The 100,804-nt window shown below is 73.2% G+C and carries 69 protein-coding genes, 1 tRNA gene, 1 rRNA gene, 1 other RNA gene, 10 pseudogenes, 1 riboswitch and 1 other annotated feature (1 of these 84 cut by a window edge); of the genes and pseudogenes, 25 read left to right on the forward strand and 57 right to left on the reverse strand.

All coding sequences use genetic code 11. The features are described 5' to 3' along the window. Positions 1 to 797 carry the beginning of a DEAD/DEAH box helicase gene (locus MCM47_RS18775; RefSeq protein ID WP_238863027.1) on the reverse strand. 1,036 nt of this gene lie to the left of the window's left edge, so the window shows 797 of its 1,833 coding nt (coding positions 1–797); the start codon lies at positions 795 to 797; the stop codon falls past the left edge of the window. Between the two features lie 323 nt (positions 798 to 1,120). On the opposite strand from MCM47_RS18775, the gene MCM47_RS18780 reads away from it, so the two are divergent. Continuing rightward, positions 1,121 to 1,621: an SsgA family sporulation/cell division regulator gene (locus tag MCM47_RS18780; RefSeq protein ID WP_238862806.1), complete on the forward strand. Its 501-nt coding sequence runs from the start codon at positions 1,121 to 1,123 to the stop codon at positions 1,619 to 1,621. Positions 1,622 to 1,652: 31 nt separating this feature from the next. On the opposite strand, the gene MCM47_RS43305 is transcribed toward MCM47_RS18780, so the two are convergent. The 3 genes from MCM47_RS43305 to MCM47_RS18795 are packed head-to-tail and all read right to left on the reverse strand — an operon-like array spanning position 1,653 to position 6,201. Continuing rightward, positions 1,653 to 4,247 carry a bifunctional lysylphosphatidylglycerol flippase/synthetase MprF gene (locus MCM47_RS43305; RefSeq protein ID WP_238862807.1) on the reverse strand — a complete coding sequence of 865 codons (2,595 nt, stop codon included), beginning with the start codon at positions 4,245 to 4,247 and terminating at the stop codon, positions 1,653 to 1,655. After that, positions 4,244 to 5,560 carry an alpha/beta hydrolase family protein gene (locus tag MCM47_RS18790; RefSeq protein WP_238862808.1) on the reverse strand — a complete coding sequence of 439 codons (1,317 nt, stop codon included), beginning with the start codon at positions 5,558 to 5,560 and terminating at the stop codon, positions 4,244 to 4,246. Before MCM47_RS18790 ends, MCM47_RS43305 begins: the two co-directional genes overlap by 4 nt. After that, positions 5,557 to 6,201: a class F sortase gene (locus MCM47_RS18795; protein ID WP_238862809.1), complete on the reverse strand. Its 645-nt coding sequence runs from the start codon at positions 6,199 to 6,201 to the stop codon at positions 5,557 to 5,559. The genes MCM47_RS18790 and MCM47_RS18795 overlap by 4 nt, the downstream gene beginning before the upstream one ends. A 392-nt stretch (positions 6,202 to 6,593) precedes the next feature. Between MCM47_RS18795 and MCM47_RS18800 the strand changes: the two genes are divergently transcribed. Then, complete coding sequence (locus MCM47_RS18800) at positions 6,594 to 7,904, forward strand: hypothetical protein (protein ID WP_238862810.1); 1,311 nt, start codon at positions 6,594 to 6,596, stop codon at positions 7,902 to 7,904. 2 nt (positions 7,905 to 7,906) lie between these two features. Here MCM47_RS18800 and MCM47_RS18805 read toward each other — a convergent pair whose 3' ends face one another. Together MCM47_RS18805 and MCM47_RS18810 are read right to left on the reverse strand one after the other, a co-directional pair. Continuing rightward, positions 7,907 to 9,343, reverse strand: coding sequence for an MFS transporter (locus tag MCM47_RS18805; RefSeq protein WP_238862811.1), 1,437 nt, complete (start codon positions 9,341 to 9,343; stop codon positions 7,907 to 7,909). 115 nt (positions 9,344 to 9,458) lie between these two features. After that, positions 9,459 to 9,773 carry a multidrug efflux SMR transporter gene (locus MCM47_RS18810; protein WP_238862812.1) on the reverse strand — a complete coding sequence of 105 codons (315 nt, stop codon included), beginning with the start codon at positions 9,771 to 9,773 and terminating at the stop codon, positions 9,459 to 9,461. A 44-nt stretch (positions 9,774 to 9,817) separates the two neighbouring features. Further along, positions 9,818 to 9,883, reverse strand: a riboswitch (guanidine-III (ykkC-III) riboswitch). Between the two features lie 284 nt (positions 9,884 to 10,167). On the opposite strand from MCM47_RS18810, the gene MCM47_RS18815 reads away from it, so the two are divergent. Further along, positions 10,168 to 10,242, forward strand: a tRNA-Cys gene (locus MCM47_RS18815). Between the two features lie 180 nt (positions 10,243 to 10,422). Here the strand turns inward: MCM47_RS18815 and MCM47_RS18820 are convergent. From MCM47_RS18820 to MCM47_RS18850, 6 genes are all read right to left on the reverse strand, one after another. After that, a complete protein-coding gene (locus tag MCM47_RS18820) occupies positions 10,423 to 12,750 on the reverse strand; it encodes a xanthine dehydrogenase family protein molybdopterin-binding subunit (protein ID WP_238862813.1) in 2,328 nt (775 codons plus the stop codon). After that, positions 12,747 to 14,204 (reverse strand): 2Fe-2S iron-sulfur cluster-binding protein, encoded by a 1,458-nt coding sequence (locus MCM47_RS44035; protein WP_374209163.1) that lies wholly within the window; start codon positions 14,202 to 14,204, stop codon positions 12,747 to 12,749. Before MCM47_RS44035 ends, MCM47_RS18820 begins: the two co-directional genes overlap by 4 nt. After that, on the reverse strand, positions 14,201 to 15,067 hold the full coding sequence (locus MCM47_RS18835; protein WP_238863028.1) for a xanthine dehydrogenase family protein subunit M: 867 nt from the start codon (positions 15,065 to 15,067) through the stop codon (positions 14,201 to 14,203). Before MCM47_RS18835 ends, MCM47_RS44035 begins: the two co-directional genes overlap by 4 nt. Before the next feature lie 319 nt (positions 15,068 to 15,386). Then, positions 15,387 to 17,063, reverse strand: coding sequence for a beta-N-acetylhexosaminidase (locus MCM47_RS18840; protein WP_238862814.1), 1,677 nt, complete (start codon positions 17,061 to 17,063; stop codon positions 15,387 to 15,389). A gap of 87 nt (positions 17,064 to 17,150) precedes the next feature. After that, the gene (locus MCM47_RS18845) at positions 17,151 to 17,426 is read right to left on the reverse strand and encodes a DUF3039 domain-containing protein (RefSeq protein WP_238862815.1); all 276 of its coding nucleotides are present in this window, start codon (positions 17,424 to 17,426) and stop codon (positions 17,151 to 17,153) included. Between the two features lie 110 nt (positions 17,427 to 17,536). Further along, positions 17,537 to 18,121, reverse strand: coding sequence for a YqgE/AlgH family protein (locus MCM47_RS18850; protein ID WP_238862816.1), 585 nt, complete (start codon positions 18,119 to 18,121; stop codon positions 17,537 to 17,539). A 314-nt stretch (positions 18,122 to 18,435) separates the two neighbouring features. Between MCM47_RS18850 and murA the strand changes: the two genes are divergently transcribed. Further along, a complete protein-coding gene (murA, locus tag MCM47_RS18855; protein ID WP_238862817.1) occupies positions 18,436 to 19,776 on the forward strand; it encodes a UDP-N-acetylglucosamine 1-carboxyvinyltransferase in 1,341 nt (446 codons plus the stop codon). A 73-nt stretch (positions 19,777 to 19,849) separates the two neighbouring features. Here murA and MCM47_RS18860 read toward each other — a convergent pair whose 3' ends face one another. The 8 genes from MCM47_RS18860 to ftsE form a co-directional block, all read right to left on the reverse strand. Next, positions 19,850 to 20,131 carry an HU family DNA-binding protein gene (locus MCM47_RS18860; RefSeq protein ID WP_030059737.1) on the reverse strand — a complete coding sequence of 94 codons (282 nt, stop codon included), beginning with the start codon at positions 20,129 to 20,131 and terminating at the stop codon, positions 19,850 to 19,852. Positions 20,132 to 20,641: 510 nt separating this feature from the next. Continuing rightward, positions 20,642 to 22,114, reverse strand: coding sequence for an NAD-dependent malic enzyme (locus MCM47_RS18865; protein ID WP_238862818.1), 1,473 nt, complete (start codon positions 22,112 to 22,114; stop codon positions 20,642 to 20,644). Between the two features lie 323 nt (positions 22,115 to 22,437). After that, complete coding sequence (locus MCM47_RS18870; protein ID WP_238862819.1) at positions 22,438 to 24,741, reverse strand: UvrD-helicase domain-containing protein; 2,304 nt, start codon at positions 24,739 to 24,741, stop codon at positions 22,438 to 22,440. Between the two features lie 153 nt (positions 24,742 to 24,894). Continuing rightward, positions 24,895 to 25,276: a transfer-messenger RNA gene (gene ssrA, locus MCM47_RS18875) on the reverse strand. A gap of 108 nt (positions 25,277 to 25,384) precedes the next feature. Then, the gene (gene smpB, locus MCM47_RS18880) at positions 25,385 to 25,861 is read right to left on the reverse strand and encodes an SsrA-binding protein SmpB (protein WP_238862820.1); all 477 of its coding nucleotides are present in this window, start codon (positions 25,859 to 25,861) and stop codon (positions 25,385 to 25,387) included. A 44-nt stretch (positions 25,862 to 25,905) separates the two neighbouring features. After that, positions 25,906 to 27,051 (reverse strand): S41 family peptidase, encoded by a 1,146-nt coding sequence (locus MCM47_RS18885; RefSeq protein ID WP_238862821.1) that lies wholly within the window; start codon positions 27,049 to 27,051, stop codon positions 25,906 to 25,908. Positions 27,052 to 27,163: 112 nt separating this feature from the next. Further along, on the reverse strand, positions 27,164 to 28,075 hold the full coding sequence (gene ftsX, locus MCM47_RS18890; RefSeq protein ID WP_238862822.1) for a permease-like cell division protein FtsX: 912 nt from the start codon (positions 28,073 to 28,075) through the stop codon (positions 27,164 to 27,166). A 61-nt stretch (positions 28,076 to 28,136) separates the two neighbouring features. Then, positions 28,137 to 28,826, reverse strand: coding sequence for a cell division ATP-binding protein FtsE (gene ftsE / locus MCM47_RS18895; protein ID WP_148644607.1), 690 nt, complete (start codon positions 28,824 to 28,826; stop codon positions 28,137 to 28,139). A 349-nt stretch (positions 28,827 to 29,175) separates the two neighbouring features. Here ftsE and MCM47_RS18900 point away from each other — a divergent pair, with 349 nt between their 5' ends. Beyond that, the gene (locus MCM47_RS18900; RefSeq protein ID WP_238862823.1) at positions 29,176 to 29,370 is read left to right on the forward strand and encodes a hypothetical protein; all 195 of its coding nucleotides are present in this window, start codon (positions 29,176 to 29,178) and stop codon (positions 29,368 to 29,370) included. Between the two features lie 60 nt (positions 29,371 to 29,430). Here the strand turns inward: MCM47_RS18900 and prfB are convergent, their stop codons facing one another. The 3 genes from prfB to MCM47_RS18915 form a co-directional block, all read right to left on the reverse strand. Continuing rightward, positions 29,431 to 30,540: a peptide chain release factor 2 gene (gene prfB, locus MCM47_RS18905; RefSeq protein ID WP_238862824.1), complete on the reverse strand. Its 1,110-nt coding sequence runs from the start codon at positions 30,538 to 30,540 to the stop codon at positions 29,431 to 29,433. 58 nt (positions 30,541 to 30,598) lie between these two features. Next, a complete protein-coding gene (locus MCM47_RS18910; RefSeq protein WP_238862825.1) occupies positions 30,599 to 31,858 on the reverse strand; it encodes a serine/threonine-protein kinase in 1,260 nt (419 codons plus the stop codon). Between the two features lie 223 nt (positions 31,859 to 32,081). Continuing rightward, complete coding sequence (locus MCM47_RS18915) at positions 32,082 to 33,971, reverse strand: serine/threonine-protein kinase (RefSeq protein WP_238862826.1); 1,890 nt, start codon at positions 33,969 to 33,971, stop codon at positions 32,082 to 32,084. A 411-nt stretch (positions 33,972 to 34,382) separates the two neighbouring features. Between MCM47_RS18915 and MCM47_RS18920 the strand changes: the two genes are divergently transcribed. Then, positions 34,383 to 37,232 carry an FtsK/SpoIIIE domain-containing protein gene (locus MCM47_RS18920; RefSeq protein ID WP_238862827.1) on the forward strand — a complete coding sequence of 950 codons (2,850 nt, stop codon included), beginning with the start codon at positions 34,383 to 34,385 and terminating at the stop codon, positions 37,230 to 37,232. 333 nt (positions 37,233 to 37,565) lie between these two features. Here the strand turns inward: MCM47_RS18920 and MCM47_RS18925 are convergent, their stop codons facing one another. The 5 genes from MCM47_RS18925 to MCM47_RS18945 all read right to left on the reverse strand — a co-directional run bounded on the left by MCM47_RS18925 (position 37,566) and on the right by MCM47_RS18945 (position 47,265). Then, positions 37,566 to 42,515, reverse strand: a complete 4,950-nt coding sequence (locus tag MCM47_RS18925) for an NAD-glutamate dehydrogenase (protein WP_238862828.1) — start codon at positions 42,513 to 42,515, stop codon at positions 37,566 to 37,568. 330 nt (positions 42,516 to 42,845) lie between these two features. Then, positions 42,846 to 44,471, reverse strand: coding sequence for an L-glutamate gamma-semialdehyde dehydrogenase (pruA, locus tag MCM47_RS18930; RefSeq protein ID WP_238863029.1), 1,626 nt, complete (start codon positions 44,469 to 44,471; stop codon positions 42,846 to 42,848). 238 nt (positions 44,472 to 44,709) lie between these two features. Further along, the gene (locus MCM47_RS18935) at positions 44,710 to 45,366 is read right to left on the reverse strand and encodes an HAD family hydrolase (RefSeq protein WP_374209164.1); all 657 of its coding nucleotides are present in this window, start codon (positions 45,364 to 45,366) and stop codon (positions 44,710 to 44,712) included. 74 nt (positions 45,367 to 45,440) lie between these two features. Beyond that, the gene (locus tag MCM47_RS18940; protein WP_238862829.1) at positions 45,441 to 45,950 is read right to left on the reverse strand and encodes a hypothetical protein; all 510 of its coding nucleotides are present in this window, start codon (positions 45,948 to 45,950) and stop codon (positions 45,441 to 45,443) included. Positions 45,951 to 46,137: 187 nt separating this feature from the next. Beyond that, on the reverse strand, positions 46,138 to 47,265 hold the full coding sequence (locus tag MCM47_RS18945; protein ID WP_238862830.1) for a patatin-like phospholipase family protein: 1,128 nt from the start codon (positions 47,263 to 47,265) through the stop codon (positions 46,138 to 46,140). A 364-nt stretch (positions 47,266 to 47,629) separates the two neighbouring features. On the opposite strand from MCM47_RS18945, the gene MCM47_RS43310 reads away from it, so the two are divergent. Then, complete coding sequence (locus MCM47_RS43310; RefSeq protein WP_238862831.1) at positions 47,630 to 48,142, forward strand: Rv3235 family protein; 513 nt, start codon at positions 47,630 to 47,632, stop codon at positions 48,140 to 48,142. 185 nt (positions 48,143 to 48,327) lie between these two features. Here MCM47_RS43310 and secA read toward each other — a convergent pair whose 3' ends face one another. Continuing rightward, positions 48,328 to 51,090: a preprotein translocase subunit SecA gene (secA, locus tag MCM47_RS18955; RefSeq protein ID WP_238862832.1), complete on the reverse strand. Its 2,763-nt coding sequence runs from the start codon at positions 51,088 to 51,090 to the stop codon at positions 48,328 to 48,330. A gap of 251 nt (positions 51,091 to 51,341) precedes the next feature. Here secA and MCM47_RS18960 point away from each other — a divergent pair, with 251 nt between their 5' ends. Both MCM47_RS18960 and MCM47_RS18965 read left to right on the forward strand, forming a co-directional pair. After that, positions 51,342 to 51,980, forward strand: a complete 639-nt coding sequence (locus tag MCM47_RS18960; RefSeq protein ID WP_238862833.1) for a GNAT family N-acetyltransferase — start codon at positions 51,342 to 51,344, stop codon at positions 51,978 to 51,980. 116 nt (positions 51,981 to 52,096) lie between these two features. Next, positions 52,097 to 53,296: a winged helix-turn-helix domain-containing protein gene (locus tag MCM47_RS18965; RefSeq protein ID WP_238862834.1), complete on the forward strand. Its 1,200-nt coding sequence runs from the start codon at positions 52,097 to 52,099 to the stop codon at positions 53,294 to 53,296. An 83-nt stretch (positions 53,297 to 53,379) separates the two neighbouring features. On the opposite strand, the gene MCM47_RS18970 is transcribed toward MCM47_RS18965, so the two are convergent. Beyond that, on the reverse strand, positions 53,380 to 54,138 hold the full coding sequence (locus MCM47_RS18970; protein ID WP_238862835.1) for a response regulator transcription factor: 759 nt from the start codon (positions 54,136 to 54,138) through the stop codon (positions 53,380 to 53,382). 175 nt (positions 54,139 to 54,313) lie between these two features. Then, on the reverse strand, positions 54,314 to 55,006 hold the full coding sequence (hpf, locus tag MCM47_RS18975) for a ribosome hibernation-promoting factor, HPF/YfiA family (RefSeq protein ID WP_238862836.1): 693 nt from the start codon (positions 55,004 to 55,006) through the stop codon (positions 54,314 to 54,316). A 369-nt stretch (positions 55,007 to 55,375) separates the two neighbouring features. Here hpf and MCM47_RS18980 point away from each other — a divergent pair, with 369 nt between their 5' ends. After that, positions 55,376 to 56,107 (forward strand): ComF family protein, encoded by a 732-nt coding sequence (locus tag MCM47_RS18980; protein WP_238862837.1) that lies wholly within the window; start codon positions 55,376 to 55,378, stop codon positions 56,105 to 56,107. Between the two features lie 35 nt (positions 56,108 to 56,142). On the opposite strand, the gene MCM47_RS43315 is transcribed toward MCM47_RS18980, so the two are convergent. The 3 genes from MCM47_RS43315 to mtrA are packed head-to-tail and all read right to left on the reverse strand — an operon-like array spanning position 56,143 to position 60,809. Continuing rightward, the gene (locus MCM47_RS43315; RefSeq protein ID WP_238862838.1) at positions 56,143 to 57,999 is read right to left on the reverse strand and encodes an LpqB family beta-propeller domain-containing protein; all 1,857 of its coding nucleotides are present in this window, start codon (positions 57,997 to 57,999) and stop codon (positions 56,143 to 56,145) included. Further along, positions 57,977 to 60,127, reverse strand: coding sequence for an MtrAB system histidine kinase MtrB (mtrB, locus tag MCM47_RS18990; RefSeq protein WP_238862839.1), 2,151 nt, complete (start codon positions 60,125 to 60,127; stop codon positions 57,977 to 57,979). The genes MCM47_RS43315 and mtrB overlap by 23 nt, the downstream gene beginning before the upstream one ends. Before the next feature lie 4 nt (positions 60,128 to 60,131). Continuing rightward, complete coding sequence (gene mtrA, locus MCM47_RS18995) at positions 60,132 to 60,809, reverse strand: MtrAB system response regulator MtrA (protein WP_030061806.1); 678 nt, start codon at positions 60,807 to 60,809, stop codon at positions 60,132 to 60,134. Between the two features lie 287 nt (positions 60,810 to 61,096). On the opposite strand from mtrA, the gene MCM47_RS19000 reads away from it, so the two are divergent. From MCM47_RS19000 to MCM47_RS19020, 5 genes are all read left to right on the forward strand, one after another. Then, positions 61,097 to 62,284 (forward strand): hypothetical protein, encoded by a 1,188-nt coding sequence (locus MCM47_RS19000; protein WP_238862840.1) that lies wholly within the window; start codon positions 61,097 to 61,099, stop codon positions 62,282 to 62,284. Between the two features lie 5 nt (positions 62,285 to 62,289). Beyond that, positions 62,290 to 62,961 (forward strand): DUF4129 domain-containing protein, encoded by a 672-nt coding sequence (locus tag MCM47_RS19005; protein ID WP_238862841.1) that lies wholly within the window; start codon positions 62,290 to 62,292, stop codon positions 62,959 to 62,961. Then, complete coding sequence (locus tag MCM47_RS19010) at positions 62,958 to 64,241, forward strand: DUF4350 domain-containing protein (RefSeq protein WP_238862842.1); 1,284 nt, start codon at positions 62,958 to 62,960, stop codon at positions 64,239 to 64,241. The genes MCM47_RS19005 and MCM47_RS19010 overlap by 4 nt, the downstream gene beginning before the upstream one ends. 26 nt (positions 64,242 to 64,267) lie before the next feature. After that, positions 64,268 to 65,254: an AAA family ATPase gene (locus MCM47_RS19015; RefSeq protein ID WP_374209174.1), complete on the forward strand. Its 987-nt coding sequence runs from the start codon at positions 64,268 to 64,270 to the stop codon at positions 65,252 to 65,254. Positions 65,255 to 65,349: 95 nt separating this feature from the next. Then, entirely contained in the window at positions 65,350 to 66,660 is a 1,311-nt protein-coding gene (locus MCM47_RS19020; RefSeq protein WP_238862843.1) for a DUF58 domain-containing protein, read from the forward strand. Positions 66,661 to 67,109: 449 nt separating this feature from the next. Here MCM47_RS19020 and rrf read toward each other — a convergent pair. Next, a 5S ribosomal RNA gene (rrf, locus tag MCM47_RS19025) occupies positions 67,110 to 67,226 on the reverse strand. Positions 67,227 to 67,306: 80 nt separating this feature from the next. After that, positions 67,307 to 69,939 (reverse strand) — a sequence feature (most likely nonfunctional fraction of RNA operon). 795 nt (positions 69,940 to 70,734) lie between these two features. Next, a pseudogene (locus MCM47_RS19030) lies at positions 70,735 to 71,734 on the reverse strand (stage II sporulation protein M). 322 nt (positions 71,735 to 72,056) lie between these two features. Between MCM47_RS19030 and MCM47_RS19035 the strand changes: the two are divergent. Next, the gene (locus tag MCM47_RS19035) at positions 72,057 to 73,094 is read left to right on the forward strand and encodes an RDD family protein (protein WP_238862844.1); all 1,038 of its coding nucleotides are present in this window, start codon (positions 72,057 to 72,059) and stop codon (positions 73,092 to 73,094) included. Positions 73,095 to 73,102: 8 nt separating this feature from the next. Here the strand turns inward: MCM47_RS19035 and MCM47_RS19040 are convergent, their stop codons facing one another. The 9 genes and pseudogenes from MCM47_RS19040 to MCM47_RS19075 form a co-directional block, all read right to left on the reverse strand. Beyond that, positions 73,103 to 73,738 carry a hypothetical protein gene (locus MCM47_RS19040; protein WP_238862845.1) on the reverse strand — a complete coding sequence of 212 codons (636 nt, stop codon included), beginning with the start codon at positions 73,736 to 73,738 and terminating at the stop codon, positions 73,103 to 73,105. A gap of 180 nt (positions 73,739 to 73,918) precedes the next feature. After that, entirely contained in the window at positions 73,919 to 75,421 is a 1,503-nt protein-coding gene (gene ahcY, locus MCM47_RS19045; protein WP_238862846.1) for an adenosylhomocysteinase, read from the reverse strand. Further along, positions 75,418 to 75,876 carry an SIS domain-containing protein gene (locus MCM47_RS43320; RefSeq protein WP_374209175.1) on the reverse strand — a complete coding sequence of 153 codons (459 nt, stop codon included), beginning with the start codon at positions 75,874 to 75,876 and terminating at the stop codon, positions 75,418 to 75,420. The genes ahcY and MCM47_RS43320 overlap by 4 nt, the downstream gene beginning before the upstream one ends. A 165-nt stretch (positions 75,877 to 76,041) precedes the next feature. Next, positions 76,042 to 76,224: a Trm112 family protein gene (locus MCM47_RS44040; RefSeq protein WP_374209176.1), complete on the reverse strand. Its 183-nt coding sequence runs from the start codon at positions 76,222 to 76,224 to the stop codon at positions 76,042 to 76,044. A gap of 26 nt (positions 76,225 to 76,250) precedes the next feature. Further along, positions 76,251 to 76,599, reverse strand: a pseudogene (gene manB, locus MCM47_RS19055) (phosphomannomutase/phosphoglucomutase); the annotation flags it as partial. A gap of 149 nt (positions 76,600 to 76,748) precedes the next feature. Continuing rightward, positions 76,749 to 76,880 (reverse strand): annotated as a pseudogene (locus MCM47_RS19060) (DUF3499 family protein); the annotation flags it as partial. A gap of 164 nt (positions 76,881 to 77,044) precedes the next feature. Continuing rightward, the gene (locus MCM47_RS19065) at positions 77,045 to 77,839 is read right to left on the reverse strand and encodes a DUF5719 family protein (protein WP_238862847.1); all 795 of its coding nucleotides are present in this window, start codon (positions 77,837 to 77,839) and stop codon (positions 77,045 to 77,047) included. Positions 77,840 to 77,845: 6 nt separating this feature from the next. Continuing rightward, positions 77,846 to 80,602, reverse strand: coding sequence for a glycosyltransferase family 2 protein (locus tag MCM47_RS19070; protein ID WP_238862848.1), 2,757 nt, complete (start codon positions 80,600 to 80,602; stop codon positions 77,846 to 77,848). A 339-nt stretch (positions 80,603 to 80,941) separates the two neighbouring features. After that, positions 80,942 to 81,214 (reverse strand): WhiB family transcriptional regulator, encoded by a 273-nt coding sequence (locus MCM47_RS19075; protein ID WP_238862849.1) that lies wholly within the window; start codon positions 81,212 to 81,214, stop codon positions 80,942 to 80,944. Positions 81,215 to 81,640: 426 nt separating this feature from the next. On the opposite strand from MCM47_RS19075, the gene MCM47_RS19080 reads away from it, so the two are divergent. The 3 genes and pseudogenes from MCM47_RS19080 to MCM47_RS19090 form a co-directional block, all read left to right on the forward strand. Continuing rightward, on the forward strand, positions 81,641 to 81,847 hold the full coding sequence (locus tag MCM47_RS19080; RefSeq protein WP_374209165.1) for a hypothetical protein: 207 nt from the start codon (positions 81,641 to 81,643) through the stop codon (positions 81,845 to 81,847). Positions 81,848 to 81,915: 68 nt separating this feature from the next. Next, a pseudogene (gene cofD, locus MCM47_RS19085) lies at positions 81,916 to 82,863 on the forward strand (2-phospho-L-lactate transferase); the annotation flags it as partial. After that, a pseudogene (locus MCM47_RS19090) lies at positions 82,863 to 83,087 on the forward strand (nitroreductase family protein); the annotation flags it as partial. The pseudogenes cofD and MCM47_RS19090, both read left to right, overlap by 1 nt. Here the strand turns inward: MCM47_RS19090 and MCM47_RS44045 are convergent. Beyond that, a complete protein-coding gene (locus MCM47_RS44045) occupies positions 82,999 to 84,339 on the reverse strand; it encodes an N-acetylmuramoyl-L-alanine amidase (protein WP_374209166.1) in 1,341 nt (446 codons plus the stop codon). The pseudogene MCM47_RS19090 and the gene MCM47_RS44045 overlap by 89 nt on opposite strands. Between MCM47_RS44045 and MCM47_RS19105 the strand changes: the two are divergent. Both MCM47_RS19105 and MCM47_RS43325 read left to right on the forward strand, forming a co-directional pair. Beyond that, positions 84,318 to 84,449 (forward strand): annotated as a pseudogene (locus tag MCM47_RS19105) (TIGR03089 family protein); the annotation flags it as partial. The gene MCM47_RS44045 and the pseudogene MCM47_RS19105 sit on opposite strands and share 22 nt — an antisense overlap. A 36-nt stretch (positions 84,450 to 84,485) precedes the next feature. Beyond that, positions 84,486 to 87,881 carry an LCP family protein gene (locus MCM47_RS43325; protein ID WP_308222364.1) on the forward strand — a complete coding sequence of 1,132 codons (3,396 nt, stop codon included), beginning with the start codon at positions 84,486 to 84,488 and terminating at the stop codon, positions 87,879 to 87,881. Positions 87,882 to 87,931: 50 nt separating this feature from the next. Here MCM47_RS43325 and MCM47_RS19120 read toward each other — a convergent pair whose 3' ends face one another. Then, positions 87,932 to 88,549: an acyltransferase gene (locus MCM47_RS19120; protein WP_238862851.1), complete on the reverse strand. Its 618-nt coding sequence runs from the start codon at positions 88,547 to 88,549 to the stop codon at positions 87,932 to 87,934. A gap of 65 nt (positions 88,550 to 88,614) precedes the next feature. Continuing rightward, the gene (locus MCM47_RS19125) at positions 88,615 to 89,655 is read right to left on the reverse strand and encodes a glycosyltransferase family 2 protein (RefSeq protein WP_238862852.1); all 1,041 of its coding nucleotides are present in this window, start codon (positions 89,653 to 89,655) and stop codon (positions 88,615 to 88,617) included. 461 nt (positions 89,656 to 90,116) lie between these two features. Between MCM47_RS19125 and MCM47_RS44050 the strand changes: the two are divergent. Then, positions 90,117 to 90,509 (forward strand): annotated as a pseudogene (locus MCM47_RS44050) (LCP family protein); the annotation flags it as partial. 234 nt (positions 90,510 to 90,743) lie between these two features. Here MCM47_RS44050 and MCM47_RS19130 read toward each other — a convergent pair. The 4 genes and pseudogenes from MCM47_RS19130 to MCM47_RS44055 all read right to left on the reverse strand — a co-directional run. After that, positions 90,744 to 92,834, reverse strand: a pseudogene (locus MCM47_RS19130) (ABC transporter permease); the annotation flags it as partial. A gap of 18 nt (positions 92,835 to 92,852) precedes the next feature. Then, positions 92,853 to 93,641, reverse strand: a complete 789-nt coding sequence (locus MCM47_RS19135; RefSeq protein WP_374209167.1) for an ABC transporter ATP-binding protein — start codon at positions 93,639 to 93,641, stop codon at positions 92,853 to 92,855. Between the two features lie 320 nt (positions 93,642 to 93,961). Beyond that, complete coding sequence (gene ssuE, locus MCM47_RS19140; protein WP_238862854.1) at positions 93,962 to 94,516, reverse strand: NADPH-dependent FMN reductase; 555 nt, start codon at positions 94,514 to 94,516, stop codon at positions 93,962 to 93,964. 210 nt (positions 94,517 to 94,726) lie between these two features. Next, complete coding sequence (locus MCM47_RS44055; protein WP_352297720.1) at positions 94,727 to 94,813, reverse strand: putative leader peptide; 87 nt, start codon at positions 94,811 to 94,813, stop codon at positions 94,727 to 94,729. Between the two features lie 580 nt (positions 94,814 to 95,393). Between MCM47_RS44055 and MCM47_RS43330 the strand changes: the two genes are divergently transcribed. Beyond that, positions 95,394 to 96,488 (forward strand): LCP family protein, encoded by a 1,095-nt coding sequence (locus MCM47_RS43330; protein WP_238862855.1) that lies wholly within the window; start codon positions 95,394 to 95,396, stop codon positions 96,486 to 96,488. An 82-nt stretch (positions 96,489 to 96,570) separates the two neighbouring features. On the opposite strand, the gene MCM47_RS19150 is transcribed toward MCM47_RS43330, so the two are convergent. Further along, complete coding sequence (locus MCM47_RS19150; protein ID WP_238862856.1) at positions 96,571 to 97,380, reverse strand: arylamine N-acetyltransferase; 810 nt, start codon at positions 97,378 to 97,380, stop codon at positions 96,571 to 96,573. 238 nt (positions 97,381 to 97,618) lie between these two features. Between MCM47_RS19150 and MCM47_RS19155 the strand changes: the two genes are divergently transcribed. After that, on the forward strand, positions 97,619 to 98,143 hold the full coding sequence (locus MCM47_RS19155) for a peptidylprolyl isomerase (protein WP_238862857.1): 525 nt from the start codon (positions 97,619 to 97,621) through the stop codon (positions 98,141 to 98,143). An 80-nt stretch (positions 98,144 to 98,223) separates the two neighbouring features. On the opposite strand, the gene MCM47_RS19160 is transcribed toward MCM47_RS19155, so the two are convergent. Then, entirely contained in the window at positions 98,224 to 98,829 is a 606-nt protein-coding gene (locus tag MCM47_RS19160; protein ID WP_374209168.1) for a TetR/AcrR family transcriptional regulator, read from the reverse strand. A 56-nt stretch (positions 98,830 to 98,885) separates the two neighbouring features. On the opposite strand from MCM47_RS19160, the gene MCM47_RS19165 reads away from it, so the two are divergent. Beyond that, on the forward strand, positions 98,886 to 99,326 hold the full coding sequence (locus MCM47_RS19165) for a hypothetical protein (RefSeq protein ID WP_238862858.1): 441 nt from the start codon (positions 98,886 to 98,888) through the stop codon (positions 99,324 to 99,326). A gap of 158 nt (positions 99,327 to 99,484) precedes the next feature. Here MCM47_RS19165 and MCM47_RS19170 read toward each other — a convergent pair. The 3 genes and pseudogenes from MCM47_RS19170 to MCM47_RS19180 all read right to left on the reverse strand — a co-directional run. After that, positions 99,485 to 99,984: pseudogene (locus MCM47_RS19170) on the reverse strand (peptidylprolyl isomerase). Between the two features lie 125 nt (positions 99,985 to 100,109). Then, a pseudogene (locus tag MCM47_RS19175) lies at positions 100,110 to 100,340 on the reverse strand (GNAT family N-acetyltransferase); the annotation flags it as partial. A gap of 182 nt (positions 100,341 to 100,522) precedes the next feature. Next, positions 100,523 to 100,804 (reverse strand): acyl-CoA dehydrogenase family protein (locus tag MCM47_RS19180; RefSeq protein ID WP_255752498.1); only part of this gene is annotated, 282 nt, incomplete at its 5' end.

Genomic DNA, 100,804 nt, shown 5'->3' on the forward strand with positions numbered 1-100,804 from the left:
TCCTTGGTCATCGGCTCGCCGAGCCGCGCCTCCAGCTCGTCGCCGGACTTGGTCCGCCAGCGCATGTTCCCGCTGTAGGAGAGGAAGATCACCGGGCGGACGACGTGGTCGGCCAGCGCGTGCCCGTAGCCGTAGGTGTAGTCGGCCACCGACTTGCGGATGCCGTCGCTGCCCGCCTCGTACTGGACGAACGGGATCGGGTTGGTGTCCGAACGGAACGGCGTACCCGTCAGCGCCAGCCGCCGGGCGGCCGGCTCGAAGGCCTCGAAGCAGGCCTCGCCCCAGGACTTGGAGTCACCGGCGTGGTGGATCTCGTCCATGATGACCAGCGTCTTGCGCGCCTCGGTCCGGTTGCGGTGCAGCATCGGGTTCACGCCGACGCCCGCGTAGGTGACCACGATGCCGTGGTACTCCCGGGAGAGCGGCCCGGAGGAGTAGGCCGGGTCCAGCTTGATGCCTATCCGGGCGGCGGCCTCGGCCCACTGCTTCTTCAGGTGCTCCGTCGGCGCGACCACGGTGACCTGCTGCACCAGGTGGTTGTGCAGCAGGTACGAGGCCAGCGTCAGCGCGAAGGTGGTCTTACCGGCGCCCGGGGTCGCGACGGCGAGGAAGTCGCGCGGCTGGTTCTCGATGTACTTGTCCAGCGCCCCCTGCTGCCAGGCCCGGAGCTTGCCGGCGGTGCCCCAGGGGGCGCGGCCGGGGAAGGCCGGCGAGAGGTGGTGCGAGGAGGCCGGCGCGGCCGGGGCCCCGGCCCGGACGGGCGCGTGCGGCTCCGGCACGTCGGAGAAGAGCGGCATCGAGGAGGCGGCGGCAGTACTCACGGTCTCCGAGGGGGATCGTCGCAGGTCAGAGGCGGAATTGCGGCCCCGGACCGCGGTCGGGCGGCAATCGGGCAACCCGCCCAGCGTACCGGCCCGACGCCGATCGGGCGGCCAGGCTCGGCCCGCGCGGGCCCGGCCGCCGCGCATACGGCGGCCGGAAACCGATGTGACGTGGATCACGTCGATCGGCCCGGGAAACCGGGGTAAGAGCGTGCTCTCGCACGACTCTCACCAGGGTGAGGCCGCCCCACCCGCCACAGCCGTCGCCGAGGCCTCGCCGCACCGAGAAGGGAACCGCCGTGCACACCCCCACCGTCGACGAGACCGTCCAGGCCCGCCTGATCCTCTCCACCCACCGCTCCGCCCGGCTGCGGGTCACGCTGTCCTACCGCCCGGACGACCCGCTCGCCGTCCGGATGGCGTTTCCGGCCGAGTTCTCGCTGGACGAGCCGGGCCACGAGCCGGGCCACGGGGCCGGCGACGGGCGGGGCGAAGCGCTCTGCGACGGTCCCGGCGACGGGCCGGACCCGGACGGCGGCCGGGACATCGTCTGGGTCTTCGCCCGCCACCTCCTGGCGGCCGGCCTGGAGCTGCCCGCCGGCCTCGGCGACGTCCACATCCGGCCCGCGACCGGCCGGCGCACCATGGTCGAGCTGCGGGCGCCCGAGGGCACCGCGCTGATCCAGTTCGACAGCACGGACCTGCGGCGCTTCCTCTGGCGCAGCCGGGTGGTCGTCCCCGACGGCGAGGAGCACCTGTTCCTGGATCCCGACCGGGCGCTGGCCGAGCTGCTCGGCTGAGCGGCACCGGGGCCCGCGGCCGGGACGGGGCTCAGGACGAGAGCCGGCGCATCAGCCGGACCCCCTGCGCCGCCGTCAGGTGCGGCAGGTACGCCTTGCCGATCGCCCGGGTGATGCTGGGCAGCGCGGCGGGGTCCGGGTACGCCATGTACAGCGGCCGGTACTCCGGCTGGAACTTCGCCTTGAACGCCAGCAGCGAGCGGAACCCGTACACCGGCTCCAGCACCCGACCCATCCAGTCGAGCATCCGCTGGAGCCCGGTGGGCGCGGTGTCCTGCGCGGAGCGGGCCAGCGGCGCACCGGAGAGGGAGAGGAAGCGCGCGCCCTCCTCCTTGAATCCCAGGGCGGCCGAGGCGATCAGGAACTCCGTCACCCCGCGGAAGCCGTCCGAGCGCCGGCGCATGAAGTCCAGCGTCCAGCCGACCGGCGCACCGTTCTCGTAGACCGGCATCCAGCTGGTCAGCCCGTGCACGGTGCCCTCGGCGTCGACCGCGACCAGCAGCCGGACGTCCGGGTCGTCCAGCTCCTCCAGCCCGCCGAGGGTGAAGCCCATCTCGGGCAGGCCCTTCTCGGAGACCCACTCCTCGGAGATGGAGCGGATCTGGTCCCGCAGCGCGAGCGGCGCGTCGCGGTAGGCCCACCACTCGGCGGTGATGCCCTGCTTGCCGGCCTTGTTGAGCGCGGTGCGGATGTCCTGCCACTTGCGGCCGGTGAAGGCCAGCTGCGGCAGGGCGACCACGGTGTCCTCGGCGACCTGCAGCGAACGCCAGCCGAGCGCCCCGGCGGCGGCCCGGGTCTCCGGGGTGACGCTGTAGAAGCACGGCGTCCAGCCGCGGGCGTCGCAGTACCGGGCGAAGCCGGCCACGGCGCGGCGGCGGGCCTCCGGCTCGCCGAACGGGTCGCCGGTGGTCAGCGCCACGGTGGAGAGCACCCGGTAGGCGACGGCGGCCCGGCCCTCCTCGTCGAACCAGTAGTGGTTCCCGTCCCAGGTGGAGATGAACGAGAGGGTGCCGCCGCCGTGCGCGGTGAGCAGCGCCCGGGCCCGGGCGGCGTCCGCGGCGTCGGTGTGCACCACCGGGCGGCGGAAGGCCACCAGGAGCGCGGCCAGCGCCACCGCCCAGAAGGCGAGCCCGCAGTTGGCCTCCAACAGCCGGGCGAACGGGCCGACGGCGATCGGGTAGTCGGGCAGCAGGTCGTTGTAGGCGGGTGGCAGGAACTGTGCGGGCAGGCCGGCGACCAGCCCGCGGAGGGACGCGGACGGCTCGAACTGTCCGGCCGCGGCCGCGCCGAGGCCAGCGTACGCGGCGGAGGCGATCAGCAGCGACCCGCCGAGCACCGCGCCGAGCCGGGCCAGTACGACGCCGGGCAGTCGCAGGCCGAACCGTTGCCGGGTGGCCAGCAGCAGGGTGGTGGTGAGCAGCGGCAGCAGCAGCGCCTCGACGAAGTACTGCAGCACGCCCCCGCCGGTGGTGCCGGTCTCGGTGAACAGCCAGACCAGCAGCGCGATCCAGAGCAGCTCGGTGGCGACGGTGATCCGCCAGGCCAGCCGCAGCCCGCGGCGCAGGCCCTCGGCGAGGACGAGCAGCAGCGCCGGGAAGAGCGCGGCCATCAGCCGGCCCGGGCTGTCGAAGATCCGCTCGACCGCGTGCGCGCGGGCGCAGTCGTGCGCGGAGAGCGCGCAGAACTCGGCGATCTCGTCCGGGGTGAGCCGGTGCGAGAAGTACAGCTCGGAGAAGGTGTTGAACGGCCCGCTGGCGTTGTCGTAGAGCGAGGCGATCAGCGGCCCGAGGGCGGCCGCCACCAGGCAGAGCGCGACCAGCACCCGGGTTTCGGTGTGCGAGGAGCGCAGCGGGCTGCGCTGGCCCCGCCCTCGGGCGAGCAGGGCGCCGGCGCCGAGGCCGAGCAGCACGCCGGCGAACCGCTGGACGCTCTGCAGGTGGCCGACGTAGAGGGTCGTCACCAGCGGCACCAGCACCACCAGCAGGTGCAGCCGGCGCCGCCAGAGCACGGTGAGCCGGAAGCCGAGCACCCCGGCCAGTGCGAACAGGCCGGTGACCGGGCCGCACCCGGTCTGGTCGGCGACGGCGGCGGTCCACTGCTCGCCGGCCCGCGCGCCGACCCCGACCAGCCCGGTGCCGAGCAGGGTGCCGAGCAGCTGCCCGCCGACCAGCACGGCGAGCGTGCGGGCCCGGCCGAGCCGGCTCTCGGCGACCGGGCCGACCAGGAGCAGCAGCAGGCTGGTGAAGACGTAGGAGCCGGCGCCGGAGCACCAGATCAGCGAGGTGAACGGCGTCCACCAGCGGCCCTCGGCGAGGGTGGGCAGGCCGACGCCGATCCGGGCCAGCAGCTCCCCGGAGGGGCCGTGGGCGAGGGCGCCGGTGGCTCCGCCGACGGTCCACAGGACGCCGAGCAGGGTGAGGGTGAGCGGCGCCGCGCGCAGCCGGCCGGCGACCCGGCCCGCCAGCCGGGCGGCGTGGCTCCTCCCGGGCCGCGGGGTGGGCTGCGGGGTGGGCTGCGGGGAGGGCTGCGGGGAGGGTGGCGGGGCGGACCGCGGGCCGGGCTGCGCCGGGACGGAGGGCGTGCGCCGCTGCGCGGAGGCCAGCGGCGCCGTGCCGAGCTGGATCACCGGACCAGCCCCATCCGCTTGGCCAGCCAGGGCAGGTTCTGCTCGAAGGCCCCCCGGAAGACCGACCAGCTGTGCCCGCCGGGCAGGGTCTGGTAGTCGACCGCCATCCCGGCCTGCTTGGCGGCGTCGAAGGCCTTCTCCTGCTGGGGGCGGAAGTCCGGGTCGTTGGCGCCGACGACGAAGACACCGGCGGTGTCCGGGAACGACCGGGCGGCCATCAGGTGCAGCGGGTCGACGGCCGCGAAGGCCGCCTCGTCGCCGCCGAAGGCCTTGGCGACCGTCTCGGAGTGGCTGCCGAGCGTGGGCTCGGACTGGCCGGAGATGTCCAGGAAGGTGCCGTACACCTGGGGCGCGTTGACGGCCAGCTGGAGCGAGCAGGTGCCGCCGAGGGAGAGCCCGCCGACGGCCGTCGAGGTGCGGCCGGTGGCGGTCTGGAGGCGGCTGTGGATCCAGTCCGGGACGTCCTCGGCGAGGTAGGTGTGGGCCTTGGCGATCCGGGAGTCCAGGCAGAGCGTGTTGGTCCAGGAGTCCCCGGTCGGGTCGGCGACCACCACGATCGGGGCCAGGCCGTGGTGCTCGGCGGCGAAGGCGTCCAGGGTGTCCTGGATGGCGCCGGAGGTGATCCAGTCGGACGGGGCTCCGGGCTGGCCTGGCAGCAGGACCAGGACGGGCAGCAGCGGCCGGGGGCTCGCCTGGTAGGCCGGCGGGAGGTAGACGTAGGCGTCGCGGGTCTGGAAGCCGGACTTGGTGCCGGGTATTCGGGTGCTGGAGACGGTGCCCTTGGCGGGGAGGCCGGGCGGGGCCTGCCAGACGTCGGCCAGCGCCCGGTCGGGCGGCGTGGTGACGGTGTCGGAGGCGTGGCCGGAGGTCAGCGCCTGGGTCTTCGGCGCGAGCATCGTCCGGGCGGTCGGGTACTGGTCGAAGCCGCGGTTGACCTGGGAGGCCGCCGCCAGCACCACCAGGGCGGCGCCGCCGGCGGCGTAGAGCCGGTGACGGCGGGAGAGCAGCGGCGCGCGGAAGAGCGCCAGGGAGATCCCGAACAGGGCGAGCGCGATCCACCCGATGACGTAGTCGGGCAGGCCCTCGGGGAACGGGTGCCACCAGCCGTCGACGACGGCCTCGACCAGGCCGGTGAGTGCGCCGCCGAGCAGCACCGCCCCGACCGGGCGCAGGCTCAGCCAGCGCCGGTCGCGGGAGAGGGCGAGCGCGGCGACCGAGATCCAGCCGGCCGCGAGGACGGCGTACGGGATCGGGCCGTGGGTGAGCGGCCAGTCGATCGGGTTCCAGTGGAGGGCGAGCTCGGTGGTGGTCATACGTTCTTCCCCGGCCGGGTGGTGTCGGCCAGGAAGCCGTAGGCCACCACGTTCCCCTGGTAGCCGTGTTCCTCGCTGTACCCGCCGCCGCAGGTGATCACCCGGAGCTGGGCGTCGGCGGCCTGGCGGTACACCCGGTCGTCCGGGAAGTCCTTTCGGTCGTGCACTTCGATGGCGTAGAGCTGGTAGACGGCGGTGGCACCGTCCTCGCGGACGATCTCGATCCGGTCGCCGCGGTGCAGCGCCCCAAGATGGTAGAAGACGGCGGGACCGCTGCGGTTGTCCACGTGGCCCGCGATGATCGCGGTGCCGCGCTGGCCGGGGGCGGCGCCCCCGCGGTACCAGCCGGCCAGGTTGCGGTCGTCCTCCGGCGGCGCCTGCAGCCGGCCCTCCCCGTCCAGCCCGAGGGCGGTGACGGGGGCGTCGAGCCGGACGGACGGGATCCGGATCCGGGTCGGCGCCGAGGGCCCGAGCGGGGGGACGACGGAGACCGGGGCGAAGCCCGAGAGCGCCTGCCCCGCTGCCGGGGCCGGCGGCAGGGCGAGCCGGCCGCCGTCGTGCAGCAGCCAGGCGCCGAGCACGAACGCGGCGCCGACCGCCAGGGTGCCCGGCCAGGGGCTCCTGCTCTGTTGGGCGCCCACCCGGCGCTCCCCTCTGCCGACGTCTTGACCGTTCCTGGGAGTTTCCTGGGAACAATTCAACCGGACCGGACTTTATGACACATCCATACGATGGTCGTACCGGCACCCGCCGATCGGCAGGGTCGCGGATCCCGGGCCTGCTCCGACCAGGACGGCGATCACCCGGAGGGAGCAGTGACCGCCGCGGGCACGCCCCGCACGTCCATCGACAACATCGGACGGCGATCCGGTTGCATCAATCGGGCGATCGATTCCGATCGTCCGTGGTGAACCGACGACTGATCGCGCCCACATGCCATGCTGACCCCGCTCAAAGGTCTATCACCGCACTTGTCTGACCGGGCAGTTGTCCGAACGGGCCCGGGCGACGGTACCCCACGAACGGAGTGACCATGGACGCTCTCTCCCGTCGGACCCTGCTGGCCGCCGGTGCCGCGACCGCAGCCACCCTCGCGGCCGGCTGCGCCGGGAACGGCGGGGGCACCGGCGGGAAGGCGGCACCGGTCCCGACCGACCCGGCGGCGGACCGGGCCGGAGCGGGCGACACCCCGAAGCCCCCGGCCACCCTGATCGGCGACGGCTCCACCTCGGACACCGGCCCGCAGCCCCGCCAGCCCACCGCCGAGCCGCTGAAGCCCGGCGAGCCCCCGCCGCAGTTCGTGGTCTTCTCCTGGGACGGCGCCGGCGAGCTGGACAACCGCCTGTTCGGCCGGTTCCGCCGGCTCGCCCGGGAGCACAACGCGTCGATGACCTTCTTCCTGAGCGGTCTCTACCTGCTGCCGGAGTCCAAGAAGGACCTCTACCGGCCGCCGCAGCACAAGGTCGGCGCCTCCGACATCGGGTACCTCAGCGACCAGCACATCCGCGACACGCTGGAGAACCTGCACGCGGCCTGGCTGGAGGGGCACGAGATCGGCACCCACTTCAACGGGCACTTCTGCGGTGCCACCGGCGTCGGCAGGTGGTCACCGGAGGAGTGGGACAGCGAGATCCAGCAGGCGATGGACTTCGTCATGAACTGGCGGACCAACACCGGCTTCACCGACCTGCCGGCGCTGCCCTTCGACTACCGCCGGGAGCTGATCGGCAGCCGCACCCCCTGTCTGGAGGGCCAGCGCAACCTGCTGCCGACCGCGGCCAAGCGCGGCTGGCGCTACGACAGCAGCGGCAACGGCACCCAGGTCTGGCCGCAGAAGATCCAGGGCGGGGCGCTGTGGGACCTCCCGTTGCAGTCCATCCCCTTCCCCGGGCACACCTTCCAGGTGCTGTCGATGGACTACAACATCATGTTCAACCAGTCCGGCAGCAACACCAAGGCGGACCCGGCGCTCCACCCGGCGTACCAGGCGCAGGCCCGGGACGCCTACCTGATGGGCTTCGAACGGGCGTACACCACCAACCGGGCGCCGTACATCATCGGCAACCACTTCGAGCAGTGGAACGGCGGCATCTACATGAACGCCGTCGAGGACGCGCTCAAGGCGATCGCCGGCCGGCCCGAGGTCCGGCTGGTCTCCTTCCGCCAGCTGGTGGACTGGCTGGACGCCCAGGACCCGGCGGTGCTGCGCAAGCTGCAGGGCCTCGCGCAGGGCCAGGCCCCGGCCGGCGGATGGGAGGCGTTCCTCGGCTCCCCCGGTCCGGCCGCCACCGGCGCCCCCTCGACCGCACCGGCGAGCGCCGACGTCCCCGCCGGCGGGAAGTGACGTCAGGCCTTCCGCACCCGGCCGGACACCAGGGCGCCCAGCAGCGCCACCCCGGTCATGGTCAGGAAGATCACCGCGAACGCGCCGGACGAGCCGGCGCCCCCGGCCCCCTCCTGGGCGGCGGCCACGGAGCCGCCGCCCAGCGCCGCGAAGAGCACCCCGGCGAGGCCGACCAGCAGCACGTTGCCGAGCGCGTCGCTCATCTGCAGCGAGGCGGAGTTGGCCCCGGCGTCCTCCGGCGCGGAGAGCCGCATCATCAGCACGCTGATGCTCGCCACCGCCAGGCCCATCCCGATCCCGCCGACGCCCCAGGCCGCCGCCGCCACCCAGGCCGGCACCGCCGGGACCAGCACCAGCGCCGCCCCCGCGATCGCCACCGCGGTCAGCACGAACCCGCCGCGGATCATCGCCTCCCGGTACCGCTCCGCACCCGGCCGCCCCTGCAGCATCGAGCCCAGCGCCCAGGAGAGCCCGCCGCTGGTCAGCGTCAGCCCGGCGAGCGTCGGCGACAGGTCGCGCTGGGTGACCATCATCAGCGGGATGAAGGCCTCCGCCGCGAAGAACGCGCCCGCCGCCACGCCGCGCAGCAGGATCACCGTCGGCAGGCCGCGCCCGGCCCGCAGCGTCCCGGCGGGCAGCAGCCCCAGCACCGCGGGCGCCAGCAGTGCCGCCCCGGCGGCGGCCGGGAGCAGGCCCAGCAGGTCCAGCCGCTGGCCGGCGTACTGCAGCAGGCCCGCACCGACCGCGGCCATCGCGGCCAGCAGGGTGCGCCGGCGGTCGAAGTCCGCGCCCGCCGCCACCGGCTGCGCCCGCTCCGAACGCCGTAGAGCCGGGCCCATCACCGCGAGCGGCAGCAGGATCAGCACCGGGACGGCGAGGAAGACCCAGCGCCAGCCGAGGTGCTGGGTGACGGCACCGGAGACCACCGGGCCGACGATCGAGGGCAGCACCCAGGCCGCCGAGAAGGCCGCGAACACCGCCGGACGCAGCCGCTCCGGGTAGGCCCGGCCGACCACCACGTACAGCGCCACGATGACCAGCCCGCCGCCCAGGCCCTGGACGGCACGCCCGGCGACGAAGACCCACATCCCGGGCGCCGCCCCGGCCACCACCAGCCCGGCGCCGAACACCGCGATGCCCGTGAACAGCGGCTGCAGCGGCCCGCGCCGGTCGCACCACTGGCCGGAGACGACCAGGGCGAACAGCGTGGTGGTGAAGTAGCCGGAGAACGCGAAGGCGTAGAGGCCCAGGCCGTCCAGCTGGCGGGCGGCGACCGGCATCGCGGTGTTGACCGCCGTCGCCTCGAAGGCCAGCAGCAGGACCACGGAGACGATGCCCAGGGTCAGCGCCCGGTAGGGGCCGCTGAGCACTCCGCCCGAGTCGGTCTCTTCGCTGGGTGCCGGAACGGAGTCGACCGAGGTGGGGGAGGCTGTGGTCATACGTAACATCGTAAGACCCGTCCGCTCGCATGACCCCTGACTGTCGGGCTTGATCGACTCCCCGCCCGGGCCGGGGCACGGCGTTCGCCCGCGCGGGCCGGGGCCGGCCGCCGGGTCAGTGCAGCGCCTTGAGGCCCACCACGCCGGAGACGATCAGCAGCAGGCAGCCGATCCGCGCCACGGTGGCGGCGTCGCCCAGCACCGCCATCCCGTACAGCGCCGTGCCGACCGCGCCGATGCCGACCCAGACCGCATAGCCGGTGCCGATCGGGATCGAGCGCATCGCGTACGCCAGGCCGCCCATGCTCAGGGCCAGCGCGACGCCGAAGACGAGGGTGGGGACGAGCCGGGAGAAGCCCTTGGAGGACTCCAGGGCCACCGCCCAGACGGTCTCCAGGACACCCGAGACGATCAGAACGAGCCACGCCATGGCGATCGGACCTCCGCAGTCAGCAGCGGCCGGGTTGCCGCTGTACTGCGCCGTCTTGTCGTCACCGGGTACGACGCGCTCGTCCGGGGCGGCCGGATCGGGGCCACCTGTCTTCGACCGTAGCACAGCCCGCCATGCAGAATTTACAAAGGGATATTGACGGTCCGCCGCGGCGTCCGCGAAGATGAATTCACCAACACGGCGGACGACGACAGGAGTCGGAAATGGACAGGAAGACGGTGGCCCCCGCTGCGCCCCGCACCTGTGCCGCGGCTCCCCGCTGTTGTCGCACCTGTCGCTGCTGCCGCTGCGCCTGAACGCGCCCGCAGTCCAGCTCCTCGGGCCGCTTCCGGCCCGGCTCCACACACCCAGCTCTACCCCAGCTCTACCCCACGGCCGTGTGCCCGAGTGGTTCAGGGGACCGCCTGCAAAGCGGTTTACACGGGTTCGAATCCCGTCATGGCCTCCACGAAAGCGAATTGCCGGTCGGCGCGAAATGCGCCGACCGGCAATTCGTCGTGCAATCGACCAGGAATTCCCGCACCGGCCGTCCGAAAGCGGGCCGGGCGCGGTTACGGGCCGCCGGAAGCGGTTGCGGGCCGCCGGGAGCGGTTGCGGGCCGGGCGCGGTTGCACCCGGCCCGGCACGCTCAGGCCGTGACGGCGTCCTCGGGCCGGATCGGCAGGCGGCCGACGGGCAGCCCGGTGGCCGCGCGGACCGCCGCCGCCACCGCCGCCGGGGCGACCACGGCCGGAACCGCGCTGACCGCCTTGGCGCCGAAGGTGGCCACCACGTCCCGCTCCTCCAGCAGGGCCGCGATCCGCACCTCCGGCGTGTCCAGCGAGGTCGGCATCCGGTAGCCGGTCAGCGAGGGGTTGACCAGCAGGCCGCCCTCGGTGCGCAGCTCCTCCAGCAGGGCCAGGCCGACGCCCTGGGCGACACCCGCCTCGATGCGGTCCTCGATCTGACGCGGGTTGAGCGCCCGGCCGACGTCCTGGGCGACCGTCACGTCCACCACCCGCACCGCACCGAGCTCGATGTCCACGTCCACCACCGCCCGCATCGCGCAGAAGGCGATGGAGACGAAGGCGTCGCCCTGGCCGGCCTCGTCCAGCGGCTCGGTCGGGTGCGGCCGGCACTGGGCGGTCGCCCAGAGCTCCTTGCCCTCCAGCGCCTCGGCGACCGGCATGCCGAGCACCCCGTCGTAGGACGTGATCTTGCCGTCGGCGATCTGCAGCAGCTCGGCCGACATCCCGAAGTTGGCGGCGATCGGCTGCAGCAGCTGGTGGCGGACCATCAACGCGGCCCGCTCCACCGCACCGCCGGAGACCCAGGTGTGCCGGCCGCGCGCGGAGGGGCCGGCGATCGACTGGTCGCTGTCGGCCGGAGCGATGTAGACCTCGCTGACGCCCAGCACCGACTGCACGATCTGCCGGGCCAGCGTGGCGAAGCCCTGGCCGGAGTCGACGGCGGCGCAGATCACCGTGGCGTGGTCGCCGCTGACCCGGACCGTCGCGGTCGAGACCTCGTCCTCGCCCTCGGCCCCCAGCATGTGCACCATGCCCACCGCGTAGCCGATGCCGCGCCGGACCGCCGCCGGGTCGCCGGCGCCGCCCGGACCGCCCGGCAGCAGCCACTCGGCGTCCGGGTCGTCCACCGGGAGCGCGGGCAGCGGCTCGGAGGAGACCGCGTCCAGCAGTGCGGCCACCGGCGCGGGGCAGGTGACGGCCTGTCCGGTGGGCATCGGGTCGCCGGTGGCCATCGCGTTGCGGCGGCGGATCTCCACCGGGTCCACACCGACCCGGGCGGCCAGCTGGTCGAGCTGCGACTCGTAGGCGAAGCACGCCTGCAGGGCGCCCTCGCCGCGCATCCGGCCGGCCGGCGGGTTGTTGGTGCGCACCGCCCAGGCGTCCACGAAGACGTTCGGGCAGACGTAGGGGCCGACCGAGAACGCGGTGGCGGCGGCCAGCGCCTCGGCCGAGACGTCCGCGTACGCGCCGCCGTCCAGCAGGATCTGCGCCTCGACCTTGACCAGCTTGCCCTCGGCGTCGGCGTGGTGGCGGTAGCGCAGCAGGGCGGGGTGGCGCGAGGTGTGGGTGTGGAAGGACTCCTCGCGGGTGAGGGTCATCTTCACCGGCCGCCCGGTGCGCAGCGCCAGCAGCGCCAGGGTGACCTGGAAGGAGAGGTCCTCGCGGTCGGAGGTGGCCCCGGGCACGCCGGTGACCACCAGCCGGACCCGGTCCGGCTCCAGACCGAGGCAACCGGCGGTGCGGTCGCGGTCGCCGTGCGGGTCGGTGGAGGACAGGTGCAGTTCCACGCCGCCGTCCGGGCGCGGCACGGCGAGGCCGGCCTCGGCACCGAGCGGCGCCGGGTCCTGCCGGCCGACCTGGTAGAGGCCCTCGACCACGATCTCGCCGACCGCCTCGGGGTCCCCGGTGCGCAGCGGCAGATGCCGGAACAGGTTGCCGTCCGGATGCAGCGGCGCGGCGGTGAAGGCCTGCTCGGGGTCGGTGACGGCCTCCAGCGGCTCGTAGTCGACGGCGATCAGACCGACGGCGAGGCGGGCGGTGTCCGGGTGGTCGGCGGCGACCGCCGCGACCGGCTCGCCGTGGTGGCGGACCACCCCGGCGGCCAGGATCGGCCGGTCGGCGACGACCGGTCCGGCCGGGGCACCGTCGTGGCTGCCGTCCGGGCCTTCCGGCAGGTCGGCGGCGGTCACCACGGCGTGCACGCCGGGCAGGGCGAGCGCGGCGGAGGTGTCGATGCCCCTGATCCGGGCGTGCGGGTGCGGCGAGCGCAGCACCGCACCCCAGAGCAGGCCCTCGGCCCAGAGGTCGGCGGCGTACGGGTAGATGCCGAGCGCCTTGGGCAGCGCGTCGCTGCGCAGCGGGGAGCTGCCGAGCCCGAACGGCTCCGGTGCGCCGCCCTCGCCGCCGTCCTGCTGGGGTGCTGCGCCGATGTCGGTAGGCGACGTCATGATGCGTGGTCGTCCTCGGGGAGCCGGATGCCGTGAGCGGGGGTGGCGCCGTACGGGATGCCGGCGGGGGCGGTGCCCTCGGCCGGGGCGCCGGACGGGGGCGCAGTGACGTACGGCGTGCCGTGCGCGGGCGTGACGTCGTACCCGGTGCCGTCGTACCCGGTGCCGTCGAACGCGGCGCCGGTGAAGGCGGAGCCGTCGAAGGCCGCGCCCTCGGGGCCCGGGGCCGGGGTGCCGTGGGCCGGGGTGCCGTGGGCCGGGGTGCCGTGGGCCGGGGTGCCGTGGGCCGGGGTGCCGTGGGCCGGGGTGCCGTGGGCCGGGGTCGGCTCGTACACCGGGCCGTCGTAGGGCGAGGCGTCGTAGCCGGGCTGCTGCGGGTAGCCCTGGTCCGGGTAGCCGCCCTCCGGCCCGCCGCCGGGCAGGTAGGTGCCGTGGGCCGGGGTGCCGCCGGGCCCGGCCGGCGCGTAGCCGGCCTGCTCCGGGTAGCCGGCCTGCTCGGGGTAGCCCTGCTGGTCGGGGTAGCCTGCCTGCTCGGCGTAGCCCTGCTGGTCGGGGAAGCCGGCCTGCTCCGGGAAGCCGGGCTGCGGGTAGTAGCCGGAGGGGTCGCCGCCCTGGGCCGGGATGCCGTGCACCTGCGGCAGCACCCCGGTGTCGTAGACGCCGGTGTCGTACCCGCCGAGGCCGTCGGGGGTGCCGTACTGCATGCCGACGCCGACGCCGGTGCCCGCGGTGGTCGGGGTCTCCTCGGCCGGCGGCTGCGGGACGTGCTCGATCCAGGCGTCCTCGTCGGTGTACACCGGCGGGTCGGCCGGCTGCTCCGGCTCCTCCGGTGCGGCAGCGGCGGCAGCGGGGTCGGCGCCCTCGGCGGCCGCCTCCGCGGCGAGCGCCGCCTCGGCCTCCTCGGCCTCGACCGCGCGGGCGTCGGCGACGTTCTGCACCGCGGCCAGCACCCCCCGGTAGCCGGTGCAGCGGCAGAGGTTGCCGCAGAGCGCCTGCCGGGCCTCCACCTCGGTGGGCCGGTGGTTGCGCTGCAGCAGGTCGTGCACGGCCATCGCCATGCCGGGAGCGCAGTAGCCGCACTGCACCGCGCCGGACTCGGCCAGCGCCTGCTGGACGTCGCTGGCGCCGCCGCCGGCCGACAGACCCTCGACGGTGTTGATCTCGCTGTCCGCCGCCAGCGCGGCCGGGACGAGGCAGCCGGCCACCAGCTGGCCGTCCACCTGCACCGAGCAGGCGCCGCACTCGCCCTGCTCGCAGCCGTCCTTGGCGCCGGCCAGGCCGAGCCGCTCGCGCAGCACGTAGAGCAGGCTCTCGCCGATCCAGGCGTCGGTGACGGGCCGCTCGAAACCGTTGACCCGCAGGGTGTACGAGGCGCAGGGGCGCAGCTCGCGGCTGACCTGCGGCGCGTGGTCGAACGCGCCCGCGTCGAGGGTCTCGATGGGGTCAGTGGTCACTTCAGCGCCCTTCCCAGTGCCCGGCGGGCCAGCACCGATACGGTACGCCGCAGCCGGACGGCGGCCGCGCTCGGCCCCTCGGTCGCGGCCTCCCAGGAACCCTCGGCGCCGTAGGCGTCCGGGACGCAGGCGGCGGCCACGTACTCGCCGAAGGCGGCCGTCGCGGCGGGGTCGATCTCCCGGCTGCCGTCCCAGTCGATGCAGCCGGCCACCCAGGCCTCGGCCTCCAGCGGGCGCAGCGGCACCGGGGCGACGGCGCCGACGGCGCAGCGCACGGCGCGCCGGGCGGGGTCGAGGACGAGGGCGACCGAGGCGGTGGCGCGGGCCGGGCCGCTGCGGCCGGTGGCCTTGAGGAAGACCTGCGGGGCGTGCAGCAGCGGGACGCGCACCCAGGTGAGCAGCTCGCCCGGGCGCAGCGGGTCGAGGCCGGTGAGCAGGTGGCTGACCGGGACCTCGCGGCTGGCGCCGGCCCGGGCGAGGGTGACGGTGGCCTCCAGGGCGGCGAGCACCGGGAGGGTGTCGCCGGCCGGGGCGGCGGTGGCGATGTTGCCGCCGAGGGTGCCGACGTTGCGCACCTGCGGGGGGCCGGCGGTGCGGGCGGCGTCGGCGAGGGCGGGGATGAGGGCGGCGAAGTCCGGGCGGTCCATCCTGGCGTGGGTGAGCCCGGCGCCGAGCACGGCGGTGCCGCCGTCCTCGTAGCGCCAGCCGCGCAGTTCGGTGATCCGGCCGAGGCCGATCAGGGCGGCGGGGCGGAGGCGTCCGGCGTTGACGGCCTCCATCAGGTCGGTGGCGCCGGCCACCGGCACCGCGGCCGGGTGAGCGGCCAGCGCGTCGACGGCCTCGTCGAGGGAGGCCGGCAGCATGATCGTCCGGTTCACCTGGGTCCCACCGTGCTCCACTTGCTCATCGATCGCCTGCCGCCCGCGGCCCTCGGCCGGGTGTCCGCGTCGGCAGCCCGGCCTGGCCCGTAGGGTACGGGCGATCGGGCCGGGTTGGGCAACTCTGGCACACAATGCTCGATGATCACTTCGGGGCCGGCGAACGGGACTGCCCGATTGGGACGGATACCGGGCGGTATCTGCTCCGATCCGGACCGGACCGGAGCAGATGTTCATCTGTTCTTGACGTCCGACGGCCGCTCAGAAGTTCCCCCGGCCCCTCGCCGCCACGATCGGGCCGGGGTCAGACCGCCGGCGGCGGCCCGTCGATCGGCCGGCCGGCCACGCCGGGCCACCTCTGCCAGGGGTGCGGTCCACCGGCCGGGCGGTACTCCACCCCGAGCGCGTCCAGCACCTCCAGGTGGGAGACCATCCGGCGCTCGAAGCCGGCGAAGTCCCGCGCGGCCGGGTCGGCGGGCAGGGCGGACCAGGCGACCTCGGCGAAGGCGGCGAGCCGGGGGAAGGCCCGGTAGTCGATGTCCCGGGCACTGTCCGTGAACTCGCTCCACAGGTTGGCCTGGGTGCCGATCACCCGCCGGGCCGCGGCCGCGTCCAGCTCGGCCGGCACCGGCTCGAAGCGGTAGACGTCCTCCAGGGTCCGTACGAAGCCGACCGGGATCGGCTCGTCCGGGCCGTCGGCCTGCCGGTGGTCGAGGTAGACGTGCTGCTCCGGGCACATCACCACGTCGTGCCCGGCCCGCGCGGCCGCGATCCCGCCGCCGAAGCCCCGCCAGGACGAGACCGCCGCGCGCGAGCGCCACCCCGCCCCGGGGCGCTCGGCGGCCGGCACCGCCGCGCCGCCCGCCGGCGGGGCCGCGACGGCCGGCCAGCCCTCCAGGATCTCGTCCCAGCCGATCAGCCGGCGGCCGCGGTCGGCCAGCCAGCGGTCGAAGTGCCGGATCAGGTGGCTCTGGAGCTCGTCCTCGTTGGCCAGGCCCAGCTCCCGGATCCGCGCCTGCGCGGCCGGGCTCTCCTTCCACTGCTCCTTCGGGCACTCGTCGCCGCCGAGGTGGATGAACTCGGACGGGAAGACCTCCAGGACCTCCTCCAGCACGCCCTCGAAGAAGCGCAGGGTGGCCTCGGAGGGGTTGAGCACGTGGTGGCTGACGCCCCAGTCGGTCCAGACGCCCAGCGCCGCGGTGTCCACCACGTCGGTGTTCCCCAGCTCCGGGTAGGCGGCGACGGCCGCCTGGGTGTGGCCCGGCAGGTCGATCTCCGGGACGACGGTGACCGCCCGCTCGGCGGCGTACGCGACGATCTCGCGCAGGTCGTCCTGGGTGTAGAAGCCGCCGTGCGGCCGGTCGTCGCGACGCTGCCCGGCCCGGTAGCCGACCATCGAGCGCTCGCGCCACGAGGCCCGCTCGGTGAGCCGCGGGTAGCGCTTGATCTCCACCCGCCAGCCCTGGTCGTCGGTCAGGTGCAGGTGCAGCACGTTGAGCTTGTGGGCGGAGAGCTGGTCGACGAAGCGCAGCACGTCGGCCTTGGGCAGGAAGTGCCGGGCCACGTCCAGCAGCGCGCCGCGCCAGCCGAAGCGCGGGGCGTCCTCGATGTCGGCGCCGGGGAGCACCCAGCCGCCGTCGCGCAGCGGCGCCCGCCGGTAGGCGTCCGGGCCGAGCAGCCGGCGCAGCGTCTGGGCACCCCAGAGCGCGCCGGCCGGGCCGCCGGCGGTGATCACGGCACGGCCCGGGCGCACCGAGAGCCGGTACGCCTCGCCGGCCAGGGCCTCGTCGTGGACCAGCTCGATGCCCTCCCCGGGCCGCCCGGGGTTGAGCGGCAGGCCGGTCGCGGCGGTCAGCACGGACCGCAGCCACCGCTCCGCCCCGGCCAGGGCGGGCGGGGCGGTGAGGGTGGTGGCGCGGTCGAGCGGGAAGTCCCGGTCGGGGAGGCGGACGGAGCCCAGGGGGGCGGGGATGAGGTCCATGCCGTCATCCTGCCCCCGCACCGTCAATTGGCATAGACCAATTCGCGAACGTGTCGCGATGCGGAACGGTCCGGGCCGGCCGGTCCGCTACTTGTCGCCGTCGCCGCCCTGCGGCTTGCCGATGCCGTCGTAGATCTCCTTGCACATCGGGCAGACCGGGTACTTCTTCGGGTCGCGCCCGGGGACCCACACCTTGCCGCAGAGCGCCACCACCGGAGACCCGGAGAGCGCGCTCTCCATGATCTTGTCCTTCTGGACGTAGTGCGCGAAGCGCTCGTGGTCGCCGTCCCCGTGGGACACCTGCGGGACGGGCTCGACCAGGGTGCCGGTGCCGAGGCCGCGCTCGGGCTCAAGAGTGCTCATGAGTGCCAAGTCTATGGGCGCTCCGGGAAACCGGGCCAGTGTCGGCCCCGGCGGCCGGTCGCCGCGGCCCCGGGCCGGCGGGGGCGACGGCCCGCCGGCGACGTCCGGGGTCAGTTCAGCGTGGGGTCGTCCGGGTACGTCGCCAGGAGCGCCAGCGGGCCGCGCTGACGGCGGAGCACCGAGCGCCAGAGCCGCTCCGGCTCCGGGCTGGAGATGTCGCCCGGCTCGCAGTCGACCAGGTACCAGGCGCCGGAGGAGATCTCCGCCTCCAGCTGCCCCGGCGACCAGCCCGCGTACCCGGCGAAGATCCGCAACCCGCCCAGCTCGCCGGCCAGCACCTCGGGCGGCGCCTCCAGGTCGACCAGGCCGATCGCGCCGTGCACCCGCCGCCAGCCGAGCGGCTCGACGGTCCCCGGCTCACCCGGCGCCACCGCCAGGCCCAGCGCCGAGTCCAGCGCCACCGGGCCGCCCTGGAACACCACGGCCGGCTGGCCGACCAGCCCGCCCCAGCCGTCCAGCACGCTGCCCACCTCGACCGGGGTCGGTCTGTTCAGGACGACACCGAGCGCCCCCTCGGCGTCGTGGTCGAGGAGGAGCACCACCGCCCGGGCGAAGTTCGGGTCGGTGAGCACGGGGGTCGCGACGAGCAAACGGCCGGTGTGGGACCGGTCTCCGTGCGAATGGGCCGCCGTCATGCCTCACATGATCCCGCAGAACGGCCGGGGGCGGACACCGCAACACGAAGGCCGTCCGGACCGCCGCCGCCACGCCGCGCGAACACCCGTACGGACGCACCGGCGGGCGCGACACCACCCGGCGGGAGCACCATCACGGGAGAGGCTCACGGGAACCACCTGGACGCCCACTACCATCTACTGGTGGTGGACGCCCTTATACGGTGCCGACTCGGTCACGCCGGGGGCCCGAACGCGCCCGTACGACCGGTCCACCGCCCGGCTCCCGTTCCGGAGCCCCACCCACTCCTCTGGCACCCCGGATTGCGAGAACGATGACCGACGACGTCCTGCTGGTCCACGGCGGAAACCCGCTCGAAGGCGAAATCCGCGTCCGTGGTGCGAAGAACCTGGTCCCCAAGGCCATGGTCGCCGCCCTCCTCGGGCAGGGCCCCAGCAGACTGCGCAACGTCCCGGACATCCGCGACGTCAAGGTGGTCCGCGGACTGCTCCAGCTGCACGGCGTGACCGTGCGCACCGGTGACGAGGACGGCGAGCTGATCCTCGACCCGTCCCACGTGGAGAGCGCCAACGTCGCGGACATCGACGCGCACGCCGGCTCCTCGCGCATCCCGATCCTGTTCTGCGGCCCGCTGCTGCACCGCCTCGGCCACGCCTTCATCCCCGGCCTGGGCGGCTGCGACATCGGCGGCCGCCCGGTCGACTTCCACTTCGAGGTGCTCCGCCAGTTCGGCGCCACCATCGAGAAGCACCCGCAGGGCACCTACCTGGTCGCCACGCAGCGGCTGCGCGGCACCCGGATCGAGCTTCCGTACCCGTCGGTCGGGGCCACCGAGCAGGTGCTGCTCACCGCCGTCCTCGCCGAGGGCGTCACCGAGCTGCGCAACGCGGCCATCGAGCCGGAGATCGTCGACCTGATCTGCGTCCTGCAGAAGATGGGCGCGATCATCTCCATGGGCACCGACCGGACCATCCTGATCACCGGCGTCGACGAGCTGGGCGGCTACACCCACCGCGCGCTGCCGGACCGCCTGGAATCCGCCTCCTGGGCCTGCGCGGCCCTGGCCACCAAGGGCGACATCTACGTCCGCGGCGCCCGCCAGCTGGAGATGATGACCTTCCTCAACACCTTCCGGAAGGTCGGCGGCGCCTTCGAGGTGGACGACGAGGGCATCCGGTTCTGGCACCCGGGCGGCGAGCTCAAGGCGATCGCGCTGGAGACCGACGTCCACCCCGGCTTCCAGACCGACTGGCAGCAGCCGCTGGTGGTCGCGCTGACCCAGGCGACCGGCCTGTCCATCGTGCACGAGACGGTGTACGAGTCGCGGCTCGGCTTCACCGGCGCGCTGAACCAGATGGGTGCGCACATCCAGCTCTACCGCGAGTGCCTCGGCGCCACCCCGTGCCGCTTCGGCGCCCGCAACTTCCTGCACTCCGCCGTCGTCTCCGGCCCGTCCAAGCTGATCGGCTCCGAGCTGGTCATCCCGGACCTGCGCGGCGGCTTCTCGTACCTGATCGCGGCGCTGGCGGCCGAGGGCACCTCGACCGTGCACGGCATCGACCTGATCAACCGCGGCTACGAGAACTTCATGGAGAAGCTGCGGGACCTCGGCGCCCACGTCGAGCTGCCCACCGAGCAGCTGGTCGACGCCTGACCGGCACCCGGTCCACGGCGAGAGGCCGGGCCCCCGGAAGGGGAGCCCGGCCTCTCGGCGTTCAAGGGGTTGCTCAGGCGCCCTTGGCGGCTTCCTTGAGCTTGGAGCCCGCGCTCACCTTGGCGCTGTAGCCGGCGGCGATCTGGATCGGCTCGCCGGTCTGCGGGTTGCGGGCGGTGCGGGCAGCGCGGTGGGTGCGCTCGAAGGTCAGGAAACCGGGGATGGTGACCTTCTCGTCGCCCTTGGCGACGACCTCGCCGACGATCTCGGCGAAGGCGGCCAGAACGGCGTCGGCGTCCTTGCGGGTCACCTCGGCGCGCTCGGACAGCGCGGCCACCAGCTCACTGCGGTTCATGTGTACTCCTGTGGTCTGTTCGCTTGCGGTGTGCGGGGGCCCATCGGTGCTCCCACCGGGGGGCACCCGGATGGGCCGCAGGTCCGCACACTGTGCTCATGCAAGGCAATGCGTGGTCGCAGGCCGGGTCCGTACCCGATGCCGCGCGCCGGAGCCTTCGAAGGCCCGCCCGCCCGCCTGGATACGAATCCTGCCCCGACCGGCCCCGAGAAAGCCAATCGGGCCCCGACCGAGCCACCCGAACATCGCCCGCCCGTTGGAGGTGTGACGCTCCGTCGGCTCCGGCGGACCGGGCGCGGACGGCGGTCGGGACGACTCGCCGGAAGACCAGGGGGACGTTCCGTACTTGTCGGACACGCCTGCCCCGTGCAGGGCTACCGTACGCCCTAGGACTGACAAGCCCAAACACGCCCCTCGCCCTTGTGTCGCAAGGGTTCGGGGCGGGCCTGGGTGGGTATGCGCGCTATTCGGACATTTGGTCGATCCGCGACACGGGCCGCGGGGCCCCCGTCAGAGCTTGACGGCGGGGAAGGAGGCGGTGTCGAGCGTGCCGACGATGCCCGGGGTCGGACGGGCCGCCGCGGGGGCCTCCTGAGCACCCGCCAGCGCGGCCTCGCGGACGGCGGAGGCCACCGTCTTGGCGACGTCCTTGTGGAAGACGCTGGGGATGATGTAGTTCGCGTTCAGCTCGTCGTCGGCGACGGTGGTGGCCAGCGCCCGGGCGGCGGCGATCATCATCTCGGTGTTGACCGTCCGGCTCTGGGCATCCAGCAGGCCGCGGAAGACGCCCGGGAAGACCAGCACGTTGTTGATCTGGTTCGGGAAGTCGCTGCGGCCGGTGGCGACCACCGCGGCGGTCTGCCGGGCCACCGCCGGGTCGACCTCCGGGTCCGGGTTGGCCAGCGCGAAGACGATCGCACCCTCCGCCATGGTGGCGATGTCGTCGCCGTCCAGCACGTTCGGGGCCGAGACGCCGATGAAGACGTCGGCGCCCGCCACGGCTTCCTTGAGGCTGCCGGTGCGGCCCGAGCGGTTGGTGTGGTCGGCGATCCAGCGCAGGTTCTCGTTGAGGTCGTCGCGGCCCTGGTGGACCACGCCGCGCACGTCCGCGACGGTGGCGTGCTCGACGCCGGCCGCCAGCAGCAGCTTGAGGATCGCGGTACCGGCGGCGCCCGCACCCGACATGACGACCCGGATGTCGCCGATCCGCTTGCCGACCACCTTGAGCGCGTTGGTGAGCGCCGCCAGCACCACGATCGCGGTGCCGTGCTGGTCGTCGTGGAAGACCGGGATGTCCAGCGCCTCGCGCAGCCGCGCCTCGATCTCGAAGCAGCGCGGCGCGGAGATGTCCTCCAGGTTGATGCCGGCGAAGCCCGGGGCGATCGCCTTGACGATGGCCACGATCTCGTCGGTGTCCTGGGTGTCCAGGCAGATCGGCCAGGCGTCGATGCCCGCGAAGCGCTTGAACAGGGCCGCCTTGCCCTCCATCACCGGCAGCGCGGCGGCCGGGCCGATGTTCCCCAGGCCGAGCACCGCGGAGCCGTCGGTGACCACGGCGACGCTGTTGCGCTTGATGGTGAGGCGGCGGGCGTCCTCGGGGTTCTCGGCGATCGCCATGCAGACCCGGGCGACACCCGGGGTGTAGATCATGCTGAGGTCGTCACGGTTGCGGATCGGCAGCTTCGAGGACATCTCGATCTTGCCGCCGAGGTGCATCAGGAAGGTGCGGTCGGAGACCTTGCCGATCGCCACGCCGTCGATGGTGCGGAGCTTCTCGACGATCTCCTCGCCGTGGGCGACGGACGAGGCCGCGACCGTCACGTCGATCCGCAGCGCCTCCAGGCCGGAGGCGGTGACGTCGAGGCCGGTGACCGAACCGCCCGAGGACTCGACCGCCGTGGTGATCGCACTGACGGCGTTGCCCCGGGCCGGGACCTCGAGCCGCACCGTGATCGAGTTGGAGACACTGGGCACCGTCGCCATCGACGCTTCCTTCTTCCGTCCATCGGCAGGCTCAACATTTTGTTGAAGGCATCGCCTGCGCATGCTAGACCTCGATCGTCGCACCTTCCAAGCGATAGCCAGAAATAACGTTCATTGAGTGTGCGGATCCGACAACTTCTTGCCTCTCCGGGCCGATGCGTTACATTGGACGGGACACCGGCTCGATCCAAGCCCCCGGGCCCAACCTTCGTCCCTTCGAGGGACCACTTGCCGCGAGGCGAGCATGGCGGGTCGGTGTCATCAAACGTCTGAAGGCCCCTCACCGGCGGTGAGGGGCCTTCGCCGTCCCGGCGGACCGACCGTCAGCCGTGCAGCAGCGCGGGCACCCCGGCCGCGTCCGGCAGGTCGTCGGGGCCGGACAGCACGGTCAGCCGCTGCGTCGCCCGGGTCAGCGCCACGTACAGCACCCGCAGGCCGGCCTCCGACTCACCGGCGATCCCGGTCGGGTCGGCCACCACGGTCGCGTCGTACTCCAGGCCCTTGGCCTCCAGGCTGCCCAGTGCCACCGCGCGCTCGCCCAGGCCCTCGATCCAGCCGGCCGCCTCGGCCCGGCGGTCCATCGGCACGACGATCGCCACGGTGCCGTCCACCTCCGCCAGCAGCCGCTCCAGCTCGGCCCGGGCCGCCGCGCCGAAGGCCTCCGGCGACGGGTCGGTGACGGCGGCGAACCGCGGCTCCACGCCGACGTGGCGCACCGCGCTCGGCGACGGCGTGCCCGGCGCGGCCAGCGCCAGCACCTTCGCCGCCACCTCGGCGATCTCGGCCGGGTTCCGGTAGTTCACGGTCAGCGTGTAGCGGCGGCGGGGCTTGCCGGACAGCACCTCGTCCAGCGCGGCCTGCGCCTCCTGGGGGAACGGCCAGGAGGACTGCGCCGGGTCGCCGACGATGGTCCAGGTGGCCATCCGGGCCCGGCGGCCGATCATCCGCCACTGCATCGGCGTGAGGTCCTGCGCCTCGTCGACGATCACGTGGGCGTACTCGGTGCGCTCCACCGGCACGCGCTCACGCTGTCTGGAGCTGCGATCGGCGAAGGTGGTGACCTCCTCCAGGCCGCTCAGCAGGTCCACCGCGTCCACCTCGCGGACCTTCGGCCGGGCCGCCTCGCCGAGCAGCACCTGGAGCTCGTCCACCAGCGCCACGTCGTGCGCCGAGAGCGCGCCCTCGCCGCGGCCGTCCAGCTGCCGCCAGGACGCGGCCAGCACCTTCGCCTCCTCCGGTGTGACGGCGCGGCGGGCGATCCGGTTGACGTGGCGGCTCTGCTTCAGCGTGGCGAGCACCCCGCGCGGGGTCAGGGCGGGCCACCAGGCGTCCAGGAAGTCCAGGAACGACGCCTCGTCCGAGACGTACTCGTCGAACGCCTCCTTCTCCTCCTGGCGCTGCTCGCGGGCGTAGTGGTCGGCGGGCTTGGGCAGGTGGCGGGTGGCCTCCTGCCAGAGCGCGTCCAGCAGGAGCCGGCGGGCCCGCGGGCGCAGCAGGTTCAGCGGGGTGCCGCCGGAGCCGATCACGTGGCCGCGCACGGCCTTCAGCCGGCCCGCGTCCAGCCGCAGCACCTCGCCGCGGGCGACCACCTTGAGCTCCTGCGGGGCGCGCAGCTCCAGCGCGCCCCGGGCGGCCCGGCGGAGCAGCTGCACCATCCGGGCCGAACCCTTGATCCGGGCCGCCTCCGGGGTGTCGTAGGTGCCCGCCTCGATGCCGTCCACCAGCGAGCCGACCGCGCGGATGGCGACCTGGCCCTCCTCGCCGAGCGCGGGCAGCACACCCTCGGTGTAGGAGACCAGCAGCGGGGTCGGGGAGACCACCAGGATGCCCCCGGCGTAGCGGCGCCGGTCCTGGTAGAGCAGGAAGGCGGCGCGGTGCAGGGCGACGGCGGTCTTGCCGGTGCCGGGGCCGCCGGTGACCAGGGTGGCGCCGGCGGCGGCGGCGCGGATCACCTCGTCCTGCTCCCGCTGGATGGACGAGACGATGTCGCGCATCGAGTGGCTGCGGGCCCGGCCGAGCGAGGCCATCAGCGCGCCGTCGCCGACCACCGCCAGCTCGCGGCCGTCGAGGGTGGGGGTGAGGTCGGGACGGAGCAGGTCGTCCTCCACGCCGATCACCTTGCGCCCCTTGGAGCGGATCACCCGGCGGCGGATGACCCGGCCCGGCTCCACCGGGGTGGAGCGGTAGAACGGCGCCGCCGCGGGCGCCCGCCAGTCGATCACCAGCGGGCCGTACTCCGCGTCCAGCACCCCGAGCCGGCCGATGTGCAGGGTCTCGGCGACGGCCGGGTCGGCCGGGTCGAGCGGGGTGTTGGAGGGGATCCCGTGCTCCTCCGGGGCGTCGGCCTGCTGGAGGTCGATCCGGCCGAACAGGAAGTCCTCGAACTCGTTGTTGAGCCGCTGGAGGTGCGCCCCGGCCCGGTAGACCTGGGCGTCGCGTTCGGCGAGCGCGCCGGGAGTGCCGACGTGCACGCGCTTGGCGGCGTCCTCCAGGATGTACTCGGCCTCGGCGAGCTTCTCCTCCAGGCGGCGGTACACCGTGTCGAGGTGGCGCTGCTCGCCGGCGATCTCGCGCTCGCGGACGGTCTCGGAATCGGTGGCGGCGGTGGTGTCCGTGTTGCTCTGCATGGCCTCGGTGGTTGAAGCGGGAGTCCGGCTCTGGGAAACGAGCGGACGGAAGATCCTACGCCGCCACCCCCGCGGCGCGCCGCACCGGGAGCCGGGAAACGCGAAGGCCGCCCCCCGCGGTGCGGTGGACGGCCTTCACTGTGAAACATGGGGTGGTGGAGATGCCGGGAATCGAACCCGGGTCCAGTGGAGTGGATTCAGGACTTCTCCGAGCGCAGTCCGCTGTGAGTTTCTCGGCCCTGGCGGTCACGCGGACAAGCCGCCAACAGGCCCAGCTGCTGTTTGATTTCCCATCCACCCCCGCAGCCCGGGCGGACGGTTGAGTTCCCTAGATTATGCCAGGGTCCGGGTCGGGAACTCCCCGGTCTGACACCCAAGCGCTATCGGTGCTTATTAGGCAGCGAGAGCGAACTGCTGGGAATCGCTCTTAGAGTTGGCGATTATTTGTTTGCGACAGATGGTTAACGAGATCATTGCCGCGTTCCTCGGCTCGCTTCTCCTGTTTCGACGTCCCCTGTCGAAACCGATCATCCCCATGTTTTGTTGAGAAACAGCTCGGACGGTGGCCGTCCGTGTTGCTGGCGCCATAGTACGCGAGGCGGCCAGCGGGGGTCCAGCGGATTAACTCCGCGCCGCGCGGGTGTCAGCGCTGGCGCCGCCGGGCCGCCGCGACGGCCCGCGCCGTCTCGCGGGTGTCCTGCTTCTCGCGCAGCGTCTGGCGCTTGTCGTACAGCTTCTTGCCGACGGCGAGCGCGAGTTCGAGCTTCACGCGGCCGTCCTTGAAGTACAGCGAGAGCGGGATCAGCGTGTGGCCGGCGTCCCGGACCTTGGTCTCGATCTTGCGGATCTCCAGCTTGTGCAGCAGCAGCTTGCGCTTGCGCCGCGCCGCGTGGTTGGTCCACGTCCCCTGGGTGTACTCGGGGATGAAGACGTTGTCGATCCACGCCTCGTGGTTCTGGATGTAGGCGTAGCCGTCGACCAGGTTGGCCCGCCCCTCCCGCAGCGACTTGACCTCGGTGCCGGTGAGCACGAGACCGCACTCGTAGGTGTCGAGGATGGTGTACTCGTGCCGCGCCTTCTTGTTCTGCGCGATCAGCTTGTGTCCGGTTTCCTTTGCCATAACACGGGCATTCTCGCACCTCCGCCGGGGTCGGGGCAGCCCCTTTAGGTGCGCGTCCCCAGCCCGGCGAGCACCCGCAGCGCGAGCGCCCCGGCGTCCTCGGTGCCGGCCGCGGGCACGTCCGGGGTCAGGCCGCCGCCCTCCGGGGACCGGCCGGACGGCGTGAAGTAGCGGCCGACGGTCAGCTCCAGCACCGCACCGTCGGCGAGCCGGCTGGGCTGCTGGACGGTGCCCTTGCCGAAGGTCCGGGCGCCCACCACGACGGCCCGGCTGCGGTCCTGGAGGGCGCCGGTGAGCAGTTCGGCCGCGCTCATGGTGCCGCCGTCCACCAGCACCACCAGCGGGGTCCGCTGGTCGCCGCCGGGCGGGGCGGTCAGCTCCCGGGTCCCGCCGCGTTCCTGGTAGGAGCCGATCGGACCGCCGTCCAGGAAGGCCGCGGCGGTGCCGGCGGCCTCCTCGACCAGCCCGCCGGAGTTCCCGCGCAGGTCGAGCACCACGCCGGAGTGCGGGCCGCGCAGGGCGGCGCGCACCTGTTCGGCCACGCCGCTGGTGAAGGCCCGCACCGCGATCCGGACGACGCCGCGGTCCAGCCGCTCGACCGCGACCTGCTGGCTGTCCAGCAGCGCCCGGCGCAGCCGGACCTCGCGGACCTCCCCCTCGTCGCGCCGGACGGCCAGCACGACCTCCGAACCGACCTGGCGCTCGCCCTCGCGCCCGCGCAGCCGGGCCACCACCTCGGTGACCGGCAGGCGGTCGGCCTCGTCCGGCCCGATCCGCAGCAACCGGTCGCCCGCCGCGATCCCGGCCTCGGCCGCCGGGCCGCCCGGCTGCACCTGCGAGACGGCGGTCACGCCGTCCTGGCCGCGGCCGACCGAGAGCCCCACGCCCAGGTAGCGGCCGTCCAGGCCCTGGCTGAACTCGGCGTACTCCTGGGCGCTGTAGTAGGCCCCCCAGCGGTCGCCGTTGGCGCCGATCAGGTGCTCGGCCTGCTGCTCGGAGAGTGCGGCGCCGGCCGGGTCCTGGCCCGCCGCGAGGGTGGCGACGGCCGCCGGAGCGGCGTCGGCGGACACCCGCCGCCCGGGCGTGCCCGGGTCACCCCAGGCGCCGGCCGCGGCGCCGGCCAGCAGCACGGCGCCGAACACCAGGCTGAGGGTGGCCGCCTGACGTGCCCTGCGCGGAGTTTCTGGCATGGCATCGGAGTGTAGGCGCAGCGCGCGGCACGGCGGGCCGGAACGGGTGACGGCGGAACGCCGACGGCCCCGTACGGCGCAGTGCCGTACGGGGCCGTCGGGAGCCGGGGGGTCAGACCTTGAGGTACTTGCGGAGGGTGAAGAAGGCCGCGATGCCGGCCATTCCCATACCGACCACCACCAGCAGCGGTATCACCGCCAGCACCGAACCGAGCCCGATGAAGTGGATGAACTGCACCCGGTCGGCCAGCCAGTTGTGGACGAAGAAGTGCCCGCCGAGCAGCAGTCCGGAGGCCATGACCGCGCCGAGCAGCGCGGCGAACGCGGCCTCGGCGATGAACGGCATCTGGACGTAGAAGTTGGAGGCGCCGACCAGACGCATGATGCCGGTCTCGCGCCGGCGGCTGTACGCCGACACCCGGACGGTGTTGACGATCAGCAGCAGGGCCACGAAGAGCATCAGCACCATGATCACGAACGCCGCGGTCTGCAGGCCGTTCAGCAGGCCGAAGAGGTTCTCCAGGATCTTCCGCTGGTCCTCCACCGACTTCACGCCGGGCTTGCCGGCGAAGGCGCTCTGGATGACGTCGTACTTGGTGGGGTCCTTGAGCTTCACCCGCCAGGACTGCGGGATGGCCTCCGGGCCGAGGACGGAGATGAGCGGGTTCTCCGGGTTCATCTCCTTCCAGTGCTTGTACGCCTCCGTCGAGTTCTCGAAGGTCGACGACTGGACCACCGAATCCATCTTGTCCAGCTGGGACTTGATGTCGGCGATCTGCTGGTCGGTCGCCGCGCCCGCCTGGCACTGCGGCGAGTTGCGGGCGTCCGACTTCGTGCAGAAGTAGATGCTCACCTCGACCTTGTCGTACCAGTACCCCTTCATGGAGTTCACCTGGTCGCGGACCAGGAGGGAGGCACCGGCGAGGGCGAGGGAGAGCGCGACGCTGACGACGACCGCGATGGTCATCGTCAGGTTGCGGCGGAGACCCACACCGATCTCCGACAGGACGAACTGGGCGCGCATGCGTTCAACAACTCCAGGGTCGGTACTGCTGGTCTGGCGAGACGGCCGGCGGCCTACGGGATCAGTGCTGGTACCCGTAGACGCCGCGGGCCTGGTCGCGGACCAGCAGCCCCTTGTCGAGCTCGATGACGCGCTTGCGCATCTGGTCGACGATGGCCTGGTCGTGCGTGGCCATCAGCACCGTGGTCCCGGTGCGGTTGATGCGGTCGAGCAGCTTCATGATGCCGACCGAGTTCTGCGGGTCGAGGTTGCCGGTGGGCTCGTCCGCGATCAGCAGCATCGGGCGGTTCACGAACGCCCGGGCGATCGCGACGCGCTGCTGCTCACCACCGGAGAGCTCGCCGGGCATGCGGTCCTCCTTGCCGCCGAGGCCGACCAGGTCGAGCACCTCGGGCACCACCTTGTTGATGGCGCTCTTGGGCTTGCCGATCACCTCGAGGGCGAAGGCCACGTTCTGCGCGACCGTCTTGTTGGGCAGCAGGCGGAAGTCCTGGAAGACGGTGCCCAGCTGGCGGCGCATGTGCGGCACCTTCCAGTTGGACAGCTTGCCCAGGTCCTTGCCCAGCACGTGCACCTCGCCGGTGCTGGGGCGCTCCTCGCGCAGGCACAGGCGGAGGAAGGTGGACTTGCCCGAGCCGGACGAGCCGACCAGGAAGACGAACTCACCCTTCTCGATCTCCAGCGAGACGTTGTCCAGGGCGGGACGGTTCTGCTTGGGATAGGTCTTGGAGACGTTGTCGAATCTGATCACGGCTGCATCACGGGGGCCATCCTAGGCGGCGCCAGTCCTCGGTCGATCCACCCCAGGGCCGCCCGGCCCGGGGACGGGCGGAGGGAGCGGAAGGGCCGCTCCCGGCTTGGGACCATACGCGAAGCTGCACCGGGCTCGCAGGGCCCGCCCGCGACATTTGGCGAAACCTGGGGGACAATGCCCCGATATGCCCGGAAAATTAGGAGGCATCTCACAGCGCGGGGGCCGGAACGCCCGGAACCTGGCAGAGTGGAGGTGGTGGCCGTGATCGGCCGCTCCCCCGCACAGGGCACGAGAAGGAACCAAAGCCCCGTCCGGTGCGTTGGCTCAGCAGCAAGGAGGAGATCGCATGACTTGCGACCATCTGGTGTGCGCCAACTGCAACGGCCGCGTGAGCGAGGGCCGGTGCCCGGTGTGCCGCGCCAACCGGGCACGACTGCAGGAGCAGCACGGGCCGTTCGCCGCGCTCTCGCCCGCGATGCTGCTGGCCCTGCTGGCCGGACTGCTCGCGGTCGCGCTGATCGCCCGGCAGGCGCTGGCCTGACGCTCCGGACGTGAAAGGGCCCCCCGACCGGTGTCGGGGGGCCCTTTCGTGCGTCGACCGCTACGCGGCGGTCTCGCGCTGCTTGCGCCAGCGGATGCCGGCCTCGATGAAGCCGTCGATGTCCCCGTCCAGCACGGCCTGCGGGTTGCCGACCTCGAACTCGGTGCGGACGTCCTTGACCATCTGGTACGGGTGGAGCACGTAGGAGCGCATCTGGTTGCCCCAGGAGCTGCCGCTGTCCTTGAGCGCGTCCATCGCCGCCTTCTCCTCCTGGCGGCGCCGCTCCAGCAGCTTGGCCTGGAGGACGTTCATCGCGGACGCCTTGTTCTGGATCTGCGAGCGCTCGTTCTGGCAGGAGACCACGATCCCGGTCGGGATGTGCGTGATGCGCACCGCCGAGTCGGTCGTGTTGACGCCCTGGCCGCCGGGGCCGGAGGCGCGGTAGACGTCGATGCGCAGCTCCGACTCGTCGATGTCGACGTGGTCGGACTGCTCGACGACCGGGAGGACCTCGACACCGGCGAACGAGGTCTGCCGGCGGCCCTGGTTGTCGAACGGCGAGATGCGGACCAGGCGGTGCGTGCCCTGCTCGACCGAGAGCGTGCCGTAGGCGTACGGGGCCTTGACGGTGAAGGTCGCGGACTTGATGCCGGCCTCCTCCGCGTACGAGGTGTCGTACACCTCGGTCGGGTACCCGTGCCGCTCGGCCCAGCGCAGGTACATGCGCATCAGCTGCTCGGCGAAGTCGGCGGCGTCCACGCCACCGGCCTCGGCGCGGATGTTGATCAGCGCCTCGCGGGCGTCGTACTCGCCGGAGAGGAGGGTGCGGACCTCCAGCTCCTCGACCGCCTTCTTGACGGCCTCCAGCTCGTTCTCGGCCTCGACGCGGGTGTCCGCGTCGTCCTCGGCCTCGGCGAGCTCGAACAGGACGCCGAGGTCCTCGATGCGGCCGCGCAGGGTCTCGACCCGGCGCAGCTCGCCCTGGAGGAAGGAGAGCCGGCTGGTCACCTTCTGCGCGTTCGCGACGTCGTCCCACAGGTCGGGGGCGGCTGCCTCCTCCTCCAGGCGTGCGATGTCGGCCCGGATCTTGTCCAGGTCGAGGACGGCCTCGATCGACCCCATGGTCGTTTCGAGGTTCTTGAGCTCTTCGGAAGGATCGACGGCTGCCACGCCCCCCAGGGTAATGGTTCCGGGGGTGGTCATGACGACACCGGGGTCCTCCGGCCCGCTACGGGGCCCGCGGGGCGGTGGAGTGGACCGCGGGACGGGCCGGGCGGCCGGCGTCGGGGTCCGTCGCGGCGAAGGCCGTCCAGGCCGCCGCGGCACCGGCCAGCAGCAGGACGACGGCCACCAGCACGGCCAGCACCCGACGGCGGCGCAGCAGCGCCTGGCGGTCCCGCCGGTGGGCGGCGCCGGGGGCGGTGCGCTGGGCGCGGGACTCCGCCGCGTAGGAGGCCAGCTCCTGCGCGGAGGGGCGGCGCAGGCTGGTGTGGGTGTCGCGGGTGGAGTCGGGCGCGGCTCCGGGCACCAGCGGGACGGCCGGGCCGCGGCGGCGCTTGTGGGTGCCGGGGCCGGCGTCCACCTCGGCGTAGACCGCCTCGCCGGGGGTCAGCGCCTCCTCGGCCGGGGCGCGGCCCTGCTGCGGGATCGCCAGCGCCGGCAGCCCGGCCAGCGCGGGCAGCTGCTCGCGCAGCCGGTCCGCCAGCTCGGCGGCCCGCAGCCGGGAGGCCGGGGCCTTGGCCAGGCACTCGGCGATGATCCGCCAGAGTCCGTCGGGCAGGCCGGGCACCGGCGGCACCTGCTCGGTGACGTGGCGGCGCAGCACCGCGCCGGTGTGGCCGCCGCCGAACGGGGTGAAGCCGGCCAGCAGCTCGTACAGGACGGTGGCGAGGGCGTAGATGTCGACGGCCGCGCGCGGCTCCAGACCCTCGATGATCTCGGGCGCGAGGTAGTCGGGGGTGCCGATGATCCGGGTGGCCCTGGTCCGGCGCGGGGCGTCGACCAGCCGGGCCACGCCGAAGTCGGTCAGCTTGGCGCGCGGGGCGCCCCCGGGGCCGGGGACGGCGGCGAGGTCGAGCAGGACGTTCTCGGGCTTGACGTCGCGGTGGACGATGCCGGCGGCGTGCGCGGCGGCCAGGCCGTCGGCGACGTCCGCGATGATCGAGACGGCGGTCTGCGGGGCGAGCGCGCCGTCGCGCTCCAGCCGGGAGCGCAGGTCGGTGCCCTGGACCAGCTCCATGACGAGGGCGAGGTCGCTGCCGTCGACGACCATGTCGCGCACGCCGACCACCCGGGGGTGGTCGAGGCTGGTCAGCGCGGCGCGCTCCTGGACGAAGCGGCCGACCAGCACCTGGTCGGCGGCGAGGTCCTCGCGCAGCAGCTTGACCGCCACCGGGCCGTCCGGCCCCTCGCCGAGCCAGACCGTCCCGGCCGAGCCGCGGCCGATCACCTGGTGGACGGTGTAACGGCTGCCGATCTTGCGTGCCAATGCTGCTCCGTGGGCGGCGGGAGCGCACCGGGTGGGTCCGGGGCGCTCGGTGGGGCGGGACAACAGCGACCAACCTACGCGCCCAGGACCCCTCCACGGGCCGCCTGAGGCCGCTCGGCGGGTCCCGGCGGGCAGGATTTCCTGTGAATTGTCGACAAAGCGTCAAAGTTGCCGCCGCGCAGGGCAGCCGGGGCGGCGGTGCCCGGCCCGGCGGCACCCGCGGTCAGGTCTTCGCGCTCCCGAAGAGGTCGCTCACCCAGTCGCTCGCGGTGTGGAACCAGCTCTGCACGGTGGCCCAGTACTCCGGCAGCGGGGTGAAGTTCCACAGCGCCACCGCCGCCACGGCCAGCACCAGCAGCACCATCAGGCAGCCCTTGAGGCAGCCGAGGCCCGGGATGTACATCCGGTTGCGGCTGCGCGGGCGCGGCTCGCGGGCCGGCCTGGGCTCCCGGCGGGCGGGCTCCGGCGGTGCCTCCCTGCGCTGCGGGGCCTCGCGGTACTGCGGCGCGGGCGGCTCGGCCCGGCGCGGCACGGCGGGCGGGGCCGCCTGCGGCGGCGGGGCCTGGTAGCCGCCGGCCGGCTGCTGCGCCGGACGGCCCTGCGGCTGCCCGTACCCGGGCGGCGGAGCCTGCTGGTAGCCGGGCGACGGCGGCCGGTTGTAGCCGCCGGGCGGCTGCGGGCGGCCGCCGGACGGCGCGTGGCCGCCCTGCCCGGCCTGGTAGGGCGGCGGGGCCACCGGCGGGCGCTGGGCGTACCCCGGCGGCGGCGCCTGCTGGTAGCCGCGCGGCGGAGGCTGCGGCGGCCGGTACCCGGGCGGGCCGGCCTGGCCGCCCTGTCCGGCCTGGTAGGGCGGCGGGGCGACCTGGGGGACGTCGAAGTCCGCCGGGTCGAAGTAGCCGATCTCGGTCTGCTGGTTGCGGTCCCGGGCGGCCCTCAGCTGGGTCTGCCAGGGGTGCGGCGCCTCGGCCTGCGGCGGTCCGGGCGGGGTCGGGGGGACCGCCGTCGGCGGCATCACCTGGGTGCGGTCGGCGGCGCCGTACGGGGCCGCCGGCGGCTGGGTGCCCATCACCCGGGTCGCGGCGGCCGGGTCGAACCGCCCGTCCGGCTGCCCGGCCGGCAGCACCTGGGTGCGGTCGTCGGCCCCGGGCGCGCCGAGGGGGCCGGCGCCGTCCGGAGCGCTGCCGGGGACGGCGGCCGGCTGCGGGTCCGGCAGCAGCAGCGCGCCGACCGCGAGGGCGGCGTCCACCGCCGCGGGCGAGGCGTGCACGCCGACGCCGGCCGCCACCACGCGCAGCGCCCGGGCCAGCGAGACCGCGCTCGGGCGCTGGGCCGGGTCCTTGCGCAGGCAGCGCTCGATGACCGTCCAGAGCGGGTCGGGCATGGTGGACGGGCGTTGCGGCTCCTGGGACAGGTGGGCCTGGAGGATCGCCAGCGGGCCGTCGCCCTGGAACGGCTGCCGGCCGGTGACCAGCTCGTACAGCATGATCCCGGCGCCGTAGACGTCCACCGCGGAGGTCTGCGGACGGCCCTCGGCGGACTCCGGCGCGACGTACGCCGGGGTGCCGACGAACTCGTGGGTGCGGGTGATGCCCGGGGAGTCGGCGAGCCGGGCGATGCCGAAGTCGGTCAGCATCGGGTGCATCTGCTCGGTGCCCTCCACCACGGTGGAGGCGAGCAGCACGTTGGCCGGCTTGAGGTCGCGGTGGACGATGCCGTCGGCGTGGCTGGCCGCCAGCGCGTCGGCCACCTGGGCCATCAGCAGGGCTCCGGCGATCGGGCTGAACGGGCCGTTGCCGCGCAGGTAGCGCGCCAGGTCCGGCCCGTCGATCAGGTCCATCACCAGGGCCAGCAGCTCGCCCTCGACGACCAGGTCGCGGACCTTGACGATGTTGGGGTGGGTGAGCCGCAGCAGCAGGGAGCGCTCCCGCAGGAACCGCATCACCACGTCCGGGTCGGCCGCCAGCTCCTCGCGCAGCACCTTGATCGCCACCTGCTGCCCCGGCTCGCTGCCGGGCACCGCGACGTCGCCGCGCACCCGTCCGCGCCAGACGGTGCCGGTGGCCCCCCGTCCGAGGGTCTCCTCAAGCAGATACTTGCTGCCGACTGGCCGCACCTGTCGCACTCCTCGCCGTGCCGGCCGCGGTGCGCTCCTCCGCCGGTGCGGTGAGCCTGCCGGGCCCGTGTTCCGGCCACTCTAACGGTGTCCGTTCACGTTTTTGAGGTGACCGGCGAGGGGCGCGCACGGCTCTCGGGGACATCCCCCGCGGGCTCCCCGGAGGCCGCCGGGCCGGGGCCGGAGGGCGGCGGTTGACCTGACTCCCCGTCGCCCGCAACATGGCGATGATCGCAAGATCGTCAAATCCGGTACCGTGCGCGGACTGTCGGTGACGGATGGCAGGATGACACTCGCCACTCTTGTGGCCCAATGCCGTCACGGCCGCCGACCGGCGCGCCGACCGCCGGCAGGCAGGGCAGCAGGCGTCAGCACCAGGCGTCATCACCAGCAGAAGGGACCGCGGGCGAGATGCAGATCCGGCTGACCGTCCTCCGACCGCGCAGCGGCCCGGCAGCCGCCGGCTCCGCCATCCCCTACGTGGACGTGCTGGTCACCGCGCCCGTGGGCACCGCGCTCGGCTCCGTCGCGGGCGCACTGGCGGGCGCCGTGGGCGTGCGCGGCCCACGGGCCGCCACCCATGTGCACCTCTACGCCGGGGCACACCGGGTGGACGAACACACCCTGCTCGGCCACCCCCCACTGCTCGACGGCGCCGTGCTCAGCCTCAACGAGCCCGACCCGACCGCCGACGACCCCGACGACGGCACGGCGGCCGCCGAGCTGCGCGTGGTCGGCGGCCCCGACGCCGGCGGCGTGCACCGGCTGCACGGCCGGGAGATCCGGGTCGGCCGCTCCGGCGAGGCGGACGTCCCGCTCGACGACCCCGACGTCTCCCGCCTCCACCTCGCCCTCCACCTCGGCGAGGACGGCCGGGTCACCGTCCGCGACCTCGGCTCCACCAACGGCACCACGCTGGACGGCCGGCTCGTCCCGGCCGGCCCGCCGGAGGAGGCCGTCCCGCTCGACGGCACCGCCCTGCTCCGGATCGGCGAGTCCACCCTCCAGGTCACCGCCCCCGACCCCGGGGACGGCTCCGGGGCGCCGGTCCGCGCGGCGCTGCCCGACGGCCACGGCCACCTCCAGCTCGCCCCGCCCCCGCCGGCCCGCCCCGCCCCGCCCGCCGCCGAACCGCCGGCCGCCCCCGAGCCCGCCGCCGGCCGCGGTCGCGGCCTGCTCTCGCTCCGGCTCGGCCGCTCCGCCGCCGAGCCGCCCGAGGAGAGCGCCGAGCGCCACCACGCCGCCGTCCGGCTCCGCCAGACCGCCGCCCAGCGCGAGCGCTTCCCCGACCTCGCCACCCTGCTGCTCAACGCCCTCGGTCCCGGTCCGCGGCTCTGGGAGCGCGGCCCCGGCCACCCCGACGCGCTCACCCTGCGCCTGGGCACCGGCGACCGGCCCGGCGGCCCCGGCACCAGCCCCGGCACCCTGCTGCCGGCCGTCCCGGTCACCCTCGACCTGCAGACCGCCGGCAGCCTCGGCCTGAGCGGCCCGCGCGAGCGCCTCGACGCCCTCACCCGCGCCGTCGTCGCCCAGCTCGCCGCGCTGCACCCGCCGACCGGCCTCAGCCTGGTCGTGGTCGACGCCGACCCGGCCCGCCCGGCCCAGGACCGCGCCGACACCTGGGCCTGGGCGCTCTGGCTGCCGCACCTGCGCCCCACCGACGGCCAGGACTGCCGGCTGCTGATCGGACTCGACGACGAGCAGGCCACCGCCCGGCTCGGCGAGCTCACCGCCCGGCTCCGTGGCCCGGTCGGCCTCGGCGGGCACCCGGCCACCGTGGTCGTGGTCGACGGCCGCCCGGCCACCGAGGAGGCCCGGCAGGCCCTGGACTTGCTGCTGCGCCAGGGCCCGGCGGTCGGGATCTTCCCGATCTGCCTCGCCGAGCAGCCCGAGCTGCTGCCCCGCGGGCTCGGCGCCACCGCCCTGATCACCGGGGAGGTCGGCACCCACCTCTCGCTCGACCGGCCGGTCGCGCGCGGCCGCGAGACCCTGCATGAGATCGCGCTGGACGCCGTCTCGGACGCCTGGGCGGAGCGGCTGGCCCGGGTGCTGGCCCCGCTGCGCGAGGCCGTCCCGGCCGCCCGCGGCCCGCTGCCGGACGCGCTGCGCCTGCTCGACCTGCTCCAGCTCGACACCGTCACCCCGGCCAAGCTGTCCGCCCGCTGGGCGGCCCACGCCGGCGGCATCGGCGCCGCCACCGCCCTGCTCGGCACCACCCGCGACGAGCTCTGCACGCTCGACCTCGCCGACCCCGAGCTCACCCTCCCCTCCCCCGACCCGGGCGGCCCGCACCTGCTGGTGGGCGGTGCGCGCGGCTCCGGCAAGACCGAGCTGCTGCGCACCCTGATCGCCTCGCTGGCCGTCTCCGAGCGGCCCGAACGGCTGGCCGTCACCGTCATCGAGGGCCGCGCGGTGGAGGACGGCCTCGACGGCTGCACCGAGCTGCCGCACGTCACCGGCCATGTGAACGCGGCCGCCGATCCGCGCGCCGCGCTGCTCGCGGCCGAGGCGATCGAGGACGAACTCGCCCTGCGCGAGCGGCTCTTCGACGGCCTGGACTTCGCCTCCTGGCACGCCGCCCGGATCCTCGACGGCGAGCGGGGCCTCGCCGGCGGGGGCCTGGACGCGCAGCGGCCCGCCGTGCCGGTGCCGGCCGTGGTCGGGGCCGCCGGTCCGGTGGCCCAGGTCCCGGCGCAGGCCTCGAAGGGCAGCGCGCCGCGCACCGCGGAGCCCCGCCGGCCCGCCGCCGCGCCGGTGCCGGCCCGGCTGGTCGTCGTGGTGGACGACTACGACGCCCTGCTCTCCCCCACCTCCGCGGCCGGCCGCCCGCTCGCCCGTGCCCTGGCGGCGGTCGCCCGCCGGGGCGGCCCGCTCGGCGTCCACCTCGCGGTCACCACCGGCCGCCCGGAGGAGAGCGCCGGCACCGAGGTCGACGACGCGGCCCTGCTCCGGATCGCCCTGCGCACGGACGACCCGGCCGACTCCGACCTGCTGATCCACCTCGGCGACGCCGCCTCGCTCGCCGAGGACACCCCCGGCCGCGGCTACCTGCGGCTGCCGGACGGCGGCGTGACCGCCTTCCAGACCGCCCGGATCAGCGGCCGCATCCCCCGCACCGCGACGCTGCGGCCCACCGTCGTCGCCATAGAGCCGCTCCAGCTCGGCGCCCCGCCGGCCCGCCGGCCGGTCCGCGAGCTGGGCAACGGGCCGACCGACCTCGCCCTGCTCGCCAGCGCCCTCCAGCGGGCGGCCAAGCACTGACGCCCGGGGTGGCACCACCACCGGCCGGCCCGGGGTGGCACCACCGGCCGGCCGCGCCGCCCGACGAACGTTCGGGCGGCGGGGCGGGCGGCCGGACGGTCAGGAGCAAGTGCGTTCGGGGCTCGACCGGAACGAGGCCGGCCCGCCCTCGTGGGCGTGGTCGGCACGGCCGTTGACCACCGGGACCGACTCCGGCCCCGGGGCGCCGTCGCCCGCGTCCCGTCCTCGGTACCGCACGCCGATACCGCACGCGGGTGCCGACAACGCGGGTACCGACAACGCGGCGGGGCCCGCGTCCGAAGACGCGGGCCCCGCCGGTGGAGCCGACCGCCGTCAGCGCATCGAGCCGGTGCGCAGCAGGGTGCGGATGACGCGCATCGCGACCGAGAGGCTGGACAGCTCGTAGTTGTCCGAACCCCTTATGTCGTCGAGGGTGCTCTTGGCGCGGTTCAGCAGGGTGGCGTTGAGCTCCGCCCAGGCGGTGTACCGCTCCTCGGGGGTGGCGCCCTCGGGGCCGCAGGCCAGGATGTCGGCGGTCAGGGCCGCGTGGGCCGCGAAGAGGTCCTCGCGGATGGCGGCGCGGGCCATCGACGACCAGCGGTCGACCCGGGGCAGCTCGATGATGCGGTCGAGCAGGTGGGTGATCTGGAGGCGGTCGGCGAGGTCGTAGTACAGCTCGGCGACCTCGGCGACGTCCTTGCCGGACCGGTCCGCGACCTCGGTGATGTCCAGGGTCGGGAAGGTCGAGGACAGGCCCGCGATCCGGGTGGCCAGGGCCTCCGGCACGCCGGCCGCGGCCAGCTCGTTGTAGACCGACTCGAACCACGCCAGGTCCTCGCCGCGCAGCGGCTTGGGCAGCGAGCCCCAGACCTGGTTCACCCGGTCGTGGAAGAACTCGATGGTGCCGGCGATGTCGAGCGGCTGGCGGCGGTTGTTGAGCATCCACCGGGTGGCGCGCTCGACGAGCCGGCGCGAGTGCAGGCGCATCTTGGTCTGGGCACGGGCCGGGACCACGTTGTCCAGGGCCTCGATCTCCGACCAGATCTCCTCCAGGCCGAAGACGGCCCGCGCGGCGGTGTGCGTCCGGGCGATCTCCTCGTACGTGGCGCCGGTCTCCTCCTTCAGCCGGAAGGCGAAGGTGCAACCACCGCGGTTGATCGTGTCGTTGACGATCAGCGTGGTGATGATCTCGCGGCGCAGCGCGTGGTGGTCGATCGCGTCGGCGAACTTCGCCCGCAGCGCGCTCGGGAAGTACTCGTGCAGCGCGGTGCGGAAGTACGGGTCGTCGGGCAGCTCGGTGGCGAGCAGCTCGTCGGCCAGGGTGATCTTGGTGTACGCGAGCAGCACGGACAGCTCGGGCTGGGAGAGCCCGCGGCCGTTCTGCTGGCGCTCGCGGATCTGCCGCTCGGCGGGGAGGAACTCCAGGGCCCGGTCGAGCTGGCCGCCCGCCTCCAGGCGGTTGATCATCCGGGAGTGGACGTTGACCATGCTGTGCGCCTGGGCGACGGCGTTGGCCAGTACCACGTTCTGCGCGTAGTTGTTGCGCAGCACGAGGCGGCCGACCTCGTCGGTCATCTCCGCCAGCAGGGCGTTGCGCTGCTTGACCGTCATGTCGCCGTCGGCGACCACCTGGTTGAGCAGGATCTTGATGTTGACCTCGTGGTCCGAGGTGTCCACGCCGGCCGAGTTGTCGATGGCGTCGGTGTTGACCCAGCCGCCGGTGCCCTGCGGGCCGCCGGAGGCCGCGTACTCGATGCGGCCCAGCTGGGTGCAGCCGAGGTTGCCGCCCTCGCCGATGACCCGGGCCCGCACCTGCTCGCCGTTGACGCGGATGGCGTCGTTGGCCTTGTCGCCGACCTCGGCGTTGGTCTCGGCCGCGGCCTTGACGTAGGTGCCGATGCCGCCGTTCCAGAACAGGTCGACGGGCGCCTGCAGGATCGCCCTCATCAGCTCGGCCGGGGTGAGGCGGGCGTCCTCGATGCCCAGCGCGGCCCGGACCTGCGGGCTGAGCTGGATCGACTTGGCGCTGCGCGGGAAGACGCCGCCGCCCGCGGAGATCAGCGACTTGTCGTAGTCGTCCCAGGAGCTGCGCGGCAGCTCGAAGAGCCGGCGGCGCTCGGCGTAGGAGACGGCCGCGTCCGGGTTCGGGTCGAGGAAGATGTGCCGGTGGTCGAAGGCCGCGACCAGGCGGATGTGCTCGCTGAGCAGCATGCCGTTGCCGAACACGTCACCGGACATGTCGCCGATGCCGACCACCGTGAAGTCCTCGGTCTGGGTGTCGACGCCCAGCTCGCGGAAGTTGCGCTTGACCGACTCCCACGCACCGCGGGCGGTGATGCCCATGCCCTTGTGGTCGTAGCCGGCCGAGCCGCCGGAGGCGAACGCGTCGCCCAGCCAGAAGCCGTACGACTCGGCGACACCGTTGGCGATGTCGGAGAAGGTCGCGGTGCCCTTGTCGGCGGCGACGACCAGGTAGGTGTCGTCCTCGTCGTGGCGGACCACGTCGGCCGGGTGGACGACCTCTCCGCCGACCAGGTTGTCGGTGATGTCGAGCAGCGCGGAGATGAAGGTCTTGTAGGACGCGATGCCCTCGGCCAGCCAGGCGTCGCGGTCCACCGACGGGTCCGGCAGCTGCTTGGCGACGAAGCCGCCCTTGGCGCCGACCGGCACGATGACGGTGTTCTTCACCATCTGCGCCTTGACCAGGCCGAGGATCTCGGTGCGGAAGTCCTCGCGCCGGTCGGACCAGCGCAGACCGCCGCGCGCGACCTTGCCGAAGCGCAGGTGCACGCCCTCGACCTGCGGCGAGTAGACCCAGATCTCGAACGCCGGGCGCGGGGCCGGCAGGTCCGGGATGGCCTTCGGGTCGAACTTCATGGACACGTAGGAGTGCCACTCGCCGGAGTCACCCGTGTGCTGGAAGAAGTTGGTGCGCAGGGTGGCCTTGATGAGGTGCAGGAAGGAGCGCAGGATGCGGTCCTCGTCCAGCGAGACGACCTCGTCCAGCGCGCCGGCCAGCTCCTCGAGGATGCCCTCGGTCAGCTCGGCGGCGCCCTGCTGGTGGCTGGGGCTCAGCCGGGCCTCGAACAGGTTGACCAGCAGGCGGGTGGTGTGGGTGTTGTTGCGGAGCGCGTCCTCCATGTAGTCCTGGGAGAACGTGGAGCCCGCCTGGCGCAGGTACTTGGCGTACGCGCGCAGCATCATCGCCTGGCGCCAGGTCAGCCCGGCGGTCAGGACCAGCTCGTTGAAGCCGTCGTTCTCGGCCTTGCCGGTCCAGGTGGCGGCGAAGGTCTCCTGGAAACGCTCGCGCGCCTCGTCGGTGAGCTCGGTGGCCTCGCGCAGCTTCAGGCCGAAGTCGTAGACCCAGGCGGTGGTGCCGTCCGCGCGGGTCAGCGCGTACGGGTGCTCGTCGAGCACCTCGACGCCCAGGCGCTGCAGGACCGGCAGGACCTCGGTGAGCGAGATCGGGCCGCCGACCCGGTAGATCTTGAAGCGGCGCTCGTCGTCGCCGGCGCCGACCGGCTGGTACAGGTTGAGCCGGAAGTCGCCCTCGCCGTGCAGCGACTCGATCTGCTTGATGTCCGCCACGGCGGTGCGCGCGGTGAAGTCGGCGCGGTAGCCGTCGGGGAAGGCGTTGCCGTACTTGCGGGACAGCTCGGCGGCCTTCTCCTCGCCCAGCTCCAGGTGCAGCTGGTCGTTGAAGCCGTCCATCCAGAACCGGGCGGCCTCGGCCAGCTTGGCCTCGATCCGCTCGATCTCGGCGTCGGTCAGGTGCGGCAGCTCGCTGCCGGGGGTGACCCGGACGACGAAGTGCAGACGGGTCAGCACCGACTCCGTCGACCAGACCGTGTAGTCGATCGAGGCGCCGTTGAGCTCCTGCATCAGGATGTCCATGAGGCGCAGCCGGATGCGGGTGGTGTAGCGGTCGCGCGGCAGGTAGACCAGCGCGGAGAAGTAGCGGCCGTACTCGTCCTGGCGCAGGAACAGCCGCAGCCGGCGGCGCTCCTGCAGGTAGAGGACGCTGGTGGCGATCTGGAGCAGCTCGTCGGCCGCGGTCTGGAAGATCTCGTCCCGGGGGAAGGTCTCCAGGATCTGCAGCAGGTCGCGGCCGTCGTGGCTCTCGGTGGAGAAGCCGGACTGGGCGATGACGTCCTGGACCTTGCGGCGCACGACCGGGATGCGGCTGACCGACTCGGTGTAGGCGGCGGCCGAGAAGAGGCCCAGGAAGCGGCGCTCGCCGACGACCTCGCCGTTGGCGTCGAACTTCTTCACGCCGACGTAGTCGAGGTAGGCCGGGCGGTGCACGGTGGCACGGCTGTTGGCCTTGGTGAGGACGAGCAGCTTCTTCTCGTGGGCCTTGGCGCGCACCGGCGCGGAGAGCCGGCCGAAGGCCTCGCTGACCGGGTGGTGGTCGTCGTCGTGGCTGAGCGGGTCGGAGCGCAGGATGCCGAGGCCGGTGCCGGCCACGGCCTTCAGGACCTCCTCGCCCTCGTGCTCGACCAGGTCGTACTCGCGGTAGCCGAGGAAGGTGAAGTGGTCGTCGGCGAGCCAGCGCATCAGCTCCCAGGCCTCGCCGACCTCCTGCTCGGGCAGGCCGGCCGGGGGCTGCTCGGCCAGCTCGTCGGCCATGCGCAGCGCGGAGTCGCGCATCTTGCCCCAGTCCTCGACGACCTCGCGGACGTCGCCGAGCACGCGGCGCAGGTTGGCCTCGATCGAGCGGAGGTCCTCGCGGTCCGTCTCGCGGTCGATCTCGATGTGCATCCACGACTCGACGATGGCGTCGGCGGGCCACTCCGCGCCGGCGGCCTTGCTGCGGGCGCAGGCGTCGATGTCCAGGATCTCCAGCAGCTTGCCGGTGATGTCACGGCGGACGACCAGCTGGGGGTGGATCACGATGTGGATCGCACGGTCCTGGCGGGACAGCTCGTTGGTGACCGAGTCGACCAGGAACGGCATGTCGTCGGTGACGACCTCGACCACGGTGTGGCCGCAGGACCAGCCGTTCTCCTCCACCGAGGGGGTGTGCACCCGCACCTCGGCGGTGCCCTGCGGGCGCTTGAGCCCGAGACGGTAGTGCGAGGCGGCCGCGCCGTACACGTCGACCGGGTCGTGGCCGACCAGGTCCTCGGGCGCGGTGTGGAGGTAGTAGTGGTGCAGGTACGCGGTCAGAGCGCCGTTGCTCAGGCCCTCCCCCGGCGCCGCTCCCCCCACCTGGCTGTTCTCAGCGGCTGCTGCTGCCTTCGTGAGCAGTTCGGCCTTGGCTGCGTCCAGCTTGGTCTGCATGACTTCTTGGCTCCTGTCGCGCGCCGTTGCGTGACTCGGTGGTGTGTGGATGTGCACCGCCGGGTCTTCCGCAATCCTGCCGCACCGACCGACTGAAAGACTTCCATGGCACGCATGAAATGCCTCTTCAGCGGGTAGGACGAGACATTCGGCCTGCAGCCACCCGACGACGCCAGCCAGCCTAACCGGAGGAATCCAAGGTGTCAGGGGACAGGGAGGCACAATCCTGCAGGAAGATCCGTCCGTCCTGGACACCGTGTCCAAACCCGCCGGTCATGTTCGCCGTCGGCTTCGCCACCAGCGGCAACGCCCCGCCCCCCGCCGGGCCGGTCACCCCATGTGCGGGTAGCCGTACGAGGTCGGCGGGACGAAGGTCTCCTTGATCGAGCGGGCGGAGGTCCAGCGGAGCAGGTTCTGCGCCGCGCCGGCCTTGTCGTTGGTGCCCGAGGCCCGGCCGCCGCCGAACGGCTGCTGGCCGACCACCGCGCCGGTCGGCTTGTCGTTGATGTAGAAGTTGCCCGCGGTGAACCGCAGTGCCTCCACCGCCTGGGCGATCGCGTACCGGTCCTGGGCGATCACCGACCCGGTCAGCCCGTAGGGCGCCCCGCCGTCGACCCGGCCGAGCACGTCCTCCCAGCGCGAGTCCTCGTAGACGTGCACGGCGAGGATGGGCCCGAAGTACTCGGTCCGGAACATCTCGTTGCGGTGGTCGGAGGAGACCAGCACGGTCGGGCGGACGAACCAGCCGATCGCGTCGTCGTACTGGCCGCCGGCCGCCAGCTCCACCGTCGGGTCGCTCTTCGCGCGGTCGATCGCGTCCCGGTTCTTCTCGAAGGCCCGCCGGTCGATCAGCGCGCCCATAAAGTTCGAGAAGTCGGTGACGTCCCCGACGGCCAGCGCGTCCACCTCGGCCAGGAAGTCGTCCTTGATCCGCTGCCACACGCTGCGCGGCAGGTAGGCACGGGAGAGCGCCGAGCACTTCTGGCCCTGGTACTCGAAGGCGCCGCGGACCAGGGCGGTCCGCAGGATGTCCGGGTCGGCCGAGCGGTGGGCCAGCAGGAAGTCCTTGCCGCCGGTCTCGCCGACGATCCGCGGGTACGTCCGGTAGCCGGCGATGTTGGCGCCGACGGTCTGCCAGAGCGACTGGAAGGTGGCGGTGGAACCGGTGAAGTGCAGCCCGGCCAGGGCCGGGTCGGCGAGCGCCACCGCGGAGAGCTGCAGCCCGTCGCCGGTCACCAGGTTGATCACGCCGGGCGGCAGGCCGGCCGCCTCCAGCAGCCGCATCAGGTGGTGCGCGGCCAGCGTCTGGGTCGGCGCGGGCTTCCAGACCACGGTGTTGCCCATCAGCGCGGGCGCCGTCGGCAGGTTGCCGGCGATGGCGGTGAAGTTGAACGGGGTGATCGCGTAGACGAAGCCCTCCAGCGGGCGGTGGTCCATCCGGTTCCACACCCCCGGCGAGGAGACCGGCTGGTCGGCCAGGATCCGCCGGGCGAAGTCGACGTTGAACCGCCAGAAGTCGATCAGCTCGCAGGCGGCGTCGATCTCGGCCTGCTGCACCGTCTTGGACTGACCGAGCATGGTGGCCGCGTTCAGCGTCTCGCGCCAGGGCCCGGCGAGCAGGTCGGCAGCGCGCAGGAAGACCGCGGCCCGGTCGTCGAAGGAGAGCGAGCGCCACTCCCGCCCGGCCGCCAGCGCCGCGTCCACCGCCGCCCGGGCGTCCTCCCGGGTGGCGTTGCCGAGGACACCGAGCTTGGCCGCGTGGTGGTGCGGCTGGACGACGTCGATCCGCTCGCCGCCGCCGAAGCGCTGCTCGCCGCCGATGGTCATCGGCAGCGGGATCTGCTCGGCCGCCAGCTCGTCCAGCCGGCGCACCAGCCGGGCCCGCTCCGGGCTACCGGGCGCGTAGCCCCGCACCGGCTCGTTGCCCGGGGTCGGGACCTGGGTGACTGCGTCGATGGGCATCGCGGCTCTCGCTCTCCTCGCCGGGGTGGGCTGGCGTCAATCCAGCCTGACGAGGGAAGGGCCGGTTCGCCCGCTCAGACACGCCACCGGTGGACGTGGCCCGCGCCACGTCGACCGGTCCGCGCCGCCGCGGCAAGGGGCCCGGCAGCGGCCCGGCGGGGCGCTGACGGGCTCCCTGCCGGGCCCTGAAGGCTGGGGCCGGGCGCTGCCGGGCGCTCCCGGGCACTACGGCTCAGCCGGCGATCCGCCCCGCCAGCTCGACCGCCTCGGCCAGGCTGTCCACCACCGGCACACCGACCGGCTCCAGCTTCTCCCGGGTGTGCGAGCCGCCGGTGTACAGCACGGCGTGCGCGCCCGCGTGCAGCGCCGCCAGCGCGTCGTCCGCGGCGTCGCCGATCAGCACCGTCCGGGCCGGGTCCACGTGCTCGCCGAGCGCGGCCAGGTGCCGGGTGAGGTGCTCCGCCTTCTGCCCGCCGGACGGGCCGCTGCGCCCGTCGACCCGCAGGAAGTGGCCGGTCAGCCCGAAGCCGTCGACGACCGGCACCAGCTTCTCGTGCTCGTACATCGACAGCAGCGACTGGCTGTGGCCGGCCGCCCGCCAGCCGGCCAGCAGCTCCAGCACTCCGTCGGTCAGCCCGCAGGCCGCGCTCAGCTCCCGGTAGCGCTCGTGGAAGGCGTCGTCCAGGAGCAGCCACTCGGCCTCGGAGGGCAGCCGGCCGAGCAGCCGCTGGTAGAAGCGGGGGATCGGGATCTCGTACTGCTCCCGGTACTCCTGCAAGGTCATCGGCCCGATGCCGATGGTCGCGAACGCGGCGTTGCTCGCTCCGAGCACCGCCTCCATGTCGTGGAAGAGCGTCCCGTTCCAGTCCCAGACGATATGAGTGCGCACGGAGGGAACGGTAACCCCGTCCGTCACCCGACCGGTAGGACGGGGCTCACCCCGCCGCGGGCCGGGGCCGCGGCTCAGGCCAGCAGCGCGGGGATCTCCTGGGTGGCGAACCAGAGCAGCTCGTGGTCCTCGGCGCCGTCCACGGTGAACTGGGCGTCCTGGTCACCCGCGTCCGCCCGGGCGACCGCCTCGACCGCCGCCGCGACGTCCGCGACCACGTCCGGGTCGGAGACGTCCGCGTGCACGGCCGCCGCCTTGGCCAGCGGCACCGGGCCGGCCAGCACCACGCGGCCGAGCGAGGCCTGGTCCTGGTACTCGTCGCCGGGGAACGGCTTCACCGCGGAGTCCGCGACGTCCAGGGCCACCACGACCCGGCGGCGCGGCGCCTGCGGGTCGGTGGCCAGCAGCCGCAGCGAGGACTGGGCGGCCCGGTTGAGCGCCGCGTACTCCAGCTCCTCGATGTCGTCGCTGACGTACCACTCGCGCAGGGCGGGGGTGACGGCGTACGCCGCGGTCTGGTCCAGGGCGCCGCCCGGGTGCGCCGCCGCCAGGCCGGTCAGGGTGGTGGGCACGTACACGCGCATCGGTGGCACTCTCCGGTTCGTCCAGCGGCACAGCTTCCAGCGCCCCAAGAATAAGCCGCACGAGGGCGCTCGTGATCACCGTTCGGCGCATACCCGCGCCGTGCGCGCCGGGCGTGCGACCGTTCGCCGTACGCCGTACGCCGCCGGGGCACGGCCCCGGTCCGGGCCGGGCCGCCCCCGAACCCCGTCAGCGGACGCCGTCCAGGGCGGCCCGGCTGGTGCGCAGCGAGCTCTCCAGCACCGCGGCACGCCGGGCCGGATCCATCAGATTGGGGCCCATCACCGCGAGGTCGGCGGGCGTCGGCGCGAGCAGGTGGACCCGGACGCCGCTCGCCCGCAGCAGCGCGGCCTCGCGCATCAGCTGTCGGGTCACCGCCCGGCGGTAGCCGCCGACCAGCTGGGCGAGCACCCCGCGGGGCCGGTCCCGGGCGGCGTGCCACTCGCGCAGCGCGGCCAGGGTGCCCCGGCTGCCGGTCTCGTCACGCTCGCGGGGCGGCAACCGCAGGGCCATCGGGGCGAGCACGAAGACCTCGTCCAGGCCCCGGCCGATCATGAGGTCGGCGTTGGTGGCCGACCAGCAGCCGCCGTCGACGTACGCGGAGCCGTGCACGCGGACCGGGGTGAACCAGCCCGGGATCGCGCAGGAGGCCATCACGGCATCCGCGATCGCCGCGGGCGGCGCACCCCGGTCGCCGAAGACCACGCGGTGGCCGGTGCGGTAGTCCACCGCGGCCACCCGCAGCGGCGAGGCGTCCGGCCAGCCGCCCGGTCCGTGCAGGCCCCGCACCAGCTCGCCGACCGTGGCCAGCGAGCCGCGGCCGTGCGGCGCCATCGCGGAGACCGTGGTCAGCAACGGGTGGGCGCGCGGGTGCCGGACGGCGTCCCGCAGCAGACCCGGCGAGCCGATCCCGACGCGCGGGCGCGGCGGCAGGGCGCCGCCGACCGCGGTGTCGTAGTCGAACTCCAGCCCGGCCAGCGGGCCGGCGGTCACGGGCAGGCCGCGCTGGTGGTCGCGGAGCTGGTCGGCGCCGACGCCACCCGCCAGCAGCGCGGCCAGGATCGCGCCCGCCGACGTGCCGAGCAGCACCTCGGCGCCGTCCGGGCGCCGGCCGGTCGCCTCCTCGACGGCGCACAGCGCACCGACGGTCCAGGCCGCGCCGAGCATCCCGCCGCCGCCCAGGACCAGGCCGCGCCTGGGGGCGGCGTCCGGCGGTGCGGCCCCGGTCTCCGCCGGCCGCGCGTGCGCTGCACGCGCCGGCGACTGCGCCGCCGCTCCGGCCCCCGCGGACGGGGGCTGCGATGCCCGTGTCGTCATGCCGGCCGCCTGTCGTCGTCGGGGCGATTCTCGCCGTGCCGGGCGTCGTGGTCCGTCCGGCGGTGGTTTGCGGTCCGGATCCGATCGTGCGCGCCGAGCGGTCGACGGCGCAACGCCGCCCGCGGCGGCCGCGACGGCGGACGGGGGAGCCGGACCGTCCTCTTTCGGGCCCTCCCGCCCGCGCCCGCTCGTCAACCGAGCGCCCTGCCGGCGCTGCGGCGCCCCGCCACCGCCCTGGCCGGTTCATCCGGATAGGTGAACCTCAGGGCCCTCGGAGAGCACCCCACAAGACGGTTGCCGGCCTGCGCGGGGCCCGGCTAGCAAAGGTCCGTCCGTAGTCGCACGACCTCACCGAGGAGCAGCCGTGACCACCTCGCACCCGTCCGCCGTCCCGCACGACGGCACTCGCCCGTACCGGTCCCGCCCGTCGCGCCACCCGCACCCCGGTGTCCAGCCCTGCCGGCCGCCGGCGGTCGGACGGCAGCCGCGCCACCCCCGGGCCGCCTGTGCCACCGCCGCCGACACCGCCCCCGGCACCGCCGCCACCGACCCGGGGCTGCGGGCCGGGCTGACCACCCGCTTCGCCCACCAGCTCGTCGAGGTGCTCGTCGGCGTCCGGCCGTCCGGCCAGCTGATGCGCCACACCTCGCTGGACGGCTACGGCCAACTCGCCTCACTGGTCCGCACGGGGGCGCTGCGGCGCGGCGGTGCCGCGCGGCCGCGGCTCGGGCCGGTGCACGACCGGTCGCCCTCCCCGGGCGCGGTCGAGGCCTGCGTCCGGGTCGACCTCGGCAGCCGGCACCACATGGTGGCGTTCCGGCTGGAGCTGCGCGGGCCCGCCGGGCAGTGGCAGTGCACCGCGGTGGAGGCCCGGTGAGCGCCACCGCGGCGCAGGCCGCCCCGCGCCGGGCCGGGCGCGGCCGCCCCGCCGTCGCGCGGCCTACGCCCGCCCGCCCCGTTGCGGCCCGGCCTGCCCGCACCGCCCGCAGAGCGGCGCAGGGCGCCACCCCCGTACGGGAGCGGCGCCCTGCGTGGCGGCGGACCGGTCGGCCCGGCCGCGGATCAGCCCTTGCGGCGGCGGCCCTTGGCCGACTTGGCGGCCTTGCGGCGCTCGGCACGGGTCATCCCGTCGCCCTCGTCCTCCGGCACGTAGTCGTCGAACTCGCCCTCGACCACACCGCCGCCGACCTCCTCCGAGGGGGCCGTGTAGTGCAGCCGCTGCGGCTTCGGGGCCTCCAGGCCCTTGGCCTTGATCTCCGGGCGGGCGGCGTCCTTCTCCAGCTTGTCGAGCATCACCTCGGTGTCCTCGACCGGGACCTCCTCGACCTGCTGCTCGACCTGGACCTCCAGGTTGAACAGGTAGCCGACGGACTCCTCCTTGATGCCCTCCATCATCGCGGTGAACATGTCGAAGCCCTCGCGCTGGTACTCGACCAGCGGGTCGCGCTGCGCCATGGCCCGCAGACCGATGCCCTCCTGGAGGTAGTCCATCTCGTAGAGGTGCTCGCGCCAGCGGCGGTCCAGCACCGAGAGGACGACGCGGCGCTCCAGCTCGCGCATGATCTCCGCACCGAGCTGGTCCTCGCGGGCACCGTACTGCGCCTGGATGTCCTCCTGGATGACCTTGGTGAGGAACTCCGGGGTCAGACCGGCGGCACCGCCGGCCTCCTCCTCCAGCTCCTCCAGGTCCAGCGTGAGCGGGTAGAGCTGCTTGAGGGCGGCCCAGAGCTTCTCCAGGTCCCAGTCGTCCTCGAAGCCCTCGCCGGTGGCCGCCTTGACGTAGGCCTCGACGGTGTCGTCCATGAAGTGGCCGACCTGCTCCTGCAGGTCCTCGCCCTCCAGCACGCGGCGGCGCTCGCCGTAGATGACCTCGCGCTGGCGGTTCAGCACCTCGTCGTACTTGAGGACGTTCTTGCGGATCTCGAAGTTCTGCTGCTCGACCTGGGTCTGCGCCGAGGCGATGGCGCGGGTGACCATCTTGGACTCGATCGGCACGTCCTCGGGCACGTTGGCCATGGAGAGGACGCGCTCGACCATGCCGGCCTTGAACAGGCGCATCAGGTCGTCGCCGAGCGACAGGTAGAAGCGGGACTCGCCCGGGTCGCCCTGGCGGCCGGAGCGGCCGCGCAGCTGGTTGTCGATCCGGCGCGACTCGTGGCGCTCGGTGCCGAGGACGTAGAGGCCGCCGGCCGCCTTGACCTCGTCCTGCTCCGCCTTCACGGACGCCTTGGCCTTCTCCAGCGCGGCCGGGAACGCGGCCTCGTACTCCTCCGGGTTGTCCACCGGGGTGAGCCCGCGCTGGGCCAGCTCGGCCGCCGCCAGGTGGTCGGCGTTGCCGCCGAGCATGATGTCCGTGCCGCGGCCCGCCATGTTGGTGGCGACGGTGACGGCGCCCTTGCGGCCGGCCTGCGCGACGATCTGCGCCTCGCGCTCGTGGTGCTTGGCGTTCAGCACCTCGTGCGGGATCCCGCGCTTGCGCAGCTCCTGCGACAGGTACTCGGACTTCTCGACCGACACGGTGCCGACCAGCACCGGCTGGCCCTTCTCGTGCTTCTCGGCGATGTCCTCGACCACGGCGGCGAACTTGGCCGGCTCCGACTTGTAGATCAGGTCGGGCTGGTCGATGCGCAGCGGCGTCTTGTTGGTCGGGATCGGCACCACGCCGAGCTTGTAGATCTGGTGGAACTCGGCCGCCTCGGTGGTGCCGGTACCGGTCATACCGGCCAGCTTGTCGTAGAGGCGGAAGAAGTTCTGCAGGGTGATGGTGGCCAGCGTCTGGTTCTCGTTCTGGACCTCCACCCCCTCCTTGGCCTCGATCGCCTGGTGCATGCCCTCGTTGTAGCGGCGCCCGGCCAGGATGCGGCCGGTGTGCTCGTCGACGATCATGACCTCGCCGTTCATCACGACGTAGTCCTTGTCCCGCTTGAACAGCTCCTTCGCCTTGATGGCGTTGTTCAGGAAGCCGACCAGCGGGGTGTTCACCGACTCGTAGAGGTTGTCGATGCCGAGGTAGTCCTCGACCCGGCTGACACCCTCCTCCAGCACGCCGACGGTGCGCTTCTTCTCGTCGACCTCGTAGTCGCGGTCGATCTTCAGGCGCTGCACCAGCTTGGCGAAGTCGGCGTACCACTTGGTCGCCTGGTCGGCCGGGCCGGAGATGATCAGCGGGGTGCGGGCCTCGTCGATGAGGATCGAGTCGACCTCGTCGACCACCGCGAAGTTGTGGCCGCGCTGGACGAGTTCGTCCTTCGACCAGGCCATGTTGTCGCGCAGGTAGTCGAAGCCGAACTCGTTGTTGGTGCCGTACGTGATGTCCATCCCGTACTGGCGCTTGCGCTCGGCGGGCGTCATGTTGGCGAGGATCACGCCGACTTCGAGGCCGAGGAAGCGGTGCACCCGGCCCATCCACTCCGAGTCGCGCTCGGCGAGGTAGTCGTTGACGGTGATCAGGTGCACGCCCTTGCCGGTGAGCGCGTTGAGGTACGCGGGCAGGGTGCCGACCAGGGTCTTGCCCTCACCGGTGCGCATCTCGGCGACGTAGCCGAGGTGCAGGGCGGCGCCGCCCATGAGCTGGACGTCGTAGTGGCGCTGGCCGAGCACGCGCTTGGCGGCCTCGCGCACGGTGGCGAACGCCTCGGGGAGGATGTCGTCCAGGGTCTCGCCGTCGGCGAGCCGCTGCTTGTACTCGTCGGTCAGCGCGCGCAGCTCGGCGTCGGTGAGGTTGACGAAGTCCTCTTCGATGGAGTTGACCTGGGCAGCAATCCGCTGCAGCTTGCGAAGGATCTTGCCTTCGCCGGCGCGCAGGATCTTGTCGAAGACGGACACTTGAGCGGGCTCCTTGCCTGTATTGGCACTGGACGACTGCACGGCGGGTCCACCCCACCGCACGGGCCATCGTATGCGAGGAGTCCAACACCCCGGGAGGTGCGTCAGCACGCTATTCCCGTGTCACTCGTGCGAGCACATGCCACGATAGCGCCGCCCACCGGGGCAAATCGGTCAGCTTCCCGGGCAGTTGGGCGGTAACGGTGGTTAATCGAATGCTCGAATTCCTCTCTGCACTGAATAATCCGTGTATGGGAGAGACCACGGAACAGCAGGACCAGCGGCCCGGCCGGCCGAGCACCGGCCCGGTCACCCTCACCACCGAGCGCCTCGTGCTGCGGGCTCCGCAGGGGTCCGACGTCGAGGCGGTCCACCGGGCCTGCCAGGACGAGGAGATCCAGCGCTGGACGGTCGTCCCGGTGCCGTACCGGCGCGAGGACGCGGAGTTCTTCGTCCACGACCTCGCCGCCAACGGCTGGCGCACCGGCGACGCCCTCGTCTGGTGCGTGTTCGAGCGCGAGAGCGGCGCCCTGGTCGGCACCCAGGGCCTGACCCACAACCCCGGCCGCGCCGGCACCGCCGAGATCGGCTGGTGGGCGACCAAGGAGCACCGCGGCCGCGGGTACACCGTCGAGGCCGCCCGCGCAGTGGCCCGCTACGGTCTCACCGAGCTGGGCCTGCGCCGGCTGGAGTGGGTGGCCTACGTCGGCAACGAACCCTCCCGGGCGGTCGCCGAGCGGGTCGGCTTCCGCATGGAGGGCACCCTGCGCTCCTACGCCGAGCAGCGCGGCCGGTTCCACGACGCCTGGATCGGCGCGCTGCTCGCCACCGACCTGGGCGACCTCGGCGGCCGTGCCGACTCCGCCGACCGCACCGAGTCCGCCGGCTGAGGCGCCCGGGTCGCCGGTACCCGGCGCCCCCGGGGTCCGGAGGGCGGCCCCGCCGGGCCCGGCGGGGCCGCCCTCCGGACCCCTCGTTGTCGTACCCTCGGTCTACGCTCGCCGGTATGACCGCCATGCCCGCCGCTCCGAGCCCCTCCCCCGTCGCGACCCTGAGCGCCGACGAGGCCCGCCGCATCGCCCTGCGCGCCCAGGGCCTGCTCGGCGCGCCGGACCGCCGGGGCGGAGTGCGCGCGATGCTGCGGCAGCTCGGCTCCGTCCAGCTCGACACCATCTCGGTGCTGGCCCGCTCGCACGAGCTGGTCCCGTACGCGCGGCTCGGCGCGGTCGGCCGACCGGCCGTCGAGGCGGCGTACTGGAGCGCGGGCACCACGTTCGAGTACTGGTCGCACGCGGCCTGCATCCTGCCGGTCGAGGAGTGGCCGCTGTTCGCCTTCCGCCGCCGGCGGTACCGCGAGCGCAACCACGTCTGGGGCCAGCAGGTGGACGAGGCCACGTACCAGGGGGTGCTGGCCCGGCTGCGCGCCGACGGTCCGCTCACCTCCACCGAGCTGGGCGGCGCCAAGAAGACGGCGGACTGGTGGGACTGGTCCGACACCAAGATCGCGGTGGAGCGGGCGCTGGCCTTCGGCGACGTGGTCTGTGCCGAGCGCCGCGGCTGGAAGCGCGTCTACGCCCTGGCCGAACAGACCGTCCCCGCAGAGCTGTTCCACGCGGAGCCGACCGACGAGGAGTGCCTGCGCACCCTGGTCGCCCAGTCCGGCGCCGCGCTCGGCGTGGCCACCCGGGCCGACCTGCTCGACTACCACCGGCTGCGCCCCGAGCAGGTGGACGCCGTGGTCGCCGACTCCGGGCTCGTCCCGGTGGAGGTCGCCGGGTGGGGCCCGGCCGGTTCCACCGCCGCCGCCTGGGCCGACCCCGCGGCACTCGCCGCCGCTCCGCGCGGTCGCCACCGCACCACGCTGCTCTCGCCGTTCGACTCGCTGATCTGGGACCGCCCGCGCACCGAGCGGATCTTCGGCATGTTGCACAAGCTGGAGGCCTACACGCCCAAGCACAAGCGGGTGCACGGCTACTTCGCGATGCCGCTGCTGGCCGGCGGCCGGCTGGTCGGCCGGGTCGATCCGGCACGTGAGGGACGGACCCTGGTGGCGCGTCAGGTCTCGCTGGACGCCGCGCGGCACGTCGAGGCGTTGGCCGCCGCCCTGCGCGAGGCGGCCGCGTGGGTGGGCTGCGACGCGGTGCGGGTCGAGGCCCTGCAGGACGAGTCGCTTCGCCCGGCCCTGGAGAAGCTGCTCGACAGCTGAGTCCGGGCCGACACGCGGGCACCGCGCACCGCGCACCGGGCACCGCGCACCGCGCACCGGGCACCGCGCACCGCGCACCGCCGTCACCCTATTTCGAGGATCTTCTCCCGCATCGCGTAGACCACGGCCTCCATCCTGGAGTGCAGTTGCAGCTTCTCCAGGATGTTGCGCACGTGGTTCTTCACGGTGTTCTCGCTGATGAACAGCTCCTTGGCGATCTCCCGGTTGTTCATCCCGGTGGCCACCAGCTTCAGCACCTCCAGCTCCCGGTCGGTCAGCCGGGGCGCCGGCACCAGCTCCCGGTCGTCGGAGCGGCGCTGGATCATCGACTTGAACTCGGTGAGCAGCTTGGAGGCCATCGACGGGCTGATCTGGGACTGCCCGTCGGCGACGGCCCGGATGGCCGTGGCGACCTCGTCGGTGGAGATCTCCTTGAGCAGGTAGCCGGTGGCCCCCGCCTTGATCGCCTCGTAGAGGTCGGCCTCCTCGTCGCTTATCGTCAGCATGATGATCTTGGCGCTGGGCACCACGTCCTTGATCGCGGTGCAGGCCTCGATCCCGCTGCGGCGGGGCATCCGGACGTCCATCAGGATGATGTCGGGCAGCAGGTCGGCGGCCTTGAGCACGGCCTCGGCGCCGTCCCCGGCCTCGCCGATGACCTTGATGTCCTCCTCCTCCGCGAGCACGATCTCCAGCCCGCGGCGGAACAGCGCGTGGTCGTCGACCACCAGGACGCGGATCGGCTCCCCCCGGTGCAGGGCGTACTCGGGCTCCCCCCCGGGCCCGGTCGTCACCCCCGCGACAGGCCCCTTGGCGGGCCCAAGCCCGAAGTGATCCCCCATCCGCTCCTCCCCCGTCGCCGGTAGTCGTGCGCCAATCATTCCACGGCCGGGAGACCGCGCGGTCACCCTCCGACGCCGATCGCCCCGCATCGGGTGACCCCGGGAGCGCCCCGGAACGCCGGTGACCCCGGCGGCAGCCGCCACCGGGGTCACCTCTTCCACACTGTTCGAACGGTCAGTCCTCGTCGTCGGCCCCGCCGATCGCACCGCCTGCGCCGCCACCCCCCATGGCCGAACCGTCGGCCTTCAGGTGGATGACGCCGTAGTTGTAGCCGTGCCGGCGGTAGACGACGCTCGGCAGGCCGCTGTCCTTCTCCACGAAGAGGTAGAAGTCGTGGCCGACCAGCTCCATCTCGTAGAGCGCCTGGTCGAGCGCCATCGGGGCGGCCGGGTGGGTCTTCTCCCGGACCACCAGCGGGCCTTCGCCCTCCACTTCCAGGGAACCCATCATGGTCTTGCGGACGGCCCCGTTGGTCACACCCTCGGGCTCCGACGTCTCGGGTAGCGCGGCCAGGGCCGCGGTCGCCTCGGCGACGCTGATGGGGGTGCGGCCGTTGCCGCCCTTGTGGACCCGGCGCCGGTCTGCGGACTTGCGCAGCTGCGCGTCGAGCTTCGCCGAGGCCAGGTCGAGCGCCGCGTACGGGTCGCCGGCGGCGGCCTCGGCCCGGATCACCGGGCCACGGGTACGGAGAGTGATCTCCACGCGGTCCGACCGGTCGGCCTGCCGCGGGTTGTGTTCCTTGGACACCTCGACATCGAGGCTGATCGCCTTGGTGTCGAACTTCTGGACCTTCTCCAGCTTCTCGGCCACGTGATCCCGGAACCTCTTGGGCACCTCGGTCTTGCGGCCCTTGACGACGATGTCCACGCAGAACTCCGATCCCTCGTGCTGACGCCGATCCGGGTGCTACCGGATCGGGCTGAGACCCAGCTGGACCAGCCAATCCACTGCCGGCCCCCCGCTCCACCGCGAACGGCGGAAGCGACTGGCCCTCACCTCACTTCCTCCCCATCAGGGACGGTTGAAACCCCCTGGAGCCTCATCGAACACCTCACAGGGGGTTTTCGCCTCCCCAGGCGGATAAGTGGGTATGACCCGATGCTGTGGCCTGACCCGTCAAGCTGTTGCACCCTGTCTACCCTCCAGCGAGTGAAACATGGGTAGATACCTGGACAACACCCCTCGTACGGCGCATCCTTTGCTCACTCTCCGTGCCTGCAGCCGCCAGGAGCAGCCGTGCCGCCCACCTCCACGCCCACCCGTCCACAGACCGCCCAGGGCCCGTTCGCGCACGCACTGGCCGGCCTCCTGGACGTGCTGCTGCCGGCCCGCTGCGCCGGCTGCGGCATCGAGCGCACCCAGCTCTGCTCCGTCTGCCGCGGTGCGCTGGCCACCGCCCAGCCCGGGCCCACCGCGCTGCCCTGGGCGCACGCCGCCGCCCCCTACGCCGATCCGGTGCGCCAACTGCTGCTCGCCCACAAGGAAAGAGGGGCCCTGCGGCTGGCCGGCCCGCTGGGTGACGCGCTCGCCAGGGCCGTGCGCTCCTCGCTCGGGCCGCGCGCCGGGCTGGCGCCGCTGCTGCTGGTCCCGATGCCCTCCGCCCCGGCCGCCGTCCGTGCCCGCGGCCACGACCCGACGCTGCGGCTGGCCGACGCGGCCGCCCGGTCCCTGCGCCGGTCGGGGCTGGACGCCCGTTCGGCGTCCCTGCTGCGGCACACCCGCCCGGTCGCGGACCAGGCCGGGCTCTCCGCCGCCGAGCGGCGGCGCAACCTGCACGGCGCACTCACCGTGCTGCCGCGGGCGGACTGCCGGTTGAAGGGGCGTCAACCGGTACTGGTGGACGACCTGGTGACCACCGGCGCCAGCCTGGCCGAGGCCGCGCGGGCCCTGACCGCCGCCGGGCTCGCCCCGAAGGCGGCCGCCACCGTCGCGGCCGCCGTCCCGCGCCGAGGACCTCGGCCCGGGTAGACGGCGGTCCGGCCCGGGTGGCACCTCGGCGGCCCTCAGCCCGGGTAGACGAAGGCGGACGCCCGGAAGGTCGGGTTGACCTCCCGCCACTGACTGTTCACCAGCCGGTACACCTTGCCGTCCGCGGCCTGCCGCGCCAGCACCGGCTTGACCTCCTGCAGGACGTCGCCGCGCGCCTCGGACGCCTCCGCCGAGGACATCCCCTCGCCGCCCTGCAGCGGGGCCTCGCTGTTCTGCGAGCCGTCGGTGCTCATGTAGTGCAGCTGCGGCAGGCGGCCGTTCTCCTTGCCCAGCACCAGCAGTTGGTCCGCCTCCGCCCAGGACACCGAGGCGACCTCGGTGAGCAGCGGCGCGGCCGGGCGCAGCCCGACCACCTGCGCGGTCGGCGCGTCCTTGCTGCCACCGTGGACCACCAGGCCCAGCCAGAGCGAGCGGGTGCCCCGCACGTCCTTGAGCACCAGGGCGACCCGGACGCCGTCGGAGGAGATCTTGAGGTCCTGCACGGTGTTCCCGTCCAGGCCCTCGACCGGCACGGTGACGGGCTTGTCGCCGCGCACCATCAGCACCCGGCGGTTCTGCGGGTCGCGGTCGACCACCCAGAGGTCGCCGCGGCCGTCCCAGCTGGGCGAGGCCAGGCCGTCCTCGGCCCTGTCCCCGGCGCGCACCGGGGTGGTGAGCAGCGGTTCGGGCATCGTCCGCACGTTGTCCGAGAGCCCGACGGTGTAGAGCTGGTGACCGTTGGCCCCGATCGCCGCGGCGCGGGCGCCGTCCCGGGCCACCGCGATGGTGCCGAGCGGCTGCTTACCGGGCTGCGGCTTGCCGAGCGGGCCGCGGACGGTGCTGCCCTCGGTGTCGTGGACCTCCATCAGCACGCCGTCCTCGGCGCGCTGGAGGTACTGCTGGCCGGCGGACGGCCCGACCAGCGCGCCGGGGCCGGTGAACGGCACGTCGGTGCGGCTCGCCTGGCAGCCGGCTCCGCGCGGGCCCTTCAGGTCCAGCCGCTCGACCTGCCCCTTGCCCTGGTCGGCGAGGGTGTAGAAGAGCTGGGTCGCCATCCGCCGGCAGAGCATGGTGCTGCCGAGGTCGACGCCGCTGAGCACCACGCGGGCGGTGCGGCTCTCGTCCACGCTCACCTGCTCGACGGTGCTGCCGGTCGGGAAGGCGGTCTGGGCCACCGGGGAGAGCCAGTCGGACGGGCCGGCGACCACCGCACGGGCGGCCGAGGTCAGCGGGTCCGTCCGGCGGCGCAGGTAGATCGGGTCGGCGATCAGCACCTCCGGGGCGGCGGCCGCGGAGGGGTCCTGCTTGGCGTAGAAGAAGCGGTCCACCTGGCGGTAGCTGTTGCGGAAGTTGGTCTCGTTGATGACCACGCCGTCGGGCAGCTCGGATATCCGCCACTCGCCGCCCTTCTCCCGGACGAAGGAGAACGGGAGCGCGACGTCCCGCTGGCCGTCCGCGAACCGGTAGGCGTGCTTGTCGTCGACCTCGGCGACGACCCGGCTGGAGGCGCGGATCGCGAAGGCCGTGTCGGCGTCCGTCACGGTCTGGCCTGGCTGCACCGCGGGGTTGGCCGCGAGCACCTTGATGCCGGCGTCCGGCTTCCAGCGCATCCCCGCCTCGGCGGTGAGGTACTGGCGAGCCGTGTCGTAGCTCTCGTCCGAGGTCAGCGCGTCCAGGAAGCCGGCCAGCAGGTCGCCCGGCTTGGCGCCCTTGGCCGGCCCCACCGGGAACACCCTGACCTGGAGGTTCCGGTCGGCCGTCCCCTGCGAGAGCTCGACCTTGCCGATGCCGCCGGAGTCCGGCATCGCGGCGCAGCCGCCCACCAGCAGGGTGCCCACCACCGCGCCGGCCGCCGCGGCCAGCCGCGGCTCAGTCCTGCTGGTCCTTCGCACGCTGCGACCCCTCCATCTCCGTCCCGCCCGTGCCGACCGCGGCCTCCGCCGCCCCGGGCCCTCCCGTCTCGTCCGGCCCGGCCGTCCGCTGTGCCACCGACGGCCGCCCGGGCGTCGGGTCCACCATGACCTGGGCACCCGTGGCACCGTACCCGGCGCCCGCGGTCCGCACGTCCGAGGGGTCGGAGCGCGGCCCCTCCGGCAGCCGGGGGTTGCCCAGGCCCGGGCCGATGCTCAGGACACCGCCGAGCCCGCTCCCGAAGCCGTTGCCGGAGGCCTCCGGGGTCTCCGGGACGGCGTCCTCGGTGGCGGTCAGCGCGGTGGCGCCGGCCGGGCGGATCGCCCGGCGGTAGGGGGCCCCGTACGTGCCGAGGCCCCGGTTGTTGCGCGAGTCCTCCGGCTCCAGCCGGAACGGCGCGCGGCTGATCTCGCCGCCGCGGGTGCGCGGCAGGGTGAGCCGGAAGTGCGAGCCGCCGCCGGGCTCGCCCCAGGCCTGCAGCCAGCCGCCGTGCAGGTGCGCGTCCTCCACCGCGATGGAGAGGCCGAGTCCGGTGCCGCCGGTGGTCCGCACCCGGGAGGGGTCGGCCCGCCAGAAGCGGTGGAAGACGCGGGAGGCCTCGCCGGGCTTGAGCCCGATGCCGTAGTCGCGCACGCCGACCGCGACCGCGCCGTCGGCCGAACCCAGCCGGACCACGACGTCGCGGCCCTCGCCGTGCTCCAGCGCGTTGACCACCAGGTTGCGCAGGATGCGCTCGATCCGGCGGGAGTCGACCTCGGCCACCACCGGCTCGCCGTCGCCGCGGATCACCACTGCGCTGCCCTTGGCCTGGGCCAGCGGATCGGCGGCCTCGACCACCCGGCCGACGATGTCGCGCAGGTCGACCGGCTCGGCGTCCAGGATCGCGGCGCCGGCGTCGAAGCGGCTGATCTCCAGCAGGTCGGCGAGCAGCGACTCGAAGCGGTCCAGCTGGCCCTGGAGCAGCTCGGCCGAGCGGCCGGCCATCGGGTCGAGGTCCTCGCGGCTGTCGTAGATCAGGTCCGCGGCCATCCGCACCGTCGTCAGCGGGGTGCGCAGCTCGTGCGAGACGTCCGAGACGAAGCGCCGCTGCACCCGGGACAGCTCCTCCAGCTGGCGGATCTGGGCCTGCAGCGCGTTGCCCATCCGGTTGAAGGACTCGCCGAGGCGGGCGATGTCGTCCGTCCCGGTGACCTTCATCCGCTCCTCCAGGTGCCCGGCGGCCAGCCGCTCGGAGATCCCGGCGGCCATCCGGACCGGGGTGACCACCTGGCGCACCACCAGCCAGGCGATGCCGCCCATCATGATCACCACGAACACGCCGGCGGTGGCCAGCGTCCCGGTGACCAGGCCGAGGGTGTTGGTCTCCTGGCCGAAGGAGAAGACGTAGTACAGCTGGTAGGGCGCACCGGTCGGGCCGGAGAACTGCGTGCCGATGGCGAGGCCGGGCTCGGTCCGCCCGCCGCTCTCGGCGGCGCGGTGGATCACGGTCGGCTGGTCGAAGATCCCGGTCCCGGAGGAGACCTTGGCCCGCAGGCTCTCCGGGATGCTGTTCGGCAGGATGTCGCCGGAGTAGCGCGGCCCGAGGCCGGTCTGCTCGGGCGTGACCGTCTGGCCGCTGCCGGGCAGCGTCGCGATCACCGAGTAGACGCCCTGCCCCCCGGCCGCGAGGTCGCCGACCTGCTTCAGCAGCCAGGTGCCGATCTCCTCGGTGGACGGGTCCGCGGTCGCACCCACCTTGAGGCGCAGGTCCTTCGCCTCGTCGATCTTCTTCAGCTCGGTCAGGAAACCGGACTTGGCCTGGTTGCGCGCCGAATCCTTCTTCGTGTCCAGCAGGCCGTTGCGGACCTGGGCCACCACGACTACGCCCAGGACCAGCACCACCACGACGGAGAGCATCAGCGTGGCCGCGACCACCCGCAGCTGGATCGAGCGGCGGTACAGGGCCACCACCCGCTGGACCGGCCAGCGCAGCTGACGGGCGACCACCGCGAAGAGGGAGCGCGGCCCGCGCCGGCGGCGGCTGCGCGTGGTCGAACTCAGCACGTCCCCGCGCACGGCGGCGCCCCCGCCGGTCGCGGTACCCGACGGGGTCTCGTCAGCCCGGTACATCACGTCAGCTGGGCCCGGCCTTGTAGCCGACGCCGCGGACGGTCACGACGATCTCGGGACGCTCCGGGTCCTTCTCGATCTTCGAGCGGAGACGCTGGACGTGCACGTTGACCAGGCGGGTGTCCGCCGCGTGGCGGTAGCCCCAGACCTGCTCCAGCAGCACCTCGCGGGTGAACACCTGCCAGGGCTTGCGGGCCAGCGCGACCAGCAGGTCGAACTCCAGCGGGGTCAGCGGGATGCCCCGGCCGTCCCGCTTCACCGAGTGGCCGGCCACGTCGATCACCAGATCGCCGATGGTCAGCTGCTCGGGCGTCGGCTCCTCGGCACGGCGCAGCCGCGCGCGCACCCGGGCCACCAGCTCCTTGGGCTTGAACGGCTTGGTGACGTAGTCGTCGGCACCCGATTCCAGGCCGACCACGACGTCCACGGTGTCCGTCTTGGCGGTCAGCATGACGATCGGGATGCCCGACTCCGCCCGGATCTGCCGGCAGACGTCGATGCCGTCCCGACCGGGCAGCATGAGGTCCAGCAGCACCAGGTCGGGCTTGGTCTCCCGGAACGCGGCTAGCGCCTTGTCCCCATCCGCGACGAAAAACGGCTCAAAACCCTCACCACGCAGCACGATGCCGAGCATCTCGGCCAGTGCGGAGTCGTCATCAACGACGAGGACGCGTCCCTTCATGCGTCCATCTTCTCATTACCGGATTGTGACCTGCCGCACAGCAGTCCCATTGCTCCAGAACGGCCAACAAGCCACCCGGCGAATTCCGGCCATACCGGGCGAATGACCGCCGCCCGCCGCCGCCCGGCCGCCCGGGAGCCACCCCGCGGCCACCGCGCACGCCCCCGTTGCCGTACAGCAACCGGATACCCCTGGGGCCCGTCCGACCACCATGGCACGATGGGCGCTGCGCCCGGATGAAGATCCACCAGGCGCCGCGAAACCCTGACGCCCTCCGAGGAGCAGTGATGACCGACACTCCGGGCTGGGCCTCGCCCAGCTCGTCCGAGCCGCCCCGCGACGAGCTCCGGCCCCCGGCCGACACGCCCGCCGCCGTGCCCGGGCAGTCGGTACCACCCCAGGGCGTGCCCGTCCCGCCGCCCGGCTGGAGCGCCGGCCACGGCGGCCCGCAGCCCGGCCCCGGCGGGCAGTTCCCCCACGGCGGACCCGGCCCGTACGGCTGGGGCGTCCCGGCCAGCCCCAAGCCCGGTGTCATCCCGCTGCGCCCGCTCGGCCTCGGCGAGCTCCTGGACGGAGCCGTCTCCACCATCCGCAAGCACTGGCGCACCACGCTCGGCCTCTCGCTCGGCGTCGCCGTGGTCCACCAGGCCGCCGTCACCGGCACCCAGTTCGCCGTGAACGGCGACACCGGCGACCTCACCCCGATCCTGGGCGCGCTGGTCAGCCTGCCGCTCACGATGCTCCTCGGCGTCGTCGCCACCGCCCTGCTGACCATGGTCGTCAGCCGCGCCATCCTCGGGCAGAACGCCACCGTCCGGGACGCCTGGCGCGACGCCCGCCCCCGGATGCTGCAGCTCACCGGCCTGACCCTGCTCACCGGCCTGATCGGCGCCGGCGTCGTCCTGCTGGGCTTCACCCCGCTGATCGGCTACCTGCTCTCGGGCGCGCACGAGCCCGTGATCGCGGCGCTGCTCGTCGTGGTCGGCCTGCTCAGCCTCCCGGTCGCCCTCTGGCTCTGGATCCAGCTCAGCCTGGCCGCGCCCGCGCTGATGCTGGAGAAGCAGGGCATCCTGACCGCCCTCTCCCGCTCCCGCCGCCTGGTCCGCGGCTCCTGGTGGCGACTGTTCGGCATCAACCTGCTCAGCCAGCTGATGGCCGCCATCGTCGCCGGGATGATCAGCGTGCCGTTCACCGTCGTCGGCCTCGTGCTCGGCTTCGACGACCTCGCCGGCCAGGTCGACAACGGCGACCCCGCCACCCTGCCGGCCGCGATGCTGATCACCACCGCCATCGCCGGCGTCATCTCCGCCACGATCACCATCCCGTTCACCGCCGCCATCGGCGTGCTCCTCTACGTCGACCAGCGGATCCGGCGCGAGGCGCTGGACATCGAGCTGGCCCGCGCCGCGGGCCTGTCCGAGTACGGCGCCACCGGCTGGAGCGGCCAGAGCGACCCCAGCGCGGCGAGGCTCTGAACCGGATGCCGAACTGGGGGGACCTTCCGCGGGCGACCGGCGGTGCGCCGATCACCGTGCCTCGCGACCCGGCCCGCGACGCCGCCCGCGACGAGCTGCTCAAGGCGGACTACCACCGCCATGACCCGAGCCTCCAGGAGCGGGTCTACGACTGGATCATGGACCGGATCAACGACGCGCTGGACGCCATCGCCGGCGACGGCACCAGCGGAACCACCGGGCTGATCGTCTTCCTGGTGGTCGCCCTCCTCGTCGGCGCCGGCCTCTGGTGGCGGCTCGGCGCCCCCCGCCGGGCCGTCCGCACCACCCTCGACGTCTTCGGCACCGCCGGACCGCGCACCGCCGCCCAGTACCGGGCCGACGCCGAGCGCCACGCCGCCGCCGGCGAGTGGGCCGAGGCCGTCCGCGAGCGGATGCGCGCCCTGGTCCGGGCCCTGGAGGAGCGCACCCTGCTCGACACCCGCCCCGGTCGCACCGCCGACGAGGCCGCCGCCGAAGCCGGCCGCTCGCTGCCCGAGCACGCCGCCGCCCTCACCGCGGCCGCCCGCACCTTCGACGACATCGCCTACGGCGACCGCACCGCCGACCAGGCCGCCTACCAGCTGCTCCGCGACCTCGACCAGGCCCTCGAACGCGCCCGCCCGGCCCTCGCCGCGGCGCCGGGAGGAGCGGCATGACCAGCACCCCCGGACCGGCCCTGCCGCCTCAGCCGGCAGCCGCCGCTTCCCCGTCGGCCCAGGCCGCACCGGCCGGCCCCCCGCCGCAGGGCCCGAACAGCGCCGGCCCCGCTCCCACCAGCCTCGCTCCCACCGGCCGCAGCCTCTGGCACCGCTCCCGCTGGTACCTGCTCAGCGCCGCGCTGCTCCTGCTCGCCGCCACCGTGCTGGCCGGCCTGAACCAGGACCGCCGCTACCCCAGGCTCGACCCGCGCTCCTACGACGCCACCGGCACCCACGCCGTGGTCGCCCTGCTCCAGCGCGAGGGTCTCAAGGTCGACATCACCGAGGACCTCACCGGCCATCCCACCGGCAACGACACCCTCGTCATCCCCGAGCCCGACCTGCTCACCCCCGAGCAGCTGCGCACCCTCGCCGCCGCCAAGCACACCCGGCTGGTCCTGCTCTCCCCCGGCCCGGCCGCGCTCAGCGCCCTGGTCCCCGGCGTCCGACCCTCCGACGAGGGCGGCGGCGCCCCCTACGCGGCCGTCCGCAGCACCGCCGCCCAGTGCTCGCTCCCCGAGGCCGTCCGGGCCGGCACCGCCCACCTCGGCGGCCTGCTCTACACCGCCGGCAGCCACGGCGAGGGCTGCTACCCGCGCGGCCACGGCTACCCGCTGGTCACCCTCCGGACCGGTAAGGACGCCGAGGTCGTCGTCCTCGGCAGCGGCGACTTCCTCACCAACGAGCTGGTCAAGAAGGACGGCAACGCCTCGCTCGCGCTCGGCCTGCTCGGCTCCCGGCCCAGCGTCACCTGGCAGCTGCCCGACTACGGCACCCTGCTCGCCGAGAGCGGGAACCGGAAGGAGCTCGGCGACTTCGTCCCCGACGGCTGGCGCTGGGGTGGCTACCAGCTCGCCGTCGCCGTCCTGTTCGCCGCCTTCTGGCGCGCCCGCCGGCTCGGCCCCGTCATCAGCGAGAACCTCCCCGTGGTGGTCCGGGCGGCCGAGACCACCGAGGGCCGCGCCCGCCTCTACCGCCGGGCCAAGGCCCGCGGCCGCGCCGCCGACGCGCTGCGCCGCGCCGCCGCGCACCGCCTCGCCCCGGCCCTGGGCGTCCCGCTCGACGCCGGCGTCCCCGACCCCACCGCGCTCTGCGCGGCCGTCCTCGACCGCCTCCCCGACCGCCCCGCCGGTGACGTCCAGGCCCTCCTGTACGGCCCGCCCCCGACCGACGACGCCGCCCTGCTGCGGCTCGCCGACGACCTCGACGCCCTCGAAAGGCAGGTACGGAAGCCGTGACCGAACAGGCCACCGCCCAGCTCCGCATCACCCCCGGCACGGCGCCCGCCACCCCCGGCACCACCAGCGACCCGCGCCAGGCACTCACCGCCCTGCGCGCCGAGATCGCCAAGGCCGTGGTCGGCCAGGACGCCGCCGTCACCGGCCTCGTCGTGGCCCTGCTCTGCGGCGGCCACGTGCTGCTCGAAGGCGTCCCCGGCGTCGCGAAGACCCTGCTGATCCGCACCCTCTCCACCGCGCTCAGCCTGGAGACCAAGCGCATCCAGTTCACCCCCGACCTGATGCCCGGCGACGTCACCGGCTCCCTCGTCTACGACGCCCGCACCGCCGAGTTCTCCTTCCAGCCCGGCCCGGTCTTCACCAACCTGCTGCTCGCCGACGAGATCAACCGCACCCCGCCGAAGACCCAGGCCGCCCTGCTGGAGGCCATGGAGGAGCGCCAGGTCACCGTCGACGGCGAGCCCCGCCCGCTGCCCGTCCCGTTCCTCGTCGCCGCGACGCAGAACCCGGTCGAGCACGAGGGCACCTACCCGCTGCCCGAGGCCCAGCTCGACCGCTTCCTGCTGAAGCTGATCCTGCCGCTGCCCGACCGCGACCAGGAGTTCCAGGTCCTCGCCCGGCACGCCGCCGGCTTCGACCCGCGCGACCTCGGCGCCGCCGGCGTCCGCCCGGTGGCCGGCCCCGAGCACATCGCCGCCGCCCGCGAGCAGATCGCCGGGCTCACCGTCTCGCCCGAGGTCCTCGCCTACATCGTCGACCTCTGCCGGGCCACCCGGCAGTCCCCCTCGCTCTCCATCGGCGTCTCCCCGCGCGGCGCCACCGCGCTGCTGGGCGCCTCCCGCGCCTGGGCCTGGCTGGCCGGCCGCGACTACGTCACCCCGGACGACGTCAAGGCGCTCGCCCTGCCCACCCTGCGCCACCGCGTCGCGCTGCGCGCCGAGGCGGAGATGGAGGGCGTCACCGCCGACTCCGTCATCCAGGCCGTCCTCGCCCAGACGCCCGCCCCGCGCTGAGCCGCACGGTCCGGGGCGGGCGTGCGACGCCCGCCCGCCCCGGTTCCGACGACTCCCCCACCTGACGACCCCGCTTCGACGAAGGAGCGCAACGCATGGCCCTCACCGGGCGTACCGCCCTCCTCGCCGCACTCGGTGCGCTCGTCGTGGGCCTGCTCCTGCCGTCCGCGGCCGGCCTCGCCGCCGTCACCGGCACCGTCCTGCTCGCCGTCGTCGTCGATCTGGTGCTCGCCGCCCCGGTCCGCAGCCTCCGGCTCGCCCGCGGCGGCGACACCAACGTCCGCCTAGGTGAGCCCGCGTCGGTCGAACTGACCGTCACCAACGCCTCCGGCCGCGCACTCCGTGCCCGCATCCGCGACGCCTGGGCCCCGTCCGCCTGGCGCCCCGGCACCGAGCTCGCCGCCTCCCGGCACAGCCTGCGCATCCCCGGCCACGAGCGGCGCCGCGTCACCACAGTCCTCACTCCGGCCCGGCGCGGCGACCACCACGCCCACAAGGTCACGGTCCGCTCCCTCGGCCCACTCGGCCTGGCCGGCCGTCAGGGCTCGCACGTCGTCCCCTGGACGGTCCGCGCCCTGCCCCCGTTCAACAGCCGCAAGCACCTGCCCTCCCGGCTCGCCCGGCTCCGCGAACTCGACGGTCGCACCTCCGTACTGACCCGCGGCCAGGGAACCGAGTTCGACTCGCTGCGCGAGTACCTCGCCGGCGACGACGTCCGCTCCATCGACTGGCGCGCCAGCGCCCGCCGGCACACCGTCGCGGTCCGCACCTGGCGCCCCGAACGCGACCGCCACATCCTGATCGTCCTCGACACCGGCCGCACCTCCGCCGGGCGGGTCGGCGACGCCCCGCGCCTGGACGCCTCGCTCGACGCCGCGCTGCTGCTCACCGCGCTCGCCACCAAGGCGGGCGACCGGGTCGACCTGCTCGCCCACGACCTGCGCAAGCGCGTCTCCGTGGCGAGGCGGTCCCCCAGCGAGGTCCTGCCGGCCTTCACCAACGCGATGGCCGTCCTGGAGCCCGCCCTCTACGAGACGGACATGCGGTCGGTGGTCGCCACCGCACTGAAGATGGCACCGCACCGCTCGCTGATCGTCCTGCTCACGGGTCTCGACGCGGCTCCCGTGGAGGACGGCCTGCTCCCCCTGCTGCCGATGCTCACCAAGCGCCACGAGGTCGTCCTCGCCTCGGTCTCCGACCCCCGCCTGGACGAGTTGGCCGCCGGCCGCGGCACCGTCGAGGCCGTGTACGGCGCGGCCGCCGCCGAGCAGACCCGCGCCGACCGCCGCCGCACGGCCGACCGTCTCACCCGCCAGGGCATCACCGTCCTCGACGCCCCGCCCGCCTCGGTGGCTCCGGCCCTCGCCGACGCCTACCTCGCCCTCAAGGCCGCCGGCCGACTCTGACCGGCAACCGTCCGCCGACCCGCCAGAGCCCCGCTGCGCAGTGCAGCGGGGCTCTTGTGCAGGCCCGGGTCGGCTGGGGCCCTGTGTGAGTCGAGGACGGCGTGGCGGACGGCGTGGGCGGAGGACGGCGTGGGCGGAGGACGGCGGTGTGTTCCGTGAGTTCAGGCGGCCCATGGATGCCTTCTCACGTGCCACTGAACTCCCGTCGGAGCCGACAGGAGTTCGACGCCGGCTGTTCCGGGCACCTGGGAGTGCACGAGGAGCCGGCGTCCATACGTTCAACGTCCTGCAGAGGGACCTGGCCCCGCCCGGTCGCCCCGGGGCCGCCTTTGCAGGCCCCCCTGTCGAGCTGGTCGGCCCGAGCACCTATCTCCGCCAGCGCGGGACAGTCCCCGGAAATGCGAAGAACCCCCATCCGGGAATCCGGATGGGGGTTCTTCAGAAGAATTGTTCGGCGGCGTCCTACTCTCCCACAGGGTCCCCCCTGCAGTACCATCGGCGCTGTGAGGCTTAGCTTCCGGGTTCGGAATGTAACCGGGCGTTTCCCTCACGCTATGACCACCGAAACACTATGAAACTATCCGCCACCCACCCGCAGAGCGGTGGGGGTCGTTGTTTCAGAACAACACAGTGGACGCGAGCAACTGAGGACAAGCCCTCGGCCTATTAGTACCGGTCAACTCCACCCCTCACAGGGCTTCCATATCCGGCCTATCAACCCAGTCGTCTACTGGGAGCCTTACCCTCTCAAGGAGGTGGGAGTGCTCATCTCGAAGCAGGCTTCCCGCTTAGATGCTTTCAGCGGTTATCCCTCCCGAACGTAGCCAACCAGCCATGCCCTTGGCAGAACAACTGGCACACCAGAGGTTCGTCCGTCCCGGTCCTCTCGTACTAGGGACAGCCCTTCTCAACACTCCTACGCGCACAGCGGATAGGGACCGAACTGTCTCACGACGTTCTAAACCCAGCTCGCGTACCGCTTTAATGGGCGAACAGCCCAACCCTTGGGACCTACTCCAGCCCCAGGATGCGACGAGCCGACATCGAGGTGCCAAACCATCCCGTCGATATGGACTCTTGGGGAAGATCAGCCTGTTATCCCCGGGGTACCTTTTATCCGTTGAGCGACGGCGCTTCCACAAGCCACCGCCGGATCACTAGTCCCTACTTTCGTACCTGCTCGACCCGTCAGTCTCACAGTCAAGCTCCCTTGTGCACTTACACTCAACACCTGATTGCCAACCAGGCTGAGGGAACCTTTGGGCGCCTCCGTTACCCTTTAGGAGGCAACCGCCCCAGTTAAACTACCCACCAGACACTGTCCCTGATCCGGATCACGGACCCAGGTTAGACATCCAGCACGACCAGAGTGGTATTTCAACGACGACTCCACAACAACTGGCGTTGCTGCTTCACAGTCTCCCACCTATCCTACACAAGCCGAACCGAACACCAATATCAAGCTATAGTAAAGGTCCCGGGGTCTTTCCGTCCTGCTGCGCGAAACGAGCATCTTTACTCGTAATGCAATTTCACCGGGCCTATGGTTGAGACAGTCGAGAAGTCGTTACGCCATTCGTGCAGGTCGGAACTTACCCGACAAGGAATTTCGCTACCTTAGGATGGTTATAGTTACCACCGCCGTTTACTGGCGCTTAAGTTCTCAGCTTCGCCAGAGCGAACTCTAGCTAACCGGTCCCCTTAACGTTCCAGCACCGGGCAGGCGTCAGTCCGTATACATCGCCTTACGGCTTCGCACGGACCTGTGTTTTTAGTAAACAGTCGCTTCTCGCTGGTCTCTGCGGCCACCCCCAGCTCGGAGTGCAAGACTCGTCACCAGGAATGGCCCCCCTTCTCCCGAAGTTACGGGGGCATTTTGCCGAGTTCCTTAACCATAGTTCACCCGAACGCCTCGGTATTCTCTACCTGACCACCTGAGTCGGTTTGGGGTACGGGCCGCCATGAAACTCGCTAGAGGCTTTTCTCGACAGCATAGGATCATCCACTTCGCCACAATCGGCTCGGCATCAGGTCTCAGCCTTAATGTGAGGCGGATTTGCCTACCTCACGGCCTACACCCTTACCCCGGGACAACCACCGCCCGGGCTGGACTACCTTCCTGCGTCACCCCATCGCTCACCTAATCTCCCCTACCACACTCTAGCCTGCCCGTATCGAATGCAGACCCGGGGTTAAGCCCCGGGCTTTCACATCCGACGCGACAGGCCGCCTACGAGCTCTTTACGCCCAATAATTCCGGACAACGCTCGCACCCTACGTATTACCGCGGCTGCTGGCACGTAGTTAGCCGGTGCTTCTTCTGCAGGTACCGTCACTTGCGCTTCTTCCCTGCTGAAAGAGGTTTACAACCCGAAGGCCGTCATCCCTCACGCGGCGTCGCTGCATCAGGCTTTCGCCCATTGTGCAATATTCCCCACTGCTGCCTCCCGTAGGAGTCTGGGCCGTGTCTCAGTCCCAGTGTGGCCGGTCGCCCTCTCAGGCCGGCTACCCGTCGTCGCCTTGGTAGGCCATTACCCCACCAACAAGCTGATAGGCCGCGGGCTCATCCTGCACCGCCGGAGCTTTCCACCAACCCCCATGCGGAGGAAGGTCATATCCGGTATTAGACCCCGTTTCCAGGGCTTGTCCCAGAGTGCAGGGCAGATTGCCCACGTGTTACTCACCCGTTCGCCACTGATCCACCCCGAAGGGCTTCACCGTTCGACTTGCATGTGTTAAGCACGCCGCCAGCGTTCGTCCTGAGCCAGGATCAAACTCTCCGTGAATGCTTGCCCGACTGTGCTCGATTAAGAGCTGCAGGCGGCACACTCGCGTTGAGCGGCACGGCAACCACCGGAATAGGGCGGCCCCGCGCACTGCGTCCTCGCTGTGTTATTTCAAAAGGAATCTCCAACCCCAGAGAATCTGAGGCCGGGGATGTCAACATATCTGGCGTTGACTTTTGGCACGCGGTGGGTTCGGTCCTCCACACGGTCTTACCCGCGCTTCAACCTGCCCATGGCTAGATCACTCCGCTTCGGGTCTTGGGCATGCAACTCAACCGCCCTATTCGGACTCGCTTTCGCTACGGCTACCCCACACGGGTTAACCTCGCTACACACCGCAAACTCGCAGGCTCATTCTTCAAAAGGCACGCAGTCACGGCCAGCAGGCAAGCCCACTGACGACGCTCCCACCCCGGGGCCTATCGCGGCCTCCCACGTCCTTCATCGGTTCCTGGTGCCAAGGCATCCACCGTGCGCCCTTAAAAACTTGGCCACAGATGCTCGCGTCCACTGTGCAGTTCTCAAACAACGACCAGTCACCCACCTGAACAAGCATGGGACCGGCGACTCTGAAGCAACAGCCTTACGGCCGTTCCCTCAGGACCCAACAACGTGCCCGACACACCCACACCATGAACTCTCTTCCACGCCGAAGCAGTACTAGGAGACATCGTCTGAACTGTGCCGAATAGTCAACGTTCCACCCATGAGCGAGCACTCCGGGACGTTCGCCCGAAGCTGCTATGTGCTCCTTAGAAAGGAGGTGATCCAGCCGCACCTTCCGGTACGGCTACCTTGGCTTCACGGCTTTAGCATCACCTGGTTCCAGCGTTCGTCCTGAGCCAGGATCAAACTCTCCGTGAATGCTTGCCCGACTGTGCTCGATTAAGAGCTGCAGGCGGCACACTCGCGTTGAGCGGCACGGCAACCACCGGAATAGGGCCCGGGCGCTTCGTTCTTTCGTGTTCCCAGCTTATCAGATCCTCGCGGCCGTTCTTACCGGCGTTTGTTTCTCTGAATTCCCGCTGGAGGGATTTCCTTCGACTTCGCTCCGAAGCCTATCAAAGCTTTCGGTGTGCTCAGTTCCGGGATTTGCCTTACGCGGAGGGTGCGCATTCTTGGAGCGCACTCACCTCGATTCGGCGGTGTCGTAGACACTAACGCCTGGACCAGGTCGTTGTCCAACCTGTCCCAACCGTTCAAACCTACTAGCCCACCCTCGCCACGTCAATGGTTTGGCCGGGATGCGAGAAGAGTAGCAGCTCAGGGGCATGTTGATCACATCGGCTCAGGCCGCGACCGGCTGCAGGTCCGCCCGGTCTGCCGCGTCCAGGTCGCCGGTCTCCCCGGTCGCCGCGGCCTCCCCACACGAGGGCGTAGAGCAGGAACGCCACCTCGACCAGCGCACCGATCGAGATCCGCGCCCACGTGGGGAGGCCCGACGGGGTCACGAAGGCTTCCAGGGCGCCGGCCACGGCCAGGACCGTCGCGAGGCCGATCCCCATCCCGACGATCGACCGGCCCTGCTCGGCCAGCGCGGTCGCCCGGGTGCGAGGGCCGGGGTCGATCACGGTCCAGCCCAGCCGCAGGCCCAGGCCGCCGGCCACGAAGACGGCGGTCAGTTCCAGCAGGCCGTGCGGGATCAACAGGCCGAGGAAGACGTCGAGCCGGCCGGCGGAGGCCATGAGACCGATGCCGACACCGAGGTTGAGGACGTTGCTCCAGAGCACGTAGAGAACGGGAATGCCCAGCGCGACGCCGAAGACCAGGCACTGCACCGCGATCCAGGCGTTGTTCGTCCAGACCTGGGCCGCGAACGAACTCGCGGGGTGCTCCGAGTAGTAGGCCTCGAACTCGCCGCCGGGCATGGTCAGCTGGTGCAGCGCCTCCGGGCTGACCAGGCTGTTCCGGACCTCGGGGTGATTCGCCATCCACCAGGCGATCAGGGCGGTGCCGAACAGCGAGACGAGGGCTACCGACAGCCACCAGCGGCGCGCGCGGTAGAGCGCGGCCGGGAAGCTCACCGCGTAGTAGCGGGCGATGTCATGCCAGCCGCTGGTACGGCTTCCGGTGACCGCGTCCCGGGCCCGGGAGACCAGGCCGGTCAGGCGGCCCTCCAGCGTCGGGTCGGGGGCGGCGGCCTGGACCTTGGCGAGGTGGCCGGTGGCGCGCTGGTAGAGGGTGACCAGCTCGTCCGCCTCCTCGCCGGTGAGCCGGCGGGTCCTGGCGAGGGCGTCCAGCCGGGCCCACTCCCCCTGGTGGGTAGCGACGAAGACGTCCAGGTCCATTCGGCGGCTCCATGGTCGGCGCAGGGCGCGCGGGCAGGCGGGTGCGGACAGGTGGGCCCAGCATGCCAGGGCACCGGCACCGGCACCGGGGGGTTCGGCGCGGGTGGGACCGGTCGGTTCGACCGGCCCGGTTCGTTCCGCCCGGGACCTCCCTTCCCGAGTGGCCGGGGAGCCCCGTATGTTGACGACTGCGATGACGGGGGCCGCAGGGGGCGATCCGGCGGACGCTCTCCGCCACGAACCGCGAACCGTGCACCGCGACCTGGGCACCGCGGCCCACGATCCGCGGGCCACGAACCACCGATGGGAACGGACGGGTGTCTTGAGCGACCTGGTGACGGGTGAGGCGGTCGTCCTCGGCCTGCGCACGGCGAAGCTTCCGAGTCGTGCCCTGGCGATCGGGCTGGACCTGACCGTCGAGCTCGCCGCCCTGCTGGTGTGCACCCTGACGCTCAGCGTCGCCCTCGTCGACCTCGACCCGGCGGCCCTCGCCGCCCTCATGATCGGGCTGACCGTCTTCTTCATGGTCGCGGTGCCCGTCATGGTCGAGACCCTCACCCGCGGGCGCTCGCTCGGGAAGGCCGCCCTCGGTCTGCGCGTGGTGCGCACCGACGGCGGGCCCGTGCGGTTCCGGCACGCGCTGGTCCGCGCCCTGGTGGGCTTCTTCGAGATCATCGTGCTGAGCGGGGTGCCGGCGGCCATCTGCTCCGCGGTGTCGGCGGACGGCCGGCGGCTGGGCGACGTCTTCGCCGGCACGCTGGTGGTCCGCGAGCGCGTCCCGGGCGGCAGCGGTGCGGCGGCGGCGCTGCCGCCGGTGCACCCGCAGCTGCTGCAGGCCATCGGGGGCGAGCTGGTCGCGCTGGACCTCTCCGCCGTACCGGAGCCGCTCTGGCTGGCGATCCGGCAACTGCTCGGCCGGGTGGGCCAGCTGGACCCGGCGGTCGCGCACCAGATGTCCGCCCGGCTCGCCGACGACCTGGCCGCGCGCACCGGCCACCCGGTCCCGTACGGGCTGCACCCGGCGGCATACCTGGGTGCGGTGCTGACCGAGCGGCAGCGGCGCGAGTGGACCCGGGCCCAGAGCCAGGCGTTCCAGCAGGCCCGTCCCCAGGCTCAGGCCCATCCCCAGCCCCCTCAGACCGGGCCCGGCCCGACTCCGCAGATGCCCCAGATGCCTCAGCTGCCCCCGATGCCCTCGGCGCCCCATGCTCCGGTGCAGACCCCGGCCCCGGCCCCCGCGCCGGCCCCCGCCGCACCGTCGGCACCCGCCCCCGGGCCAGCCACCGGTCCGTCGACCGGCCGGAACACCGGCCCCACCACCGCCCCGGCCAGCAGCACCGGCTTCGTGCCGCCCGCCTGATCCCCGCGCTATCCGCCGAACTCCGCAGGCCAGGCGTTCGGCGGTGACTCCAGCTCCTCCAGCTCCACCCCGGCCGCGGCCAGCACCACGTCACCGGCCAGGTGGACCACCTGCTGCTCCCCCGTCTCCAGATCCGCCACCTGGTACCGCTCGACCAGCAGCGGGCCGGTGTCCGTCTCGTGGGTGTCCACGCCCTCCAGCAGCCAGCCCTGGTCGAACGTGCGCGGAGCGAGCACCGGCTCCGTGAACGCCACCAGACGCACCCGCGCGCTCGCGCCCTCCCGCAGCCGCAACAGTCGCGCCGTGGCGACCAGGAAGCCGGGCGAGCGGCCCGCGAAGCCGTGGGCGCGGTCGTGGCCCTCCGCCGCGTCACCTCCGGCCGGGTCGGCAGCGGCGGTGCGGACCCAGGCCACGCCGTCCACCGCGCCGCCCCGGACCTGCCAGCCACCGGCGCGCAGCTCCATCCGCAGCGGTCGGGCCCGGGAGTCCAGCGTCAGGTCGCACGTGCCGAGCACCTGCCCCTGCGGGCCGTACGTCTTCGAGACGTACCGCCAGCCGGCCGCGCCGGGGGCGCAGCTGAAGCGCTCCTCGCCGAGCAGCACGTGGTTGTGGGTGTCGTGGAGCGAGTACCGGCCGTTGGGCATGCCCGAAGCCTACGTCGACGATCTCCGCCGATCGGCACCCAACCGACGTCCGGGCGGGCGGCCGCATCGGAGGGCACGACCCGGCCCCGGACGCGCCGGTGGCCGGCACCCGCCCAGGGGTGCCGGCCACCGGCTTTCGACCAGCGCGTCCGGACCGGCGTCCGGACGGGCGCGTCCGGATCAGTAGCGGTACTGCTCCGGCTTGTACGGGCCCTCGACCGGGACGCCGATGTAGTCGGCCTGCTCCTGGGTCAGGGTGGTCAGCTTCACGCCCAGCGCGTCGAGGTGCAGGCGGGCGACCTTCTCGTCCAGGTGCTTCGGCAGCACGTAGACGCCGATCGGGTACTGCTCGGTCTTCGTGAACAGCTCGATCTGCGCGATCGTCTGGTTGGCGAAGGAGTTGGACATCACGAACGACGGGTGGCCGGTCGCGTTGCCCAGGTTCAGCAGGCGGCCCTCGGAGAGCACGATGATGGTGCGGCCGTCGGCCTTGCGCCACTCGTGGACCTGCGGCTTGACCTCGGTCTTCACGACGCCCGGGAGCTTCGCCAGGCCGGCCATGTCGATCTCGTTGTCGAAGTGGCCGATGTTGCCGACGATGGCCTGGTGCTTCATCCGCTCCATGTGGGAGGCCAGGATGATGTCCTTGTTGCCGGTCGTGGTGATGAAGATGTCGGCCGTCTCGACGACGTCGTCCAGGGTCGCGACCTGGTAGCCGTCCATCGCCGCCTGGAGCGCGCAGATCGGGTCGATCTCGGTGACGATGACGCGGGCGCCCTGGCCGCGCAGCGACTCGGCGCAGCCCTTGCCGACGTCGCCGTAGCCGCAGACCACCGCGACCTTGCCGCCGATCAGGACGTCGGTGGCGCGGTTGATGCCGTCGATCAGCGAGTGGCGGCAGCCGTACTTGTTGTCGAACTTCGACTTGGTGACCGAGTCGTTGACGTTGATCGCCGGGAACAGCAGCTTGCCGTCGCGGTGCATCTCGTACAGGCGGTGGACACCGGTGGTGGTCTCCTCGGTCACGCCCTTGATGGTGGCGGCGACCTCGGTCCACTTGTTCGGGGTCTCGGTCAGGGTGCGGTTGAGCAGCTCCAGGATGATCCGGAACTCGTCGTTGTCCGCGGTGGCCGGGTCCGGCGCGGCGCCGGCCTTCTCGAACTCGACGCCCTTGTGGATCAGCAGGGTGGCGTCACCGCCGTCGTCCAGGATCATGTTCGGGGTCTGGCCGTTCGGCCAGGTGAGCGCCTGCTCGGTGCACCACCAGTACTCCTCCAGGGTCTCGCCCTTCCAGGCGAAGACCGGCACGCCCTGCGGGTTCTCCGGGGTGCCGTTCGGGCCGACCGCGATGGCGGCGGCGGCGTGGTCCTGGGTGGAGAAGATGTTGCAGGAGCACCAGCGGACCTCGGCACCGAGGGCCGTCAGGGTCTCGATCAGCACGGCGGAGACCAGCACGCCGACCGGCCAGTACCAGTTCTCCAGCTCGTGCGGGTGGACGATCTTCTCGTAGCCCTCGTAGACGGCGAACATGCCACCGACGCTGAACAGCACGATCGAGACCAGGAAGGCGTAGACGTAGCGCTCGCGCCCGGAGAACGCGAAGGCCACGAACTTGCCGGCCGCGATGCCCAGGTTCGCGGACAGGGCCGCCACCAGGGCCTTGGTACCGCCTTCGGTGCTCATGCTCGGGAGGGTCCCTCCGCCGCGAGCCCGAGGTAGACGGACGAGGTCGGCGTGCAGCGGCTCGGACCGGGCGCTGGCGTACTCGGTGAGCCGGACGTCGTGGGCCGCGGCCAGCCGGTGCGCCCGGCTCGCGCCGAAGCTGCGCGCCCCCCGCCGGCACCTCCGGCACCGCCTGCACCGTTCGCCTCCGGGACGTGCCGCAGCAGCAGCACCTGCAGGTGCAGCGGGTCCGGCTCCTCGACCCGGTCGCGGAAGAAGTCGTCAGGGTCGGCTCCGGCGCCGAGCTGCCCGGTGAACATGCCGCGGTGCGCGACGAGGGCCTGCGGCAGCAGCCCGGACAGCGCCGGACGGCCGGCCCGGTCGGCGAGCTGGGCGGCGAACCGGACGGCGGCCGCCCCGGCGACCGGGCCCTCGGCCCAGAGCAGCGGGACGGTGCCGGCCAGCCGGGCCGCCAGGCCCTTGGCCGGGTTGGTGTACGCCGCGGCGTCCGGGCGTGGTCGGCGCGCTGGAGGGCGGCCGGGTCGTCGAGCAGGGTGTCGTCGAGCATGCGGCGGGCCTCCGGCTGCTGGCTGGGCGCTGAGGGGCTGCGGGGTGGGGGTGCAGGTGTCCCGCCCCCAGGATCAGGCCGGGCGGCGGGCCTCGTCCACCAGCAGCACCGGAATGCCGTCGCGGACGGGGTACGCCAGGCCGCAGTCCGCACCGGTGCAGACCAGCTCGGGGTGGTCCTCGGTGCCGCCCTCGGTGAGCGCGGCCCGGCACTGCGGGCAGACCAGTTCATGGCGTTCGGGCTCCCAGTCTCGGATGGCGGGGGTGTCGGAGGGGTGGCACGGCGGTGCCCCGCCGGCCCGGCAGAGCTTGATGCCGTTGTACTGGGCCGGGTTGTGGCTGGCGGTGAACATCGCGCCGGGCAGGTCGAGCTTGCCGCTGGCGTAGTAGAGCTGGTCGGTCGAGCAGAGGCCGATCTCGACCACGTCGGCGCCGTAGGCGGCGGCGCCCTCGGCGAAGGCCCGGCTGAGCGACGGCGAGGAGGGCCGCATGTCGTGGCCGACCACGATCGCGGTCGCTCCGGTGACCTGCGTGAACGCGGCGCCGAAGGCGCGCGCGAGGCTCTCGTCCCACTGGTCCGGGACCACGCCTCGTACGTCGTACGCCTTCACGAGCTGCTTGAGGTCGCGCACTGCGGCTCCACCCTGGTTCTCTGTCTGGATCGGTGGGCTGGTCGCCCATGGTCACGATACGTCCGCGCACGGCGCCGCTCGGCACCCGGACAGGTGGGCAGCGTACCGGCAGGCAGGGAACGGCGGGTTCGGGGCGGGGGGGCCCAACGGCCCTGACGGGGAGTCTGCGGTCGCGCGGCCTCGCGGACGGCGTTGGCGAGCGCTTCGAGGTCGTCGCTGCTCCGCCGCAGCGGGCCGGCTTCGGCTGCGAGCCGGACCACCTCCCAGCCGCGCGGCCCGCTGGCACCTCCGCAGGTGCCGATCTCGCTCACCCGCTCCGAGTTGTTCGACGACTACGTGCGCGTACTGATCCGAGGAGCGGCGCGGCGCGGGCGGGGCGTCCGCGCGTACGCCCGAGGGGCGGCACCCGGTGGCCCGGGTGCCGCCCCTCGGCGTCGGCGCGCGGTCAGCGCAGGACGATGCCCGGATCCTGGGCGGCCCGCGGCACCTTGACGGTGCTGCGGTCGTCGCGCAGCGACTGGACGGTGAACATCGGCACGTCCTTGGTGGTGATCGCGAGCATCCGGGCGGCCGCGACCGGGCCGCCGGAGACGGTCTCCACGGTGAGTGCGAAGGTGTCCTTCAGGCCGGCCGGCTCGGGCGCCGGGAGGGCGACCGTGCCGCCGGCCGGCAGCTGGACCTCCTGGGGGGGGGTGCCGCCGCCACTGCCCGCCGAGGCGGTGACCCGGACGGTGGCGGCCTCGCCGGTGGAGGTCAGGAAGAGCGTCGAGGCACCCCCGCCGCGGTTGTCGGCCACGGTGGCCCGGGCACCGACCGGGACGGTGCCGGAGAGCCAGGCTGCGTCCGACTTGCCGTTCTGGGCGGCGCGGTCGACCCGCAGACCGGCCACGATCGGGGTGGGGTGCTTGTCGTCGCTGGGCGACAGCCGCAGGCCGGCCACCTCCTCGCGGGTGACCTTGCCGAGGTCGACCGCGGCCACCATGCCGGCCTTGACGTGGATCGACTCGTTGCCGGCCGGGGTGAACCAGCCGTTCTTGCCGGAGAGCTGGATCTTCAGGTCGGCGTCGTCCTCCGGCGGCGCCCAGACCACCAGGCGGGCGCCGGCGGTGTCGGCGCCGGCGCCGGTGCTCCCGTACGCCCCGGGACCGTCCGTCTCCTCGACGCCGCCGAAGGCGTCGTCGGCCGGGCCCAGGGGCTCGTCGGCGGCCTTCGACCGCTTCTTGAACGCGGGCTTCTTCATCGCGGGTCAGCCCGGCCGGGGGTGGTGTCCAGGACGTCCTTGAACGCGGTGATCGCCGGCTGGTCCACCAGCACGTAGGCGATGCCGTAGCCGGCCAGGGCGCCGGCCTGGTCGGCGCCGGATCCGGCGAGCAGGCTGCCGACGACCTTGTTCAGGCCCTCGCGAGTGTAGCGAACCGCCCTTGGGGTCGCCGGTGACGGCCAGGGTGCGGGAGCGGTCCGTGGTGCCGGCCTCCTCGGCGATGAAGGCGGGCACCTGGGCGGACCGGCCCCGGTGCAGCGGGCCGTCCGCGCCGGTGACGGCCCACCAGACGCCGGTGCCGATCGGGGCCAGCACGGCGGCGGCCAGCACGAGCGCGGCGACCGGCTGGCGCCAGCCGAAGGCGATGCCGGCCACACGGGCGTTGGCGCCGTCGGCGCCGATCGCGGCGGCGGCCAGCAGGGCGACGCCGGCCAGCAGGGAGGCCGGGCCGGACCACGCGGGCACGGCCGGGCCGCCGGAGGCGGGGGTCACCGAGAGACCGGCCACCACGACCGTGAAGACCAGGCCGGCGCCGGCCGCGCCCCAGGCCGCCAGCACCGCGCGGCGGCGGTCGGCGCGCAGCAGGGCGGCCAGCGCGGCGAGCACGATGCCCGCCGAGAGCCAGACCGGCGGCACGCCGGCTCCACCGGGGTTGACCAGGACCAGGCCGAGCGCGCTCGCGCCGCCGCCGTGCAGCCCGGGCAGGCCGGCCTCCATCAGCAGCCGCTGGGGGTGCGTCAGCACCTGCAGCGACCAGGGTGCGAGCACCAGCACCGGGACGGCGAGGATCACCAGGACGCGCAGCCCGAGCAGGCGCAGCGCGGTCCCGCCGGAGCCGAACGCCCCGCCGCGCACCACCGCGGCGACCAGTGCGGCCAGGGAGAGCGGCACGGCCAGCGCCCAGGCCAGCGGGACGAAGGCGGTGGCCAGGGTGAGCAGCAGGACGGTCATCCAGACCGGGCGCCAGCCGGGCCGGGCGCCCTTGGCCGCGCTCTCGGCGCGGATGCCGAGGCCGGCGGTGATCGCGGCGGCGCGGGCCAGCGGCGGCAGCAGCACGGCGAGGACGGCGGTGCCGATCCGGCCCTGGGCGAGCGCGCCGGTGGCGGCGGGCAGCAGCGCGTACGCCGCGGCGGCCCAGGCGCGGACCAGCTTGGAGTCGATCAGCGGCCGGGAGACCAGGTAGGCGCTGACGGCGGCCAGCGGGACCGCGAGGACGACCAGCAGGGTGACCGCGAGGTCGGCGTGGTCGAACAGCATCCAGGAGAGCACTGCCAGCACGCCGAGGTAGGGCGGGGCGGCGGAGGTGGAGCCGGTGCCGACGGGGTGCCAGGCGTCCGCGTACATCGACCAGAGGCCGCCGGCGCCGCCGGTGGCGGGCAGCAGCGCGCCGCCGAAGAGGTCGCCGCTGCCGAGCAGGCTCCGGCAGGCGACCAGGGCGAAGACCAGCAGGGCGGCGAACAGCACCGGTGCCGGGCGCCGGGCCAGCTTCTTGATCAGCGCGAACTGCTCGACGACCAGGTCCTCGGCGTCCTCGTCGCCCGGTCCGGCCTCGACCGAGCCGTGCCGTCCGGCGCCGGAGTCGTCGCTGCCTCCTATGCCGAGCGAGCTGATGACGCCTTCGACGGCGAGCCGTGCGGTGGCGCCGGGCGCCGGGAAGAGCGTGCGGTCGTCCAGCGCGTCGGCCGCCCTGGTCCGGGAGCGGCGTTTGCGGGCGGCCAGCAGCCGGGGCAGCCGGATCAGCTCGTGGCCGAGGCCGGCGAGCTCGTCGAAGGCCTGCTTCGGGTCCTTGCCGAGCAGGTTGGTGACGACCCGGAGCAGGGTGCCGAGCACCAGCCGGAGCAGGACGTAGGGGAAGAGCACGCCCTTGGAGTTGGCGAGCAGGGTGTAGACGGCGCCGGCCTTGTCCACCCGGTGCGGGTGGGAGGCGGCGCAGTCGATGGCGCGGCGTTCGCGGCTGGCCGCCTCGGCGTGCCGCAGCACGGCGTCGGGGGCGATCACCACGCGGTGGCCGGCGGCGTTGACCCGCCAGCAGAAGTCGGCGTCGTCGCGCATCAGCGGCAGCGCCCTGTCGAAGCCGCCGAGCTCCTCGAAGACGTCGCGGCGCACCAGCATGCCGGCGGTGGAGACGGCGAGCACCGGGCGGACCTGGTCGTGCTGGCCCTGGTCCTGCTCGCGGCGGTCGAGGCCGGTCCAGCGGCGGCCGGAGCGGGCGATGGTGACGCCGACCTCCAGCAGCTGGCGGCGGTCGTACCAGCTGCGCAGCTTGGGGCCGACCACGGCGGCGCTGGGGGTGGAGTCGGCGACCTGGAGCAGGCGGCGCAGGGCGTCGGTCTGCGGCTCGCAGTCGTCGTGGAGCAGCCAGAGCCATTCGACGGGCTGGGTCTCGCGGGGGCCTCCGCGGCCGAGGTCGTCCTCGTGGCCGAGCGGGTCGCCGAAGTCGTCCCAGCCGCCGGTGACCGGGTCGTACCCCGAGGGGTCGAGGCGGTAGGAGAGGTCCTCCGGGCGCAGCGGCGGGCTGTTGAAGACGGCCTCGGCGACGGCGGTGCCGAAGCCGGCCCGGCGGCTCAGGATGGTCGGACCGCTCTCGGGCAGCCAGTCGGCGAGGGTGTCGGCGAGCAACTGCGGGGAGTTGTCGGTGGAGCCGGTGTCGACGGCGAGCACCCGCTGGACCTGGCGGTCCTGGCCGAGCAGGCCGGCCAGGGCCTGCGGCAGCCAGCGGGCGCCGTCGTGCGAGACGATCACGGCGGTGACCAGGTTGACGCGGGTAGGCGGGCGGCCTGGCAGCGGTGAAGCCGCTCTGGTGGCTGTAGACGGTCATCGAGTGCGCGGGCCCCAGTTCTCGGTGGACACAGCCGGTGAACGGCAACCGGATGGCGCACCACACTAACGGCTCCGGATGGCGCCTTCGTCCGCGGTGCCGTGGAGAGGCTGTGGACGCGAGCTCCCGGGGCGGGCCGCGACGGCCCCCGGCGGGCGGGCCCGGGGAACACGAAGGCGCCCCACCACCGCGGTGAGGCGCCCGTAACTGCTCTGCGGTTGTCGAAGGCTCGGCAGGGTCAGCTGGGTCAGGGGCCGACCCGGTCAGACCGCGCTCTTCTTGAGCCGGCGGCGCTCGCGCTCGGAGAGGCCGCCCCAGATGCCGAACCGCTCGTCGTTGGCGAGGGCGTACTCCAGGCACTCGGAGCGGACCTCACAGGCGAGGCAGACCTTCTTGGCCTCGCGGGTGGAGCCGCCCTTCTCCGGGAAGAAGGACTCGGGGTCGGTCTGGGCGCACAGCGCGCGCTCCTGCCAGCCGAGTTCCTCTTCGTCCTCCTCGATGCCGTCACCGATCAACAGCTCAAAGAGCTCGCTCATGTGGCGCGCCTCCTCTGCCCCTATTTGGCGTCCCCGTGGTTGCCGTTGCCTCGTGCGGCCGACGACACGAGTGAAATTACAGTTGCGTCACTCTGGCCCAGTCAAGCCGAGCTCTGGTATTGGGGCCAGGATTCACTCCCCGGCACCAAGCCGTTACGAATAGTGTACATATCCGGACAGATCGGACTTTCCGACCGGATCGCTTCGAACCATTCGCAACCACCCGCCGAGTGACCCGCAGTCACCGTCACAGGCCGGTCATCGGCCTGCTTCCCGGCGATCTTCTCGTCGAAACCTAGAGGGTGATTTATCACCCCATCGTGTGGTTCATGACCTATAAGGCCCGATTGCCCCGGCTCCGGAGTTGACACCGGCCCCTCGGGTGCGGTCTCCTTTCCCCCATGTCAGAGCGCGACGGGTGAGGGCGTGCGCACCCTGAGCCCCGGTGGGCAGCGGGTGTTCTCCGCCGGCTACCTGCACGAGGTCGTCAACGCCGCGCTGGAGCCCGCGGTCTCCGTCCACCTCTACACGCCGGGCCTGACCGAGATGAACCGGTACGGCGCCCCCGCCGTCCCCGAGCAGCACCCCGGGCACGCCCCCGAGCACGCCCCCGAGCAGGCCGAGGCCCACTGAGCGCGGGCCCCGGCGCGGTCGGTCGACGGTCGGGCTGACGACCCGTCGCTGCGTGGCAGGATGGGCGCATGCGCATCGTGGCACTGGCAGGCGGGATCGGCGGAGCGCGTTTCCTGCGCGGACTCCGGGAGGCCATCGGTCCGGAGGACGAGATCACCGTCATCGGCAACACCGGTGACGACATCCACCTCTACGGGCTGAAGGTCTGCCCCGACCTCGACACCGTCATGTACACCCTCGGCGGCGGCATCCACGAGGAGCAGGGCTGGGGCCGGGCCGACGAGACCTGGTCGATCAAGGCCGAGATGAAGGAGTACGGCGTCGGGCCGGAGTGGTTCGGCCTCGGCGACCGCGACTTCGCCACCCACCTCGTCCGCAGCCAGATGCTCACCGCCGGGTACACCCTCAGCCAGGTCACCGAGGCGCTCTGCGTCCGCTGGAAGCCGGGCGTGCGGCTGCTGCCGATGAGCGACGACCGGGTCGAGACGCACGTGCGGATCACGGACGAGAACGGCACCCGGGCGGTCCACTTCCAGGAGTACTGGGTCCGGCTGCACGCGGCCGTCGACGCCGAGCACGCGGCCGTCGACGCCGAGGCGATCATCCCGGTCGGCGCGGACACCGCCAAGCCGGCGCCCGGGGTGCTGGAGGCCATCGCGGCCGCCGACGTGATCCTCCTCCCGCCGTCCAACCCCGTCGTCTCGATCGGCACCATCCTCGCCGTGCCCGGCATCCGGGCCGCCCTCGCCGCGGCCCCCGCACCCGTGGTCGGCCTCTCCCCGATCATCGGCGGTGCGCCGGTGCGCGGCATGGCCGACAAGGTGCTGGCCGCCGTCGGCGTCGAGGCCACCGCGGCGGCGGTCGCGCTCGACTACGGCAGCCGGGCGGCGCTGCGAAGCGCCTCCGGTGAGGGCGGCGGTGGGCGACGGGAGGGCGTGCTGGACGGCTGGCTGGTGGACACCGCGGACGAGGCCGCGGTCGCCGCGGTCGAGGCCGGCGGCATCGCCTGCCGGGCGACGCGCCGTACCTGATCGTCCCCTGCCTGGTGATGGACGGGTCGCACGACTACCCGGACGCGCGCCGGGCCACCGCGGAGCGCGAGATGTTCACCGTCGCCATCGGCGCGGCCGTGGAGAACCTCCTGGTCGCGCTCACCGGTGAGGGCTACGGCTCCGCCTGGGTCTCCTCCACCATGTTCTGCCCCGAGCGCAGCGCGGACGCCTTCGTCGAGGTGCGGTAGCCGCCGGGTCCGGGCCCGCCCGGGCGGCCCGGCTCACCGCCCCCGGTGGTCGTTGGGGGCGAGGCGCGGGCCGTAGCGGGGGGCGTGGCTGCCGGTGGACAGCAGCAGCCGGCAGAGGCGGCAGCCGGACGGCCCGCACGACCGTCGCCGAGCGCTTCGGATCGACGCCGGCGCGGTGCCACTCCCAGCTCGGGACCAGCGCCCAGTCGCGGGCCGACGGCGCCACCCACATGCCCTGGGCCGGGCCCGGCGCCGGGGTGCCGAAGCCGCGCAGCAGGGTGCGCCACGCGCGGTACGCCTCGAGGGTGGTGACCTTCTGCTCCAGGATCGCGGGCACCAGTGACTCCAGGACCAGCCCGGTGCTGGTGAGCCGGATCCCGGCCGACCGCCGTTGGGCGTCCCGCAGCGGGCCGGGCGGCAGGACCAGCCCGGCCGGGTCGTCCTGCGCGCCGAGCAGCGCCGGCAGCCGGTCCAGCAGCCACTGCGCGCCCGGACCCCAGGCACTGGCCTCGACCGTGCCCTCGGCCGGGCGGGGCAGCACCCGCAGGGTGCCGACGCCGGCAGGCGTCCGGGAGGCCCGCCAGACCGCGCCGTCGCTGCCTCGCCTCCGCTGTCCGGCTCCACCGCCTTCGTCGACGATGGGGATATGAACGATACGCGGCTGCCGGAGCTGTCCTCCACGGACGAGAGCGCGGTGCGGGCGCTCTACCACCGGGCGCTGGACGGCTGGAACCTGCAGGACGGCGCGGCCTTCGCCGGTCCGTTCACCGAGGACGGGGAGGTGATCGGTTTCGACGGCACCAGGCACAGCGAGGGTGTGCGCGCCGAACACGGGCTGGTCGACCCCGCCGGCCCGGCCCTCGTAGATGGTGCCGCAGCGGTCGACCAGGAAGTTGTAGCCGATGTCCCGCCAGCCGTTGCTCTGGACGTGGTACTGGTAGATCGCCCGGATCATCTGTGGCGCGTCGCTGCACGAGTAGTCGGTGGCGGTCGCGGTGTGGTGCACGAAGACCGCCCGGACCTGCCCGGTGTAGACGAAGCCGGGGTCGCGCAGCGACTCGTCGGCGCCCCAGCCGGCCCGGGTGACGATGCCCGGCCGCGGTGCCTCGTGGTCGGCCCTCCGCGCGGGTGACGATTCGGCCGGAAGGGTGCGCGGCGCGGCGGGTGCCCGACGGCCTGGAGGCCGCCCACGCGTGCGAGGGCGAACGGGTGGCCCTCGCGCTGCGCCCGCTGACGACTGGCCTGCTCGCACCGCTGGCGGCCGGCGCCTCGGTGGTGCTCTGCCGTAACTCCGAGGGGCTGAGCGCCGAGCAGTGGGAGAAGCGCATCGAGTCCGAACGGGTGACACTGCGCCTCGGGTAACCCCCGGCTCGGGCCCGGCGGGTAGGGATCCCTGCCATGGCCGAGGACGACACCGAGCACCCCCCGACCGACAGCTCCCCACCCGGGGGAACGCCTCCCCCGGGCACTCACCCGGACCAGGACCCGGACCTCCCGCGCGCACCGAAGCGCAGGCGCCGGCGGTGGCTGATGATCACCGCCGGCGCTCTCGCCTTCCTGCTGGTCGCCTGCGGCACGCTGCTCTGGATCGCCTACCGCAAGCTGGACGGCAACATCCGGACCGACTCGGCCACCGACCGGCTGCTGGCCCGGCTGGAGGCCGAACGGCCCAGCCGCACCGCCGGCGCCAAGGGGGCGGAGAACATCCTGCTGATCGGCAGCGACGACCGCACCGGGGCCAACGCCTCGTACGGCGAGGCCGGCGGCCGGCGCTCGGACACCACGATCCTGCTGCACCTCGCGGCCGACCGGCGGCACGCGACCGCGGTCTCCATCCCCCGCGACGTCATGGTCACCGTCCCGGCCTGCGAGAAGCCGGACGGCACCCGGAGCCGACCCGCGCTGCTGCAGTTCAACGCCGCCTTCGAGACCGGCGGTCCGGCCTGCTCGATCCGGACCGTCGAGCAGCTCAGCGGCATCCGGATGGACCACTACGTGATCCTCGACTTCACGGGGTTCAAGGCCATGGTGGACGCCGTCGACGGGGTCGAGGTCTGCGTGCCGCAGGCGATCCACGACAAGGACGCCAGACTCGACCTGGCGGCCGGGCGGCAGACCCTGCACGGCGAGCAGGCGCTCGGCTACGTCCGCGCCCGGGAGACCCTCGGCGACGGCAGCGACACCCAGCGGATGGGCCGTCAGCAGCAGTTCCTGGCCGCCCTGATCCGCAAGGTGCAGTCGCAGGACGTGCTGCTCAACCCGGCCCGGCTCTGGCCGGTGCTGGACGCGGCGACCTCCTCGATCCAGGCCGACGGCGGGCTCTCCTCGCTGGGCGCGCTCTACGACCTGACCCAGGAGCTGCGGGACATCCCGTCCGCCGACGTGGTGTTCCTGACGGCGCCGCGCCGGCCGTACCGCTTCGACTCGGACCGGGACGAGTTCGTGCAGCCGCAGACCACCCAGCTGTTCACGGCGCTGCGCGACGACCGCCCGATCGCCGTCCGGCCGCCGGACCCGTCCGCCCCGGCGCGTGCCGCGGCGGGCACGTCCGCGCGGGCCCTCGGAGAAGCCTTCGCGGAGTGCGTCGCCGAGCCCCGCGGCCGGCCGCGCACCGAGCGGCTCGGCCGGCGGGTCGGCCGACCGCACGGCAAGTGCGTCGCCGAACCCCGCGCCGAGCGTGCGGGTGAGCGGGTCGGCGAGCCCGTCCGCCGGACCGTTCGCGAGCCTGTCCGCCGGACCGTTCGCGAGCCTGTCGGTCGAGCCCGGTTCGGACCGGGCCGCGGGGCCGTCGCCCACCGCCGACACGCCGCCGTCCTTCGAGGGCCGGACCGCCGACGTGGACGCCTGCGCCGCGCATTGACCGCCGGTCAGGATCACTCTTTTGTGTACAGATCACGATCTTGGCCGGTATTCCCCGGGAATTCGCTAGGGCCCGACCACCCGCCGAATTGCGTTTTCCGAACATGGCGGAGATCACACCAGGAACAATTCCCCCACTCGGCTCGTCTAGGGTGTCCGGGTCGGTGCGCGAACGGACGCACCGATCAGCGGCCGGCCGGAGGGAGGGAACCCGTGCACCAGGACAGGCAGGACGCCGGGCCGTACCGGCTCGACCCGGCCGCCGACATCCCGGGCCAGCGCCGCCGGCAGGCGATCCCCGAGCCGGCCGCCGAGCCCGCACCCGCGCCGGCCGACGCCGCCGGCGCCGCGCACCCCGGCGGACGGGCGGCCCGCCGCAGGGCGCTCACCCGGCGCAGCCGCCGGCGGGCGCTGAAGTGGACGGCCGGCGTGGGAGCGCTGGTCCTGGCGGCCGGCTGCGGCGGCGCGTACTACGCGTACCAGCACTTCAACAGCAACATCACCGCCGTCAAGGTGCAGCTCGGCGACGAGGCGCAGCGGCCCAAGCCGGCCGGCGACGCCCTCAACATCCTGGTCATCGGCACCGACAGCCGGGAGGGCCTCGGCCGCGAGTACGGCGACGAGGGCAGCGCCGGGCACGCCGACACGACCCTGCTCTTCCACGTCGCCAAGGACCGCAGCAATGCGACGGTGGTGAGCCTCCCGCGCGACCTGATGGTGCCGATCCCGGAGTGCCGGACCAGCACCGGAAAGGCGATCCCCGGTACGGCACGGGCGATGTTCAACGAGAGCCTCGGCCAGGAGGGCCGTGATCCGGGCTGCACCTGGAAGACCGTGGAAAAGCTGACCGGAATCCGGGTCGATCACTTCGTGATGGTCAACTTCGAGGCCGTGAAGACGCTCTCCACCGCCGTCGGCGGGGTCGAGGTGTGCGCGGCCAAGGACATCAACGACCCGGATTCCCACCTGAGGATGAGCAAGGGCCGGCACGTGGTGCAGGGCGACGAGGCGCTGGCCTTCGTCCGCACCCGGCACGCCGTCGGCCTGGGCGGCGACCTCACCCGGATCCCGCTCCAGCAGCAGTTCATCAGCTCGATGATCCGCTCGATCAAGAGCGGCGACACCCTGACCAGCCCGACCAAGCTGTGGAGGCTGGCGGACGCCGCGACCAAGGCGCTCACCGTCGACGACGGCATCGGCAGTGTCGACAAGCTGAAGGACCTCGCGCTGGACGTCAGCAAGGTGGACACCGGGAACATCACCTTCGCCACCGTGCCGGTCGAGGACGACGCGAAGGACAGGAACCGCCTGGTGCTCAAGCAGCCCGACGCCGGGCAGCTGTTCTCGCTGGTGGCCGACGACCGTTCGCTGACCGGGACCGCCGCGCCCACCGCGGCCGCCTCCCCGGCACCCGCCGCCGGGCAGGGCGACCCCGGGCAGGGCGACCCCGGCCCGGGGGCGGCGGGTCCGGGAGGCGCCGCGCACGCCGCGCCGGCCGGGCCCGGAGCCGTGCCCTCGCCGACGGCCTCCGCGGCGGCGGCCTCCGCGGCAGCGGCCGACGCCAAGGTCCTCCGGGTGACGGTGCGCAACGGCAGCGGGACGCCCGGGCGGGCCCAGCAGACCGTCGACCGGCTCCGGACCAAGGGCTTCACCCGGGCCGCGACGGCCGCCAACGCGCCCGCCGCGGCGGCCACTTCGGTCACCTATCCGGCCGGGAAGGCCGCCGAGGCGGCCGCCCTGGCCGCCGTACTCGGCTTGCCGGCCGACGCCGCCGAGGAGGATCCGAAGGCAGGTGTCGGGGACGGGCTGGCGGTGGTCCTCGGCAAGGACGTGGTGACCGCGACGACGACGGCGACGCCCGGCGCGGTGCCGACCGAGGCGCCCAAGGACCTCCAGCGCGTCCAGGCGGACGACACCGACGTCTGCGCCAAGTAGCGCCCCTCGGCGCCGGATTGAGGTGGCCCGCGGGTCGCGAACGCGCCCCGTCAGAGCAGGGCGAGCGTGCCGTCGCTCTCGCGGTACTCCTCACCGGTGCGCGGGCAGCGCCAGCGGTCCGGACCGGCCGGCTCCAGTGGTTCGCCGGCCCGGCCGACCCACTTGATCCGGCGGGCCGGCACGCCGGCGACCAGCGCGAAGTCCGGCACGTCCCGGTGGACGACCGCACCCGCGGCGACCAGGGCCCAGCGGCCCACCGTCACCCCGGCGACCAGGACGGCGCGGCCGCCGATCGAGCAGCCGCGGCGGAGCGTCACCCCGCGGGCCTGCCAGTCGTCGCCGCGCTTGAGGCGGCCGTCGACGTCGACCGAGCGCGGGTAGAGATCGTTGGTGAGCACGGCCGCCGGGCCGACGAACACCCCGTCCTCCAGCACGGCGGGCTCGTACACCAGCGCGTGGTTCTGCAGCTTGACCCGGTCCCCGATCCGCACCCCCGGGCCGACGTAGGCGCCGCGCCCGACGATGCAGTCCGCGCCGATCACCGCGTCCTCGCGCACCTGGGCCAGGTGCCACACGGTCGTCCCGGCTCCGAGCACCGCCCGTTCGTCCACGTCCGCGCTGGGCTCGACCCGGGCACCGACGACGGACCCGCCCTCAACTGTCCCCATGGCGCCCGACGATAGCGGCGGAGCGGGGGACGGGAGGGCGGGTCCGTGGGATTGGCCGGATCGGGTCAGCGGACCTCGGTGACCACGTTGGCCGGGGACGGCGCACGGCTGCCGATCACCCGGCGGGCGAGCGAGCGCGGCGAGGTGAGGAAGCCGAAGCCCCAGCTGAGGTGCATGGTGGCGAAGGCCACCGGCAGCAGGGCCTTCGCCCGGAACGAGAGGCCGCGCCCCTCGACCAGCGCGCCGCCGCCGATCCCCGCCAGGTAGGCGCCGGGCACCGCGAGGAAGGCCGGGTGGACGGCGACCCCGAGCAGCAGCCCGAGCGTGACGGCCAGGAACGCGGCCGGCGGGGCGAGGTAGCGCAGGTTGACCGAGCCCCGGTGGTAGCGGGTGACAACCCGGCGCCAGCGGCCGTAGTCCTTGTACTGCTTGGCCAGCGCCCGCACGCTGGGGCGCGGCCGGTAGGTGACCCGCAGCTGCGGGGTGAACCAGACCAGCCCGCCGTCCTGGCGGATGCGGTAGTTGAGCTCCCAGTCCTGGGCGCGGACGAACTCCTCGTTGTAACCGCCGAGCTTCTCCAGCACCTCGCGCCGGAACACCCCGAGGTAGACGGTGTCCGCCGGGCCCGCCAGACCGCCGGTGTGGAAGGCCGCGTTCCCGACACCGATCTTGGAGGTCATCGCGGCGGCGACCGCGTTCTCCCACTCGGTCTCGCCCTCGGCGTGCATGATGCCGCCGACGTTGGCCGCCTCCATCTCGCCGAGCAGCCGGACCGCCGTGGTGATGTACCCCGGGGTGAGCAGGCCGTGCCCGTCGACGCGGACCACTATCGGATGGCTGGAGCCGCGGATGGCGGCGTTCAGCCCCGCGGGCGTGCGACCGGTCGGGTTCGCCACGGTCCGGACCCGCGGATCCTCGGCGGCCAGCTCGGCGGCGATCTGCGCAGTGCGGTCGGAGGACGGACCGAGGGCGATGACCACCTCCATCGGCCCGGCGTAGTCCTGTTCCAGGATGTGCCGGACGGCCGTACGCAGGTGTCGTTCCTCGTTGAGCACCGGCATGATCACGGAGACCGCCGGCAGCTCCTCAGCAGCCTTGGTGTTCATCGGGGCCAACCGTACCGGTGAGGACGGGTCGCCGTCTTGTCCCGGTCTGGGCTGCTCCGCGCACCCTGCGGTGGAGGAACGTTTCATCGGTCGCGCCCACCGTACCCGCAACCCCCGGCGCGCCCTCACCCGGCCCGGCACAGGCCGCCCCTACCATCCGAGAGATGCCGGTCTCCCCCCTCACCGCCCAGCCCGGACAGCGCCGCTCCTGGCCCCGACGGCTGGCCGCGGGCGTCGCCCTCGGGGTCCTCGCCACCTCCTGCGGCGGCTGGGCGGTCCTGGACGGCCTCGGCTCGATCGACCGGGTCGACGCCTTCAGCAGCGACCAGGCCCGGCCCGCCGACGACGGCTCCACCACCTTCCTCGTGGTCGGCACCGACGAGCGGGACGGCATCCCGGAGAAGACGCTCAAGGACGTGCTGCACGCGGGGGGCGAGTCCTGCCACTGCACCGACACCATGATGATCGTCCGGCTCGCCGGGGACGGCGCCCGGGCCAGCGTGATCAGCATCCCGCGCGACTCGTACGTGGACATCCCCGCCCACCGGGACCGGGTCACCCACCGGGAGGTCCCGGCGGGCAAGGGGAAGGTCAACGCCGCCTACGGGCTGGGCGGGCCGCAACTCGCCGTCGCCACCGTGGAGCAGAACACCGGGCTGCGGATCGACCACTACCTGCAGGTGAACTTCACCGCCTTCGTCTCCGCCGTGGACGCCGTCGGCGGGGTGCGGGTCTGCACCGCCAAACCGCTGAGGGACGAGTACTCCGGCCTCGACCTGCCCGCCGGCACCAGCACGCTGGACGGCGCCGGGGCGCTCAAGTACGTCCGCGCCCGGCACGTGGACGGCAGCTCCGACCTCGGGCGGATGCACCGGCAGCAGAAGTTCGTCGCCCAGCTGCTGCACCAGGTGACCAGCAGCGGGACCCTGCTCAACCCGGTCCGGCTGGCCCGGGTGACGGACAGCGCCGAGCAGACCGTAGATCATGTAGAGCAGGGTGTTGACCTGGTCCTGGACCAGCTCCTTGTAGCCCGCCTGGTCCCGGACCTTGAGCTGCGGGTAGTCCTTGAGCGAGTCCTCCAGCGCACCGAGCGTCTTGGCGACGTCGGCACCGGCTGCGGCCTTGGCGTAGATCTGCACGTCGAGCGGCAGGTCGGCGGCCGGAACGGCCTTGGCCAGGGTGTCGATGCCGACGAACGTCGCTCCGGCGAAGAGCGAGTCGCCCTTGCTCAGGACGGCCCCGACCGGCACGGACTGGGTGTGGCCGTTGCCGTAGTCGACCTTGACGGCGTCGCCGACCTTGAGCTTCTGCTCGGTGGCGAAGTCCTCGCCGACCGCCAGCGCCCCCTGCTTCAGCGACTCGACCGCCCCGGACTTCACCTCCAGCCGGAAGTCGTCGCCGAAGGTCGCCGAGACCGCGGAGACGTGCTTCTTGAACGTGCCGCCGTCCGGCAGCGTGAGCAGCGCCGGCAGGCTCTTGTGCTCGGTGACGTGGGCGAGCCCCGGCGTCCCCGCGGCGGCCTTGACCATGTCGGGGTTGACGATCCCCTGGCTGCTGGAGATCACGTAGTCCGCGCCGACCGACTTGTCGATCTGCTGGTTGGTGGACTCGATCATGGACGAGGTGAAGACCGAGGCCCCGATCACCAGCGCCAGGCCGATCATCAGCGCGGCCGCGGTGGCACCGGTACGACGCGGGCTGCGCATCGCGTTGCGCTGGGCCAGCTTGCCGGACGGGCCGAACAGGGCCGGCAGGGCCGCGCCGAGCACCCGGACCACGGTGGTGGCCAGCAGGGGGCCGAGGACGACGAAGCCGATCAGGGTGAGCAGCACGCCGAGGCCGAGGTACTGCCCGCCGGTCGCCGCCTTGTCCGCCGAGGCCGCGAGCGCCAGCAGGCCGCCGCCACCGGCGGTCAGCACCAGGCCGGAGATCGTCCTGACGACGTTGGAGCGGGCCTCGGTGGGCGTGCCGTGGTCGCGCAGGGCGGCCATCGGGGCGATCCGGCTGGCCCGGCGGGCCGGTATCCAGGCGGCGAGCACGGTGATCACGATGCCCACCGCGTAGGCCGCGATCGGCACGTTCAGCCCGATCTGCAGGTCACCCGCGTCGAGGTTCATGCCGACCGCGTTCATCAGGCCGATCAGACCCACCGCCAGGCCGAGGCCGGCTCCGAGGCCGAGGGTGGAGCCGAGCACGCCGAGGATCAGCGCCTCCACCAGCACCGAGCGGTTCACCTGCCGGCGGCTGCCGCCGATGGCCCGCAGCAGACCGATCTCGCGGGTGCGCTGGGCGACCAGCATCGAGAAGGTGTTGATGATCAGGAAGCCGCCGACCAGCAGCGAGATGCCGGCGAAGCCGAGCATCGCGTACTTCATGAAGTTGAGGAAGGAGCCGACGCTCTTGCTGTTCTCCTCCTTCTGCTCCGCCGCCGTCTTCACCTGGAAGCCGCCGCCGAGCTTGCCGAGGGCGTCGGCCTTGAGCTGCTCGTCGGTGCGGCTGCCGTCGCCGAAGGCCTCGACCGAGGTGAACTCGGCCTTGCCGAGGAGGTCCTTCTGCGCGGTCGGGGTGTCCAGGAAGGCGAGCGCGGCACCCGGGTTGGTGGTCTTGAAGGTGGCGATGCCGGCGAGGGTGAACTCGTGGGTGCCGTTGGTCGCGGTGATGACCCGGATCCTGTCGCCGAGGCCGAGCTTGGCCTTCTTGGCGGTGTCGGCGTCGAGCACCACCTGGTCGGCGCCCTGCGGCACGTGGCCGCTGGTGATCTCCACGGAGTTGCGCGGGGTGTCGGTCCAGTTCCCGGTCAGGGTCGGGGCCCCGCCGGTCGGGCCGATGGCCTTGTTGGTGACCGGGTTGACCAGCACGGCGTTGGAGACGAAGACCTGGCCGAGGGCCTGCTTGACCCCGGCGAGGGCGGCGACCCTGTCGACCGCGTCGGCCGGCACCGTGGCGACCTTGCCGGCCGGGCGGTCGTCGTCGTCCTCGCCGTCGAGCCCGGTCTTGGCGGGCTGGACGGCGATGTCGGAGGCCGTCGACGCGAACAGCCGGTCGAAGGTGCTGGTCGCGGTGTTGGAGAACACCAGGGTGCCGGACACGAACGCGACCGACAGCACGACCGCGATCAGCGAGAGCACCATCCGCCCCTTGTGGGCGAAGAAGCTCCGCAGTGACGTCTTGAGCAGCATGATCCTTTGCCCGCCCGCTCAGCTGGTGCGCTTGCCGTCGAAACGGCGCATGCGCTCGAGGACGGAGTCGGCGGTCGGGGCGTGCATCTCGTCGACGATCACGCCGTCGGCGAGGAAGAGCACGCGGTCCGCGTAGCCGGCGGCGACCGGGTCGTGGGTGACCATGACGATGGTCTGGCCCAGCTCGTCGACCGAGCGGCGCAGGAAGGTGAGCACCTCGGCGCCGGCCCGGGAGTCGAGGTTCCCGGTGGGCTCGTCCCCGAAGATGATCTCGGGGCGGGCGGCCAGCGCCCGGGCCACCGCGACGCGCTGCTGCTGGCCGCCGGACAGCTGGGTCGGGCGGTGCTTGAGCCGGCCGGCCAGGCCGACGGTCTCGACGACCTGGTCCAGCCAGGCGGTGTCCGGCTTGCGACCCGCGATGTCCATCGGGAGCGTGATGTTCTCCAGCGCGTTCAGCGTGGGGAGCAGGTTGAAGGCCTGGAAGATGAAGCCGATCTTGTCCCGCCGCAGCTTGGTGAGCTGCTTGTCCTTCAGGCCTGTGATCTCGGTCTCGCCGATCCAGATCCGGCCCTCGGTCACGGTGTCCAGCCCGGCCAGGCAGTGCATCAGCGTCGACTTGCCGGAGCCCGACGGGCCCATGATCGCGGTGAAGCGGCCGCGCTGGATGTCGACGTCGACCGCGTCCAGCGCGGTGACCCTGGTCTCGCCGCTGCCGTAGGCCTTGGTGACCTGGCGCGCCGAGGCGGCGACGGCACCGGTGCCGCCGGGAAGCTGGGAGTCGTACACGGCTGCTGCTGCCGTCGTCACTGGAGTCTCCTAAAAAGTGGGCCCACCCGTTGCCCCCAGCCTCGCCGACCCCACCTGTGCTGCGACATGGTGGAGGGGATAGTCCTCGACCGGGAGTTGACCCCACCCTCCCGGTGAACCGGGGTGTCCGACCCGGCAGAACCGGGCCCCGTTCGGACGGGCGGGGATGTGATCCACGTTAGAAGTGCCGGGCGAACACCTCGTCATCCGCCGGTATGAAGCCGCACAACCGTAGTTGTACGGGGCGGGGTACCCCTCCCCCTAGGGGTAGCCGCCGCCCTCCTCGGGGTCCGCCCGTACGGGGCCCGCGCGACCCCGCGTCAGCAGGTCAGGACGGGCGCGGCGAGGCGCTCCAGCGCCGTCGCGAACCCGTCGACCACCGGTGTCAGCAGCACGTCCGTCTCGCGCTCGATCGCCGTGGCGCCGTCCTCGCGGACGGTGATGTGGCGGTCGAGCACGAACCAGCCCTGGGTGACGTGGCCGGCGCCCATCGAGTGCAGCACCGGGCGCAGCGCGTAGTCCACCGCGAGCACGTGCGCGGTGGAGCCACCGGTGGCCAGCGGCAGCACGGCCTTGCCGGTCAGCGCGTACTGCGGCAGCACGTCCAGCAGGGCCTTCAGCAGCCCCGAGTAGGCCGCCTTGTAGACCGGCGTGCCGATGACCACGCCGTCCGCCTCGGCGAACAGCTCGGCGGCGGCGACGAGGGCGGGGTGCGCGAAGTCCCCCGAGAGCAGGGCGTGCGCGGGAAGGCTGCGCGCCTCGAAGGGGACGACGCGGTGGCCGCGGGCCGCCAGCCGCGCGTCGACGTGGCGCAGCAGGCGGGTGGTGCGGGAGGTCGCGGACGGGGAGCCGGAGACGGACAGGACGGTGGCCATGGGTTCACCTCGGGGCGGGAAGCGGGGCAGCGCTGGGGGGCCGGGCGGCGCCTCGGAAGCGGGACGACGGCGCCGGGCGTGCGGATCGGCGCCGCGGGGAGCGGCGGTACGAGGAGACGACGCGGCGCCGGCGCCACCGCGGAGCGGAGGCGGAACGGGAGGACGGTTCTCGGCCGGGAAGGGCGGCCGGACAGGGCCTACGGGCGCGCGTCAGCCACGACAGAGCGAACAGGACACACGCTGCAGGTCGACGTGCCGCCGACGCGTGAGGGTCCATCGCTGATCCATGGCGGTCATGCAAACACGCTGCGTTGCGGGCGGTCAAGGATCGTTCCGGCAGGCGAACACCGGCCGCGACACATGCTGAGACGGCCCCCGGGACGGACGGGGTCGGAGCGGGGAGGGGAAGGGCGGGGTGCGGACGCGCGCGGGACGTTGCCGCGGAACGATCCGGCACGTGCATCAAAACTGCTACAAGGCGCCTGGTGGGGGCCCCGGGGGGAGTCACCGCAACCGGCGTCGGGCATCCTCTCCCACATGAACACGTGGCAGGAGGGCCGCCCGAGCGGCGGCGGGAACCCGTACGGCAGCGGCAGCGGCGGCGCGTACGGGCAGGGCGGGGGCGGTACGGCGGCCGAGCCGCCGCTCCCCCCGTCGCTGAACCCGCGCGGGCCGGGCGCCCCGGCGCCGCGGCAGCCGCAGGACCACGAGCGCCCGCCCCGGGGGAACGTGCCGGCGCCCGGCTACGGCGAGCAGCAGGGCCACGGGGCGCCCGGGTACGGCGACCAGGGCTACGGCGACCCCGCCTACGGCCGGCCGCAGGCCTACGGGCAGCCGCCGGCCGCAGGCCTACGGGCAGCCGGACGGTCGCCCGGGCGTGCCGCCGCAGCAGGCGCCGGGCGCGCCCGGCGGCCCCGGCGGGCCGATAGGCCCGGGCGGCGGCCAGCCGCCCGCCACCGCCCGCTCGTCGCGCTGGCCGCGGCGCCGGATCGTCAAGTGGTCGGTCTTCGGCGTGGTGATCGCGCTGATGGTCACCGCCGTCTCCACCTGGTTCTGGGCCGGCTCCAAGCTCAACCACGAGAACGTGCTGACCGACTACGCCGGCCGCCCGGCCGCGGGCAAGGGCACCAACTGGCTGATCGTCGGCTCCGACAGCCGCAACGGGCTCTCCGACTCGCAGGAGGAGGACCTGCACACCGGCCACGCGGGCGGCAAGCGCAGCGACTCGATGATGATCCTGCACATCGGGGACAACGGGAACACCCTGATGAGCATCCCGCGCGACTCCTGGGTGCCGATCCCGGAGCACCCGGGCGACAACGGGAAGACCGTCAAGGCCACCACCTCGAAGATCAACTCCGCCTTCGCAGCGGGTGGCGGCAAGCTGCTCGCCCAGACCGTGGAGCTGAACACCGGCATCCGGATCGACCACTACGCCGAGATCGGCTTCGCCGGGTTCGTCGGCATCGTCGACTCGGTCGGCGGCGTGGACATGTGCATCGAGCAGGACGTCAAGGACAAGGACTCCGGCCTCGACCTCAAGGCCGGCTGCCAGACGCTGACCGGCACCCAGGCGCTCGCCTTCGTCCGCCAGCGCCACGTCCGCCAGCGCCACCAGATGGCCGACCAGGACCTCGGCCGGATGCGCAACCAGCAGAAGTTCCTCGGCGCGCTGGCCAAGCAGGCCGCCTCGCCCACCACGCTGCTGAACCCGTTCACCTTCTACCCGTTGGTGGACTCGGGCCTCGGCACCCTGATCGTCGACGAGGACGCCGGGCTGACCGACCTCGGCTCGCTCTTCCTCGCCATGAAGGACGTCAACGGCGGCGGCGGCAAGAGCATCACCGTCCCGATCGCCAACCCGGACTTCCGGACCAGCACCGGCGAGTCGGCGGTCAAGTGGGACAGCGCCAAGGCCAAGCAGGTCTTCGACGCGTTCAAGAACGACACCGCCGTGCCGGACGTGAAGTAGGCCCGCAGCGACGGCGGGACGGGGGGGGGGGTCCCCCCCCCCCCCCCGCCGGCGCCGCGCCGGGGCGGACCGCACGCCGCGCTTACCGGGCCCGGTCGACCGGGGCGACGGGGAGGCGGTCGAGGGTGATGCCGAAGAGCGTGCGGTAGGCCGCCAACGCGCCCGCCTCGTCCAGGAGTTCCTCGGTGCGGGTGCCGTCGGCGGCGGTGCGGATCAGCCGGGTGCCGCTGAGCGTGACCCGGCCGCCCGCGGGGGTCGGCAGCGTGCAGGTCGTCGAGCGGGTGAAGTGCGAGTCCGGTGAGGTGGTCTGCCACCAGCAGGTCGGCACGAAGTCCGCCAGCGGGTGCGGCCGCAGGCCCAGCCGGTACTGCGGCTTGCCGCCCATCAGCACGTCCAGCTCGTCGTCGCCGCCCGGCACAAGGGTGAATTCCCCGGCCGGATCGGCCTGCGGGCCGCGCTCGGCGAGCCGGAGCGGCTGCCGGCTGAAGCGGCCGAAACCGACGTCGACCAGCCACGGCTCGTCGAGGTCCACCCGCAGCGCGAGGTGGTCGAACGGCGGGCCCGGCCGGTCGCCGTCGAAGACGCGGGCCGGCAGCAGACTCACCCGGTAGCCCAGGGAGCGCAGCAACTCGGCGAAGGAACCGTTGAGCTCGTAGCAGAAGCCGCCGCGGCGGCGGGTCACGACCTTCTCCACCAGCGCGCCAGGTTCGAGCACCACGGGCTCGCCGAGGTGGATGTCGAGATTCTCGAAGGGCACCGCCTGCAGGTGGGCGAGCTGGAGCTCCGCCAGCGCCGCCGGGGACGGCCGGTCCGGCGCCGGTACGCCGATCCGGGCCAGGTAGGCGTGCCGCTGGGTGTCGGTGAGGCCGTCGAACGGCGCGGGGTGATCCATTCGCCCATTCCACCCGGACCGCGGGCGGTCTGCCATCGGATATCGGACCTCGGCCGATGGGACTCGGCCCCGGCGGACCGGACCTGCGGGACCCGGGCCGCGTCCCGAGCGGGCCCGTGTTCCGAGCAGGGCCCGTGTTCCGAGCGGGCCCGGCCGGGGTTTCGGGCCGTGCCCGGCCTCCGGCCCGGGGCCGTGGCAGGATCGGCAGGCACCCCCGTCCGGCTACCGAAGGCAGATCGTGGCCCAGCAGCTCTACGCCGTCCTCAAGACCGACCGCGGCGACATCACCGTCCGGCTCTTCGAGTTCCAGGCGCCCAGGACCGTCCGCAACTTCGTCGAGCTCGCCGAGGGCCGGCGCGAGTGGACCCACCCCGGGACCGGCGAGCCGAGCACCGACCGGCTCTACGACGGCACCCTGTTCCACCGGGTGATCCCCGGCTTCATGATCCAGGGCGGCGACCCGCTCGGCGACGGCACCGGCGGCCCGGGCTACGAGTTCCCGGACGAGTTCCACCCGGAGCTCTTCTTCGGCCGCCCCTACCTGCTGGCGATGGCCAACTCCGGCCCCGGGACCAACGGTTCGCAGTTCTTCATCACCGTGAAGGCGACGCCGCACCTGAACCGCAAGCACACCGTCTTCGGCGAGGTCGCCGACGCCGCCTCGCAGCAGGTGGTCGACGCGATCGCCGCCACGCCCACCGGGGCGGACGACCGGCCGGTCGACGACGTCGTCCTCGAATCCGTGGTCGTCGAGCGCCGCTGATCGCCCCCGCGACCCGCGGACCGGGGTGTCCGGAGCGGGAAGTCGGCGGGGCAGACTTCCCGCTCCGAGCACCCGGCCGCCTACCGGTCGTGCCGGAAGACCAGCTCCAGCACCGACCGGGCGACCTCCTCGACGTTCCCCTCCGCGCTCTCCGGCAGCGCGCCGTTCAGCCAGAGGGCGGCGAAGCCGTGGGCCACCGACCAGGCGGCGAGCGTGGTCGCCCGCTCCGACCCCCCGCCCGGCGCCAGCTTGCGCGCGCTCGCGGCGAGCACCGCGCCCGCACGCTCCCGGGCCGCGGCGGCCTCGGGGTCGTCCGTCCGGTAGAGCTCGGGCCGGAACATCACCTCGAAGTACGCCCGGTGGTCGACGGCGAAGCGCACGTACGCCACCCCGGCGCCGTAGGGGTCGCCCGCGGCACGCTCCAGGCTGTCCGCGAAGAGCGCGAAGCCCTCCGCCGCGACCGCCGTCAGCACTCCCGTCTTGTCCCCGAAGTGGTGCGCCGGCGCCGCGTGCGAGACGCCCGCCCGCCGGGCCAGCTCGCGCAGGCTCCACCCTGACGGCCCGGACTCGCCGATGGCCTCCAGCGCCGCGTCCAGGACGGCCCGCCGCAGGTTCCCGTGGTGATAGCTCGACTGGCTGATCTGTCCCACCTCCCTCTCGTTCGCCCCTCCACCATATCTAGTCATTGACAAGATGGCCCGCCGGGCAGCAATCTTTCCAGTGACAAGATTGGAGAACAGAGATGGCCCCGCTCATCGCCCTCGTCGGAGGGTTCGCCGTCCTGCGGCTGCTCGGCCTGTTCGCCGTGGACGGGCTCGACGCCTGGCAGCCCGCCCTGCGCGGCGGGCTCGCGCTGATGTTCGTCACCACCGGCGTGCCGCACTTCATCCCGTCCTGGCGGCGCGAGTTCGCCGCGATGGTGCCGCCCGCACTCCCCCGGCCCGCCCTGCTGGTCACCCTCACCGGGGTTTTGGAGCTCGCCGGCGCCGGGGGGCTCGTGGTGCCCCCGCTCGCGCCCTTCGCGGCCGGCGGCCTCGCCCTGCTGATGCTGGCGATGTTCCCGGCCAACGTCTCCGCGGCCCGGCGCGGGCTCACCCTCGCCGGGAAGCCGGTGACCCCGCTGCCCGCCCGGACCGCGGAACAGGTGCTGTTCGTCGCCGTCGCCGTCGCCGCGGCGGTGTGACGGCCGCCGGCGCCGGGCGCGAACCGCCCACCGGCCGGCCGCCGTGCCGCCCACCGGGCCGGCCGGGAACGCGCGAGGGGCAGGGAGTCGGTCGGTCCGACGCCCTGCCCCTCGCTGCGCTCACGCCCGCGGCGCTGCCGCGGCGGTGTGGTCGTTCGTTACTCCACGACGCCCGACGCGGCGATGGTGATCTTCGCCTTGGTACGGCCGCTCTGCGAGCCCAGCGACTCGATCTTCTTCACCAGGTCCATGCCCTCGACGACCTCGCCGAAGACGACGTGCTTGCCGTCCAGCCAGTCGGTCACGATGGTGGTGATGAAGAACTGCGAGCCGTTGGTGTTGCGACCGGCGTTGGCCATCGACAGCTGGCCCGGCTTGGTGTGCTTGAGCTGGAAGTTCTCGTCCTCGAACTTCTCGCCGTAGATGCTCTTGCCGCCGGTGCCGTCACCGCGGGTGAAGTCACCGCCCTGCAGCATGAAGTTGGGGATGACGCGGTGGAACGACGAGCCGGCGTAGCCGAAGCCGTGCTGACCGGTGGCCAGCTCGCGGAAGTTGCGGGCGGTCTTCGGGACGATGTCGTCGAACAGAACAGCGTGAAGACGATCCGGCCGGCCGGCTCGTCGTTGATGGTGATGTCGAAGTAAACGTTGGAACCCATGCAGGGATCATGGCATGCCGCGCGAGGCCGACAGAGCGAGGGGGGACGGCAGATGGGCGTGCAAAGGGTCGGGGTGTACCTGGCGCATCCGCGACCGGGGAGCTTACAAGCTGGGGGCCCGGCTGATCGGGGTAGAAGGTGATGTCGAAGAACGCCATCACGAACCCGACCAACCGATCGCCGTCGAAGATCAGCCGGGGCCAGGCGCTGTCACCGTGCACGTAGGCCTCGGCCAGCGACTTGACCACCGGGGACACCAGCCGCTCCTGGTCCGGTCGTACCTTCAGGGCGAGCGCGGCGTCGATCGTGGCCGGGGTGACGGGCTCCAGCCGCAGGGCGGGGGATGGCGCAGACATGCCGCCGACCCTATCCACCGTCCCGCGCCGGGTCGCCCGGTTTTCCTGCCGGCCGGGGCACCGGACGGCACCGGGCCGTCCCGGCGCCCCGGCCGTCGGGAGCCGGGAGCCGGGAGCCGGGAGCCGGGAGCCGGGAACCGCGACCGCAGGCTCGCGCCGGAGCAGCCGGCGCGGCCACTGCGCTACGGCAGGTTGCGGGCCATCACGATGCGCTGGATCTGGTTGGTGCCCTCGTAGATCTGCGTGATCTTCGCGTCCCGCATCATCCGCTCCAGCGGGTAGTCCCGGGTGTACCCGTACCCGCCCAGCAACTGCACCGCGTCCGTCGTGATCTCCATCGCCGCGTCCGACGCGAAGCACTTCGCCGCCGCCCCGAAGAACGTCAGGTCCCCGTCCGAACGCTGCGACCTCGCCGCCGCCGCGTACGTCAGCTGCCGCGCCGCCTCCAGCTTCATCGCCATGTC

This window comes from Kitasatospora sp. A2-31 (genome assembly GCF_022288725.1).
GTDB lineage: Bacteria > Actinomycetota > Actinomycetes > Streptomycetales > Streptomycetaceae > Kitasatospora.

What these genes read in the sequence shown, in the direction of transcription:
- ahcY (WP_238862846.1), bottom strand. Translation starts at nt 75,421, where the DNA reads ATGAGCACCGAAGGCGGTACCAAGGCCCTGGTGGCGGCCCTGTCCGCG.
- MCM47_RS18800 (WP_238862810.1), top strand. Translation starts at nt 6,594, where the DNA reads ATGGACGCTCTCTCCCGTCGGACCCTGCTGGCCGCCGGTGCCGCGACC.
- MCM47_RS18790 (WP_238862808.1), bottom strand. Translation starts at nt 5,560, where the DNA reads ATGACCACCACCGAGCTCGCCCTCCACTGGAACCCGATCGACTGGCCG.
- MCM47_RS18900 (WP_238862823.1), top strand. Translation starts at nt 29,176, where the DNA reads ATGACTTGCGACCATCTGGTGTGCGCCAACTGCAACGGCCGCGTGAGC.
- ssuE (WP_238862854.1), bottom strand. Translation starts at nt 94,516, where the DNA reads ATGGCCACCGTCCTGTCCGTCTCCGGCTCCCCGTCCGCGACCTCCCGC.
- MCM47_RS19120 (WP_238862851.1), bottom strand. Translation starts at nt 88,549, where the DNA reads ATGGGGACAGTTGAGGGCGGGTCCGTCGTCGGTGCCCGGGTCGAGCCC.
- MCM47_RS18810 (WP_238862812.1), bottom strand. Translation starts at nt 9,773, where the DNA reads ATGGCGTGGCTCGTTCTGATCGTCTCGGGTGTCCTGGAGACCGTCTGG.
- MCM47_RS18850 (WP_238862816.1), bottom strand. Translation starts at nt 18,121, where the DNA reads ATGACGGCGGCCCATTCGCACGGAGACCGGTCCCACACCGGCCGTTTG.
- MCM47_RS19010 (WP_238862842.1), top strand. Translation starts at nt 62,958, where the DNA reads ATGACCAGCACCCCCGGACCGGCCCTGCCGCCTCAGCCGGCAGCCGCC.
- MCM47_RS18845 (WP_238862815.1), bottom strand. Translation starts at nt 17,426, where the DNA reads ATGAGCACTCTTGAGCCCGAGCGCGGCCTCGGCACCGGCACCCTGGTC.
- MCM47_RS19165 (WP_238862858.1), top strand. Translation starts at nt 98,886, where the DNA reads ATGGCCCCGCTCATCGCCCTCGTCGGAGGGTTCGCCGTCCTGCGGCTG.
- MCM47_RS18865 (WP_238862818.1), bottom strand. Translation starts at nt 22,114, where the DNA reads ATGGCGACGGTGCCCAGTGTCTCCAACTCGATCACGGTGCGGCTCGAG.
- MCM47_RS18920 (WP_238862827.1), top strand. Translation starts at nt 34,383, where the DNA reads ATGCAGATCCGGCTGACCGTCCTCCGACCGCGCAGCGGCCCGGCAGCC.
- MCM47_RS18925 (WP_238862828.1), bottom strand. Translation starts at nt 42,515, where the DNA reads ATGCAGACCAAGCTGGACGCAGCCAAGGCCGAACTGCTCACGAAGGCA.
- MCM47_RS19000 (WP_238862840.1), top strand. Translation starts at nt 61,097, where the DNA reads ATGACCGACACTCCGGGCTGGGCCTCGCCCAGCTCGTCCGAGCCGCCC.
- MCM47_RS19020 (WP_238862843.1), top strand. Translation starts at nt 65,350, where the DNA reads ATGGCCCTCACCGGGCGTACCGCCCTCCTCGCCGCACTCGGTGCGCTC.
- MCM47_RS18840 (WP_238862814.1), bottom strand. Translation starts at nt 17,063, where the DNA reads ATGGACCTCATCCCCGCCCCCCTGGGCTCCGTCCGCCTCCCCGACCGG.
- MCM47_RS18960 (WP_238862833.1), top strand. Translation starts at nt 51,342, where the DNA reads ATGGGAGAGACCACGGAACAGCAGGACCAGCGGCCCGGCCGGCCGAGC.
- MCM47_RS19150 (WP_238862856.1), bottom strand. Translation starts at nt 97,380, where the DNA reads ATGGATCACCCCGCGCCGTTCGACGGCCTCACCGACACCCAGCGGCAC.
- MCM47_RS18940 (WP_238862829.1), bottom strand. Translation starts at nt 45,950, where the DNA reads ATGCGCGTGTACGTGCCCACCACCCTGACCGGCCTGGCGGCGGCGCAC.
- MCM47_RS19125 (WP_238862852.1), bottom strand. Translation starts at nt 89,655, where the DNA reads ATGAACACCAAGGCTGCTGAGGAGCTGCCGGCGGTCTCCGTGATCATG.
- murA (WP_238862817.1), top strand. Translation starts at nt 18,436, where the DNA reads ATGACCGACGACGTCCTGCTGGTCCACGGCGGAAACCCGCTCGAAGGC.
- mtrA (WP_030061806.1), bottom strand. Translation starts at nt 60,809, where the DNA reads ATGAAGGGACGCGTCCTCGTCGTTGATGACGACTCCGCACTGGCCGAG.
- ftsX (WP_238862822.1), bottom strand. Translation starts at nt 28,075, where the DNA reads ATGCGCGCCCAGTTCGTCCTGTCGGAGATCGGTGTGGGTCTCCGCCGC.
- MCM47_RS43325 (WP_308222364.1), top strand. Translation starts at nt 84,486, where the DNA reads ATGGCCGAGGACGACACCGAGCACCCCCCGACCGACAGCTCCCCACCC.
- MCM47_RS18965 (WP_238862834.1), top strand. Translation starts at nt 52,097, where the DNA reads ATGACCGCCATGCCCGCCGCTCCGAGCCCCTCCCCCGTCGCGACCCTG.
- mtrB (WP_238862839.1), bottom strand. Translation starts at nt 60,127, where the DNA reads ATGTACCGGGCTGACGAGACCCCGTCGGGTACCGCGACCGGCGGGGGC.
- MCM47_RS18835 (WP_238863028.1), bottom strand. Translation starts at nt 15,067, where the DNA reads ATGCTGCCGGCCTCCCTCGACGAGGCCGTCGACGCGCTGGCCGCTCAC.
- MCM47_RS18945 (WP_238862830.1), bottom strand. Translation starts at nt 47,265, where the DNA reads ATGACGACACGGGCATCGCAGCCCCCGTCCGCGGGGGCCGGAGCGGCG.
- MCM47_RS19075 (WP_238862849.1), bottom strand. Translation starts at nt 81,214, where the DNA reads ATGAGCGAGCTCTTTGAGCTGTTGATCGGTGACGGCATCGAGGAGGAC.
- MCM47_RS18805 (WP_238862811.1), bottom strand. Translation starts at nt 9,343, where the DNA reads ATGACCACAGCCTCCCCCACCTCGGTCGACTCCGTTCCGGCACCCAGC.
- MCM47_RS18860 (WP_030059737.1), bottom strand. Translation starts at nt 20,131, where the DNA reads ATGAACCGCAGTGAGCTGGTGGCCGCGCTGTCCGAGCGCGCCGAGGTG.
- MCM47_RS19040 (WP_238862845.1), bottom strand. Translation starts at nt 73,738, where the DNA reads ATGCCCAACGGCCGGTACTCGCTCCACGACACCCACAACCACGTGCTG.
- MCM47_RS18820 (WP_238862813.1), bottom strand. Translation starts at nt 12,750, where the DNA reads ATGACGTCGCCTACCGACATCGGCGCAGCACCCCAGCAGGACGGCGGC.
- MCM47_RS19005 (WP_238862841.1), top strand. Translation starts at nt 62,290, where the DNA reads ATGCCGAACTGGGGGGACCTTCCGCGGGCGACCGGCGGTGCGCCGATC.
- MCM47_RS18885 (WP_238862821.1), bottom strand. Translation starts at nt 27,051, where the DNA reads ATGCCAGAAACTCCGCGCAGGGCACGTCAGGCGGCCACCCTCAGCCTG.
- MCM47_RS18870 (WP_238862819.1), bottom strand. Translation starts at nt 24,741, where the DNA reads ATGCAGAGCAACACGGACACCACCGCCGCCACCGATTCCGAGACCGTC.
- MCM47_RS19065 (WP_238862847.1), bottom strand. Translation starts at nt 77,839, where the DNA reads ATGAAGAAGCCCGCGTTCAAGAAGCGGTCGAAGGCCGCCGACGAGCCC.
- MCM47_RS19160 (WP_374209168.1), bottom strand. Translation starts at nt 98,829, where the DNA reads ATGACTAGATATGGTGGAGGGGCGAACGAGAGGGAGGTGGGACAGATC.
- smpB (WP_238862820.1), bottom strand. Translation starts at nt 25,861, where the DNA reads ATGGCAAAGGAAACCGGACACAAGCTGATCGCGCAGAACAAGAAGGCG.
- MCM47_RS18970 (WP_238862835.1), bottom strand. Translation starts at nt 54,138, where the DNA reads ATGGGGGATCACTTCGGGCTTGGGCCCGCCAAGGGGCCTGTCGCGGGG.
- MCM47_RS44055 (WP_352297720.1), bottom strand. Translation starts at nt 94,813, where the DNA reads ATGACCGCCATGGATCAGCGATGGACCCTCACGCGTCGGCGGCACGTC.